The 115343-nt window shown below is 68.2% G+C and carries 98 protein-coding genes (1 of these 98 cut by a window edge); 56 read left to right on the top strand and 42 right to left on the bottom strand.

What is annotated here, in order from left to right:
- A protein-coding gene (locus tag QZ853_RS06060) for a TonB-dependent receptor (RefSeq protein WP_295571371.1) crosses the window boundary here: on the top strand, positions 1 to 2074 show its 3' portion. The gene continues 197 nt to the left of window position 1, outside the view; 2074 of the gene's 2271 nt are visible here — the last part of the coding sequence; its start codon lies beyond the left edge, outside the window; the stop codon is at positions 2072 to 2074.
- Between the two features lie 110 nt (positions 2075 to 2184).
- On the opposite strand, the gene QZ853_RS06055 is transcribed toward QZ853_RS06060, so the two are convergent.
- On the bottom strand, positions 2185 to 3024 hold the full coding sequence (locus QZ853_RS06055; RefSeq protein WP_295571370.1) for a phosphatase PAP2 family protein: 840 nt from the start codon (positions 3022 to 3024) through the stop codon (positions 2185 to 2187).
- A gap of 261 nt (positions 3025 to 3285) precedes the next feature.
- Between QZ853_RS06055 and QZ853_RS06050 the strand changes: the two genes are divergently transcribed.
- The gene (locus QZ853_RS06050; protein WP_295571369.1) at positions 3286 to 4164 is read left to right on the top strand and encodes a hypothetical protein; all 879 of its coding nucleotides are present in this window, start codon (positions 3286 to 3288) and stop codon (positions 4162 to 4164) included.
- Positions 4165 to 4175: 11 nt separating this feature from the next.
- On the top strand, positions 4176 to 5378 hold the full coding sequence (locus QZ853_RS06045; RefSeq protein WP_295571368.1) for a DUF4785 domain-containing protein: 1203 nt from the start codon (positions 4176 to 4178) through the stop codon (positions 5376 to 5378).
- Between the two features lie 141 nt (positions 5379 to 5519).
- On the opposite strand, the gene QZ853_RS06040 is transcribed toward QZ853_RS06045, so the two are convergent.
- On the bottom strand, positions 5520 to 6494 hold the full coding sequence (locus QZ853_RS06040) for an ATP-binding cassette domain-containing protein (RefSeq protein ID WP_345777888.1): 975 nt from the start codon (positions 6492 to 6494) through the stop codon (positions 5520 to 5522).
- On the opposite strand from QZ853_RS06040, the gene QZ853_RS06035 reads away from it, so the two are divergent.
- The 4 genes from QZ853_RS06035 to QZ853_RS06020 all read left to right on the top strand — a co-directional run bounded on the left by QZ853_RS06035 (position 6493) and on the right by QZ853_RS06020 (position 10651).
- Positions 6493 to 7695, top strand: a complete 1203-nt coding sequence (locus QZ853_RS06035) for a fatty acid desaturase (protein ID WP_295571366.1) — start codon at positions 6493 to 6495, stop codon at positions 7693 to 7695. The genes QZ853_RS06040 and QZ853_RS06035 overlap by 2 nt on opposite strands.
- Entirely contained in the window at positions 7692 to 8024 is a 333-nt protein-coding gene (locus tag QZ853_RS06030; protein ID WP_295571365.1) for an EF-hand domain-containing protein, read from the top strand. Before QZ853_RS06035 ends, QZ853_RS06030 begins: the two co-directional genes overlap by 4 nt.
- A gap of 104 nt (positions 8025 to 8128) precedes the next feature.
- Positions 8129 to 8941 (top strand): bifunctional DNA-formamidopyrimidine glycosylase/DNA-(apurinic or apyrimidinic site) lyase, encoded by an 813-nt coding sequence (gene mutM, locus QZ853_RS06025; RefSeq protein WP_295571364.1) that lies wholly within the window; start codon positions 8129 to 8131, stop codon positions 8939 to 8941.
- 105 nt (positions 8942 to 9046) lie between these two features.
- Positions 9047 to 10651 carry a glucan biosynthesis protein D gene (locus QZ853_RS06020; RefSeq protein WP_295571363.1) on the top strand — a complete coding sequence of 535 codons (1605 nt, stop codon included), beginning with the start codon at positions 9047 to 9049 and terminating at the stop codon, positions 10649 to 10651.
- A 259-nt stretch (positions 10652 to 10910) separates the two neighbouring features.
- On the opposite strand, the gene QZ853_RS06015 is transcribed toward QZ853_RS06020, so the two are convergent.
- On the bottom strand, positions 10911 to 11531 hold the full coding sequence (locus QZ853_RS06015; RefSeq protein ID WP_295571362.1) for a thymidine kinase: 621 nt from the start codon (positions 11529 to 11531) through the stop codon (positions 10911 to 10913).
- A gap of 101 nt (positions 11532 to 11632) precedes the next feature.
- On the opposite strand from QZ853_RS06015, the gene QZ853_RS06010 reads away from it, so the two are divergent.
- Together QZ853_RS06010 and QZ853_RS06005 are read left to right on the top strand one after the other, a co-directional pair.
- Positions 11633 to 13609: a UvrD-helicase domain-containing protein gene (locus tag QZ853_RS06010; protein ID WP_295571361.1), complete on the top strand. Its 1977-nt coding sequence runs from the start codon at positions 11633 to 11635 to the stop codon at positions 13607 to 13609.
- Between the two features lie 269 nt (positions 13610 to 13878).
- Positions 13879 to 14403 carry a GNAT family N-acetyltransferase gene (locus QZ853_RS06005; RefSeq protein WP_295571360.1) on the top strand — a complete coding sequence of 175 codons (525 nt, stop codon included), beginning with the start codon at positions 13879 to 13881 and terminating at the stop codon, positions 14401 to 14403.
- A 73-nt stretch (positions 14404 to 14476) separates the two neighbouring features.
- Here QZ853_RS06005 and QZ853_RS06000 read toward each other — a convergent pair whose 3' ends face one another.
- Entirely contained in the window at positions 14477 to 15130 is a 654-nt protein-coding gene (locus QZ853_RS06000) for a DUF480 domain-containing protein (protein WP_295571359.1), read from the bottom strand.
- 101 nt (positions 15131 to 15231) lie between these two features.
- On the opposite strand from QZ853_RS06000, the gene QZ853_RS05995 reads away from it, so the two are divergent.
- From QZ853_RS05995 to plsB, 5 genes are all read left to right on the top strand, one after another.
- The gene (locus QZ853_RS05995) at positions 15232 to 16155 is read left to right on the top strand and encodes a 5'-nucleotidase, lipoprotein e(P4) family (protein ID WP_295571358.1); all 924 of its coding nucleotides are present in this window, start codon (positions 15232 to 15234) and stop codon (positions 16153 to 16155) included.
- Complete coding sequence (gene pyrF / locus QZ853_RS05990; RefSeq protein ID WP_295571357.1) at positions 16152 to 16877, top strand: orotidine-5'-phosphate decarboxylase; 726 nt, start codon at positions 16152 to 16154, stop codon at positions 16875 to 16877. Before QZ853_RS05995 ends, pyrF begins: the two co-directional genes overlap by 4 nt.
- 219 nt (positions 16878 to 17096) lie before the next feature.
- A complete protein-coding gene (locus QZ853_RS05985) occupies positions 17097 to 17915 on the top strand; it encodes a serine protease (RefSeq protein ID WP_295571356.1) in 819 nt (272 codons plus the stop codon).
- A 261-nt stretch (positions 17916 to 18176) separates the two neighbouring features.
- Complete coding sequence (locus QZ853_RS05980) at positions 18177 to 19130, top strand: hypothetical protein (RefSeq protein WP_345777887.1); 954 nt, start codon at positions 18177 to 18179, stop codon at positions 19128 to 19130.
- Positions 19130 to 21766, top strand: coding sequence for a glycerol-3-phosphate 1-O-acyltransferase PlsB (plsB, locus tag QZ853_RS05975; RefSeq protein WP_295571354.1), 2637 nt, complete (start codon positions 19130 to 19132; stop codon positions 21764 to 21766). The genes QZ853_RS05980 and plsB overlap by 1 nt, the downstream gene beginning before the upstream one ends.
- Before the next feature lie 121 nt (positions 21767 to 21887).
- Here plsB and QZ853_RS05970 read toward each other — a convergent pair whose 3' ends face one another.
- Complete coding sequence (locus QZ853_RS05970; RefSeq protein WP_295571353.1) at positions 21888 to 22091, bottom strand: YdcH family protein; 204 nt, start codon at positions 22089 to 22091, stop codon at positions 21888 to 21890.
- A 90-nt stretch (positions 22092 to 22181) separates the two neighbouring features.
- Here QZ853_RS05970 and ttcA point away from each other — a divergent pair, with 90 nt between their 5' ends.
- The 3 genes from ttcA to QZ853_RS05955 are packed head-to-tail and all read left to right on the top strand — an operon-like array spanning position 22182 to position 24888.
- The gene (gene ttcA / locus QZ853_RS05965) at positions 22182 to 23108 is read left to right on the top strand and encodes a tRNA 2-thiocytidine(32) synthetase TtcA (protein WP_295571352.1); all 927 of its coding nucleotides are present in this window, start codon (positions 22182 to 22184) and stop codon (positions 23106 to 23108) included.
- Between the two features lie 35 nt (positions 23109 to 23143).
- Positions 23144 to 24049, top strand: a complete 906-nt coding sequence (locus tag QZ853_RS05960) for a recombination-associated protein RdgC (RefSeq protein WP_295571351.1) — start codon at positions 23144 to 23146, stop codon at positions 24047 to 24049.
- Positions 24050 to 24108: 59 nt separating this feature from the next.
- Positions 24109 to 24888, top strand: coding sequence for a SprT family zinc-dependent metalloprotease (locus QZ853_RS05955; RefSeq protein ID WP_295571350.1), 780 nt, complete (start codon positions 24109 to 24111; stop codon positions 24886 to 24888).
- A 346-nt stretch (positions 24889 to 25234) separates the two neighbouring features.
- Here QZ853_RS05955 and QZ853_RS05950 read toward each other — a convergent pair whose 3' ends face one another.
- Positions 25235 to 26101 (bottom strand): methylglyoxal synthase, encoded by an 867-nt coding sequence (locus QZ853_RS05950; RefSeq protein ID WP_295571349.1) that lies wholly within the window; start codon positions 26099 to 26101, stop codon positions 25235 to 25237.
- A 168-nt stretch (positions 26102 to 26269) separates the two neighbouring features.
- Here QZ853_RS05950 and QZ853_RS05945 point away from each other — a divergent pair, with 168 nt between their 5' ends.
- Complete coding sequence (locus tag QZ853_RS05945) at positions 26270 to 28669, top strand: ATP-binding protein (protein ID WP_295571348.1); 2400 nt, start codon at positions 26270 to 26272, stop codon at positions 28667 to 28669.
- Here the strand turns inward: QZ853_RS05945 and QZ853_RS05940 are convergent.
- The 3 genes from QZ853_RS05940 to QZ853_RS05930 form a co-directional block, all read right to left on the bottom strand.
- Complete coding sequence (locus QZ853_RS05940; protein ID WP_295571347.1) at positions 28655 to 30100, bottom strand: FAD-dependent oxidoreductase; 1446 nt, start codon at positions 30098 to 30100, stop codon at positions 28655 to 28657. The genes QZ853_RS05945 and QZ853_RS05940 overlap by 15 nt on opposite strands.
- A gap of 28 nt (positions 30101 to 30128) precedes the next feature.
- Positions 30129 to 34583, bottom strand: a complete 4455-nt coding sequence (gene gltB, locus QZ853_RS05935) for a glutamate synthase large subunit (protein ID WP_295571346.1) — start codon at positions 34581 to 34583, stop codon at positions 30129 to 30131.
- Positions 34584 to 34757: 174 nt separating this feature from the next.
- Positions 34758 to 35147: an I78 family peptidase inhibitor gene (locus tag QZ853_RS05930; protein ID WP_295571345.1), complete on the bottom strand. Its 390-nt coding sequence runs from the start codon at positions 35145 to 35147 to the stop codon at positions 34758 to 34760.
- A gap of 112 nt (positions 35148 to 35259) precedes the next feature.
- Here QZ853_RS05930 and QZ853_RS05925 point away from each other — a divergent pair, with 112 nt between their 5' ends.
- The gene (locus QZ853_RS05925; RefSeq protein ID WP_295571344.1) at positions 35260 to 36318 is read left to right on the top strand and encodes a DNA topoisomerase IB; all 1059 of its coding nucleotides are present in this window, start codon (positions 35260 to 35262) and stop codon (positions 36316 to 36318) included.
- Positions 36319 to 36340: 22 nt separating this feature from the next.
- Here the strand turns inward: QZ853_RS05925 and QZ853_RS05920 are convergent, their stop codons facing one another.
- Positions 36341 to 36649: a hypothetical protein gene (locus QZ853_RS05920; RefSeq protein WP_295571343.1), complete on the bottom strand. Its 309-nt coding sequence runs from the start codon at positions 36647 to 36649 to the stop codon at positions 36341 to 36343.
- A gap of 194 nt (positions 36650 to 36843) precedes the next feature.
- Here QZ853_RS05920 and QZ853_RS05915 point away from each other — a divergent pair, with 194 nt between their 5' ends.
- On the top strand, positions 36844 to 37950 hold the full coding sequence (locus QZ853_RS05915) for an SDR family oxidoreductase (RefSeq protein ID WP_295571342.1): 1107 nt from the start codon (positions 36844 to 36846) through the stop codon (positions 37948 to 37950).
- Here QZ853_RS05915 and QZ853_RS05910 read toward each other — a convergent pair.
- Positions 37907 to 39019, bottom strand: coding sequence for a serine hydrolase domain-containing protein (locus QZ853_RS05910; protein ID WP_295571341.1), 1113 nt, complete (start codon positions 39017 to 39019; stop codon positions 37907 to 37909). The two genes, QZ853_RS05915 and QZ853_RS05910, sit on opposite strands and share 44 nt — an antisense overlap.
- Positions 39020 to 39209: 190 nt before the next feature.
- Between QZ853_RS05910 and QZ853_RS05905 the strand changes: the two genes are divergently transcribed.
- Positions 39210 to 39596 carry a BlaI/MecI/CopY family transcriptional regulator gene (locus QZ853_RS05905; RefSeq protein WP_019661969.1) on the top strand — a complete coding sequence of 129 codons (387 nt, stop codon included), beginning with the start codon at positions 39210 to 39212 and terminating at the stop codon, positions 39594 to 39596.
- Between the two features lie 3 nt (positions 39597 to 39599).
- Positions 39600 to 41591, top strand: a complete 1992-nt coding sequence (locus tag QZ853_RS05900; protein WP_295571340.1) for a M56 family metallopeptidase — start codon at positions 39600 to 39602, stop codon at positions 41589 to 41591.
- Positions 41592 to 41636: 45 nt separating this feature from the next.
- Here QZ853_RS05900 and QZ853_RS05895 read toward each other — a convergent pair whose 3' ends face one another.
- The 4 genes from QZ853_RS05895 to QZ853_RS05880 all read right to left on the bottom strand — a co-directional run bounded on the left by QZ853_RS05895 (position 41637) and on the right by QZ853_RS05880 (position 46672).
- Positions 41637 to 41951 carry an I78 family peptidase inhibitor gene (locus tag QZ853_RS05895; RefSeq protein ID WP_295571339.1) on the bottom strand — a complete coding sequence of 105 codons (315 nt, stop codon included), beginning with the start codon at positions 41949 to 41951 and terminating at the stop codon, positions 41637 to 41639.
- 66 nt (positions 41952 to 42017) lie between these two features.
- A complete protein-coding gene (locus QZ853_RS05890; RefSeq protein WP_295571338.1) occupies positions 42018 to 43040 on the bottom strand; it encodes a ribonuclease H-like domain-containing protein in 1023 nt (340 codons plus the stop codon).
- A complete protein-coding gene (locus QZ853_RS05885; RefSeq protein WP_295571337.1) occupies positions 43037 to 45526 on the bottom strand; it encodes a DEAD/DEAH box helicase in 2490 nt (829 codons plus the stop codon). The genes QZ853_RS05890 and QZ853_RS05885 overlap by 4 nt, the downstream gene beginning before the upstream one ends.
- A gap of 93 nt (positions 45527 to 45619) precedes the next feature.
- Complete coding sequence (locus QZ853_RS05880; RefSeq protein ID WP_295571478.1) at positions 45620 to 46672, bottom strand: hypothetical protein; 1053 nt, start codon at positions 46670 to 46672, stop codon at positions 45620 to 45622.
- A gap of 246 nt (positions 46673 to 46918) precedes the next feature.
- On the opposite strand from QZ853_RS05880, the gene QZ853_RS05875 reads away from it, so the two are divergent.
- A complete protein-coding gene (locus QZ853_RS05875) occupies positions 46919 to 47431 on the top strand; it encodes a hypothetical protein (protein WP_295571336.1) in 513 nt (170 codons plus the stop codon).
- Positions 47432 to 47446: 15 nt separating this feature from the next.
- On the opposite strand, the gene QZ853_RS05870 is transcribed toward QZ853_RS05875, so the two are convergent.
- The gene (locus QZ853_RS05870) at positions 47447 to 49351 is read right to left on the bottom strand and encodes a hypothetical protein (RefSeq protein WP_295571335.1); all 1905 of its coding nucleotides are present in this window, start codon (positions 49349 to 49351) and stop codon (positions 47447 to 47449) included.
- A 148-nt stretch (positions 49352 to 49499) separates the two neighbouring features.
- On the opposite strand from QZ853_RS05870, the gene QZ853_RS05865 reads away from it, so the two are divergent.
- Positions 49500 to 50168, top strand: coding sequence for a hypothetical protein (locus tag QZ853_RS05865; protein ID WP_295571334.1), 669 nt, complete (start codon positions 49500 to 49502; stop codon positions 50166 to 50168).
- A gap of 48 nt (positions 50169 to 50216) precedes the next feature.
- Here the strand turns inward: QZ853_RS05865 and QZ853_RS05860 are convergent, their stop codons facing one another.
- From QZ853_RS05860 to QZ853_RS05820, 9 genes are read right to left on the bottom strand one after another with little or no spacing between them, the layout of a single operon-like run.
- Complete coding sequence (locus QZ853_RS05860) at positions 50217 to 52025, bottom strand: hypothetical protein (protein ID WP_295571333.1); 1809 nt, start codon at positions 52023 to 52025, stop codon at positions 50217 to 50219.
- Complete coding sequence (locus tag QZ853_RS05855; protein WP_295571332.1) at positions 52022 to 54187, bottom strand: hypothetical protein; 2166 nt, start codon at positions 54185 to 54187, stop codon at positions 52022 to 52024. Before QZ853_RS05855 ends, QZ853_RS05860 begins: the two co-directional genes overlap by 4 nt.
- The gene (locus QZ853_RS05850; protein ID WP_295571331.1) at positions 54184 to 55302 is read right to left on the bottom strand and encodes a BatA domain-containing protein; all 1119 of its coding nucleotides are present in this window, start codon (positions 55300 to 55302) and stop codon (positions 54184 to 54186) included. The genes QZ853_RS05855 and QZ853_RS05850 overlap by 4 nt, the downstream gene beginning before the upstream one ends.
- Positions 55299 to 56195: a DUF58 domain-containing protein gene (locus tag QZ853_RS05845; protein ID WP_295571330.1), complete on the bottom strand. Its 897-nt coding sequence runs from the start codon at positions 56193 to 56195 to the stop codon at positions 55299 to 55301. Before QZ853_RS05845 ends, QZ853_RS05850 begins: the two co-directional genes overlap by 4 nt.
- Before the next feature lie 7 nt (positions 56196 to 56202).
- Positions 56203 to 57186 carry a MoxR family ATPase gene (locus QZ853_RS05840; RefSeq protein WP_295571329.1) on the bottom strand — a complete coding sequence of 328 codons (984 nt, stop codon included), beginning with the start codon at positions 57184 to 57186 and terminating at the stop codon, positions 56203 to 56205.
- A gap of 17 nt (positions 57187 to 57203) precedes the next feature.
- Positions 57204 to 57911 carry a DUF4159 domain-containing protein gene (locus tag QZ853_RS05835; protein ID WP_005421001.1) on the bottom strand — a complete coding sequence of 236 codons (708 nt, stop codon included), beginning with the start codon at positions 57909 to 57911 and terminating at the stop codon, positions 57204 to 57206.
- Entirely contained in the window at positions 57911 to 59245 is a 1335-nt protein-coding gene (locus QZ853_RS05830; RefSeq protein ID WP_295571328.1) for a TldD/PmbA family protein, read from the bottom strand. Before QZ853_RS05830 ends, QZ853_RS05835 begins: the two co-directional genes overlap by 1 nt.
- A gap of 21 nt (positions 59246 to 59266) precedes the next feature.
- The gene (locus QZ853_RS05825; RefSeq protein ID WP_295571327.1) at positions 59267 to 60901 is read right to left on the bottom strand and encodes a TldD/PmbA family protein; all 1635 of its coding nucleotides are present in this window, start codon (positions 60899 to 60901) and stop codon (positions 59267 to 59269) included.
- Between the two features lie 31 nt (positions 60902 to 60932).
- A complete protein-coding gene (locus tag QZ853_RS05820; protein WP_295571326.1) occupies positions 60933 to 62564 on the bottom strand; it encodes a TldD/PmbA family protein in 1632 nt (543 codons plus the stop codon).
- Between the two features lie 515 nt (positions 62565 to 63079).
- On the opposite strand from QZ853_RS05820, the gene QZ853_RS05815 reads away from it, so the two are divergent.
- Positions 63080 to 63694 (top strand): DUF938 domain-containing protein, encoded by a 615-nt coding sequence (locus tag QZ853_RS05815; RefSeq protein ID WP_295571325.1) that lies wholly within the window; start codon positions 63080 to 63082, stop codon positions 63692 to 63694.
- Positions 63695 to 63766: 72 nt separating this feature from the next.
- Here QZ853_RS05815 and QZ853_RS05810 read toward each other — a convergent pair whose 3' ends face one another.
- Positions 63767 to 67453, bottom strand: a complete 3687-nt coding sequence (locus tag QZ853_RS05810) for an indolepyruvate ferredoxin oxidoreductase family protein (protein ID WP_295571324.1) — start codon at positions 67451 to 67453, stop codon at positions 63767 to 63769.
- 174 nt (positions 67454 to 67627) lie between these two features.
- Here QZ853_RS05810 and QZ853_RS05805 point away from each other — a divergent pair, with 174 nt between their 5' ends.
- The gene (locus QZ853_RS05805) at positions 67628 to 68263 is read left to right on the top strand and encodes a tetratricopeptide repeat protein (protein ID WP_295571323.1); all 636 of its coding nucleotides are present in this window, start codon (positions 67628 to 67630) and stop codon (positions 68261 to 68263) included.
- Positions 68264 to 68688: 425 nt separating this feature from the next.
- On the opposite strand, the gene QZ853_RS05800 is transcribed toward QZ853_RS05805, so the two are convergent.
- The gene (locus QZ853_RS05800; protein ID WP_295571322.1) at positions 68689 to 70173 is read right to left on the bottom strand and encodes an AAA family ATPase; all 1485 of its coding nucleotides are present in this window, start codon (positions 70171 to 70173) and stop codon (positions 68689 to 68691) included.
- A 123-nt stretch (positions 70174 to 70296) separates the two neighbouring features.
- On the opposite strand from QZ853_RS05800, the gene QZ853_RS05795 reads away from it, so the two are divergent.
- The 9 genes from QZ853_RS05795 to QZ853_RS05755 all read left to right on the top strand — a co-directional run bounded on the left by QZ853_RS05795 (position 70297) and on the right by QZ853_RS05755 (position 79279).
- Positions 70297 to 70926, top strand: coding sequence for a ParA family protein (locus tag QZ853_RS05795; protein WP_049455921.1), 630 nt, complete (start codon positions 70297 to 70299; stop codon positions 70924 to 70926).
- A gap of 48 nt (positions 70927 to 70974) precedes the next feature.
- Positions 70975 to 71451, top strand: coding sequence for a histidine phosphatase family protein (locus QZ853_RS05790; protein WP_295571321.1), 477 nt, complete (start codon positions 70975 to 70977; stop codon positions 71449 to 71451).
- A gap of 4 nt (positions 71452 to 71455) precedes the next feature.
- Positions 71456 to 72073: a YceI family protein gene (locus tag QZ853_RS05785; RefSeq protein WP_295571320.1), complete on the top strand. Its 618-nt coding sequence runs from the start codon at positions 71456 to 71458 to the stop codon at positions 72071 to 72073.
- Positions 72070 to 74133, top strand: coding sequence for a phospholipase D family protein (locus QZ853_RS05780; RefSeq protein ID WP_295571319.1), 2064 nt, complete (start codon positions 72070 to 72072; stop codon positions 74131 to 74133). Before QZ853_RS05785 ends, QZ853_RS05780 begins: the two co-directional genes overlap by 4 nt.
- 10 nt (positions 74134 to 74143) lie before the next feature.
- The gene (locus tag QZ853_RS05775) at positions 74144 to 74578 is read left to right on the top strand and encodes a hotdog fold thioesterase (protein WP_295571318.1); all 435 of its coding nucleotides are present in this window, start codon (positions 74144 to 74146) and stop codon (positions 74576 to 74578) included.
- 119 nt (positions 74579 to 74697) lie between these two features.
- Positions 74698 to 75489 carry a lysophospholipid acyltransferase family protein gene (locus QZ853_RS05770; RefSeq protein WP_295571317.1) on the top strand — a complete coding sequence of 264 codons (792 nt, stop codon included), beginning with the start codon at positions 74698 to 74700 and terminating at the stop codon, positions 75487 to 75489.
- A gap of 52 nt (positions 75490 to 75541) precedes the next feature.
- A complete protein-coding gene (locus QZ853_RS05765; protein ID WP_295571477.1) occupies positions 75542 to 76531 on the top strand; it encodes an alpha/beta fold hydrolase in 990 nt (329 codons plus the stop codon).
- Between the two features lie 56 nt (positions 76532 to 76587).
- On the top strand, positions 76588 to 78657 hold the full coding sequence (locus QZ853_RS05760; RefSeq protein ID WP_295571316.1) for a tetratricopeptide repeat protein: 2070 nt from the start codon (positions 76588 to 76590) through the stop codon (positions 78655 to 78657).
- 10 nt (positions 78658 to 78667) lie between these two features.
- A complete protein-coding gene (locus tag QZ853_RS05755; RefSeq protein WP_295571315.1) occupies positions 78668 to 79279 on the top strand; it encodes a YbhB/YbcL family Raf kinase inhibitor-like protein in 612 nt (203 codons plus the stop codon).
- Between the two features lie 157 nt (positions 79280 to 79436).
- Here QZ853_RS05755 and QZ853_RS05750 read toward each other — a convergent pair whose 3' ends face one another.
- Both QZ853_RS05750 and QZ853_RS05745 read right to left on the bottom strand, forming a co-directional pair.
- Positions 79437 to 80261, bottom strand: a complete 825-nt coding sequence (locus tag QZ853_RS05750; RefSeq protein ID WP_295571314.1) for an META and DUF4377 domain-containing protein — start codon at positions 80259 to 80261, stop codon at positions 79437 to 79439.
- A gap of 73 nt (positions 80262 to 80334) precedes the next feature.
- On the bottom strand, positions 80335 to 81129 hold the full coding sequence (locus QZ853_RS05745) for an undecaprenyl-diphosphate phosphatase (protein ID WP_295571313.1): 795 nt from the start codon (positions 81127 to 81129) through the stop codon (positions 80335 to 80337).
- Between the two features lie 223 nt (positions 81130 to 81352).
- Here QZ853_RS05745 and glnA point away from each other — a divergent pair, with 223 nt between their 5' ends.
- The 12 genes from glnA (at position 81353) to QZ853_RS05685 (ending at position 94221) form a co-directional block, all read left to right on the top strand.
- The gene (gene glnA / locus QZ853_RS05740; RefSeq protein ID WP_295571312.1) at positions 81353 to 82762 is read left to right on the top strand and encodes a type I glutamate--ammonia ligase; all 1410 of its coding nucleotides are present in this window, start codon (positions 81353 to 81355) and stop codon (positions 82760 to 82762) included.
- 349 nt (positions 82763 to 83111) lie between these two features.
- Positions 83112 to 83450 carry a P-II family nitrogen regulator gene (locus QZ853_RS05735; RefSeq protein ID WP_004134334.1) on the top strand — a complete coding sequence of 113 codons (339 nt, stop codon included), beginning with the start codon at positions 83112 to 83114 and terminating at the stop codon, positions 83448 to 83450.
- Positions 83451 to 83472: 22 nt separating this feature from the next.
- Positions 83473 to 84900: an ammonium transporter gene (gene amt, locus QZ853_RS05730; RefSeq protein WP_295571311.1), complete on the top strand. Its 1428-nt coding sequence runs from the start codon at positions 83473 to 83475 to the stop codon at positions 84898 to 84900.
- Between the two features lie 86 nt (positions 84901 to 84986).
- Positions 84987 to 85733 carry an N-acetylmuramoyl-L-alanine amidase gene (locus QZ853_RS05725; RefSeq protein WP_295571310.1) on the top strand — a complete coding sequence of 249 codons (747 nt, stop codon included), beginning with the start codon at positions 84987 to 84989 and terminating at the stop codon, positions 85731 to 85733.
- A 327-nt stretch (positions 85734 to 86060) separates the two neighbouring features.
- Positions 86061 to 86342 carry a hypothetical protein gene (locus QZ853_RS05720; RefSeq protein WP_295571309.1) on the top strand — a complete coding sequence of 94 codons (282 nt, stop codon included), beginning with the start codon at positions 86061 to 86063 and terminating at the stop codon, positions 86340 to 86342.
- A 150-nt stretch (positions 86343 to 86492) separates the two neighbouring features.
- Complete coding sequence (locus QZ853_RS05715) at positions 86493 to 87647, top strand: MltA domain-containing protein (RefSeq protein WP_295571308.1); 1155 nt, start codon at positions 86493 to 86495, stop codon at positions 87645 to 87647.
- A gap of 107 nt (positions 87648 to 87754) precedes the next feature.
- Entirely contained in the window at positions 87755 to 88069 is a 315-nt protein-coding gene (locus QZ853_RS05710; RefSeq protein ID WP_053461818.1) for a hypothetical protein, read from the top strand.
- Between the two features lie 104 nt (positions 88070 to 88173).
- The gene (locus tag QZ853_RS05705; protein WP_295571307.1) at positions 88174 to 90219 is read left to right on the top strand and encodes a TonB-dependent receptor; all 2046 of its coding nucleotides are present in this window, start codon (positions 88174 to 88176) and stop codon (positions 90217 to 90219) included.
- Between the two features lie 172 nt (positions 90220 to 90391).
- Complete coding sequence (locus QZ853_RS05700; RefSeq protein WP_295571306.1) at positions 90392 to 91453, top strand: ATP-binding protein; 1062 nt, start codon at positions 90392 to 90394, stop codon at positions 91451 to 91453.
- Positions 91446 to 92894 carry a nitrogen regulation protein NR(I) gene (ntrC, locus tag QZ853_RS05695; protein WP_295571305.1) on the top strand — a complete coding sequence of 483 codons (1449 nt, stop codon included), beginning with the start codon at positions 91446 to 91448 and terminating at the stop codon, positions 92892 to 92894. The genes QZ853_RS05700 and ntrC overlap by 8 nt, the downstream gene beginning before the upstream one ends.
- Before the next feature lie 93 nt (positions 92895 to 92987).
- The gene (locus QZ853_RS05690) at positions 92988 to 93557 is read left to right on the top strand and encodes a superoxide dismutase family protein (RefSeq protein ID WP_295571304.1); all 570 of its coding nucleotides are present in this window, start codon (positions 92988 to 92990) and stop codon (positions 93555 to 93557) included.
- Between the two features lie 31 nt (positions 93558 to 93588).
- A complete protein-coding gene (locus QZ853_RS05685; RefSeq protein ID WP_295571303.1) occupies positions 93589 to 94221 on the top strand; it encodes a superoxide dismutase family protein in 633 nt (210 codons plus the stop codon).
- 91 nt (positions 94222 to 94312) lie between these two features.
- Here QZ853_RS05685 and QZ853_RS05680 read toward each other — a convergent pair whose 3' ends face one another.
- On the bottom strand, positions 94313 to 95200 hold the full coding sequence (locus tag QZ853_RS05680) for a hypothetical protein (protein WP_295571302.1): 888 nt from the start codon (positions 95198 to 95200) through the stop codon (positions 94313 to 94315).
- 93 nt (positions 95201 to 95293) lie between these two features.
- On the opposite strand from QZ853_RS05680, the gene QZ853_RS05675 reads away from it, so the two are divergent.
- Positions 95294 to 96589, top strand: a complete 1296-nt coding sequence (locus QZ853_RS05675; protein ID WP_295571301.1) for an acetyl-CoA C-acetyltransferase — start codon at positions 95294 to 95296, stop codon at positions 96587 to 96589.
- A gap of 154 nt (positions 96590 to 96743) precedes the next feature.
- Here QZ853_RS05675 and QZ853_RS05670 read toward each other — a convergent pair whose 3' ends face one another.
- The 3 genes from QZ853_RS05670 to QZ853_RS05660 form a co-directional block, all read right to left on the bottom strand.
- On the bottom strand, positions 96744 to 98039 hold the full coding sequence (locus tag QZ853_RS05670; protein WP_295571300.1) for a heme biosynthesis HemY N-terminal domain-containing protein: 1296 nt from the start codon (positions 98037 to 98039) through the stop codon (positions 96744 to 96746).
- A gap of 6 nt (positions 98040 to 98045) precedes the next feature.
- Entirely contained in the window at positions 98046 to 99023 is a 978-nt protein-coding gene (locus tag QZ853_RS05665; RefSeq protein ID WP_295571299.1) for a uroporphyrinogen-III C-methyltransferase, read from the bottom strand.
- A gap of 103 nt (positions 99024 to 99126) precedes the next feature.
- A complete protein-coding gene (locus QZ853_RS05660; protein WP_295571298.1) occupies positions 99127 to 99936 on the bottom strand; it encodes a uroporphyrinogen-III synthase in 810 nt (269 codons plus the stop codon).
- A 35-nt stretch (positions 99937 to 99971) separates the two neighbouring features.
- Between QZ853_RS05660 and QZ853_RS05655 the strand changes: the two genes are divergently transcribed.
- The 5 genes from QZ853_RS05655 to QZ853_RS05635 all read left to right on the top strand — a co-directional run bounded on the left by QZ853_RS05655 (position 99972) and on the right by QZ853_RS05635 (position 103059).
- The gene (locus QZ853_RS05655; protein ID WP_295571297.1) at positions 99972 to 100439 is read left to right on the top strand and encodes a YiiD C-terminal domain-containing protein; all 468 of its coding nucleotides are present in this window, start codon (positions 99972 to 99974) and stop codon (positions 100437 to 100439) included.
- Between the two features lie 32 nt (positions 100440 to 100471).
- Positions 100472 to 100900: a hypothetical protein gene (locus tag QZ853_RS05650; RefSeq protein ID WP_295571296.1), complete on the top strand. Its 429-nt coding sequence runs from the start codon at positions 100472 to 100474 to the stop codon at positions 100898 to 100900.
- A 57-nt stretch (positions 100901 to 100957) separates the two neighbouring features.
- Entirely contained in the window at positions 100958 to 101395 is a 438-nt protein-coding gene (locus QZ853_RS05645; protein WP_088023209.1) for a rhodanese-like domain-containing protein, read from the top strand.
- Between the two features lie 99 nt (positions 101396 to 101494).
- Positions 101495 to 102013: a protein-export chaperone SecB gene (secB, locus tag QZ853_RS05640; RefSeq protein WP_004153553.1), complete on the top strand. Its 519-nt coding sequence runs from the start codon at positions 101495 to 101497 to the stop codon at positions 102011 to 102013.
- Positions 102014 to 102033: 20 nt separating this feature from the next.
- Entirely contained in the window at positions 102034 to 103059 is a 1026-nt protein-coding gene (locus QZ853_RS05635; protein ID WP_295571295.1) for an NAD(P)H-dependent glycerol-3-phosphate dehydrogenase, read from the top strand.
- 69 nt (positions 103060 to 103128) lie between these two features.
- Here QZ853_RS05635 and QZ853_RS05630 read toward each other — a convergent pair whose 3' ends face one another.
- A complete protein-coding gene (locus QZ853_RS05630; protein WP_295571294.1) occupies positions 103129 to 103590 on the bottom strand; it encodes a nuclear transport factor 2 family protein in 462 nt (153 codons plus the stop codon).
- A 134-nt stretch (positions 103591 to 103724) separates the two neighbouring features.
- Between QZ853_RS05630 and QZ853_RS05625 the strand changes: the two genes are divergently transcribed.
- The gene (locus tag QZ853_RS05625) at positions 103725 to 104018 is read left to right on the top strand and encodes a hypothetical protein (RefSeq protein ID WP_295571293.1); all 294 of its coding nucleotides are present in this window, start codon (positions 103725 to 103727) and stop codon (positions 104016 to 104018) included.
- Here the strand turns inward: QZ853_RS05625 and QZ853_RS05620 are convergent.
- From QZ853_RS05620 to QZ853_RS05605, 4 genes are read right to left on the bottom strand one after another with little or no spacing between them, the layout of a single operon-like run.
- Positions 104011 to 104559 carry an N-acetyltransferase gene (locus QZ853_RS05620; RefSeq protein ID WP_295571292.1) on the bottom strand — a complete coding sequence of 183 codons (549 nt, stop codon included), beginning with the start codon at positions 104557 to 104559 and terminating at the stop codon, positions 104011 to 104013. The genes QZ853_RS05625 and QZ853_RS05620 overlap by 8 nt on opposite strands.
- A 2-nt stretch (positions 104560 to 104561) precedes the next feature.
- Positions 104562 to 105095, bottom strand: coding sequence for a tail fiber protein (locus QZ853_RS05615; protein ID WP_295571291.1), 534 nt, complete (start codon positions 105093 to 105095; stop codon positions 104562 to 104564).
- A gap of 30 nt (positions 105096 to 105125) precedes the next feature.
- Positions 105126 to 105656, bottom strand: a complete 531-nt coding sequence (locus tag QZ853_RS05610) for a tail fiber protein (protein ID WP_295571290.1) — start codon at positions 105654 to 105656, stop codon at positions 105126 to 105128.
- A gap of 14 nt (positions 105657 to 105670) precedes the next feature.
- Complete coding sequence (locus QZ853_RS05605; protein ID WP_295571289.1) at positions 105671 to 106174, bottom strand: tail fiber protein; 504 nt, start codon at positions 106172 to 106174, stop codon at positions 105671 to 105673.
- A gap of 308 nt (positions 106175 to 106482) precedes the next feature.
- Here QZ853_RS05605 and QZ853_RS05600 point away from each other — a divergent pair, with 308 nt between their 5' ends.
- Both QZ853_RS05600 and QZ853_RS05595 read left to right on the top strand, forming a co-directional pair.
- On the top strand, positions 106483 to 112044 hold the full coding sequence (locus tag QZ853_RS05600) for a putative Ig domain-containing protein (protein ID WP_295571288.1): 5562 nt from the start codon (positions 106483 to 106485) through the stop codon (positions 112042 to 112044).
- A gap of 124 nt (positions 112045 to 112168) precedes the next feature.
- Entirely contained in the window at positions 112169 to 112843 is a 675-nt protein-coding gene (locus QZ853_RS05595; protein WP_295571287.1) for a hypothetical protein, read from the top strand.
- Positions 112844 to 112903: 60 nt separating this feature from the next.
- Here the strand turns inward: QZ853_RS05595 and QZ853_RS05590 are convergent, their stop codons facing one another.
- From QZ853_RS05590 to QZ853_RS05575, 4 genes are all read right to left on the bottom strand, one after another.
- Positions 112904 to 113278, bottom strand: coding sequence for a hypothetical protein (locus QZ853_RS05590; protein WP_295571286.1), 375 nt, complete (start codon positions 113276 to 113278; stop codon positions 112904 to 112906).
- Positions 113279 to 113737: 459 nt separating this feature from the next.
- Positions 113738 to 114046, bottom strand: coding sequence for a hypothetical protein (locus QZ853_RS05585; RefSeq protein ID WP_295571285.1), 309 nt, complete (start codon positions 114044 to 114046; stop codon positions 113738 to 113740).
- Position 114047: 1 nt separating this feature from the next.
- Entirely contained in the window at positions 114048 to 114746 is a 699-nt protein-coding gene (locus QZ853_RS05580; protein WP_295571284.1) for a hypothetical protein, read from the bottom strand.
- A gap of 157 nt (positions 114747 to 114903) precedes the next feature.
- A complete protein-coding gene (locus QZ853_RS05575; protein WP_010487149.1) occupies positions 114904 to 115176 on the bottom strand; it encodes a hypothetical protein in 273 nt (90 codons plus the stop codon).
- Positions 115177 to 115343: the final 167 nt, after the last annotated feature.

The raw sequence follows: 115343 nt of genomic DNA, 5'->3' as shown, positions 1-115343 counted from the left end.
GATCCAGGGCGAGAAGCTGGATGTGCTCGGCTCGGCCGGCGATGACATCCGCTTCCTGGCCGCGCGCGTGCCGAGCCTCAACATCGAGTCGTCCTACGGCCGTGCCTTCCCGCGCTTCTACATCCGTGGCCTGGGCAACACCGATTTCGACCTCAATGCCTCGCAGCCGGTGTCGCTGGTGTATGACGACGTGGTGCAGGAAAGCCCGCTGCTGAAGGGCTTCCCGCTGTTCGACCTGGCCAACGTGGAAGTGCTGCGTGGCCCGCAGGGTACGCTGTTCGGCCGCAACACCCCGGCCGGCGTGGTCAAGTTCGATTCGGCGCGCCCGTCGCAGGATGCCGACGGCTACGTGCGCGTGGGCTACGGCAGCTACAACAGCTGGAACGTGCAGGGTGCCTACGGCGGCCCGCTGACCGATCGCTGGTCGGCACGTGTCTCGGCCATCTACCAGCGCCGCGACGACTGGGTCGACAACACCCGCGCCGGTGCCCCCAACAGTGGCTTCGAAGGCTATGACGAATCCGCAGGCCGCGTGCAGTTCCTGTACGAAGGCGACGACTTCGAAGCGCTGTTCAACCTGCACAAGCGCAAGCTCAACGGCACCGCGCGCCTGTTCCGAGCCAACATCATCCAGAAGGGTGGCAATTCGCTGGTCGAGAACTTCGACCGCGACAAGGTGGCCAACGACGGCGTCAACTTCTCCGACCTGGACACCTGGGGCGGCAGCGCGCGCCTGCAGTGGAACCTCGGCTCGGTGACGTTGCACTCGATCACCGGCTACGAGACCGCCGAATCGCTCAATCGTGGTGACATCGACGGTGGCTACGGCGCGGCCTTCCTCGGTGCCGGCAACTACGGCCCGGGCGTGATTCCGTTCTCGTCGGAGTCGGCCGATGGCCTGCCGCATCACCGCCAGTGGACGCAGGAAGTGCGCATCGAGTCCAACGAATGGGGCCGCTTCGACTGGCAGGCCGGCGTCTTCTACTTCGATGAAGATGTGACCATCAACAACTTCAACTACGACTCGCTGGCCCCGGGCAACCCGCAGACCGGCCACGTGGTGCAGAACCAGCGCAACAAGGCGTGGGCGGTGTTCGCCTCGGGCGACTTCGATGTCACCGACCGCTTCAAGCTGCGCGCCGGCGTGCGCTACACCCAGGACAAGAAGGACTTCAGCGCCAGCGTGCTGCAGGCCGTTCCGTTCGGTACCCCGGTCAGCGGCCCGTACCTGGCCAACACCGATGTCAACGACGTCAGCTGGGATGTCAGCGGCGTGTACAAGCTGAGCGACGACATCAACGCCTACGCCCGTGTTGCCAAGGGTTTCCGCGCGCCGTCCATCCAGGGCCGCCTGGCCTTCGCGCCGGGCCTGTCGCAGGCCGATTCGGAGAAGGTCATCTCGTATGAAGCCGGCATCAAGGCCGACCTGTTCGAACGTCGCGCACGCCTGGGCCTGAGCGTGTTCCGCTACAACGTCGATGGCCAGCAGCTGATCGCCGTGGGCGGCAGCAACAACACCGCCACCCTGCTCAACGCCGACAAGACCATCGGCCAGGGCGTGGAGCTGGACCTGGAGGCCTACCTGGCCGACAACGTGCTGTTGACCTTCGGCAGCAGCTACAACGACACCGAGATCAAGGACAAGAACCTGGCGGTGGCGATCTGTGGCGGCGGCTGCACCATCACCGACCCGACCACGGTGATCAACGGCCAGACCTACGCACTGGTCAACGGCAACCCGTTGCCGCAGGCACCGAAGTGGATCCACAACGCGACCCTGCGCGTGGGCTTCCCGCTCAGCGACGGCAGTGAGCTGTACGCCTACACCGACTGGGCCTACCGCAGTGCGGTGAACTTCTTCATCTACGAGTCGCCGGAATTCCGCGGCCGTAGTTCGCTGGAAGGCGGCCTGCGCCTGGGCTACAACTGGGATTACGGCCAGTACGACGTGGCCGTGTTCGGCCGCAACCTGACCAACCAGACCCGCGTGGTGGGTGCGATCGACTTCAACAACCTGACCGGCTTCCTCAACGAGCCGCGTACCTGGGGCGTGGAGTTCACCGCGAAGTTCTGATGCGGTTGCTGCGTTGATGCAATGAAGAAGGGCCGGCGTAATGCCGGCCCTTCTGTTTCACATCCACCGGTAGTGCCGGCCGGCTGGACGGCACTCGATCCGGCCAGCGCTTACAGCGCGCTCTGCGGGCGCACCTTCAGCACCGCGTTCTCAGTGGCGCAGTCGCGGCTGGAATGCAGGCCGGCCTTGCGCGCGGCGGCGATTTCCTTGCGTGCGGCCAGCAGATCCTTGTTGAACGCCGGGTTGTCGTGCAGGCGGGCCACGGCGGCGGCGCCCATGAAGCGGCCTTCCAGGATGTCGCTCTGCCAGTGCACGTTGCACACCAGGCGGCTCTCGCCGTAGTTGCGGCCACGGGCCTGGATCGCATCGGCGCGGTCCGGTGCGATCTCCGACAGGATCAGTGCCCAGGCCCAGCCGATCGAGGTGTGGCCGGACGGGTAGGAGCCGTTCTTGCGCAGGCCGTCCTCGTCCTTGGGCGAACAGGTCGGTTCACCGTTGACCATGAACGGGCGCGGGCGCTGGTAGTGGTTCTTGGCGGCCTTGGTGGCGGCGCTGGCGTCGATCCGGCTGCGCTCCAGCAGGCGGTAGAGCGCCGGGGTCTTCACCGCGTCGACGTCGATGTCGGCAGCGCAGGAGAAGTGGTTGGCGCCTTCCGGGAAGCCGAGTTCGGCATCGACGCCGGCCTGGGCGAAGCGCGGGCTGCCGCGCAGCGCGCGGGCTTCACGGCTGACCTGTTCGTCCAGCGCGAGCGCGGCCGAACCGGCCACTGGCGGCGCCGGCACCAGGTCGAGGCTGGCCGGTACCGCGCTCTTGTCCAGATAGCCCACCGCCTTGGTGGTGATGTTGGCTTCGACGGCGGTCGGCTTGGCGGCGGTGGCGGCACAACCGGCCAGCGCCGCGATGACGGCAAGGCCGAGCAGCGGGCGGGCAGGGTGGGAAATCAGCGACATGGACAGGCTCCGGAGAAAAAACATCGCGCCATGATCGCAGTCCGTGTACGACACCGCAGTGGCCATCGGTCATACGGCCAGACCCGGCATGGTCATTGGCGCGATATGAAAAACGTCATCGAGCGGCGTCAGTCTCCTGAATCCGGGCGCAGCGCACGGACTTTCACGCGCCTGCGCCGCGAGCATCGGCACAACGGCAAGCGCCAGGGCCGTCCAGTTCCAGCCGGGTCGGGGGGATCCGCTGACAGAGGGAGAGAAGCGATGCGCAGCACCGCAACAGGAAGTACCGCCCTGGCCCTGCTCCTGGGGCTGGCCGCAGCACCGGCGCAGGCCGCCGACGTGGTCGGCGTGGCCTTCGTGCATGGCACCGGCGCGCAGACCAATGCCACCCAGGACTACTGGCAGCCGGCCATCATCGACACCGTGCGCCAGGGCCTGCCCAACAGCAGCAACTACGTGGTCATCAACTGCGACTTCACCCAGTACATGTGGAAGCCGGAGGCTGCCGGCTGCCTGGCCAACCAGCTGACCCGCTTCATCGACAGCCGTGGCATCACCCAGCTGGTGGTGATCACCCATTCCAACGGCGGCAACGTGGTGCGCTGGATCCTGTCCAACCCGACCTACGACAGCCGCTACCCGAAGATCATCCGCACCGTGCGCAAGGTGACCGCGCTGGCACCGTCCTCGGCCGGTACGCCGCTGGCCGATGCGGTGCTCAACGGCAATACCTTTGAAACCTCGCTGGGCTGGCTGCTGGGCTACAAGAACGACGCCGTTCGCCAGCAGCAGGTGGCGAGCATGGCCACCTACAACGCGCAGAACCTGTATGGCACCGCAGGCCGCCCGGCGCTGCCCAGACCGTTCCGCGCGGTGGTCGGCAGTGACGTGGAATCGGCGGTGTGGGACAGCAACAGCTACTGCGGTGGCTATGCCGCCAATGTCGGCCTGGAGTTCACGCAGAACTGGTTGTCGTCCTGCTCCGACGGCTTCCTGGAGTGCAGCAGCCAGAAGGCCGCCGGCACCACCTGGTTCACCGACACGCAGCGTACCCAGGGTGCGGAGCCGCTCAGCCACAACCAGAGTCGCCGCGAGTGCTTCGGCCTCGGCACGATCCTGCGCAACGACCTGACCCAGTGAGGGAGATGACCATGACGATCCAATCCACCTTGCTGGCCAGCACCGTGCTGGCGGTGCTGTCCCTCTCCACAGCGCAGGCCTCGCAGCCGTTGAATGCCGCCCGCGCAGGCGATCAGGTGCCGGCCGCGCTGGTGGCCGCGCCGCTGCCGGCCGATGAAAGCGAACACGCGCCGCTGTCCTTTGCCTGGGCCCTGGACCCGGCACAGCCGCTGCAGGCGGCCACGCCGTATGCCTCGGTCAGCCGCAGCTACTGGCAGCAGGTCGATGGCACGCAGCTGCAGCGCGGCGTGGACCTGCCACTGACCGCTGCCGATGCGGTGATCCAGCTGAGCCCGGCCGAAGGCGCGCGTGCAGTGCCGGCCAACACGTTGCAGGTGCGCGATCCGGCTGGCCGCAGCAGCGTGGCGCGCAGTGTAGACGCACGTGCGCTGCAGCAGGCGGGCATGCCGGTGAGCGATGGCAGCAGCATGCTGCGCACCGGCGCGACCAGTGCGGCAGGTGCCTACACGCTGCAGAGCGCGCAGGCGCAGGGCCGCTACGTGGTGCAGGTGCTGGAGCCGAACAGCCCGCTGCGGCTGGAGGTGCAGGCCAGCCAAGCGCAGGTGCTGGCCGGTGGCAACGTGCAGCTTCAGGCACGCCTGCTGGAAGACGGCGCTACTCCCGCAACGCTGGCCTCACGCCGCAGCAGCCTGGGCGGTGAAGCGTTGCTGGTTGCGCCGGACGGCCGCAGCTGGCCGCAGCGCCTGCTGCGCACCACCGATGGCGCCCTGCGTGCGCAGGTACGGATCCCGGCTGATGCCGGCACCGTGCAGGGCCTGTGGGAACTGCAGGTGTTCGCCCAGGCCGACGGCGTGCTGCGCGATGGCAAAGTGGCCTTCGCGGTGGCGCGGCCGACCGCGCGCTTCAGCGGCCAGGCGGCGCCGGACCCGGCCAGCCGCCAGGTGGCACTGCCGCTGCAGGTGGCTGCGGCCGGCCGTTACGAGGCACGCGGCACGCTGTATGCCACGGGCCGCGATGGCCAGCTGAAGCCGGTGGCGCAGGCACATGCGGCGGCCTGGTTCGATGGCCCGGGCGCGGGCCAGCTGGTGCTGCCGTTCGACCAGGCCGCGTTGCCGGCCGGTTTCGGCGCACCGTATGAGCTGCGCGACCTGCAGCTGCAGGACCAGAGCCGGATGGCGCCGATTGAATCGCGTGCGCTGGCACTGCGGTTCTGAGGTTGCGTGCAGCGGGCCGGGTTCCGGCCCGCTGTAACGCTCCCTGTAGAGCCGAGCCATGCTCGGCTGCTTCTGCTCGCGGCGAACGGCAGTCGAGCATGGCTCGACGCTACAGGCGGGTACCGAAGGTGATGCTTCTGTCTACCCCGCGTAGGCGGTCAGCCGGCCTTCCTGCTCGCATACGGTGATGGCGCCGCCGAACACCGCCGACAGCGGTTCGCTGCGCAGCAGCTCGGCACGGGTACCATCGGCCAGTACGCGACCGTCGCGCAGCAGCACCACCCGCTCGATCTCGGGAATGATCTCTTCGATGTGGTGGGTCACCAGTACCAGGGTGATGCCCTGCTGGGCCAGCACGCGCATGGTTGCCACCAGCTGCTCGCGGGCAACCAGGTCCAGCCCGGTCGAGGGCTCGTCCAGCAACAGGGCCTGTGGCCGGTTGACCAGCGCGCGGGCGATCAGCACGCGGCGGGTCTCGCCGGCCGACAGTTCGGCGTAGGCGCGTTCGCGCAGGGACACGGCGCCGGTCATCGCCAGCGTTTCGCCAACGCGCGCGCGCATGTCGGCGGTCACTTCGCGGAAGGCCGGCACCACGTAGCTGGCGAAGAAGCCGGACAGCACCGCCTGCTCCACGGTCAGCCCGGGCATGTCGGCCAGGTTGCTGCTGAGGTCACCGGTGACGATGCCCAGCTGCGAGCGCAGCCGGTCCACCTGCCAGCGGTTCTGGCCCAGCACCTTCACCGCCACCGCGCCGTCGCCCTGGGCCAGCGGGTACAGCTCGCGGGTGATCAGCTTGATGAAGGTCGACTTGCCGCAGCCGTTGGGGCCGAGCAAGGCAGTGTGCTGGCCCTGCGCAATGCGCAGGCTGAGCCCGTGCAGCACCTTCACCTGGCCGCGCACCACGGTGGCGCGGTCCAGTTCGATCAAGGGAGGCAGCTCCGCGGGTGACGGGGCGGCGGCGACGGCGCTGGCGCGTGGATCAAGGCTCGACAACTCAGGTCCCCAACTGTGAACGGTGCCACGGAAGGCGGACAAAATCGCCGCCGCAGGGATGCAGTTTGCAACGCAAGCGCCCATCATGTCTGCCATCCACGCGTCGATCCGGAGAGACGACATGCCTGATGCGCTGATGTCCCTGTTGACCAGCGGTGTGCTCGGCCTGGGGTGGTGGGCCATGCTGGCCGTGCTGCTGGTCTTCACCCAGATCACCATCTTCTCGGTGACCCTGTACCTGCACCGCAGCCAGGCCCATCGCGGCGTCGATTTCCACCCGGTGGTGGCCCATGTGTTCCGCTTCTGGCTGTGGCTGACCACCTCGATGATCACCCGCGAGTGGGTCGCCATCCATCGCAAGCACCATGCCAAGGTGGAGACCGAGGACGACCCGCACAGCCCGGTCACCCGCGGCATCGGCACGGTGTTCTGGCACGGCGTGGAGCTGTATCGGGAAGCGCGTGGCATGCGCGCGGACATCGAACAGTACGGGCGCGGCACGCCGGACGACGCGATCGAGCGCCACCTGTACACCCCGCACGCCACGCTGGGCCCGGTGCTGCTGCTGGCAATCAACAGCGTGCTGTTCGGCCTGCCCGGCGTGGCCCTGTGGGCGATCCAGATGGCGTGGATTCCGTTCTGGGCGGCCGGCGTGGTCAACGGCCTCGGCCATTGGTGGGGCTACCGCAACTACGAATCGGCCGATACCTCCACCAACCTGACGCCGTGGGGCTTCTGGATCGGTGGCGAGGAACTGCACAACAACCACCATGCCTTCCCGAGCTCAGCGCGCTTCGCGATGCGGCGCTGGGAGTTCGATATCGGCTGGAGCGCGATCCGCCTGCTGCAGGCGCTGCGCCTGGCCAAGGTGCTTCGCGTCGCACCGGCCATGGACGTACGCCCGAACATCGCCGTGCCCGATGCTGAAACCCTGAAGGCGCTGCTGTCGCACCGCTTCCAGGCGATGACCGACTACCAGCGCAATGTGTTCATGCCGGCCCTGCGCGAGGAAGCCGCGCAGGCTGGCGCCAAGTTGCGCCGCCTGCTGCCGCGCAGGCTGCGCCGTGGCCTGGTCAACGATGGCCGCTGGCTGAAGCCGGACAGCCGTGCCCAGCTCAGCGCATGGGTGGCACAGCGCCCGCGCATCCGCACCCTGGTCGAGTACCGCGCGCGGCTGGCGGCGTTGCTGGAAGCGCGGGGTCACGATGCCGCCGAGCGCCTGCACCAGCTGCAGGCCTGGTGCCGCGAGGCCGAGGAAAGCGGTATCGCGGCGTTGCAGGCCTACGCCGCACGGCTGAAGGGCTACAGCCTGGTGGGCGCGTGAGGGCGGGGTACGGGGTTCTGCTGGCGGCGCTGCTGCCGGGCGTGGCGCCGGCCCAGGTCACCGACACCGCCAGCTACCTGCAGCGGATGGACAGCGATGGCGACGGCAAGGTCAGCGAGGCCGAGTACGTGCAGTGGATGCTGTATGCCTTCGACCGCATGGACCGCAACGGCGATGGCGTGCTGAGCGCCGAGGAGCTGCCCGGTGGCAAGGGCAGGTCGATCACCCGTGAACAGCAGCGCCAGGTGATCAAGCAACGCTTCCACAGGCAGGACGCCAACGGCGATGGCTTCCTCGATGCGCGCGAGCTGGCCGCGCCGCCGCGCTGACGCTGCACCGTCGCCGGGCACGGCCCGGCGCTACCAGGTGCATCAGTCCCGGTAGCGCCGGGCCGTGCCCGGCGGCTTCGCATGGCCCGGCGTAGAATCACCGCATGCCTGAACTGCCCGAAGTCGAAACCACCCGCCGCGGCCTGGCGCCGCATCTGGAAGGCCGCCGCATCCATGGCGTGATCCTGCGCCGCGCCGACCTGCGCTGGCCGATTCCGCCGGAAGTGGCCGAGCTGCTGCCGGGGCAGCGCATCGAGGACATCCGTCGTCGCGCCAAGTACTTGTTGCTGGACACCGCCATTGGCAGCGCAGTGCTGCACTTGGGCATGTCCGGCAGCCTGCGCGTGCTGCCCGGTGATACACCGCTGCGCGCGCACGACCACGTCGACATCAGCCTGGACAATGGCCGCCTGCTGCGCTTCAACGACCCGCGCCGCTTCGGCAGCCTGCTCTGGCAGCCGACCGGCGAAGTCCACCCGCTGCTGCAGGGGCTGGGCCCGGAACCGTTGGACGACGCGTTCGACGGCGACTACCTGTTCGCCCGCAGCCGTGGCCGTAGTGCGCCGGTGAAGACCTTCCTGATGGACCAGGCGGTGGTGGTGGGCGTGGGCAACATCTATGCCGCCGAAAGCCTGTTCAAGGCCGGCATCAGCCCACTGCGCGAGGCCGGGAAGATCTCGCGCGAGCGCTACCAGCGGCTGGCCGACGCGGTGAAGGAGATCCTCGGCTACGCCATCACCCGCGGCGGTACCACCCTGCGCGACTTCATCAGTCCCGACGGCGCGCCGGGCTACTTTGAGCAGGAACTGCTGGTGTACGGCCGCGATGGCCTGCCGTGCCCGAACTGCGGCCGCGCGCTGAAGCACGCCACCATCGGCCAGCGCGCCAGCGTCTGGTGCAGCCACTGCCAGCGCTGAGCCGGGCGGGCAGCGGCAGCTGAACGGGCAGGGCGCGTCTCCGCTGCCCGTTAACGTTTCTCTGCCTATGATGGCCGACCTTCCTTCCGTGCCTGACGCGCCTGCATGCAACGACGCGACTTCATCCGCAATGCCTCCCTCGCCCTGGCTGCATTCGGCCTGCCGTCCCTGCCCGCGTGCGCGGCCAGCAAGAGCGGCCAGCTGGGTCTGCGCCGCCTCGGCCAGCCGCAGCCGTTCGACTTCGCCACCCTGAAGGGCCAGGCGCGCGCGCTGGCACAGGCGCCCTACAAGAGCCACAAGCGCGTGTTGCCGGGCCGCCTGGAAGGACTGGACTGGGACCAGTACCAGTCGATCGGCTACCGCCAGGACCACGCCCTGTGGGCGGACCAGCCGGGCAAGTTCCAAGCCAAGTTCTTCCACCTGGGCCTGTACTTCCATTCGCCGGTGCGCATGTTCGACGTGGTCGACGGCAAGGCACAGGAGCTGGCCTACGATGGCGCCGCGTTCAATTACGGCAAGAGCGGCATCAAGGACGGCGAGCTGCCGGCCGATCTGGGCTTCGCCGGGTTCCGCCTGAACACCCGCAAGGACACTGACCGCGACTTCGCCGCGTTCCTTGGCGCCAGCTACTTCCGTGCGGTCGGCAAGGAAGGCCAGTACGGCCAGTCCGCGCGTGGCCTGGCGATCGATACCGGCATGGGCAAGCCGGAGGAATTCCCCGATTTCATCGCCTATTACCTGGAGCAGCCGTCGGCCGATTCGGAAACGATCGTAGTCTATGGCCTGCTGGATTCGCCCAGCGTGGCCGGCGCCTACCGCTTCGCGATCACCAACGGCGACGTGCTGCTGATGGACATCGACAGCGCGCTGTACCCGCGCAAGCCGATCGAGCGCCTGGGCATCGCACCGTGCACCAGCATGTACCAGGTGGGCGAGAACGACCGCCGCATGGGCTGGGACTGGCGCCCGGAGATCCACGATACCGATGGCCTGTCGCTGTGGACCGGCGCCGGCGAGTGGATCTGGCGGCCGCTGCTGAACCCGCGCAACCTGCGCTTCAACATGTTCGTGGACCGCAACCCGCGCGGCTTCGGCCTGCTGCAGCGTGACCGCAACTTCGATCACTACCAGGACGACGGCGTGTTCTACGAGAAGCGCCCGTGCCTGTGGGTGGAGCCCAAGGGTGAGTGGGGCGAAGGCTCGGTGCAGCTGGTGGAGATTCCCACCGTGGACGAGACCTTCGACAACATCGTGGCGTTCTGGAACCCGAGGGACAAACCGCAGCCTGGCCAGGAGCTGCTGGTCGGTTACCGCCTTTACTGGGGCGCCGAGCCGCCGGCACGGCCGCCGCTGGCGCACTGCGTGGCCAGCCGCACTGGCCTGGGCGGCGTGGTCGGCAAGAAGCGCGAGTATTTCAGCTGGCGTTTCGCAGTGGACTTCGAAGGCGGCGAGCTGGCCAGGCTGATCGACAAGGCCGAGGTCGAGGCGGTGGTGGAAACCAGCCGTGGCCGGGTCGAGATCGTGTCGGCGCGACCGCTGCGCGAGATCAACGGCTACCGCGCGATGTTCGATCTGGTGCCGCCGGAAGGCAGCACCGAGCAGATCGATATCCGCCTGTTCCTGCGCAGTGGCGGCAAGACCCTCACCGAGACCTGGCTGTACCAGTACACCCCGCCGCCGGCGGGTGCGCCCGAGCGCACGCTGTACTGAGGAGGGCTGGTTTGCAGGGCTTGCAGCCCTGCACCTGCCGAAGCAACGTCCTGCATTGCGTGGGATGGCGGGGTGGGTCCGGTGGCGGGAGACGCCGTAAACCCGTCCATGGGTGCTTGGCCGCGGCATCCATGCCGCGGACACTCCCGCCACCGGACCCACACCGCCCCGCCATCCCACGGAATGCCCGCTGTTGCTGTTGCTTCGGCTCTGGCTTGCAGCAGGTGCAGGGCTGCAAGCCCTGCCAAAGAACCACCACCTACAGAGGCAGGGGCGCCTGCGCCGGGTCGATCCGTCCTTCGCCGCGGGTGATCTTCTTGAACTCGGCGCGGCTGACCGATACATAGCGGTCGTTGCCGCCGATCTCCACCTGCGGGCCGTCCTGCACCGCGTGACCGTGCTCGTCCACGCGCACCGTCATCGTTGCCTTCTTGCCGCTGTGGCAGATGGTCTTGATCTCCTGCATCTCGTCGGCCCAGGCCAGCAGGTACTGGCTGCCTTCGAACAGCTCGCCGCGGAAATCGGTGCGCAGGCCGTAGCACAGCACCGGAATGCGCAGCTGGTCGACCACCTCGCTGAGCTGCCAGACCTGGGCGCGGGTCAGGAACTGCGCTTCATCCACCAATACACAGCCCATCGGACCGTTCGCGGCCAGGTCCTGCTCGACCCAGTGCTGCAGATCGGTGTCCTGGTCGAAGGCCATGCCCTCGGCGCGCAGGCCGATGCGCGAGGCCACCACGCCGGCGCCGACGCGGTCATCCAGGCGCGGGGTCAGGATCGCCACCCGCATGCCACGCTCGCGGTAGTTGTGCGCGCTCTGCAGCAGCGTGGTGGTCTTGCCGGCGTTCATCGCCGAATAGTAGAAGTAGAGCTTGGCCATCGACGGATTGTACGCCGCAGCCCCGCTCCACCGAAGTCGTTCAGCAACCCCACCGGCGGCCGGCTGTGGTCGTCACCCGGCCCCGCTACAATCCTCCCCCAATGCACGGTCTCAATCCCCCCCAAGCCGCCGCCGTCCTGCACATCGAAGGTCCGTTGCTGGTGCTCGCCGGTGCGGGCAGCGGCAAGACGCGCGTGATCGTCGAGAAGATCGCCCACCTGATCAGCTGCGGGCGCTATCCCGCGCGCCGAATCGCGGCGATCACCTTCACCAACAAGTCGGCCAAGGAAATGCGCGAGCGCGTGGCCAAGCGCCTGCGCGAGCAGGATGCCGACGAGGTGACCATCTGCACCTTCCACGCCCTGGGCCTGAAGTTCCTGCAGATCGAACACGCCGCCGTGGGCCTCAAGCGCGGCTTCTCGATCTTCGATGCCGATGATGCCGCTGCGCAGATCAAGGATCTGATGTCCGGCGCCAAACCCGATGACATCGAGGACATGAAGAACCTGGTGTCGCGCGCGAAGAACGCCGGCCTGTCGCCCGAACAGGCGATGGCCGCCGCGCGCAGCAACCGCGAGAAGGAAGCGGCCAGCATCTACGAGCGCTACCAGCTGCGCCTGACCGCGTTCAATGCGGTGGACTTCGACGACCTGATCCGCCTGCCGGTGCAGGTGCTGGAAGAGAACCCGGATATCGCCGTGGCCTGGCGCGAGCGCATCGGCTACCTGCTGGTGGACGAATGCCAGGATACCAATGACGCGCAGTACCGGTTGCTGAAGCAGCTGGCCGGCGAGAAGGGCAACTTCACCTGCGTGGGTGACGACGACCAGTCGATCTACGCCTGGCGCGGTGCCAACCCGGAAAACCTGCAGCAGATGGGGCGTGACTACCCTGCGCTGGAAATCATCAAACTGGAGCAGAACTACCGCTGTTCGAACCGCGTGCTGCGCGCCGCCAACGCGCTGATCGCCAACAATCCGCACGAGCACCTGAAGAAGTTGTGGAGCGACCAGGCCGACGGTGAGCGCATCCGCGTGTGGGAGTGCCGCAACAGCGAACACGAAGCAGAAAAGGTCGCCGCCGAGATCGCCTTCGTGGCGCAGTCGCGCAACGTGCCATGGAGTGATTTCTGCATCCTGTTCCGTGGCAACTTCCAGTCGCGCCCGCTGGAAAAGGCGATGCAGCTGCTGCGCATTCCCTACCACCTGACCGGCGGCACCATGTTCCTGGAACGCCAGGAAGTGAAGGACACGCTGGCCTGGCTGCGCCTGCTGGTGAACCCGGACGACGATACCGCGTTCATGCGTGCGGTGCAGTCGCCCAAGCGCGATGTGGGCGCCGGCACGCTGGCCAGGCTGGCCGAGCTGGCGCAGGAAAAGGACATCCCGATGGCGCATGCCGCCGAGTCGATCGGCGCGCTGCAGCAGCTGCCCCCGCGTGCGGCCAACAGCCTGGCGCGCTTCACCGACATCCTGCGCGACCTGCGCGCGCAGATGCGGCAGATCAGTTCCGGCGACATGATCCGCAAGGTCGCCAAGGAGTCGGGACTGTTGAGTGAGCTGCGCCAGCAGGCCAAGGAAGAGGCCAGCTACCAGCGCCGTGCCAACAACATCGAGGAACTGGCGCAGTGGTTCGAGGGTGGCCCGCGCGGCGCCACCGCGGCCGATCTGGCCGGCCAGCTGGCACTGCTGTCGCGCAGTGACAAGGACGAGGGCGGCAACCAGGTGCGGATGATGACGATGCATGCGTCCAAGGGGCTGGAATTCCCTTATGTGTTCATCGTCGGCTGCGAGGACGGCGTGCTGCCGCACCAGGTCAGCCTGGACGAGGGCAACCTGCAGGAAGAGCGGCGCCTGCTGTACGTGGGCATCACCCGTGCCAAGATCCAGCTGTGGATGAGCTACAGCAAGCTGACCCGCAAGTTCGGCGAGCACGTGCGGCTGAAACCCAGCCGGTTCTTCGAAGAGATTCCGGCTGAGGAGATCCAGCGCGATGGCGCCGATCCGGTGGCGGATGCAGCGCGCAAGAAGGAACGGGCGACGGCGGGGTTGGCGGCGATCGAGGCGTTGTTTGATTGACCGGCGAACGGCGTAGCCCCTCGTGGTTGGCGCCGTTCGCAGTGCATGTGTGCTTGGCCGGGCAGATGGGCTGCGCAGGGGACGCTGCAAGTACGTCCCTGTAAGCTCGGTCGCCGCATCCATGCGGCTCACGCCCCTGCGCAACCCATCTACCCAGCCTTGGACAGGTTCCGTGCGCGCCAGCCACGGGAAAAGAAAAAGAAGATCAAGGGCCACGGCAACAGCCCGGGGCTGAGGCACAATCGGGGCTTCTGGCTGGAGGTTTGTCCGTGCATCCCATTGAAAGCGAACGCCTGCGGCTGCGGGCCATTGAACCGGACCGCGATGCGGCTGCGATGCTGGCGCTGCTCAACGATCCGGGCTTCGTGCGTTTCATCGGTGATCGCAACGTGCGCGACGAAGAACAGGCGCGCGAATACATCGCCCTGCGTGTGCTGCAGAGTTATGCGCTGAATGGCTTCGGCATGTATGCGATCGAGCGGCTGTCCGATGGCGCGTGGCTGGGCAACGCTGGGCTGGTGCGCCGTGATGGGTTGCCGGCGCCGGACATCGGCTACGCGGTGCTGTCGGAATTCGCGGGGCAGGGCTATGCCAGCGAGGCGGCGCGGGCGGTGTTCAATCACGCACGCACGGCGCTGGGCCTGCAGGATCTCTACGGTATCACCGATCTGGACAACGTCGCCTCGGCGAAGGTGCTGCGGGGCTTGGGCATGCACGAGCGCGGGGTCATCCAGCTGCCGGGCATCGACAGCCCCAGCCGCCTATACGCCACGCTCGGCGCGGCCGAGGTTTGATCGTGGTGGGTGCCGACCGTTGGTCGGCACGACAGAGTGCCACCGTGCCGACCAACGGTCGGCACCCGACGCCTCAGCCGCCGCGCAGCTCGGCCAGTTGTGCCTGCAGCTCGGCCACGGCCGCTTCCAGCTGGGCCACGCGTTCGGCCAGGCCGGGATCGGCCGACTCTGCACCGCCGCCACTGCTGGCGTACTTCGCTGCCAGCGCCGCGCCGTCCACTTCGCCACACAACAGGTGCATGTAGCGGTCTTCGCGCTGTCCGCTGGCGCGCGGCAGCACCACCAGCAGCGCGCGCTGCTGCAGGCGCTCGATGGCGTGGCGGGCTTCGTCGGTGTCGGCGAAGCGGTGCAGGCGCTCGCTGCGCGAGACCAGCTCACCCAGGGTCTGCGGCCCACGCAGCAGCAGCATCGCCAGCAGCACGGTCTGCTGCCGGGTCAGGTCCAGCGCAGCCTGCAGGCGGTGCTCGTAGCGGTCGGCGCGCGAGGAGAAATGCTGGCGGGCCAGGCCCAGCGTCTCCAGCTGACGCAGCGCATGCTGCACGCTGCCGGCATCAACGTTCATCACCGGCTCGCGGGCGGTCTTCTGGTTGGCGGCCGACTGCGCCGCATTGACCGTCAGCGGGTAGGTGTCCGGGGTGGTCGCCTCCTTTTCCACCAGGCAGCCCAGCAGGCGGGCCTGCACGGCGTCGAGACGGGGGACGTCGGGGGTCTGGCTGGAATCGGTCATGGCGGCCTCCGGAAGGGCAACGGGTCAACCGCCAAGGATAGCCGTCCCGGCGCCGGCTTTGCCGGTAAAATGCGCCGGTACATCTGATTGCCGGTGAATCCATGCGTCGTCCTGTTTCCCTGTCCCTGACCCTGCTCGCCACCGCGGCGCTGGGCCTGTCCGCCTGCAAGCGCGTGGATGCGCCTGCCGCTGAAGCTGCTGCCCCGGAGGCCCCGGCCGCCGCTGCCAAGGCCGATGGCGCGCTCGATGCGACCGCCAACGACAACCTCAACGCGGTGCTGTGGATGCAGCGCGCGCAGGAATACAAGGCGATCACCGAGCAGACCTACCGCGCTGCCGCCGACCGCCTCGACGCGGCGCTGAAGGAAGCCCATTGGGACGCGCTGGTGCCGGAAGAACGCGGCAACGAGGCCAAGGGCCTGAAGCCGGCCGTGGTGCTGGACGTGGACGAGACCGTGCTGGACAACTCGCCCTACCAGGCGCGCCTGGTGCGCGATGGCAAGGAGTACGACGAGCTGAGCTGGGACCAGTGGGTGGCCGAGAAAAAGGCCAAGGCGATCCCGGGCGTGGTCGATTTCGCCAAGGCCGCCAACGCCAAGGGCGTGACTCTGCTGTACATCTCCAACCGCGCCGTGCACCTGAAGGAGGCGACCCTGGCCAACCTGCGCGAGCAGGGCCTGCCGGTGGCCGATGACAGCGTGTTCCTCGGCCTGGGCACCGTGGTGGAAGGCTGCGAGCAGGCCGGCAGCGAGAAGAACTGCCGCCGCCGCCTGGCCGGCCAGAAGTACCGCGTGCTGATGCAGTTCGGCGACCAGCTGGGCGACTTCGTCGAAGTGACCGCCAACACCAACGAGGGCCGTGACGCGCTGCTGCAGCAGTACCACGACTGGTTCGGCGAACGTTGGTGGATGCTGCCGAACCCGACCTACGGCGGTTTCGAGCCGGCCCAGTTCAACAACGATTACAGCCAGTCGCGCCAAGCCCGCCACGATGCCAAGCGTGCTGCCCTGGACTACGCACCGTGAGCCGCGCACCGCTGCCGCTGCGCGATGACGAGCGCCTGATCTTCGCGCTGGACGTGCCCGACCGCGTGCAGGCGCTGGACTGGGTCGACCGCCTCGGCGACAGCGTGGCGTTCTACAAGATCGGCATGGAGCTGTTGGCCTCCGGCGAGTACTTCCAGGTGTTGGACGAACTGGCCCGTCGCGACAAGCGCGTGTTCGTCGACCTGAAGTTCTTCGACATCCCGGCCACCGCCGCGGCGGTGATCAAGCGCCTGTCGCAGTGGCCGGTGAGCTACGCCACCATCCATGGCTGGCACCCGGCGATGATGGAGGCCTGCGCGGCCGCCAACAGCAGCGACATGCGCCTGCTGGCGGTGACCGTGCTGACCTCGATGGGGCGCCCGGACCTGGCGCAGATGGGCATCGACCGCGAGCCGGTGGACGTGGTGGTCGAGCGCGCGCTGGCCGCCCAGGCTGCCGGCATCGATGGCGTGATCGCCTCGGGCCAGGAAGCCGGCCCGATCCGTGCCGCCACCGGTGCCGGGTTCTCGATCGTCTGCCCGGGCATCCGCCCTGGCGGCCCGGTCGGTGATGACCAGAAGCGCACCGTTGGCGTGGCCCAGGCCTTCGCCGATGGTGCCGACGCCATCGTGGTCGGCCGCCCGATCCGCCTGGCGGCCGACCCGCAGGCCGCCGCACGTGCCATCCAGCAGGAAATCGTGGCGGCTCTGGCCGCCCGCTGAGCCTGTCTGCGCGGTCGGTCACGCCGCAACTTCGAACGCCATCCCGGCTTGTGAGGGATGGCGTTCGCATTTGTGGTTCCTGCGCTGTCGCAGTCGACCCCGCAACGAAGAATCGTGCGCACGTTCGCACTGGATCCGGATGCCCCTCCCTCCCAATCGACGCACCGGCGACGCTCACGGCCGCGCCGGTTCCAATCATCCAAGAGGGAGTACACGGATATGTATCGCAGCACCTCTGCACTTCTTGCCGGCCTGTTGCTGGCGTTCGCGGCACCCGCTTTCGCCGCACCCGAGTCCCGCGACGTCCCGCGCATCATCGGTGGGGAAGCCGCCGATGCCGGGCAGTACCCGTTCATGGTTAGCATCCAACGCCTGTCACGCGGTGACAGCGGCTATGACCGCCATTGGTGCGGCGGCACACTGATCTCACCATCCTGGGTGCTCACCGCCGCGCACTGCGTCCGCGGCGATCGGCCTGCTGATCTGGCCGTCCTCGCGGGGGCCACCACGCTGCCTGCGGAACCCTCGCCAAGCGTGTCCAACATCCGTGCCATCCATGTCCATCCCGCTTTCGACAGCGGCAATTCGCTGGAACACGATGTGGCACTGATCCAGCTGGACACACCGCTGGCAGATGCCCAGCCGGTGCAGTTGCGGTTGCGCCCGGATGCCAGCTACCTCAAACCCGGCCGCGATTTCACCGTAATCGGGTGGGGCACCACCGAAAGCGGCGCCGACGCCTTCCCCACCCATCTGCAGACCGTGCAGGTGCCGTTCGTTCCGTTTGCTGAATGCCAGCAGGCCTATGGCGGCGAACTGTCGCGAGGCAAGGTCATCTGTGCGGGCCGCGAAGGCATGGACAGCTGCCAGGGGGATTCCGGCGGCCCACTGCTGCTGAAGCTGCGCGAAGGCTGGACCCAGTTCGGCGTTGTCAGCTGGGGCGAGGGCTGCGCACTGGCCGGCTACCCCGGCGTTTATGCCCGAATCGCCGAAAAACATGCCGTGGATTTCATCGAGGCGGTTTGGCAGCGGGATTGATCTAATAAAATCAATAAGATATATGCGGTTACGTGAAGTGTTGCCTTAACTTGAGGGGCAGCGTAGGATCGCCGCCATCCGATCTTTGTGCCGGACATGCGCCACAACACTGTCCTCCGGCTTCGCGCCGGTTTGAGGAGCCTGCGATCCCTGAGATCCGGGCTCTTTTTTTTCGCGGATCTGACCCCGGGTTGCCTGCCCGGCTTGCCGCTGTCACGTCGCAGGCCGCAAGATGCGGACCGGTCCGGGGAGTCCGAGTGCATGAGCGTGGCGGTGCGAGGAAGGTCTGCGCGTGGATGGGGGCTGGCAGCCATGATGCTGCTGGCCGTAGCGGCGTGCCGCGAGTCGGCCAACGATCCGCACAGGCCGCCTGCCGAGCCGGTGGCGGCGGTGCAGGCCATGGTCCTGCGCTTGGCCGATGACGATCTGGTCGGTTACGCCAGACTGTCGGTGCCGCCGGGCCAGTACCAGCGCCTGCAGCAGGCCTGGGCCGAGGGCCACAGCCAGTGGCCGTTGACCGAGCTGCCACTGGGCGACCAGCTGCTGCCGATGCTGGCCGCGCTGCGCAAGCCCAATGCCAGCGCCGAGCTGCAGCGAAGCTTCGACCGCCAGTTGGCCGGGCAGGCCAGCGCGGTGCGCCAAGCCGCACAGTCGATGGGCAACTTCGGCGTGCAGTACCTGCGCCACCAGAAGGGCTACACGCCCGGCCAGCAGGCGCATTACATTGCCCTGGTCGAGACCTTGGCCGGCTGGGCGCAGGGCGCCCCGATCAGCGACCGCGCCCGTGCCCGCAGCACCATCGCTGCGCTGGTCGGCGCCGCCAACAAGGTCGGTTTCGATGACGAGGCTGGCCTGCAGGCCGCCGGCATGGAAGGCAGCCTGCAGCAGCTGGCGCCGTTCATCCACACCCTGAAGGCGGTGCTGGGCAGCTACGGCCTGGGCGTGGACGAAGCGCTGCGCAGCGTGCGCGGCGAACTGCTGTCAGTGGAGGGCGACAACGCGCTGGTACGCCTGCACTACGAGCTGGCCGGCCGTGAGATGAGCCTGCAGTTGCCGCTGAGCCGGCGCGAGGGCCACTGGTACCTCACCCGCACCCTGGCCGACACCGATGCCCTGCTGCGCAAGGCCGATGCGGCCCGTGCCGCGGCCGCACCGACGCCGGCTGAAGCCCCCGCCGAGGGTGGGGAAGCGGCAACGCCGCCGCCTAAGCCATAATGGCGCCGATGTCGAAACAGAACCCGCTGCCGTTCCCCGGCGAAGAATCCCCGTCGACGCCCGCCGATACGGTGCCGGCGTCCCCCTCGACCGGTACCGGCCCGAATCCGGTACCGCCGCCCGTGCACGCGCGTCCGGCCGGCCGCCGCCCGTTGTGGGCGCGTCTGCTGGGCCGCTTGGTCGAGCCGTGGCTGTCGCTGAAGATCGAGCCGGAAGACCCGGGCCAGTACAACGATGGCCGCCCGGTCATGTACGTGCTGGAAGACTACGGCCTGTCCAACGCGCTGATCCTGGACAAGGCCTGCCGCCAGGCCGGGCTGCCGTCGCCGCTGGTGCCGCTGGCCGGTGACCCGACCGGGCGCAAGCGCGCCTACCTGGCGCTGTCGCGCCGCAGTTCCAGCAACTCGCTGATTCCCGAACAGCGCGGCGCCAAGACCCACTCCGATTCGCTGGCCAAGGTCCTGCAGGCGCACCGCGTGCGTGACGACCTGGACGTGCATCTGGTGCCGGTGTCGATCTTCGTCGGCCGCGCGCCGGACAAGCAGAGCGGCTGGTTCGCGGTGCTGTTCTCGGAAAACTGGGCGCTGGTCGGCCGTTTCCGCCGCCTGCTGGCGGTGCTGCTCAATGGCCGCAGCACCATCGTCCGCTTCGCACCGCCGATCTCGCTGCGCAACACCGTCGACGAAGGCCTGGAGCCCGAGCGCACGGTGCGCAAGCTGCAGCGCGTGCTGCGTACCCATTTCCGCCGCATCCGTGAATCGGTGATCGGCCCCGACCTGTCGACCCGGCGCCTGCTGGTAGACCAGGTGCTGGCGGCCGAACCGGTGCGCGAAGCGATCGCCGCCCAGGCCAAGCGCGACAACTCGAAGCCGGCCGACGCCTGGAAGAAGGCGCACGCCTACGCCTGGGAAATCGCCGCAGACTATTCCAGCCCGGTGGTGCGTTCGGCCAGCTTCATGCTCAGCCACGTGTGGAACCGCATCTATGCCGGCGTGCTGGTGCACCACCTGGATAAGTTCAAGGCCGCCGCGCCGGGCCATGAAGTGGTGTACGTGCCCAGCCACCGCAGTCACATGGACTACCTGCTGCTGTCTTACCTGCTGTACGACCGTGGCATCGTACCGCCGCACATCGTGGCCGGCATCAACCTGAACCTGCCGGTGGTTGGCACCCTGCTGCGCAAGGGCGGTGCGTTCTTCATCCGCCGCTCGATCCGCGGCAACGCGCTGTACTCGGCGGTGCTCAGCGAATACGTCGCCCAGTTGGTGGCCGGTGGCTACTCGCTGGAGTACTTCGTCGAAGGTGGCCGCTCGCGCACCGGGCGGCTGCTGCAGCCCAAGGGCGGCATGATCTCGATGACGCTGCGCGCGTTCCTGCGCCAGCCGCGCAAGCCGGTACTGTTCCAGCCCATCTACATCGGCTACGAGAAGCTGATGGAGGGCGGCAGCTACCTGGACGAACTGTCCGGCCGGCCGAAGGAAAAGGAATCGATCTGGTCGCTGCTGTGGGGCATTCCCAAGGTGCTCAAGCAGAACTACGGCCAGGTGGTGGTGAACTTCGGCGAGCCGATCGCGCTGAACGACGTGCTGGCCGAGAAGGCGCCGGAGTGGAAGGGCGAGGCGGTCTCCGAGGACGAGAAGCCGGCGTGGCTGTCGACCACGGTGGATACACTGGCTGAGCGCATCCAGGTGCGCATCAACGGCGCCGCCGACGTCAATCCGATCAATCTGCTGGCGCTGGCGCTGCTGTCGACGCCGAAGCACGCGATGGGCGAGGCCGACCTGATCGCGCAGATCGAGCTGTGCAAGACGCTGCTGGTCGAGATGCCGTATTCGGACCGGGTGACGGTGACCCCGCACTCCCCGGAGCGGATCATCGCCCACGCCGAGGAAATCAACGTCCTCACCCGCGTCAAGCACCCGCTGGGCGACGTGCTCAGCGTGAGCGGCGATACCGCGGTGCTGCTGAGCTACTTCCGCAACAACGTCATCCACCTGTTCACCGCCTCGTCGTGGGTGGCCTGCTGCTTCCAGAACAACCGCCGCATGAGCCGCACCGGCCTGGTCCAGCTGGGCCGCACGGTGTACCCGTTCCTGCAGGCCGAGCTTTTCCTGCCGTGGAGCGAGGACGAGTTCGCGCAGCGCATCGACCAGACCATCAACGTGTTCGTACGCGAGGGCCTGCTGCAGAACGTCAACGATGACGACGGCGGCATCCTGGCGCGCAACACCGGGCAGACCGACGAAGTGTTCCGCCTGCGCGCGATCGGCCACTCGCTGCAGCAGGCCTTCGAGCGCTATTACATCGCCATTTCGGTGCTGGTGAAGAACGGCCCGGGCATGCTGGGTGCGGCCGAGCTGGAAAGCCTGTGCCAACAGGCGGCGCAGCGCCTGAGCCTGCTCTACGCCCCGGCCGCGCCGGAGTTCTTCGACCGCACCCTGTTCCGCGGCTTCATCCAGAAGCTGCGCGAACTGCGCCTGGTGTGGCCGGACGAGAACAGCAAGCTGCTGTTCGATGAGCGGCTGGACGCGTGGGCCAAGGACGCCAAGTTCATCCTCGGCCGCGAACTGCGCCACACCATCGAGCGGGTCAGCCCGGAAGCGGCGCGCCCGGACGAGGCTGCGCCGCAGGATTGAAGGTAGCGCCGGGCCATGCGGTGGGTGTGGACCTTGGGCCACACCTTCCAGGCGTGCCAACCAAGGTTGGCACCTACCAGCACAGGAGGCCAACCAGGGTTGGCACCCAGCAGGACCGGCGCTATGCCGGTTCGTCGGGAATCTGCAGGCTTTCCAGCTTGGCGATGCAGTCCTTCAGCTGCAGCTTGCGCCGCTTCAGGCGCTTGGACTCCAGCTCGTCCTCGCCGTTGGCAGCCATGCGGGTGATCTGTTCATCCAGCAGGCGATGCTCGGTGCGCAGGGCAGCGAGGCGTTCGACGATCTCGGCGGGGCTGTAGGTGTCCACAGCCTCCGAGCATACACAGCGTTGATGACTGCTGGGAGAGGGGAAGCCCGACCACCGGCCGGGGCCGCTCCGAGCCGTTAGAATGGAGCCATGAGTGCCGTGATCTCCCTGCCCGACCCCCGGCTGCGTGTGCCCCGCGACCTGCGCGCGGGCGAGAGCGGGCGCGGGCAGCACGGGCTGGCCAAGCGCCTGCGCCGCCAGGTGGGGGAGGCGATCGCCGACTTCGGGATGATCGAGGCCGGCGACAAGGTGATGGTCTGCCTGTCCGGCGGCAAGGACAGCTACACCCTGCTGGACCTGCTGCTGCAGCTGCAGAAAAAAGCGCCGGTGCCGTTCGAGCTGGTCGCGGTGAACCTGGACCAGAAGCAGCCGGGTTTCCCCGGACACATCCTGCCGGAGTACCTGGCCGGGCTGGGCGTGCCGTACCAGATCATCGAGCAGGACACCTATTCGGTGGTCAGCCGGGTCATCCCGGAAGGCAAGACGATGTGTTCGCTGTGCTCGCGGCTGCGTCGCGGCGCCCTGTACAACCACGCCGCGAAACATGGTTTCACCAAGATCGCCCTGGGCCACCACCGCGACGACATGGTGGCCACGTTCTTCATGAACCTGTTCCACCACGCCACGCTGTCGGGCATGCCGCCGAAGCTGCGCAGCGATGACGGCAAGCACGTGGTGATCCGGCCGTTGGCCTACGTGCGCGAGCGCGACATTGCCGACTACGCGCTGGCCCGGGGTTTCCCGATCATTCCCTGCAACCTGTGCGGCAGCCAGCAGAACCTGCAGCGCCGCCAGGTCGGCCTGATGCTCAAGCAGTGGGACCAGGACCACCCCGGCCGCGTCGAGCAGATCGCGCGCGCCATGGGGGAAGTGCGGCCCTCGCAGCTGGCCGACACCACCCTGTTCGACTTCATGGCGCTGGGCCGTCGCGATGACGCGCCGCCGCCCGACGCCCATGCCTGGCAGGCCGTTCCCGCGGCCGACGCCGATGCAGATCCCGAGACGCCCACCGTTTAGGTCGGCCGCCCTTCCTCTTTGCCATCCGGAATTCCATGTTCTTTCGCAACCTGACGTTCTTCCGTTTCCCGACCGCCACTGATTTTTCCGAAGTCGACACCCTGCTGCCGCACGCCCTGCTCAAGCCGGTCGGTGCGCTGGAAATGAATTCGCGCGGCTTCATTTCGCCGTTCGGCCGCGAGGAGAAGGAACAGCTCTCCCACCGCATCGCCGAGCACCTGTGGCTGACCGTGGGTGGCGAGGACAAGATCCTGCCGGCCGCCGTGGTCAACGATCTGCTTGAGCGCAAGCTGGAGGAGATCGAGGAGAAGGAAGGCCGCCGCCCCGGTGGCCGCGAGCGCAAGCGCATGAAGGACGACCTGCTGCATGAGCTGCTGCCGCGCGCCTTCGTGAAGTCCTCGCGCAACGACGCCTTCATCGACCTGCAGCATGGCTACGTCGCGGTGGATACCTCCAGCCGCAAGACCGGCGAGTACTTCATGTCCGACATCCGCGGCCTGCTCGGCAGCTTCCCGGCGATGCCGCTGAATGCCGAAGTCGCGCCGCGCTCGATCCTGACCGGCTGGATTGCCGGCGAGCCGCTGCCGACCGGGCTGAGCCTGGGCGAAGAGTGCGAGATGAAAGACCCGGTGGAAGGCGGCGCAGTGGTCAAGTGCCAGCACCAGGAACTGCGCTGCGACGAGATCGACAAGCACCTGGACGCCGGCAAGCAGGTAACCAAGCTGGCGCTGATCTTCGAAGACAACCTGTCGTTCGTGATCGGCGACGACCTGATCGTGCGCAAGCTGAAGTTCCTCGACGGTGCCCTGGACCAGCTGGAACATGCCGACGAAGACGGCCGCCGCGCCGAGTTCGACGCCCGCTTCGCCCTGCAGAGCGCCGAGATCCGCCGCCTGTTCCTGTTGCTGGAAGAAGCCTTCAAGCTCAGCAAGGCTGACTGAACAGGCAGCCCGACGGCCGCCGGTCATCCGGCGGCCCGAAGCGGCGCTATGCTGGGCCCATGAGCCGTCTGCTGCGCCGCCTGATCAGCCCGACCCCACCCGCCACCGTACAGCGCGACACCGTTCGCCTGCGCCTGGAGGATGCCGAGATCGAGGTGCTGCGCGTGCGTGACCCGCGTGCGCGCCGCATCAAGCTGAGCGTGGACGAGCGCGGCGCACGCTTGACCCTGCCGCCGCGCGCGAGCCTGGTGATGGGCGAACGCTTCCTGGAACAGCATCGCGACTGGCTGGCCGTGCAGCTGCGCCAGTACCAGGGCCACGGACTGCCTGCAGCGCTGCAACCGGGCGTGGACGGCGTGCTGCCCCTGCGCGGCGAACTGCTGCCATTGCGCTGGCAGGAAGGCCGCTACGCGCGGCTGGAGATCGACGAACACGGCGCCTGCGTGCAATGGCCGACGCGTGGGGGCGATGCCACCCTGCGCCGGCTGCTGCGCGAGTTCTACGAAGCCCAGACCCGCGCCGATGTCGGTCGCTGGCTGCCGAAATACCTGCCCGGCCTGCCGCGCGCGCCCAGTCGCCTGCGCTTGAAGGTGATGTCCTCGCAATGGGGCTCGCTGGCGCCCGATGGCAGCATGGCGCTGGACCTGGCCCTGGTGCTGGGCCGCCCCGAGGCATTCGAGTACGTGCTGGTGCATGAACTCTGCCACCTGATCCAGGCCAACCACTCGCCGGCGTTCTGGCACGAAGTGGAACAGCGCTTCCCCGCCTGGCATGAACAGCGCGACTACTTCCAGCGGGAAGGGCGGCGCCTCAAGGCGATGCTGCGCCAGCTGCTGTGACCGCGCCCCGCACCCTGTAGAGCCGAGCCCACGCTCGGCTGACGCGCGCAGCGCGGGGTTCCAGTCATCACGTTGAAGAGCAGCCGAGCATGGCTCGGCTCAACAGAAGAGCGCGCACAGCGCGCGACCGGCTCTTGCTCTTCCTTCTTTCTTCCGTGGTGGGCACACCGGAAACTGTCGAAGGACGGGCGGTGGGCCATGCAGGGGCGTTGGCGCCATGGATGGCGCCATCGAGCTTACAGGGACGTACTTGCAGCGTCCCCTGCATGGCTCACCCGCCCGGCCAAGCACGGCTTTGCCGTCGGATGCCACCCACCACGAGGGGCTCAGCCGTTGGCCGAAACCCTCACCCCGCCCGCAATGCCGCCGCCGTTGCCCACCGCGCGGCCACCCGCGGTGCCGTAATGCACACCGCCTGGTCGGTCACCGTGGTCACCGCCCGCTCCAGCAGCTGGATGTCGGCCTCGTGCTGGCGCGCCACGTGCGGGTCCTCGAAGAAGATCGCGCGCTGGCAGCGGCCTTCCAGCACGCGGTCGGCAATCTGCGCATCGCCGCCCATCGGGCCGCTCTGGTAGCGCGTCACCCACGGCGTATCACGGGGCCAGCCGCGGCTCCAGGCCAGCTCGTTCAAGCGCTGGCCGGTGGTGCCGGTGGCCACGCGCTCGGCGAACCGCGCCAGCACATCGAAGTGTTCGTCGGCGAAGGCCAGCATCGCCGGCTTCATCGCATCGTGCGCGATCAGCGCCAGCGTCTGCTCCTCGAACGCATGCAGATCGTCGGCACCGGGATCGTTCGGCAGCCCGGCATGGATGCGTTCCACCTCCACCCAGTCACGCGCGGTGGCCACGGTCGAGATGAACGGCTTGCCATGGATCACGCACTGCCGCTTCAAGGCGGTCGCTTCCGGGAACACCGACGACGGATCGACCGGATCGATCAGGTAGATCGCACCATCCAAGGTCCGTTCCGGCCCCATGCCAACCACCTCGGCGACCAGCTTCATCAGGCCACCCTCGCGACCGTAGGGATAGCGGTGCAGGCCGCCGTAGCCGGCCAGGAAACCCTGCCGTTCGATCGCATCATGGGTGCGGCCGACAGCGTGCAGCGACACGTCCAGTTCGCGCAGGCCCGCTTCGCTGACGCGCAGCCAGCGGAACAGGGCGGCGCGCGCATCGTGGTGGTGGAGACGGTTGGCAGCCAGGCCGATGCGCATCGAATGCTCCGTAGATACGGGTGAAGGCGGCAGTGTATGTCGCCATTCGCCGTTTTGAGCGCTTTTACAACTTTCTTCATTGCCGGTCGTTCGTGCGTCGCTAGCGTGTTGGCAAGCGGTACCGCTGCGCGGCCGTTGATCTCCAACGGCGAGAAAAGGATGCCCATCGTGAACGTTGCTGGCCTGCGTGCCGCTGCTGTGGCTGTAGCCTGGCTGCTGTTGCCGGCCGCCGCGGCGGGCTGCGAGACGCCGCTGCGGATTGCGTGGCCGGCGGATCGCGCGCCGCTGTCCTTCAACGAACAGGGCCGGGCGAGCGGACTGAGCGCGGATCACCTGGCACTGCTGGCTGCGCAGTACCCCTTGCAGCAGCAGCCGTTGCCGGCGGCCGCCATCGCCGAAGGCATGCTTCCCCACACCCTGCAGGCACTGCTGGGCTGGCCGCGCTCGCAGCTGCCTGAGGGCTGGGTGGCCAGCGCGCCCTACCTGGAGCTGCCGCAGGTCATCGTGCGACGCCGGGATGCGCCGCTGGTGCTGGGCCTGGACGCGCTGCGCGGGCGCACCGTGGCCAGCCCCGATACGCTGCCGTTGGCCGGACTGCTGGCCGAGCAGGCGCCGGGCGCGCAGCTGCTGGCGCCGGCACCGCTGGATGATGCGCTGTCACTGCTGGGCACCGGCCTGGTGGATGCCGTGGTCGCCAATCTCGGTGAAGTCGAATCGGCGCTGCGCCGCTACCAGGGCGATCCGCTGGTGATCGCCGCGCCGGCGGGGTTCGACGATGCGCTGGTGCTGGCCACGGTGCCCGCCTGTGCCCATGTCGTGAGCGCGTTCGAGCAGGCCGTGTCGCAGCTGACCGACCACGAGCGCGGCGCGATCCGCGCGGCCTGGTTGCCGGAGCAGCCACGACGGCAGGAGGCAACATCGCCCCTGCACTGGCTGGTCTCGACCGCGCTGATCCTGCTGGCGCTGGTGCTGGTGTACGCCTTCGGCTACTGGCGCGTGCATCGCGAAAGCGTGCGCCGCCGGGTTGCCGGACAGCGCCTGCAGGAAGTGACCGCGAACCTGCCGGCGGTGGTCTACCAGGCCCGCCGCGCCAGCAATGGCCTGTGCAGCTTTCCGCAGATCGCCGGGGATGTGCAGGCCCTGTTCGGGGTCAGCGTGGAGAGCGCGCGGATCGATCATCGACGGCTGCTGGCCGCAGTCCACCCCGAGGATCGCGGTCGTGTGCTGGACGATATCGATGCGGCGGCGCTGGCCCGAAGCCCGATTGATGTCACCTTCCGCACGCATTCGCCACAGGGATGGCGCTGGGTGCATGCACACGGTCGGCCGCTGTCGTGCGATGACGGCAACGTCGAATGGAGTGGCTACTGGATCGATGTCAGCGAGGCCCAATCACGCACCCGCGCGCTGGCCGAGGCGCAGCGCGAGGCCGAGCAGGCGGCACTGGCCAAGACCCATTTCCTGGCCACGATGAGCCATGAGATCCGCACGCCGATGAGTACCCTGCTGGGCATGCTTGAACGGCTGGCGGGCAGCGGGCTGGATCGCCGCCAGCAGCAGGTGCTGGTGACGATCGGCGATGCCGCGCAGATGCTGCGGCAGATCCTCGACGACGTGCTGCACAGCCAGCGCCTGCACGCCGCGCCGCTTCAGCTGCAGCCCACCGGCGTGGCGACGCTGGTGCGGGCGGTGCAGCAGCTGCTGATGCCGGTGGCGGCCAGCCGTGGCCTGTACCTGGAGGTTGAACTCGATCCGGCGCTGCAGGCCGGGTCGTTGGCGGATGGCCTGCGCCTGCGCCAGATCCTGTTCAACCTCACCGGCAATGCGCTCAAGTTCACCCTGCACGGTGGCGTGCGGCTGCAGGTGCAGGTACGGCAGCAGTATGCGGGCGGCCAGCGCCTGCGCCTGCAGGTGAGCGACAGCGGCGTGGGTATCAGTCCGGAGCGGCAGCAGGCCGTGTTCGCCGCCTACACCCAGGCCGAGGCATCGACGTCGCGGCGCTTCGGCGGCAGCGGCCTGGGCTTGGCGATCTGCCGCGAGCTGGCCGCATCGATGGGCGCGGAACTGCGCCTGCGCAGCACGCCGGGCGAGGGCACCACAGCCTGGCTGGAGCTGGACCTGACCGCGTGCGAGCTGCCCGTGGATGCGCCGGCCCCGGTTGTCGATGCGCTGGCGCTGCCACCGGTACGGGTGCTGGTGGCCGAGGACCATCCCACCAACCGGCAGCTGCTTGAGCAGCGGTTGCACGACCTGGGCCTGCAGGTGCACGCCTGCGTCGACGGGCGCCAGGCCCTGCAGGCATGGCAGGCGCAGTCGTTCCAGCTGGTCATCACCGATTGCCACATGCCGGGGATGGACGGCTTCGCGCTGGCCCGCGCGATTCGTGCCGACCCCTGTGGCCAGCGTGCGCGGGTGCCGATCATCGCGCTCACCGCCAGCGTGCTGGACCGCACCCGCGACGCCTGCCGCGACGCCGGCATCGATCACTTTCTTGCCAAGCCGACCGAGGCGCGGGAGCTGCGCGCGTTGCTGGCCGCGATCCTGGCGCCGGCGTCAGTGCGCCAGTAGGCGCACGATGCTGGCGGCGGCGTCGCGGCCCTCGGCCACGGCGGTCACCACCAAGTCGGCACCGCGCACCACATCGCCACCGGCAAACAGGCGCGGATGCGCGGTCTGGAACGGCAGGCGGTCCTTGCCACCGGCCACGATGCGGCCGTTGGACTGGCTTTCCACGCCATGTTCGGCCAGCCACGCCGGCACGGTCGGCGAGAAGCCGAAGGCGATGATCACCACGTCCGCTTCCAGCAGCGATTCGCTGCCCTCGATCGGCACCGCGTTCTGGCGGCCATTGGCATCAGGCTCGCCGAGGCGGGTCTCGACCACCGTCACGCCGATCACTTCGTCATCGGCACCGGCTTCAATCGACAGCGGCTGGCGGTTGAACAGGAAGCGCACGCCTTCCTCGCGCGCATTGGCCACCTCGCGCGCGCTGCCGGGCATGTTGGCCTCGTCGCGGCGATAGGCACAGGTGACCTTGGCTGCGCCCAGCCGTACCGCGCTGCGCACGCAGTCCATGCCGGTATCGCCACCGCCGAGCACCACAACGCGCTTGCCGTTGAGGTCGGGCAGGGCGATGGTGTCTTCCCAGCCGGCAATCGGCCGGCCCTTCGGATCATCGCCGCTGACGATGCGGCTGTTCTGCACCAGGAACGGCAGCGCCGGCAGCACGCCCTTCAGGTCCTGGCCGTCCAGGCCACCATCGGTGTAGCGGTAGGCGCCGGTGCCGACGAACACCGCATCGTGGCTGTCCAGCAGCTGCTGCATGCTGACATCGCGGCCGATCTCCACGCCCAGGCGGAACTGCACGCCCATGCCTTCCAGCACCTCGCGGCGGCGGTGGATCACGTCCTTGTCCAGCTTGAAGCTGGGGATGCCGAACTGCAGCAGCCCGCCGATCTGTTCGTAGCGGTCGTAGACCACGGCGGTGATGCCGGCGCGCGCCAGGCGGTCGGCACAGGCCAGCCCGGCTGGGCCGGCACCGATCACCGCCACGCTGTGCCCGCTCGGCTGCACGGCACCCAGGTCCGGGCGCCAGCCGCTGGCCAGCGCGGTGTCGACGATGTACTTCTCGACCGCACCGATGGTGACCGCGCCGAATTCCTCCAGTGTGCAGCTGCCTTCGCACAGCCGGTCCTGCGGGCACACGCGGCCGCACACCTCCGGCAGCGGGTTGGTGCTGTGGCACAGGGTGGCGGCCTCGTGGATGCGGTTTTCCTGCACCAGCTGCAGCCACTGTGGAATGGCGTTGTGCACCGGGCATTTCCAGCTGCAATAGGGGTTGCCGCAGTCCAGGCAGCGGCCGGCCTGGTACTGGGCGTCTTCCTTGCCGAACTTGCCGTACAGCTCGCCCCAGTCGCCGGACGTGCGCAGTTCCACTGGAATGCGCTGCGGCATGGTGCGGGGCAGGTCGAGGAACTGGAAAGCGTGCTTGCGGCTCATGATCGTCTCGGCAGTGCAGTGCGCGCGCTCAGGCGGCGCGGCGCAGGGTTTCGGTCAGCGACTCGATGCTGGCAGCCTTGGGTTTGACCAGCCAGAACTTGCCGATGTAATCGCGGAACTCGTCCAGGATCTGCTGCGCCCAGATGCTGCCGGTCAGCTCACGGTGGCGGCCGATCAAGCGATGCAGGTGCTGGCGGTAGTTCTCGAAGCCCTCGGCGGAGACGCGATGGATGTCGATCAGCTCGTGGTTGTAGCGGTCGACGAAATCGCGGTCGACGTCCAGCACGTACGCCAGGCCACCGGTGAAGCCGGCACCGAAGTTCAGGCCGACCTTGCCCAGTACCAGCACCACGCCGTCGGTCATGTACTCGCAGCAGTGATCACCGGCGCCTTCGACTACGGCCAGCGCGCCGGAATTGCGCACCGCGAAGCGCTCGCCCGCGCGACCTGCGGCGAACAGCTCGCCACCGGTGGCGCCATACAGGCAGGTGTTGCCGATGATCGCGGTGCTGCGTGCCTCGAAGCGGGCGCCACGCGGCGGGCGTACCACTAGGCGGCCGCCGGCCATGCCCTTGCCGACGTAGTCGTTGGCTTCGCCTTCCACTTCCAGGTGCAGGCCACCGACGTTGAAAGCGCCGAAGCTCTGCCCGGCACTGCCGCGGAAGCGCAGTTCCAGCGGTGCCTCGGCCATGCCCTGGTTGCCATGCGCGCGCGCCACCGCACCGGCCAGGCGGGTGCCGATGCTGCGGTCGGTGTTGTGGATCAGGAAGCGGTGTTCGCCGCCGCGCTTGTGCTCGATGGCCGAGGCCAGCAGGCCATCCATCTGCGTGGCCAGGCTGTCCGGCGATTCGTACAGGCGCTGTGCGGCGCAGTGGCTGCCCTCGTAGCGGCTGTCGGCCAGCAGGCGCGACAGATCCACGCGCACGCCGTCGCGCGGCGCCGCCTCGATCTGCCGAAGCAGGTCGGTGCGGCCAACGATCTCGTCCAGCGAACGCACGCCCAGGTACGACAGCCAGCCACGCACTTCCTCGGCCAGAAGGCGGAAGAAGTTCTCCACGCGCTCGGGCTGGCCGGTGAAGTGGTTCTCGCGCAGGCGCTCGTCCTGGGTGGCCACGCCGGTGGCGCAGTTGTTCAGATGGCAGATGCGCAGGTACTTGCAGCCCAGCACGATCATCGGCGCGGTACCGAAGCCGAAGCTGTCCGCGCCCAGCAGCGCGGCCTTGACCACGTCCAGGCCGGTCTTCAGGCCACCGTCGGTCTGCAGCAGGGTGCGCCCGCGCAGGTCGTTGGCCAGCAGCGCCTGGTGCGCTTCGGCCACGCCCAGTTCCCACGGCACGCCGGCATAGCGGATCGAGCTGACCGGCGAGGCACCGGTGCCGCCGTCATGGCCGGAAATGGTGATCAGGTCCGCACCGGCCTTGACCACGCCGGCGGCAATCGTGCCGACGCCGGCATGACTGACCAGCTTCACCGACACCAGCGCGGTCGGGTTGACCTGCTTGAGGTCGTAGATCAGCTGCGCCAGGTCTTCGATCGAATAGATGTCGTGATGCGGCGGCGGCGAGATCAGGCCAATGCCCGGCCGTGCGTAGCGCAGGCGTGCGATCAGTTCGTTGACCTTGTGCCCCGGCAGCTGGCCGCCCTCGCCGGGCTTGGCGCCCTGCGCGACCTTGATCTGCAGCACTTCGGCATTGACCAGATACTCAGCGGTGACGCCGAAGCGGCCGGAGGCCACCTGCTTGATCTTGCTGCGGCGTTCGGTGCCGTAGCGCGCGGGGTCTTCGCCACCTTCGCCGGAATTGCTGCGGCCGCCGAGGCGGTTCATGGCGATCGCCAAGGCTTCATGCGCCTCCGGCGACAGCGCGCCGAGGCTGATCGCGGCGGTATCGAAGCGCGGGAACAGCGCGCTGGCCGGCGCCACTTCGTCCAGCGGCACGGGCGTGGCCGCCGGCACCAGTTCCAGCAGGTCGCGCAGCGCCGACGGCGGGCGCGCATGCACGGCATCGCAGTACTGCTGCCACGCACGCGGGTCACCGCTGCGCGCCGCGCGCTGCAGGGTGGTGACCACGTCCGGGTTGTACATGTGGTACTCGCCGCCGTGCACGTACTTCAGCAGGCCGCCGACATCCACGTCCTGCTGCGCGTCCCAGGCCTGCGCACACAGCTCACGCGCATCGGCATCCAGGCGTGCAAAGCCGGCGCCGCCGATGCGCGAGGCGGTATCCGGGAAGCACAGGTCCACCACCTCCGGTTCCAGGCCGATGATCTCGAACAGCTGCGCACCGCGGTAGCTGGCCACGGTACAGATGCCCATCTTCGAGATGATCTTCGACAGGCCCTTGTAGACGCCCTTGCGGTAGCGGCGGCCGATCTGCGACTGCTCGCCACCCTTGCTGAGCTTGAGGATGCCGCGGCGGCCCAGATCGAACAGGGTCTGGTAGGCCAGATACGGATACACCGCAGTGGCACCGAAGCCGAGCAGGCAGGCCATGTGGTGCGGGTCGCGCGCGGTGCCGGTCTCGACGATCAGGTTCACATCGCAGCGCAGGCCCAGGCGCGAGAGGTGGTGATGGATGGCGCTGGTGGCGAGCAGCGCATGCACCATCGGCCGCCCGGCCACCGGGTAGCGGTCGGACAGCAGCAGCATCACCATGCCGTCGCGCGCAGCCTGTTCGGCCTCGGTGCAGATGCGCTCGATGCCGGCACGCAGGCCTTCGTCTTCGCTGTAGGACAGGTCGAGCAGACGGTTGGCCTGCACGTACTGGTCCATCTTCAGCAGCTGGCGCAGCTTGCGCTGGCTCAGCACCGGCGAGTTGAGGATGACGTGGTTCACCGTCTCCGGGCCGGCATGGAAGATGTTGGTCTCCTTGCCGAGCTGGGTGGACAGGGACATCGCGCAGTCTTCGCGCAGCGGATCGATCGGCGGGTTGGTGACCTGCGCGAAGGCTTGGCGGAAATAGTCGTAGAGCGGGCGGCTGCGCTGGCTGAGCACGGCCATCGGCGTGTCGTCGCCCATCGAGCCGGTGGCCTCCTGCTCGGTCTCGGCCAGCGGCCGCAACACCTGCTCCACTTCCTCGCTGCTGAGCTGGTACAGCTTGTGGTAGCTGCGCAGGGTGCCTTCGTCGAACGGCTCTTCCACCAGCGACGGATCGATCAGTTCGGTCTGCAGGTAGGTCACGCCCTGCTGCAGCCACTGCTTGTACGGCGCGCGGCCACGGTTGATGCGATCCACCGCGTCCGAATCGAGCAGGTCGCCGCGCTTGAGGTCGATGGCCACCATCTCGCCGGGGCCGAGCTTGCCCTTGCGCACCACGCGCTCGGTCGGCACTTCCCACACGCCGGCTTCGGAGGCGACCAGGAAGTGGCGGTCGGCGGTCAGCATCCAGCGCGCCGGGCGCAGGCCATTGCGGTCGAGGGTACACACGGCGTAGCGACTGTCGCAGGCGACGATGCCGGCCGGGCCGTCCCACGGCTCGCTGTTCAGGCCATGGAACTCGTAGAACGCCGCCAGGTCCGGGTCCTTGAACTCCAGCGACTGCGTGGCCGGCGGCACGAGGATGCGCAGCGCCTGGATCAGTTCCATGCCACCGGCGACCATCAGCTCCAGCATGTTGTCCAGGCTCTGCGAGTCCGAACCGTGCATGGAGATGACAGGATCGAACTCGGCGATGTCGAACCGCGGGGTTTTCCACACCTTGCTGCGCGCCTGCGCCCAGCGCCGGTTGCCTTCAATGGTGTTGATCTCGCCGTTGTGGGCGAGCATGCGGAACGGGTGCGCCAGCGGCCAGCGCGGCAGCGTGTTGGTTGAGAAGCGCTGGTGGAACACGATCGCGCTGGAGGCCAGTTCGCGGCGCTGCAGGTCCGGGTAGAAGCGGCTCAGCTTGTCCGGCAGCACCATACCCTTGTAGCTGATCGAATCCGGGGTGAGCGTGGTGACGTAGAAGTCGGCGTACTCGCGCAGCTGCTGTTCGCTGCGGCGGCGGGCCAGGAACAGCGCCAGCGCGAAGCCGGCGTCATCCTGGCCGACTCCGGCATCGACGAACACCTGCTCGATTCGCGGCAGCGTGTCGCGCGCCAGCTGGCCGCAGACGCTGTCGTCGGTGGGCACGTCGCGCCAGCCCGCCACCCGGCATCCGACCTTTTCCAGTTCTTCCTGCAATCGGGTGCGGCAGGCCTGCGCCGCATCGGCAGCGTGCGGCAGGAACACCAGGCCGGCGGCAAAGCGCGCGGCAATGGTGATGCCGGCTTCGCTGGCCAGCAGTTTCAGGAACGCATCGGGGCGGCGCAGCAGCAGGCCGCAGCCATCGCCGGTCAGGCCATCGGCGGCAACGCCACCACGGTGGGTCATGCGCGAAAGCGCGGCGATGGCGGTATCAACCAACAGGCGCGAAGGTTGATCGTCGAGCTGGGCGACCATGCCGAATCCACAGGCATCGCGCTCGGAGCGCGGGTCGTAAAGCCCTTGGCGGTTGCGGGGGGCCATCTCTACCTCGATGCGTATAGGGTTGGCGGCGACACTCGTCCCCGCTCATTCCCTGGAGCGCATCGTGAGGCCACCGGATGCCTCGACTAGATCACAGGTTGCTGCAACGCCGCAATACACGGTTGCAGGTGCAACAGAACGCGCCGGCACCCCCGTGCCGGCGCGGGGCCGGACTCAGCCGCAGCGCGCGCCGCTGACCGCGCCCTTGTCGTCCAGTTCAATGTTCAGGCGGTCGCCGAGGAACTCCATCGTGGCCACGTCACTGGGCTTGAGCACACGCACCTGGCTGGCGCCGGCATCTTCCTGCGCCTGCTTGCCGAGGGCATCGGTGTAGGCCTGGCCGACCAGGCTCTGTACCTGGCTGGCGTCGCAGGTGCCAACCGGCGGTGCCTCGGTGGCCTTGCCGGCGTCGTCGGCCGGTGCCTTGGCGGCTTCGGCGGCCTGCTGGGCGTGGGCCGTGGCCGAATCCTGTTCATCCAGCGCCGGTGCCTGGCAGGCGGTCAGGGCCAGCACGGCCGGCAGCAACAGGACGGAGAGCGAACGGGCGCGAATCGGAAACGACATCATGACTCCGGAAGGGACTGTGAAAGCCTGAGCATAGCGGCGAACCGACCCTCACGTGTTTGTCTTGCGTTATCGACAGGATCACCGCGCCGCACCCGCGACACTCGCAGCCATGCCAACGCCCCCCACCCCGGAACAACAGGCCGCGCGCGCCGCCGGCCTGCGCTATGTCGATGACACCCAGCCCGGTTTCAGCCGCCGCCGCGCAGGCAAAGGCTTTGCCTACCGCGATGCCGACGGCCATGCCGTGCGCGAGGCCGCCACCCTGCAGCGCATCCGCGCCCTGGCAATTCCGCCGGCCTATACCGCGGTGTGGATCTGCGCCCATGCCAATGGCCACCTTCAGGCCACCGGCCGCGATGCACGGGGACGCAAGCAGTACCGCTACCATGCCGACTGGGCCGCGGTGCGCGACGCCGGCAAGTTCGACCGGGTGATCGCCTTTGGCGAAGCACTGCCTGCGCTGCGTCGCCGGCTCGGCCGCGATCTCAAGCGCAGCGGCTTCCCGCGCGAAAAGGTGCTGGCGGTGGTGGTCGCGCTGCTGGCCGACACCCTGGTGCGGGTCGGCAATGAAACCTACGCGCGGGAAAACAAATCCTTTGGCCTGACCACGCTGCGCAACCGGCACCTGGACCTGCTGCGGGGCGGGCGCGTGCGGATGCGCTTCCGCGGCAAATCCGGGCAGCTGCATGAAGTAACGGTCGGCGACCGCCGGCTGGGCACGCTGGTGCGCGGTGTGCAGCAGTTGCCGGGCCAGGCCCTGTTCCAGTACCGCGACGACGACGGTGTGATCCAGCCGGTCGATTCCGGTGCGGTCAACGATTACCTGCGCGAGGTGATGGGGGAGGATTTCACCGCCAAGGATTTCCGTACCTGGGGCGGCACCCTGGCTGCAGTACAGGCGTTCGCCGCCACCGAACTGCCCGAACCGGCCAGCCAGCGCGCGCTGGCCAAGGTGCAGCGTGAGGTGGTGTGCAAGGTGGCGGCCCAGTTGGGCAACACGCCTGCGGTGTGCCGCAAGGCCTATATCGACCCTTGCGTGTTCGCCGGCTGGGAGCGCGGCGAACTGGCGAAACTGGCGGGCCTGCGTGGGCCGCGCCAGTGGGAACAGGCGACGCTGAAGCTATTGCGCCGCGCGCGGCGGCTGTCCAAGCGCGGCGGCGCGACGTAGCGCCGGGCTTGCTCGACGGCGGTTATCCGCAGTAGATCGCGGTGATGTTGTTGGTACGGCCCTTCTCGATGGTCAGGCGATCACCGCCTTCGTGCGCCGGCGGCACCCGCGGGCCGTCATGACGCAGCACCTGTACGTGCAGGCTGTCGCTGTCCACGCGTGCGCGTTCAACGGTGGCGTCCGAAGCGGCCAGGCCGAGTGCGCCGCGCACCATGTCGCTGTGGCACTGGCCGGAAATCACGCCGTCGATCGGCTGCACCTGGGCCATCGGCGTGCTGCTGCAGGCGGCGAGGGCGAGGGTAAGAGTGGCAGTGGCGATGGCATGTTTCATGGAGACGTCCTCGTGTGGGTGCGTGCAGGGTGCGACGGCAGGCGTGGTCGTGGAATGAATGCCGTGCACATCATGGACACGGTGCGCTCACTGCCGCCGACAACCCGGATAGTGACACTGCAGTTGCGGCGGATGCCGCCCCCGGTAGTGCCGGCCGCTGGCCGGCAGCCCCTTTCCCTCCCGAGGAGACCTGCATGGCCACCACTACAAAGACCCCCGCCCGCCGCAAAGCTTCGCCCAAGGTGCGCAAAGGCAGCACCGCGACGAAGGCCGTGGCCGACCCCGCTCGGCCACGCGTGGTGAAGACCGCCACCCGCAAGGCCGCCGCCAGCGATCCGCGCGCGGCACGTGTGGCTTCCCGGCAGCGACGCCTGCAGGACCAGGAAAAGGCCAAGGACGCGCGCGCCGCGAAGAAGGCAACTAAGAAGACCGCCACCCAGGCGGGTGCGCGCAGGCAACCTGACGCCATGCCCGCGCAGCAGCTCGCCAAACCAGGGCATGAGCATGAACTGCAACTGGCGCCGCGTTTCCTGGCGCCCGACTACGCCGGCAGCGGCAAGCTGCAGGGCCTGCGCGCGATCATCACTGGCGGTGATTCAGGCATCGGCCGTGCCGTAGCCGTGTTGTTCGCGCGCGAGGGTGCGGATGTGGCGGTGCTGCACCTGGATGAAGCCGAGGACGCGGACATCACCCGCCAGCATGTGGAACGCGAAGGCGGACGCTGTGTGGTAATCGCCGGCGACGTGCGCGATCCGCGCTTCTGCAACAAGGCGGTGAAGCAGGTGGCCAAGGAATTCGGCGGCATCGATATCCTGGTCAACAACGCGGCCTTCCAGTTGCACTGCGAGCGCCTGGAAGACCTGGAAGACGCGCACCTGCAGGAAACCCTGCAGACCAACATCGGTGGCTACATCCAGATGGCACGCGCGGTGCTGCCGCACCTGGGCGAGGGCGCCAGCATCATCAACACCGGCTCGGAGACCGGCCTGTTCGGCAGCAAGGCACTGATCGACTACTCGGCCACCAAGGGCGCGATCCATGCGTTCACCAAGGCGCTGGCCAGCCAGTTGCTGCCGCGTGGCATCCGGGTCAACTGCGTCGCGCCGGGCCCGGTATGGACGCCGCTGAACCCCGCCGACAAGGAGGCCGAAGATGTTGCGGAGTTCGGCAAGGACAGTGACATGGGGCGGCCCGCCCAGCCGGAGGAGCTGTCTCCGGCTTACGTGTTCCTGGCCTCACCGGCCTGCGCCAGCTACATCAGCGGAGCGATCCTGCCGGTGATGGGCGGGCCGCGGGGGTAGCTCCCGCAGCCGTCGGGGCGGGCGCGTACAGATCGGCAATGCGTGGAATGAAGCGCTGCGGATTGGCACCGACCAGGTTGGTCAGCATCACCACCGCCACGCCGCGCTCGGGATAGACCACGAAGGCCGAGCGCGCCCCGCCGATGCCGGCCACCTGCAGGTCGGGCGAGGCGTTCAGTACCGGCCAGCCGCCGGCCCATGCACCGGCGCGACCGTCGGCCAGGCGCTCGGCAGTCCACATGCGCTGCCGCGCCGGGTCCTGCAGCAGGCGGCCTTCGGTCAACGCGACCAGCCAGCGTGCGGTGTCATCGGCAGTGGTGAGGATGCCGCCGCCGGCCCACAGGCTCGGCGGCACGTCGTAGAACCAGTGCGACAGGCGCGGCGGCGCGTGGGCGGCATCGGTAGCGCGCGGCGCCAGGCTGTACATCGTCGCCACATCCGGAATCAGGTCATAGCTGTCGCCGAAGGTGGTGCGTGCCATGCGTGCGCCACTGAACTGGGCGGTGGCCAGGAAGCGTTCGTAGGGCATGCCCGATTGCCGCGTGATGATCCGCGACAGCAGCAGGTAGTTGGTCTGGTTGTAGGCAAAGCGCTGCCCGGGTGCCGCTTCGAGCGGTCGCGCGCTGACCGCCGTCCATGCCTGTGCTTCCGACCCTCCACCCAGCAGGCCGTTGGCATCGAGGATGTCCGGCAGGCCCGAGGTGTGGGCCAGCAGCTGGCGCACGCGCACCTCGCGCCAAGCCGCCGGCAGATCGTGCAGGTAGCGCGAGGCCGGTGCATCCAGATCCACTCTCCCCTGCTCTGCCAGCTGTGCGATGGCGACCCCGGTGAAGGCCTTGGTGGCCGAGTTGAGCGGGAAGCGGGTGTCGCGCGAGGCGAGCACGCCGTTCTCCATGTTGGCCAGGCCGTAGGCTTCGGAGAGCACTATCTGGCCGTCCTTGACCACGGCCAGCTGCAGTCCGGGAATGCGCTCGTCCAGCATGATCCGGCGGACCAGGCGGCGGGTCTGGTCGTTGGCCTGGTCCTGGCTGGCGGACACAGCGGCGAAGGGCAGGGCGCTGATGAGCATGAGTGCGACTCGAAGCGTTGGGCGGAACATGCGGATTCCCGGCGGGAGGTTGAGGGTCGGATGCGCTGAAGGCGGAAAAGGTTTAGCTGGCCTGCCGCCCTACCGTTCGTCGGACCGTGACTTCCGGGGGGTTGACTACAGTTGTCGTCAAGCTGACAGTGACGACACGTGTAGTCAAGGGAGTGTTGTCATGCGTGGCAAGACCATCGGGGACCAGGAACTGGCCCTGCTGCAGTACATCGATGAACATGCGCCGGCCAGCGTCGGCGAGGTCGCCAGCGGCTACGGCGAGGCCCGTGGCCTGGCCCGTTCCACCGTGCTGACAATGATGGAGCGGCTGAGGGCGAAGGGCTATCTTCAGCGCAGGCAGCAGGACGGCGTCTACCGTTACCAGGCCACCCGCGGCCCGCAGAGCGTGCTGCAGGGCGCCGTGGCCCAGTTCGTCGACAACACCCTGCAGGGCTCGGTGTCGCCGTTCGTGGCCTACCTGTCGCAGCGCCAGCAGGTCAGCGACAACGAGCTGGCCGAGCTGGAAGCGCTGGTCGCCCAACTCCAATCGCGTCGCCACGAGGGCTGAGCCATGGACACCACGATGCTGATCCCGATGCTGGAACGGCTGGGCTGGACCAGCCTGCAGACCGTGCTGCTGGTGGCCCTGGTGTATGGCCTGTGCCGTTTGCTGCCGTCGCTGTCGGCGGCGACCCGTTGCCGCCTGTGGTGGCTGGTGTCGCTGCAGGCCGTGCTCGGGCTGCTCTGGAGCCAGCCGCTGCAGCTGGCCTGGCTGCCGGCCCCGCAGGCCGTGGCGATGACCGCCACCGAAGTGATGACCGAGACGCTGCATCCGCTGGCGCCGGAGGTGTCGGCGCAGCTGCTGGCCGCGATGCCGATGCCTGCCGCGGAAGTACCGGCAGTGGCGTGGTGGGCGGTTGCACTGGCCGCGCTGTGGCTGTCCGGCGTGCTGCTGATGGCGCTGCGCACCTTCGGCGAATGGCGCCGCTGCCGCGCGTTGCTCGCTGCGGCCTATCCCTGCGAGGACGAGGCGCTGGTGCAGGCGCTGCAGCTGGCCTCCGACGCGCACGGGGTGCGCCCGGCGCCGCGGCTGTGGATGAGCACGCAGGTGGACTCGCCGCAGCTGGTCGGGCCGTTCCGTCCGGTGCTGCTGCTGCCGGCCGGCGATAACGCGCTGCAGGGCGACGCGCTGGACCTGGCGCTGACCCACGAACTGCAGCACCTGCAGCGCCGTGACCTGCAGTGGGGCCTGCTGCCCGCGCTGGCGCAGCACCTGTTCTTCTTCCATCCCCTGCTGCGGCTGTCGGTGCGCGAATATGCTCAGGCCCGCGAGGAAGCGGTGGATGCGGCGGTGGTGGGCCAGCACGGTGCCAGCCGCCAGGCCTATGGCCGCCTGCTGCTGCAGCTGGGCGTGGCGCCGCAGCCGCACCTGGGTGTGGCCAGCGCTGCGCCGAGCACCACCAGCCTGAAGCGCCGCCTGATGAGCCTGCAGCCGCGTCGTGCCTGCCCGCGCATCCTCGCTCTCGGCCTGACTGCCCTGGTGGTTGCGGTGGGCGTGGCGCCGATGCGGCTGGTCGCAGCGCCGGTGCCGCCTGCACCGCCCGCGCCTCCGGCGGCACCGACCGCCGTGGTGCCAGCGCCGCCGGCCCCGAAGGCGCCGCCTGCACCGCCGATGTCGGCACGCGCGCCGGCGGCCCCGGTGGCCCCTGCACCGCCCGCCGAGCCGGCCGACGTCGAGGAGCTGTCCGGCCCGGACGATGCGGATGTGGCGGTCGACGTGGATGTCGATGTCGACCCTGGCATCGACGTTCGCCACAGCACCTCCCACAGTTCCTCCATCACCACCTACGGGCGGCTCGATCTGGGCACGTCGCCGCCGCAGGCGTTCGTGCTGGTCGATGGTGATTCCACCTTCGCCAACGGCGGCATCGACGACGTGACGCTGGCCCGCAAGCAGCTCGGCAAGGGCCCGGCGTTGTGGTTCCGCCAGGGTGACAAGCGCTACATCGTGCGTGACCCGATGCTGATCCAGTCGCTGCGGCGTGCCTACGCCGGTGCGTTCGACCTGGGGCAGCAGCAGAGCGCACTGGGCCGGCAGCAGAGCGCGCTTGGTCGCCAGCAGAGTGCACTCGGCAAGCAGATGGGCGAGATGGGCCGGCTGCAGGGTGAGGAGGCGCGGCGCATGGCGTTGGCAGCGGCTGAGGCTGCGCGCAGTGCGATGAGCGCGCATGACATCAATCGCGAAGCCGCCGCCGAAGCCGCGAAGGCGGCGCGGGGGGCGACCAGCGATGCCGCGATTGCGCAAAACGCCGCACGTGAGGCTGCCGCCGAGGCACGCCGCGCGATGCAGGAAGCCCGCAGCCAAGCCGCACAGTCCAGCCGCACCCGCGACATGAGCCGCTTGGCCAGCCAGCAGGCCGAACTGGCCAGCCGCCAGGCGGCGCTGGGCAGCCAGCAGGCCGCACTGGGCGAACGCCAGGCGCAGGTGCACGCGCAGGCCGCACAGCAGGCGCAACTGGTGATCGCCCGCGCACTGGCCAGCGGCAAGGCCGAGCGGCTCTGAAACGGCGGTAGCGCCGGGCCATGCCCGGCGCTACCCGGCGGGACATCAACCGCAGCTGGCGCGCTCGATCTTGTTCTGCGCGTCCACCTGCACGGTCACGCGGTCCTGCCGGAAGTCCATGGTCACCGCCATGCCCGGCTTGACCACCCGCGCATTGCGCGCGCCGCTGGCGCTCACCAGCTGCTTCACGGTGGACTCGTCGGCGGTCTTGCCGGTGAAGGCATCCAGCGAATCCGGTTTGCACTCGTGCGCGCCCTCGGCAACGGGCGGTGGCGTGCTGTCGTGTGTGGTACCACTGCCGGCATGGCTGCAGGCGGCCAGCGGCAGGACGGCGAGCAGGGCCAGGGGGCTGAGGCGCATCGTCGGGCTCCAAGCGTGGATGGTGATGGCAGTGTCACCGCTGCCACCGTCAGGCCATGTCAACGCTTACTGCCCGACCAGCGCCAGTGTCTCGCGCTCGCGCTGCTCCTCGCGCACCAGCCGCTGCAGCAGCAGGGCCAGGGTCACTACGTCCTGGTGATTGTGGTCGGCCACCCGGCGCAGGTTCACCGCGTCACCGCCGCGCAGGAAGCGCAGCCATGCACCGGGTGCTTCCGAACCGGGCAGGTCATCCTCGCGCACCACGCGCAGCAGCTGGCGTTCGACGGTGGACAGCTTGCAGTTCTCCCAGCTGCCGCGATAGCGCCGGCGCGTGGGATAGAGCAGGTCCACATGGTCCAGCGCGGTGATCGGGTCGCGTTGCCGGGCCAGCCGATAGCGCGCCTTCAGCAGCGGCGCGTCGTAGCTGCGGCCGTTGTAGCTGCAGAACACGGTGGACGGCTGCAGCCAGCTGGCGAAGGTGGCCAGCATCGCGTCCTCGGCGGCCATCGTGGACATCAGCAGTTGGCGGATGCGCAGGCCTTCGCCGCGACGCGGGCAGGCATGCCAGTCCGCAGCGCCGATCATGAAGGCGCGGGTACCGGTACCACCGGCCAGGCCGGTGGTTTCGGTATCGAAGAACAGCAGGTCGCGCGCGGCCACGTGCTGGCCTTCGCGACGGGCGAAATCCAGTGACAGTGGCTGCGCCGGAATCGGCTGCGGTTGCAGTGATTCGATCAGGAACAGGCCGGGTGCGATCTCTTCGCCGGGCAACTGCCGGTCGTGCGCGCTGGCGCGTGCCGGCGCAGGATTGCCGCGCGTGCGCAGGCCGAGCAAGCGATGCAGGCTGCCCACTTCCGGCCGCCGCAGCGGTGCCGGCGCCGTGGAAGGTGCTGCCGTGCCAGTCGGTTTGTGGCGGATCTCCTGCTCGACCCAGGCAAACACCGAGCGCTCGGCTGCCGGCTGCCGAGCGTCGTTGGCGGCCACAGGGGGCGGTGCAGCCGGCGGCGGCTCGGTCGCGGCCGGCGTACTCGCCTTCGGGTCACCGGCCTGCCTGCGCAGCAGGCGAAGCTTGTCCAGGCTCAGGCTCACGGTGCCAGCAGCTCCATCGGCTCGCGCGTGGTCACCACCACGTCGCGCACGTGCTGGCAGGCCTCGGCATCGAACAGGTCGAGCACGCGCAGCGCCAGTGCACGTGGCGAGGTGTCATCCTCTTCCTGCGCCGCCAGCACCGGGCCCACGCAGGCCGGGCAGCCCGCCTTGCAGTCGCAGCGCTGCACCAGTTCGCGCGCGCGCTGCACCAGTTCGGCCTGACGCTGCCACAGCGGCTCGCTGAGGCCGACACCGCCGGGGAAGTTGTCGTACAGGTACACCGTCGGCACGAATTCCTGCAGCAGCTCGACGACGCCGGGATCACCCTCGCCGCCGCGCAGCTGGCCACGGCCGGTCTGGTCGGCAATCGCGAACCAGGAACCATCGCCATTGCCGACCGACTTCTGCAGATCGCGCGCATCGGCCATCACCGCCACAGTGGCGACGATGTGCAGTGCGTAGGCGGCGCCGAGGAAGCCATCCAGCGCATCCTGCTTGCTGGCGAACGCGCGCAGCAGCAGCGCCTGCGGCAGCTGCCACCACACTGCTGTGGTATGCAGTTCCTGGTCGGGCAGGTTCACCGGGCCGTAGCCGATGTTCTCGTGCGTGTAGTAGCGGATCTTCTTGTAGCCGGCCACGCGGCGTACCACGTGCACTTCGCCATGGTGCGAATCGCCACGGCCGGCCACGCCGCCATCGAAGCGGTCCAGCACCTTGAGCTTGGTGAAGTCGATGCTGTCGGTGTAGTAGTCCACGTGGGTGCGCGTGACGTAGGCCTTGCGGCCTTCCCAGTCCAGCGTCTCCACCTGGTACGGCGTCGACTGCACCATGTGGATTGCGCCTTCATACAACGTGAGCGCGGCCGCAGAATAGTCGACCTCGGCAATGATCTGCTGGCGACCATCGCTGCGGTCGACCACCACGAAGTTGCCATCGGCCACTGCGCGCAGGCTGACTGCATTGGCCGGGTAGCTGTCGGCGATCCACTCCCAGCGCTCGCCTTCGCGGTGGATGACTTCAGTTTCGGCCAGCGCTTCCAGGAACACTTCCGGATCGATCGGGCCGAAGCCATCGCCGACCCGGAACGGCAGCTCGAAGGCCGCGCAGCGGATGTGGTCGAACAGGATCAGCGGCTGGTCCGGCGCGATGCGCGCGTGTTCGGGCGAGGCCTCGGCAAAGAAATCCGGATGGCGCACCACGTACTGGTCCAGCGGCTGTGAGCTGGCCACCATCACGCCCAGCGCGGGCTGCTGGCGGCGACCGGCGCGGCCGAAGCGCTGCCAGGTCGCGGCCACACTGCCGGGGTAGCCGTTGAGGATGACCACGTCGAGGCTGCCGATATCCACGCCCAGCTCCAGCGCCGAGGTGCTGACGATGCCGTCGATGTTGCCCGCGCGCATCGCACGCTCGGTCTCGCGGCGTTCGGTGGGCAGGTAGCCACCGCGGTAGGCGCGGATGCGGGGCGGCTTGCGCGGGTCGTGGTCGAAGATGTCCTTCAGGTACTTGGTCAGCACTTCCACCATCAACCGTGTCTGCGCGAACACCAGGGTCTTCAGCCCGGACTTGATCGCGATGCGGGCGATGCGGTTGCTCTGCGAACGCGCCGAGGCACGCAGCCCCAGGTCAGGGTTGATCACCGGCGGGTTCCACAGCAGCACCTGCTTGGGCCCGCTGGGCGCGCCGGATTCGGTGATGGCGGTGACCGGTGCCTCGATCAGCGCTTCGGCATGCGCCTGCGGGTTGCCGATGGTGGCCGAGCACAGGATGAACTGCGGTTGCACGCCATAGAACGCGCAGACGCGCTTGAGCCGGCGCAGTACGTTGGTGACGTGGCTGCCGAACACGCCGCGGTAGGTGTGCACCTCGTCGATGACGATGTAGCGCAGGTTCTCGAAGAACTGCGCCCACTTGGTGTGGTGGGGCAGGATGGCCTGGTGCAGCATGTCCGGGTTGGATACCACGATGTCGCCGTGCAGGCGGATGGCCTGGCGCGCATCGCCGGGCGTGTCGCCATCGAAGGTGAAGGCCTTCACGCCGAGGTCGCCGGCGCGGTTGAGTTCCAGCAACTCGGCCACCTGGTCCTGGGCCAACGCCTTGGTGGGGAACAGGTACAGCGCCTTGGCCTTGTCCTGCATGGCCGCGCTGACCACCGGCAGGGTGTAGCACAGCGACTTGCCGCTGGCGGTGGGGGTGACGATGGCCACGTGTTCGCCGCGCTGGCTGGCCTCCCACGCTTCGGCCTGGTGGCTGTAGAGCTGATCGATGCCGCGTGCTTTCAGGGCGGCGGCCAGGGCGGGAGGTACCGAATCGGGGAGAGGCGCGTAGAGGCCCTCGCGGCCGGGAATGGCGAAGCTGCCGGTGATGCGGTCGTGGTAGCGGCGCTGCAGGCGCGCGCTGAGCAGGGCGCCATCGCGCGCGGGCAGGCCGTCGCGGGTGGCGAGCTTCTGCTCGGCATCGGCCGTGCGCTTGGCGAGTTCGTAGGCCATGGAAGAGGGAGCCGGGACGGTTTGCGAGGGGTCACATGGCACCACAGATGGGTCTCAGGGTGTGAGACCGCGTGCCGGGATGCAGTGAACCATTCAGTGCCCGGGGGCGGGGCGCTGCGTGATGTCGGCGGCGAGCGCTGTATTGCGGCGGAGGGACTGGCGTACGGCCAGGATGCATCGCAGCGCATGCCACGCTGCCAGCACCGCCACAACCGGCAGCCATCGCAGATCGCCCAGCCAGCCGGCAAGCAACAGCAACAGCAGCAGGCCCAGCCAAGCCAGCTGCCAGAACCCGCCACTGGACGGAAAGCGCTGCCGATCGCGGGCCAGGCACCAGCCCGGCCCTGCGCCCAGCACCGCGCCATCATCGGCGCGGACCTCCAGCCGCATCGACCGCCGCTGGGCAAACGCGCGGGCATCAGCCCATTCCCAGGGGAGCTGCACGCGCCGGTCGGTGCCCAGCAGCCATACCGGCCCGCCATCGGAACGCTTCCGATACGCCTGCAGCTGCCCCTGCAGCTGCAGCACGCGCTGGGCGGTTGCCGGACCGCGGTGTCGTGGCCACGCCAGCCACGCGGCACCTGCGGCAATCACCAGCATGAGCAGCGCCGGGATGCCGGACACGTCCACGGCTGCCCACAGCGCCAAGGCGGTGATCGGCAGTGCGGCGGGCCGCAACCCGGGGCCGCGACGCATCGCGACTTCGGCGGGTGATTCCCGCCGCTCGCCGCGGATGCGCGCGGCGGCGGGACGACGGAGCGATGCCACCTCGAAACCATTGAGGCGCACGACGACGGCCCAGTGCCTGCCCATCACCACCTCGGCGTCATTGTGGTCGGCGAGGTGCGGCCACGCCTGGCGGGGCATCAGCACGGGAATGCCGGCCAGCTGGCCGTCGCAGACCGGATAGTTGGCGCTGCGCGCGCCTGCGGTGAACGCGCCGCTGAGCCTGCGGACCTGGTGGTCGTGGATGCAGCCGGTCAACACGCGCAGTGTCGCCAATGCCGCGCGTTCCCGATCATCCAGCATGCGCAGCGCGCTGCTCCGCCGCAGCACGGTCATTCTGCAGCGGATGCGCGACGCCCACTCGAGCAGGGCCGCCGTGACCATCGCCACCAGCAAGGCCAGCCCGACCAGCAATGCCACGCGCGGCATCAGCCGCAGCGCATCTGCAGCGGAAGGAGTGTCGGAACGTGGGCCATGGTGCTCGCGTGCGTGGGAAACCCGGCAGCGTGGCGGCCTGGTGCACCGATGGGAATGACGATTGTTGCAAATCGCAGGTTGCGTGCCGCACGACGCAAGATCGGATGCACCCTGAACGTTCACGCTGCGCCCAACGAAATCTGAAGCCGTGATGCGTATCCTCGGGGATTGGACGCACCAGACAGGGCGATGGCTGTGGCACGACGGGAACTGCAGGGAGCACTTCTGGCCGGCATGATGCTGGCCGCCACTGCGCACGCGCAGCAGGTTGACGCCGTGATCGATCCGCCCACGGCGAGCGAGGTGCCGGCTGCCGATCCCGCCGCGCCACCGGACCTGCCCGCGCCACCGCAGGGCGATGTCACGACCCTGGGTGAGGTGCGCGCGATCAAGCCCGAGGATGAGGCGCTGGATCTGTACCGCTTCAAGAACCCGGTGAAGTTCGGCGACAACCGTTTCAGCCGCGACTGGAGCGAGCCGCCATCGCCGGAACAGGTGAGCATGGGCGGTGGCTACATCATGATGGGCGTGGTGAAGGGCGTGGTGGCCGCTGCCAGAGGCATCAACAAGCTCACCGGTGGCCCCGACCAGATCCAAGCCGCGATCGCACGGCCGCCGCCGGAGCTGACCCCCGAGCAGCAGCGGCGTGCGCTGCAGTTCTGCGAGCAGCAGGAAGGCTGTGATCCTTCGGCCGGGAAGTAGGCGCGGCACCGCGCATCATGCCGGCCAGGAGGCACGCGGTGCCGGGCGCCGCTTGAGTTCCTCGGCGAAGGCGACGGACCGCGAGAGTGCCTGGGGCACGGCGCGGACCAGCAGGATGCCCTGGACCAGGGCCAGCAATGACGCACCGATCAGCCAGATGCAGTAGGCCATCCCCGCGATGGCGCCATGGGCAGCGCGTGTGCGGTTCACCTCCAGCCACAGCGTCCGACCATCCGTGCTGCGGGACTGCACGGTGCCGGACCAGGCGATCCGCGTCGCGCGCGTGGTGGCGTCGCGCATGCTCTCCCACGCTGCACCGGCATCGCCAAACGCGAACGCGGCGGTGTCCGATTCCCGATTCGCCTCGGCATCCACCAGTACGACGCCACCGTTCTGTGCGGCCAGAAGCGCGGGCGTGGATGCAGCCCACGCAGCAAGAACAGGTGCATGGGCGGCCTCTTCCAGAGCGTCCTGGAGGTTGATGATCGTCCAACGGGGAAGCATTGCGCTGTCGTCCGGGGAGAGCGCCGCAAGCTGTGCGCGGAGATCGTCGCAGCCGCGTAGACCATCGGTGCAGGCAGCGTCCAGTTCGCGGCGCAGCGCATTCAGCCCCGACACCCGCTGGTAAGCAGGGAATATGCCGTCGACCGGTTTCCAATGCACGCGCAGGGTATTCCCGGCACCCAGGCGCAGGATGGAGTCGGCAACCGCCAGAGGGGGCACCTGCAGCGGGGAGCCTCCCCAGCGGAGGCGGCTGCAGTCGGGCACCGCCAGCACATGCCCGGCATGCCGCCGGGTGACCAGCTCGCAGGTGGCATCGACCGTGACGTGCACCCCATCGCCGGGGGCGGGAGGATGCCCCAGCAGCGTTCCGGGCTGCGTGTCCGTCCGCAGCTTGGCAGGGCCGAGCAGCTCTGCCGCACGCGCTGCCTCGATCCGCGGGCCGTCACCCGACCAGAGCACCAGCAGCAGTGACAGCACCGCCACCAGGAACATCAGCAGGTGACGGGCGACCGGCACCGGTGGAAACCGCTTTTCGTCGGCACTCAGTGACCAGTCCGGGCCCAGGGACAACAGGCGCCGGTCGTGCGGGCGGACCTCGGCCTCCAGCCAGCGCCCCCGGGTGATGGCCCCGGACCCCATCCAGGCCGGGTCGATGACCAGCCGCTGGTCATTGCCCAGCAGCATCACCCTGTGGCTGAAGGTACTCTCGTGCGGATCGGCGAACTGCAGCTCGCTGAGCCGACCCCGCACGCGCACCACGGGCTGCAGCACCTTCGTTCCCACGTGCCTGCGCAGGTACAGCACGAACGCAATAGACGCCAGTACCAGCCCCACTGCCACGGCCATCCAGCTCCATTGGCCCAGGCCCAGCTGTGGCAGTGCTCCGCAGATGCCGGCCGCCAGCGCCAGCCCGGTGGGCCACCATGGAATGGCCGGCCGTCGGCGCTGTGTCCGCTCATCTGCGGTCTCGCGGCGTTCGCTGATCTGTGCCGCGGCCGTGCGCAGCGTACGCGTGCCGGCCGTCGCGATATCGAACCCCCCCATGCGGACGATGATCACAAAGCGGCGACCGAGTACCACTTCGGCACGGTTGTGGGTACCGACGTGCCCCAGCGCGTCGAAGGGCAGCAGCACCTTGACCCCGGCGAGGCTGCGCCAGGCTGAGCTGGCGCCGCCCCGCATCCATCGGCGGTGCTCGACGCAGGGCCCCTCAAGAATGCGAACGCCGCAATCGCGGCCCAGCTCCAGCGCGCTGCGGAACGGCTCCAGCGCGGCGTCCTCGTCCTCGCTGAGCAGACGCACCGGCGCTTGTTCTGCGAGTGACTTCAACGCGCGGAACGCTTCCCAGCGGGCAAGGTAATCAAGCAGTATGGGAAGTGCGGCAAGCAGGGCGAGAAGTACACCAACAAGTTTCATGTGCGCAGGTGTTGATGCGGTGCTGGAAGGCGACTGGGTAGTCTGCGCGGCAGCGACAGCCCGGGAAATGCAATTTGTTGCAGAAGGTGGTGCCAATGACAGGCAGGAGCGTACGATCCTGTCGTCCTCCCTTCTGGTTGCTGCTGCGGTGTCGAAAATCTTTCTGCTTGCCCTGCTCCTGCCCGTGCCCCTGCTGGCCAGCGATCTGGCCGATGACGGCTCGTGCCGCAACGGCGCGTTCCCTTCCGCGCAATCGGATTTCGCCGTGGCCAAGGTAGTGGACACGCAGCGCTTGTATCTGCTGGGTGACATGGACGGCTGCCCGGCCAAGGGCGAGCCCGCCTGCCGCCAGCGCAGCTACGTGGTGAGCGGTGACACGGTGGTGACCGGCCGCGACCTGGGCCCCTACCGCTGCGCGTTTTTCCCCAACAAGGTGGGTGGCAGCGCCGGTTGGGTCGACCGCAGCAAGCTGCAGCCGGTGGCGCGGGTGACGCCGACGCTGCAGCGCTGGGCCGGTGAGTGGAAGGATGGCGACAACGGGCTGCGCATCTCGGTGCGTGGCAGCCAGCTTCATGTCGAAGGTGATGCCTACTGGCCCTCGGCCAACCCCACGCCGGAACAGCGGCCGTATGGGCCGAACATGGGCCAGGTGGAAGCGCAGGCCACGCCACGCGGCAGCCAGGTGGATTTCGTCGAGGACAGCTGCAGGGTGCACGCACAGTTGCTGGGCAACGTGCTGGTGGTGTCGGACAACAGCGAATGCGGCGGCATGAACGTGCGCTTCGACGGCGTGTACCGGCGTACCGGGGCGCGGTGAGGGATGGGATCAGAGCCCTTTCGCGGGCGAAAGGGATCCGACCCCGGCTCAGCGCCGCCGTTCCAGCCACCACAGCAGCGATGCGCACAGCACGAACGCCAGCCACCATGGCCAGCGTGAGCCGGGCACCGGCTGCATCGCTGCGCTGCTGGCAGGCGTGGCCGTTGCCAGTGCCTGTGTTGTTGCGTCGATGATCGACTGCCGGTGCAGGGCGGGCGCAGCCTTTGGGTCGAACACATAGCGCCAGACAGTCGTGTTGCCATGCTGCAGCCGCTGCCAGCCTGCCACCTGCGGCCACCAGCCCGCGCAGCGCATCGACGAGGTACTGGCATCGACCACGAGCGGAACGCCCGCGTCTTTCGCATCGAACGCCTGCAGCGGCGACTGCACGCCACACAGCGCCTGCCGCTCGCCTGCCCAGGCAAGGGGCTGTGGCGACCACAGCGGATCGCCGCCGCCCTGTGCACGCGCCAGCGTCGCGATCACGCCGCTCCACAGTTCGCCATGGCGATCATCGCGGCCGGACAGTACCCAACGCCAGCTGTCGGTGATCGGCAGCAGGCCGATGCGGCCCTTGCCGACGCTGCGCCAGCCGCCGAGGGGCTGGCCGGCCGTGTCGTGCAGCAGCGCGCTGCCGTCGTTCACCTGCAGCGCCAGCGCCTCCAGCGAGGGCAGGGAGGCGCTGTGCGAGCTGCGGTCCGCCGCTTCGCCATCGGCGGTGGGCAGGGTGGCCGAATCCAGGGGGCCGCGTCGTGCGGCGAGCATCGTGCTCTCGCCATCGCCAGGCAGTTCGACGGCATGGCTGCTGCCATCGCCCTGCACCGGCAGTCCGAGATCACGCAGGCGTTGCCGCGCGCTGGCCGATGGAGCGCCGGCGCTGCGGACCAGCACACCGAGGCCATCGCGCAGGGCCTGGCGCACCGCTGCCAGTTGCCCCGCGCTCAGTGCCGCCAGGCTGCGCTCGTCGAGCAGCAGCAGGTCGCTGCGCGCCAGTGCGGCCGCATCCAGCGCCACCGCGCCATCGCCCACGCTCAGCCCGGCGCCGGTGTCGGCCTGCATCTGCACGCGCAGGCCGGCATCGATGGCCCAGCGCCGCAAGTACTTCAGTTCCGGGCCGGGTGCGCTGGCACGCACCCACAGGCGCAGCGGTGCGGCCGACAGTGTCTGCTGCGGCACCGGCACGCTGTCCAGCACCTGGGCCTTCGCATCCAGCAGGCGCAGATGGAAGACGCTGCGACCCGGCGCGCGGGCAATCCCGCTGAGCTGCACGCGGCCATCGGCGGCCACGTCCACGCGATCAACCACGGTGTCGGCCGGATCCAGCAGTTCGGCGCGGCCAGCGCTTGCACCGCGTGCTTGGGCGTGCACCTCGAAGCGCGCACCGGGTGCGGCGTCGGCCGGCGGCTGCAGCGCGATCCAGCCACGCGGTGCGGGCGAGGCCTGCCAGCGCAGGTTCGCCGGCAGCGCGGCGCCGCGGTCACGCGCGGCCAGGCCGGTGCCGACCAGGGTCAACGCGGAGGTTGGGCGCTGGCGCAGCGCCGTGGCCAGATCAGGGACACGCTGGCCGCCCGGCACATCCGCCGCCTCCGGCAACAGCAGCAGCGGGCCATCGCTGGCCGGCAACGTGCCAGCCGTGGCCGCGTCCGCAGCGAGCACGACCAGGCCGCCCGCAGGCCGCTGCTGGCTGGGCGGCAGCAGGCAGAAGTACAGCAGCACGGCGGCGATGGCCTGCAGCGCCAGGCGTGCCGCGCGCCGAGCGCGATGGGCGGTTGGTGCGCGCAGCTGCAGGACGCTGGCGAGGATGACGATGACTGCCAGGGCCACGGCAAGCCACAGGCTCAATGCAGTGGCGTTCATGGCTGTGCCTCCAGCGCATCAAGATAACGCTGGCCCATTGCATCGGTGACCGTGCGCCGCATCACCTGCGGCAGCGGACGCTGCAAGGCGCGCCACAGCTGTGCGCGCAGGCGTTGGCGGCAGTCGCTGCAGTCCGGTTCGATGCGCAGCTGTTCAATGGCGGCGGCCAGATCGAGGGCATCGGGCAGGAAGGCGGCGTTGCGCTGCTGCCACGTCGCCAACGCGTCCAGGTCAGGCGTGCCATCGCCATCCCCCAGCCGCTGCCAGGCCTCGACGATGGCTGGGTCCGGCGGCGTGCGCGCGGCCAGCGGCAGCTCGCGGCTGGCCAGCCCGGTGCGGTCGCCGCCGAGGCGTCGGCTCTCGTCGATCGGCGGCAGTTCCGGGCCGACACGGGCCAGATAGATGCGCTCGGCCTGCTGCACCTGCTTGATGAAGGCCAGCGCCTTGTAGGCGAACGGCAGCGCCTGCTCCGGGCGGCCCTGGCGCAACTCACCCTCGGACGACCACATCTGGTCCAGCGCGGCCTTCAGCGTGGCGCGGGTCTGCGGGTCGAGCAGGGTGGCGGCCTCGGCGTGGTCGTGGGTGTGGCCGTACTCGGACAGCACGTCGGTGGCGCTGCCGAACACCGGCGGCGTGTCGGTGTTGCCGGCGGTACCGCCGTGGTCATGATCGTGGTCGTCACGCGCGCCGGCCTGGGCATGTCCGTGGTCGTCGTCGTGATCCTGCGCGTCCGCCGTGGGTGCGTCGCTGGTGGGCAGGTCGCTGGTCGGCGGCGGCTTCGCTCCGCCCTCGCTTTCCTCGCCGAGGAACTGGCCGTAGCGCAGGCGCAGGATGCGCTGGTCGACGCCGACGGCATCGCTGCGCTTGATGAACTCATCGGCGGCCAGGCCGCGGCGTTGGCGGATCAGCGCCTCGGCGTCGATGATGATCTGCCGCTGGCTGCGGAAATAGGCCGGCAGGGTCTTCTTGATGCGGCCTTCCAGTTCGGCACCGAGCGCGACTTCGGTGGTGGGCAGGCGCAGGATCACGCTGCTGCTGCGACCGGTCTGCGCGCTGGGGGCATGGTTGTCGCGTACTTCCAGCTGGGCGATCACATCGTTGCCGGGCTGCGCGCCCAGCGCTGCCAGATCGAGGGTGTGGGCGAAGCGCCGCGCGGTGGGTTCGCCGCTGCCGGTGAGGGTGACGCTGCGCTGGACGAAGGTGATGTTCTCGCCACTGCCCTGGGTGGTGGTGATCGACAGCGTTGCCTGCGCGGCCACGCCGTAATCATCGCTGGCTTCGAAGCGCAGCGCCCACTGCCGCTGTCCCGGCGTGCCCAGGACCAGGCTGGCAGCCGGTTCCAGCACGCGCACGCTGGGCGCGCGGTCGGCCACCACCTCCAGCCGGTAAAGGCGGGTGCTGGCCAGAGCGGGCTCACTGATCACGCGGTACAGCACCGGTGCGCGGGCCACGTCCTGTGCCTGCCATTGGCCATCGTGTTCGCGCAGCGGCAGCCGTCGCCCGTCGTGGAACTGCAGCCAGGCCTTGCTGGGCGTGCGGTCGAAGCGCAGCGACCACGACAGCCGGCTGTCGGCGGCCACCTTGGCGTCCAGTGCGTTCTGGGTGAGCGTGGCCTGGCCGGTGTAGGCCGGTGCATCGATCTGCAGGCGGGTGGACTGCAGCTGCAGCGGGGCGGCCGTGACTGCGGGGGCCGTGGCCGTGGCTCCGCTGCCTGCGGAGACGCCTGCGCTGCGGGGCCAGCCCAAGGCGAGCAGGGCGACGGCAAGGGCGCCAGTCCAGCACAGCGCCAGTGCGGCGCGGGGCCAGCGAGGGCGCAGCTCCGGCATCGCGTGTTCCAGCGTGGCCAGCACATGCGCGCGCTGGCGCTGCTGCAACGGGTTGAGGTGGGCGACATCGGCAAACAGCAGGTCGGCGCTGTCCTCGCTGCGGCCGCTGCCATCGAGCTGGCGCTGCAGCCAGCGCCGGTCCAACTGCCTTGCCCGCGCGACGGCCACGCCGCTGCAGGCAAGCAGGCCCAGCGTGACGACCACGCAGGCGGCATCGAAGCCGGTCAGGCGCAGGGTCAGCGCGGTGGCAGCCAGCGTCCACGGCAGGCCAAGCAGCATAGAGATGCCGGCGCGGCGGCGACGTGCGTGCTGCCAGCTGCGCTGCAACGCGTTCATGCCGGCCTCCGCGCTGCGCGACTGGCCATCCCGCGTTCCAGCGCGAACAGCAGCACGATGGCCAGCAGCAGCCACCGTGTCAGCTCGCGGGGTGCGGCGGCAGTCACGGGCAGCACCGCCTGCTGCGGTGCCTGATCCCGCGCATCGCCTGCGCGCGGCAGTGCTGGCGGTTGCAGGGCCAGCAGCAGGGCTCGCGGCAAGCGGGCATCACGCAGCGCGCCGTTGTGGGCGGGGTCCCATTCTCCGGGCAACGACAGCAGACGGCCCTGGCCGATGCGCTGCTGCCACAGCAGCGGTGCGCCTTCTGCACTGCGCAGCACCACGCTGGCGGCAGCCTCAGGTCTGGCCGCGGTCACTACGCTGCCGCCGTCGCGCAGCCAGGCCTGCCATGCGGCCGGCAATGCGTCGGAACGCCCCCACACCGCGATCTCGCCGCGTGCAGGGAGCGTGTCGGCAGGCAGCTCGGCATCGGCAGGCCGGGTGCTCCAAGCACGCTGCAGGGCGCTGATCCAATGCCGCGCGCTGGCCGGTGCCTCGGCATGCACGCGCAGGCGCGGCGGGGGACGTGCGGCTTGTGTGCTGGCAACGGGTACGGCATGCGCCTGCCACTGCACGGGACGTGACAGCTGCAGGCGTGCGCCATCAAGGCCAGGCAGCGGATCGGGCACATGCACGGTCAGCGCGGTGCCGCCGGGCAGCTGCGCATCGAGTTCGCGCAGCAGGCTCGCAAGCGGTGCGGGTCTCGTGGGCGCCGGCCGCTCGACGGACGGGAAGCCGGGTGCCAGCCAATGCCAGTTGCCCTCTTCGTTGGTGCCGCGCAGTGCGCGGGCATCGAGCCCGGGCGCGACCACGGTCCACGCGCTGGGCGGTGCTGCGCTGCTGGTCAGCGCCGGGCGCGCCAGTAGCAGTCCCAGCGCGGCCAGCAACAGCAAGCGGACCAGCAGCAGCGGCCAATCATCGAAGCGGATGCGCTGGCGTGGGCGGATCTGTGCGCGCAGCCAGCGCAGTGCGGCGAAATCCAGCGGCGTGTACGGATGGCGCCGGGCCAGGTGGATCAGCAGCGGCAGCAGCCACGCGGCCAGCGCGGCCAGGCCCAGCGGGAACAGCAGGTTCATGCGCCGCCCCCGCGGCCGAACAATGCCTGCAGCGGTTGATCCAGCGGCTGATCGAGCCAGCCGGTGGCGTGGGCGATGCCGCTGGCCTGCAGCCGCGACCGCAAGGCGAGGTGCGCAGCGGCAAAGCGCTGCAGGTAGCCGGCCCGGATCGCTGCGCCGTCACCCAGCAGTTCTTCACTGGTCTCGGGATCGCGGAAGCGATGGCCGGCATCGAACGGGAAATCGCGCTCGTCAGCGGTCAGGATCTGCAGTAGCGCTGCTTCGCGGCGCGCGCTGGCCAGGTGTTCCAGCAGCATGATGCCGGCCTCGTCGAACCCGTCGCCCATCGCCAGCAGCAGATCGCCCGGGCGCACGCGCTCCCATAACGGGCGCAGGCGCTCGGCGGCGGGCCAACTGCCGCGGGCCTGCAACGCATGCAGGTGCAGATGCACGCGATCACGCTGGCGTGCGCCGTTCGCGGCCGGTATCAGTTGCAGGCCATCGCCATTGACGGCCATCAGGCCGAACCGGTCGCCCTGTTGCAGGGCCAATTCGACCAGGCATGCGGCCACGCCGCGCATGTGGTCCAGGCGCGTGCGCTGCGGCGCTGCGCGATCGGCCTGGCTGGCGGAGGCTGTGGCATCGAGCAGCAGCCAGACCGTGATCGGGCTTTCGCGCTCCGATTCACGGACGAAGAAGCGGTCCGAGCGCGCATACAGCTTCCAGTCGATCTGGCGCAGTTCGTCGCCGGGCTCGTAGGCGCGGTACTGGGCGAATTCCAGGCCGGCACCGCGGCTGCGGCTGGCGTGCTGGCCGATGCCGCTGCTGCCGCTGGCCAGGCGCGGCCGCAACCGCAGCAGGCGCAGGCGCGCACGCAGTTCCGGTGGCAGGGTCAGCGGGGTGCCTGCGCCCACGCGAGGATCAACCCGGGAACGGCACGGCCTGCAGCAGCGCCGCGACCGCATCGTCGGCGCGCTTCTGCTCGGCCTCGGCGGCGAACGACAGCAACAGGCGGTGGCGCATCACCGGCGCGGCCAGCGCCTGCACATCCTCGCGGGTGGCGGCGAAACGGCCCTGCAGCAGTGCACGCGCCTTGGCCGCCAGTACCAGCGACTGGCCGGCACGCGGGCCAGCACCCCATTTCACCCACTGGTTGATCGCAGCCGGGGCGCCTTCACCTGGCCGGCTGGCGCGCACCAGGCGGGTGATCCAGGCCAGCACATCGGGGCTGACGTGCACCTGGCGCACCGCAGCCTGCAGGGCGATCACCGCCTCGGCATCCATCACCTTCGGCACCGCGTCGGTGGCACCGCCGGTGGTCTGTTCCAGGATCTGCCGTTCTTCGTCCTCGCTTGGGTAATCCACCAGCACGTGCAGCAGGAAACGGTCCAGCTGCGCTTCCGGCAGCGGATAGGTACCGGCCTGCTCGATCGGGTTCTGCGTGGCCAGCACGAAGAACGGCGCGGGCAGCGCATAGGTGGTGCCCGCGTAGCTGACCGTGCGCTCCTGCATGGCCTCCAGCAGCGCCGCCTGGGTCTTGGGCGGGGTGCGGTTGAGCTCGTCGGCGAGCAGCAGGTTGGTGAAGATCGGGCCCTGCTGGAAGCGGAAATGGCGATGGCCGGTGCCGTGGTCCTCCTCCAGCAGCTCAGTGCCGAGGATGTCGCTGGGCATCAGGTCGGGGGTGAACTGCACGCGCCGGAACTGCAGTTCCAGCGCCTGCCCGAGCGAGCGCACCAGCAGGGTCTTGCCGAGGCCCGGCGCGCCTTCCAGCAGGCAGTGGCCGCCGGCCAGCAGGCCGATCAGCAGCTGTTCGACCACGGTGTTCTGGCCCACCACGGCGCGAGCGAGCGCAGCGCGCAGATCGTGCAGGCGCGGCAGCAGGGAATCGAGGTCGGGGGCGGTCATGGGGGGGGCAGGTCCTATCAATTGTTCAACGCGTACATCACGATGTTGACGCCGAAGCGGGTGTTGTCTTCGGCCAGGAAACGCTTGTTGCGCCAGTCGTAGTCCCACTCGCAGCCATAGTCCTTGTTGCTGTAGAGCAGGCCCAGGCGGCCGTCGACCTCGATGCCCTTCAGGTAGTCGTGCACCAGGTCGTCACCCCAGCCGTTGAGTTCGAAGCTGGTGGCGGGCGGGCCGTCGGGGAAACGGAAGAAACTTCGGTACAGCGCGTGGCTGTTGGGCAGTTTCTGCAATGCCTTGGGCCCGAACAGGCGGCCCATCTGCGCCTCGAACGAGGTGGCGAACAGGCCGTCGATGTCATGGTTGCAGTCGTCGACGAAGACAAAGCCACCGTTGCGCACGTAGCGCACGAAGTTCTGCCGTTCGGCGGCGTTGAACTCGACCAGCGTGTGCCCGGCCAGGTAGCAGAACGGCGCTTCCAGCATGCGCGGGTCGGCCAGCGCCACCACATGCTCCTGCGGATCGACCCGCAGCGAGGTGTAGTCGATCAGCGAGGTGATCAGGTTGGATGGCATGCGCGCATCCACGTCCCAGTCACCGGAGTCGTACTGCAGGCGGGTGAACCAGAAGTCGTAGCGTGAACTGCGCGGGCCCGCCTGCGCCCAGGCTGGAAGCGCCGCCGCCGAAGCGGCAGCGGCCAACCAGCGCAGGCAGGCCCGGCGATCCATCAGACCGCGTCGGACAGCGAGGTGAAGGTGAAATCGCGCAGCTTCATCGGCGGGATCATCATCACGTAGCTGGATTCATCACCGGCCACGCGCACCGGCTTGCCCAGCTCTTCGATGTTGTTGAGCATGATCACCGGCGACTCGTTGAAGCGGAAATTCTTCACCGGGTGCTTGATCTGGCCGTTTTCGATGTAGAAGGTACCGTCGCGGGTCAGGCCGGTCAGCAGCACGGTCTGCGGATCGACCATGCGGATGTACCAGGTGCGGGTGACCAGGATGCCCTTCTGGGTGCCGCGCACCAGCTCGGCGGTGCTCTTGTCGCCACCACTCATCAGCAGGTTGCCTGGCGATGCCTTGGCAGTCTTGCCCTGCTTCTGCGCCCAGAAGCGCGAGTAGTTCAGGTTGGCGATCCTGCCGTTTTCGATGATGGCCATGCGCTCGCGCGGCAGCCCCTCGCCGTCCCACGGCAGTACCGGCGCCTCGGGGTGCCAGGGGTCGGCGATCATGGTCACGCGCGGGTCGTAGACCTGTTCGCCCAGCTTGTTGCCGCCGCCCTTCTTCGACAGGAAGCTGCGGCCCTCGTCGGCCGAGCGCGCGTTGAAGAAGTTCATCATGAAGCTGATCAGGCCAGCGGCCGCGGCCGGCTCCAGGATCACCGTGTACTTGCCTGGCTCCAGCGCCTTGGCTTCGGCCGATTCGGTGGCCTTGCGCATGGCGATTCGGATGTCCTGGTCGGCCTTGAAGTCCGCCGCGTCCTTCAGGTTGCGGCCGACCCAGCCCGAGCCGCGGCCATCTTCGGTGCGCACGGTGCAGGTGTAATCGAAGTTGGTGGTGCGCTGGTAGGCGAAGTTGCCGTTGCTGTTGGCGGTGGCCTGGAAGCCCTGGCCATCCTCGAGGAAGCCGGCGGCGATCAGGCCGTGGCCACGGCACGGCGCGATCGAATCGGCGGCGACCTTGGCGCGGAAGGCCGGATCGATCGCGGCGGTGGACTCGCTGAAGGTCGGGCTCGCGCGGTAGCTCTGCTTGCCGATGGCCGGCATGAACTCCGGGTTCTCCGGGGCCAGGCGCGCAAGGTCTTCGGCACGGCGTACCACGCGTTCCAGCGCCGCATCATCGAACTCGTTGATCGAGGCGGTGCCGACGCGCTTGCCGAAGGCCACGGTGACGGCCAGTTCGGTGTTGTCGACGATGCCGCTGGTGGAGACGTTGTTCAGTGCGAAACGGATGTTGCCGTCGATGGAACCGGCCAGCACGGCGGTGCACTCGTCGGCCTTGGACAGGGCAATGACCTTGTCGAGGATGGCCTTGGCCTGGGCTTCGGTGAAGATACTCATGGTGTAAGGGCTCCTGACCGGTCAGCCGAGGCTGCGTGCGGTGTTGATGACGTTGATGCCGTTGAAGCGCGCGGTCGACGAACCGTGCGAGACCGCCGAGACCTGGCCCGGCTGGCCCTTGCCGTCGAAGAACGAACCGCCCAGGCGGTAATCGCGCTCGTCGGCCACCGCGGTGCAGGCGTTCCAGAACTCGGGCGTGCGGATCTGGTAGGCCACGTCTTCCAGCATGCGGGTGATCTGGCCGTTCTTGATCTCGTAGAACAGCTGGCCGCCGAACTGCGCGTTGTAGCGCTGCTGGTCGATCGAGAACGAGCCGTCGCCGATGATGTAGATGCCGTTCTCCACGTCCTTGATCAGGTCCGGCACGCTCAACGGCTTCTTTCCCGGTGCCATCGACACGTTGGCCATGCGCTGGAACTGCACGCTGGACCACGAATCGGCATAGCAGCAGCCATCGGACTCGGTCTTGCCGAGGATGTGGGCCTGGTCGCGGATGGTCTGGTAATCGACCAGCTTGCCGCTGCTGATCAGGTCCCAGCGCTTGCACTTCACGCCTTCGTCGTCGTACGCAACGGCGCCGAGGCTGCCCGGCTGGGTCTTGTCGGCGAAGATGTTGACCAGCTCGCTGCCGTACTGGAAATGCTGCTCGCGCTTGTCCAGCGTGGCGAAGCTGGTGCCGGCGTAGTTGGCTTCGTAGCCAAGCACGCGATCCAGTTCCAGCGGGTGGCCGATGGATTCGTGGATGGTCAGCCAGGTGTGCGAGGGGTCGAGGACCAGGTCGTACTTGCCCGGCTTCACCGATGGTGCCTTCAGCTTCTCCTGCGCCTGCCTGGCGGCGGCGATGGCATCTTCCTTCATGTCGTAGGAGGTGCTGTAGTTGACCACGCCGTTCGGGCTGACCACCTTGCCGGCGGCCGCGCCGTCCAGGTACTCGTAGCCCAGGCCCATCGGTGAAGACAGCCCGGAGCGGGTACGGAACTTGCCGCTGGACTTGTCGATCGCGGTGACCGTCATCGGCGCCCAGATGCGGTGCACGTCCTGGTCGATGTAGGAGCCGTCGGTGGAGGCGAAGTACTTCTGCTCGTTGACCAGGAACAGCATCGAGTTGACGAAGCTGGCACCAGCGCCCATCGCGGCGGCGTTGACGTCCAGCAGCAGCCCGACCTTGTCCTTGATCGGCACGTCCATCGCGTTCTTGCGGATCGGCGTGCGCCAGCTCACCTCGCCAACGCCCGGCGCCTTGGCCAGCTGCACCGGCGCGGTCTGCACGCCGGCATTGGCCTTGGCGATGGCGGCCGCCTGCTGCGCGGCCCGGGCCACGTCGGCGGTGCCCAGCGCGTTGGTGGCGGCGAAGCCCCAGGCGCCGTTGACGATGACGCGGATGCCCACACCGGTGGACTCGGTGTTCACCACGTTCTGCACCTTGTCTTCGCGGGTGATCACGAACTGGCGCAGGTAGCGGCCGATGCGCACATCGCAGTACGTGGCACCGGCGCTGCGTGCCGCCTGCAGCGCAGCGTCGGCCAGGCGCTTCTTCAGCGCCGGGTCGAGGCTGGACTGCAGCTGCTCGGCGGCGATCACCTTGCCGAAGAAGGAGGGCACGATCAGTCCGCCCGCGGTAAGCCCGGTCAGGGCCAGGAAGTCACGTCTTTGCAAGGCTGCTCTCCATGTCGAAGGATGGGGTGGCTCAAGCGCCGAGACTGCGCGCGGTGTTGATGATGTTGATGCCGTTGAAGCGGGTGGTGGACGAGCCGTGCGAAACCGCCGAGACCTGGCCCGGCTGGCCCTTGCCATCGAAGAACGAACCGCCGAGGCGGAAGTCGCGCTCATCGCAGATCGCGCTACAGGCGTTCCAGAACTCCGGCGTGCGGATCTGGTAGGCCGCGTCCTCGACCATGCCCGCGATCTTTCCGTCCTTGATCTGGTAGTACAGCTGGCCACCGAACTGCGCGTTGTAGCGCTGCTGGTCGATCGAGTAAGAGCCGCGGCCGTGGATCCAGATGCCGTTCTCCACGTCCTTGATCATGTCTTCGACACTGAGCGGCTGCCTGCCCGGCGCCAGCGAGACATTGGCCATGCGCTGGAACTGCACGCTGGACCAGGAATCGGCATAGCTGCAGCCATGCGACGCGTCGCGGCCGAGGATATGGGCTTCATCGCGGGTGGCCTGGTAGTCGACGAGGATGCCGTCGCGCACCAGATCCCAGCGCTGGGTCTTCACGCCTTCGTCGTCGTAGCCGACCGCACCGAGGCTGCCCGGCTGGGTCTTGTCGGCGAAGAAGGTGACGATGTCGCTGCCCCAGCGGAAGCCGGCATCGCGCTTGTCCAGCGTGGCGAAGCTGGTGCCGGCGTAGTTGGCCTCGTAGCCGAGCACGCGGTCCAGCTCCAGCGGGTGGCCGACGTTCTCGTGGATGGTCAGGAACAGGTTGGACGGGTCCAGCACCAGGTCGTACTTGCCGGGCTTCACCGACGGCGCCTTCAGCTTCTCGCGCGCATGGCGGGCGGCGGCGACGGCGTCCTCGACCGGGTCGTAGGAATCACGGTAGGCGGTGATGCCGCCCGGCAGCTGCACCTTGCCGCGTGCATCGCCATCGAGGAACTCGTAGCCCATGCCCATCGGCGAGGACAGGCCGGCGCGGGTGCGGAACCTGCCGCTGGCCTTGTCGATGGCGGTGGCGGTGAAGGGCAGCCAGATGCGGTGGATGTCCTGGTCGATGAACGAGCCGTCGCTGGAGGCGAAGTACTTCTGCTCGTTGACCAGGAACAGGGTGGAATTGATGAAGTCGGCGCCCGCATTCAGCGCGGCGGCATTGAGCGCCAGCAGCAGCTCGACCTTGTCCTGGATCGGCACGGCCATGGCATTGCGGCGCACCGGCGTCTGCCAGCGCACCTCGCCGACCGGCGGGGTCGGTGCCAGCTGCACCGGCCGGGTCTGGAGGGTGGCGTTGGCGCGCGCGATTGCGGCGGCCTGCTCGACCGCAGCACGCACGGCGGCCTCGGTCTGCTGATGGGTGGCGGCGAAGCCCCAGGCACCGTTGACGATCACGCGCACGCCCACGCCGGACGACTCGCGGTTGGTCACATTGCCGACCTGGTGCTCGCGGGTGATGACCGACTGGTTGAGGTAGCGGCCGATGCGCACATCGCAGTAGCTGGCCTTGGCGCCGCGCGCGGAGGCGAGGGCGACCTCGGCAAGGCGCCGGCGCTGGGCGGTATCGACCGGGACCAGCAGCTGCTCGGCGGCGATGGCTCGGGAATGCGGCAGCAGCAGTCCCGCCAGGCCCAGACCGGAAAAAGCCAGGAACTCACGTCGTTGCACAGCGTTTCTCTCTCTCGCTTGCGTGCGGCCGGCAACGGGCCGAGCCGATCACGTCAACCTCTCGACTTTCGCCAGCGCGGGGCGTGGGGACAAGTGACTGCAGTCATGGTTGGGAGGGTTTCGGCAGGGCTTTGCCCCGCCTCTGACAGATCCCTGTGGCTGTTGGTAGGTGTCGGCCTTGGTCGGCACACCTGTCAGATATCGAGATTCATTTGGGGTCAGATCTGTTTTCCTTCGGAAAGCGGATCTGACCCCATGACGTCCCGACAGATCGCAGAAAACTGTCGAAGGCGGGGTGGGTCCGGTTGCGGGGGCGTGAGCGCCATGGATGGCGCGACCGAGCCTACATGGACGTATTTACGGCGTCCCCCGCAACCGGGCCCACCCCGCCAACCCACGGAATGCCAGCTTTTGACGTTGCTCTGGCTCCGGTTTCTGCGGGTGCAGGGCTGCAAGCCCTGCAGGCACATCCCCCTCGTGCACAATGGGGCCGACCCCGCCTGGACCCCGTCCTGATGTCGAGCAAGCCGTATTCAGAAGCCTGCGAGCGCAACCGAGAACCGATTGCCGCCGCACTCGACCCGTGGATGGGCGACCGTCATCGGCTGCTGGAAATCGGCAGCGGCACCGGCCAGCACGCCGCCTTCTTCGCCGAGCGCTGGCCGTGGCTGCGCTGGCAGCCCAGTGATCACCCGGACCACCTCCCTGGCATCGAGGCATGGCGTGCCGAAGCGGCCTTGCTGAATCTGCTGCCGCCGCTGGCGCTGCAGGTGGAACTGCCGCCGGCACCCGGCCTGTCGCTGCCCCAGGGCAGCACGTTCGACGCCGCGTTCAGCGCCAACACGCTGCACATCATGAGCTGGGACCACGTACAGGCGCTGTTCGCCGCACTGCCGTCGGAGCTGCGCCATGGCGCGCTGCTGGCGGTGTATGGGCCGTTCAATTACGGCGGCCGCTACACCAGCGACAGCAACGCGCAGTTCGATGACTGGCTGAAGGCGCGCGATCCCCGCAGCGGTATCCGCGATAGCGAAGCGGTGCAGGCGCTGGCGGCGGACAACGGGTTCACCCGCCTGGGCGACGTGGCGATGCCGGCCAACAACCGGTTGCTGCTGTGGCGGTTGGGCTGAGCCGCCGGCAGTCCCGGCCGCTCCCCGGCATTCGATTGCCAGGAAGGTGCCGGCCAGCGGCCGGCACTATCTTCAGGCCACCTGCACGATATGCAGCGCCTTCGGGTTGCGCCACTGCGCCAGCAGCGCGGCTTCGCGTGCCTTGGCCTGCGCGAAGTGAGCTTCCTTGACGTGGCCGAAGCCGCGGATGTGCTCGGGAATGCTGGCGATCTCCACCGCCAGTGCCAGGCGGTCGTCGTCCAGGCCATCCAGCAGCATTTGCACGGTCGCCTCGTAGTCACCGATCAGCTGGCGCTCCATGCGGCGCTCCTCGGTATGGCCGAACACATCAAGGCGCCCGCCACGCAGGAACTTCAACTTCGCCAGCAGACCGAACGCCTTGAACATCCACGGGCCGTATTCCTTCTTCAGCAGCCGGCCGTGCTCGTCCTTCTTCGCAAACAGCGGCGGCGCCAGGTGGAAGCGCACTTGGTAGTCACCCTCGAACTGCTGCTGCAGGCGGCGCTGGAAATCGCCGCTGGTGTACAGGCGGGCCACTTCGTACTCATCCTTGTACGCCATCAGCTTGAACAGGTAGCGGGCCACGGTCTCGGTCAGCGCGGTGGAGCCGCCGATGCGCTCGGCTTCGGCGGCGCGCACGCGCGCCACCAGGTCGCGGTAGCGGTTGGCATAGGCGGCATCCTGGTACTCGACCAGGAAGGCGGCGCGACGCTCGATCATTTCGTCCAGCGAACGCGACAGGCGCGCGTCGTCCAGCGGCAGGAAGGCCACGTCGCCGCCATGCGAGGGCAGGCCGCGCAGCTCGCGTTCGTCGCCGGTGTTGCGCGGCGCCGCGGTGGCGCCCCACTCGTTGCCTTCCCACTCGCCCGGCGGCAGCGGATGCAGCGGGCCCGGGGTGGATTCGGTATCGGTGTGGCGGTTGCGTACCAGGCCGGCGGCCTGCTGCACGGCCTGCGGATCGACCACGGCCAGGCGACCCCACGCAAACGCCTGCTGGTTCATCGCCACGGCGGCGCCATTGAGTTCGATGGCGCGCATCAGCGATTCGAACGACAGCGGCACCAGGCCCTGCTGCCAGGCGTAGCCAAGGATGAACAGGTTGGCGGCGATGGCATCGCCCAGCAGCGCGGTGGCCAGCTGGGTGGCATCCAGCAGCAGCGGCTCCTGGCCGCCCAGCGCCACGCGCACGCCGGCGATGATGTCGGCGGCGGGGAACTGCATGTCCGGTCGTGTGGTGAAGGTGCCCGGCATCGCTTCGTAGGTGTTCAACACCACCTGCGAGCGGCCGGCGCGCACCTTCGACAGCGCCCAGTAGTCGTTGACCACCACCATGTCGCAGCCCAGTACCAGGTCGGCTTCGCCGGCGGCGATGCGCACCGCGTGGATGTCGTCCGGTCGGCGCGCGATGCGGATGTGCGTGGTCACCGCGCCACCCTTCTGCGCCAGGCCGGTCTGGTCAAGCACGGTCGCGCCCTTGCCTTCCAGGTGACCGGCCATGCCCAGCAGCGCGCCGATGGTCACCACGCCGGTGCCGCCGACGCCGGTGATCAGGATGTTCCAGGGCTGTTCCAGCGTGCCGCGGATGGTCGGCGCCGGCAGGTTGTCCAGCAGTGTGGAGGCATCACGCTTGCTGCCCTTGCGCGGCTGGCCGCCGTGCACGGTGACGAAGCTCGGGCAGAAGCCGTTCACGCAGGAATAGTCCTTGTTGCAGTTGGACTGGTCGATCTCGCGCTTGCGCCCGAACTCGGTTTCCTTCGGTAGCACCGACACGCAGAAGCTCTTCTTGCCGCAGTCGCCGCAGCCTTCGCAGACCAGCGAGTTGATCAGCACCCGCTTCTGCGGATCTTCCAGCTTGCCGCGCTTGCGGCGGCGGCGCTTCTCGGTGGCACAGGTCTGCTCGTAGATCAGGATCGAAACACCCTTCACTTCGCGCAGGCGCTTCTGCACGTCTTCCAGTTCGCTGCGGTCGTGGAACTCCACGTCACTGGGGAAGTGCTCGCGCTGGCCGGTCCACTTGCCGATGTTGTCCGACAACACCACGATGGTGTGGATGCCTTCGGCGCGCATCTGCCGTGCGATGTCGGGCACGCTCAGCGGGCCGTCCACCGGCTGGCCGCCGGTCATCGCCACCGCATCGTTGTAGAGGATCTTGTAGGTGATGTTGACGCCGGCCGCGACCGCCTGCCGGATCGCCAGCGAACCACTGTGGAAGTAGGTGCCGTCGCCCAGGTTCTGGAACACGTGCGGGGTATCGGTGAACGGCGCCTGCCCGGCCCAGGTCACGCCTTCGCCGCCCATGTGGGTGAAGGTGTCGGTGCTTCGGTCCATCCAGGTCACCATGTAATGGCAACCGATACCGGCCAGTGCACGCGAACCGTCCGGGACCTGGGTGGAGGTGTTGTGCGGGCAGCCCGAGCAGTAGTGCGGCACGCGCGGGAAGCTGGCGCGCGGCAACGCAAGCTCGGCTTCCTTCTCCTGCATCCACTGCAGGCGCTGCTCGATCGATTCGTTGTTGAAGAACTTCTGGATGCGGCGGCCGATCACGCCGGCGATGGTGGCCGGGGTCAGTTCGCCGGTGGACGGCAGGATCCACTCGCCGCTCTCGTCGTACTTGCCGACGATGGACGGACGCTGGCCCCAGCTGGCCGGCCAGTTGAAGAACTGCTCCTTGATCTGGCGCTCGATGAAGGCGCGCTTCTCCTCCACCACGATGATGTCTTCCAGGCCCTGCGCGAAGCGGGCGATACCTTCTGGCTCCAGCGGCCAGGTCATGCCGACCTTGTACACGCGGATGCCGATGTCGGCGCACGCCGCTTCGTCCAGGCCCAGGTATTCCAGCGCCTGCAGCACGTCCAGATAGCTCTTGCCGGTGGTGACGATACCCAGCCGCGCGCGCGGCGCATCCATTACCACCTTGTCGATGCCGTTGGCGCGGGCGAACGCCTGCGCGGCCTTCACCGCATAGCGGTGCAGGCGCATTTCCTGATCCAGCGGCGGGTCCGGCCAGCGGATGTTGAGGCCGCCGCTGGGCATGTCGAAGTCTTCCGGCAGCACGATGCGGCGCGCCAGCGGATCGACCTCGACCGAGGCCGACGATTCCACCGTCTCGGCGATCGTCTTGAAGCCGACCCAGCGGCCGGTGTAGCGGCTCATCGCCCAGCCCAGCAGGCCCATGTCGAGGATGTCCTGCACGCCGGCCGGGTTCAGCACCGGCATCATCGCGCTGACGAACTCGTCCTCGCTGCCGTGCGGCAGGGTCGAGCTGCGGCAGGCATGGTCATCGGCGGCCAGCGCCAGCACGCCGCCGTAGCGCGAGGTGCCGGCGGCATTGGCGTGCTTGAACACGTCGCCGCAGCGATCCACGCCCGGCCCCTTGCCGTACCACATGCCGAACACGCCCTGCACGTTGGCGCCGGGGAACAGGTTGGTCTGCTGCGTGCCCCACACCATGGTGGCGCCCAGGTCCTCGTTCAGGCCCGGGGTGAATTTCACCTTGGCCGCGTCCAGGTGCTTGCGCGCGCGCCACAGCTCCAGGTCGAAGCCGCCCAGCGGGCTGCCACGGTAGCCACTGACGAACCCGGCGCTGTCGATGCCTTCGGCGGCATCGCGCAGGCGCTGCATCAGCGGCAGCCGTACCAGCGCCTGCACGCCACTCAGGTAGATCCGGCCCTCGTTTCGGGTGTACTTGTGGTCGAGCGTGTAATCACGATCGAGCAGGTCGGCGGAAGACGGCGAAGTGAGTTGCGCGGTACTGGTCATGGCTGGCCTGGTCAGGATCGGCTGGCACCGGCCGCGTGCGGGCACGCGGCGGGAAAGGCGCGAATTGTAGCAGCGGGGCCGTATCGGCCCCGGCACTCGCGCCCGCGCCGCCGCTGGGGTTAGGATCGGGGCGAGAGAGAGGGAGGCTGCGGTTGTGCAGCCTGGGGAGAAGGAATGTCAGTTGCAGGAAAGATCCTGGTCAGCGTGCTGCTGGCCTCGGGAGCGCTCACCGCGTGGGCTGCGCCGGCGCTGCCGGCACCACAGGAGTTCTACTTCGACAGCGACCTGGCGGCGGTGCCGATGGTGGCTCTGCAGGGCGAAGGCGATGAGCTGGTGAACCAGCTGGTCAGGCTGCGCGAGCGCGGGCGGCGTGCGCTGGAGGCCACGGTGCAGCTGGCGTCGGTGGCCAGCAGCCAGGGCCGCACCGAGCTGGCCGACCAGTTGTATGGCGAGGCATTGAAGGAGGCGCCGGCACAGAGCAGCGCCGGGCGCAGCGTGCGCTGGAACTATGGTTGGGATCTGCTGCGTCAGGGCAAGTCGGAAGCGGCGCTGGAACAATGGGTGGCCTCGGCCGGCAATGCCCGCAGCAAGCCCAGCTGGGTGCCGCCCACCTATGCGCTGGCGCTGTGGCGCTCGGGGCAGAAGCAGGAGGCGGTGCAGTGGTATGCCGCCGCAGTGCGCACCGAGCCAGCGCAGTGGAGCACCAGTGCCAACTATGGGCAGCTGCTGCCGGCGTGGCGCGAGGACGAACGCGCATCGCTGGCCGAGGTGCAGCAGGCCTGGGCGGCCGCACCGCCGGCCTGGCCCTGAGGGAGGGGGTCGGCCGGGCTGCACCCCGCAAACCCGCAGTGCCCCGCCTTCGGCAGGTTCCGGCAGCTGTCGGTAGGTGTCGACCTTGGTCGACACGGTAGATCCACGCCATGCGCGGATGAATCTGCATCGGAATCGAGTACTGGAAATCTGATCGGAGAGCAGCCGAGCGTGGGCTCGGCTGTACAAAAAGCGGCCAGCCAACCGGTTCTGCTTTTGCTTTTGCTCTTCTTTTTTCTTCTACGTGTCTGATCGCCAATGGAAACTGTCAGAGGCCGGGCGGGCAGGCTGCGCAGGGGCGTGAGCCGCATGGATGCGGCGACCGAGCTTACAGGGACGTACTTGCAGCCTCCCCTGCGCAGCCTGCCCACCCGGCATTCGCCTTCAGCGACCAACCACGAGGGGCTGCGCCGTTCGCTGGAAACTCAATCGTCCGCCGTAACCGTCCGTCCCGCCGCCCACGCCCGCAGTGCCTCCACCTGCTCGGCCATCAGCACCGACAGCGGCCGCGTCGCGCGTATCTCGTTCATCAGCAGCTCGGTATCCAGCGGCCGGCCTTCCGCGTGCGCGGCGTAAAGGCCGGCCACGATCGCCTGCTCGATCTCGGCGCCGGAAAAACCGTTCGCAGCGGCGGCCAGCGCCGGCAATGCGAAGTCGTCGGCATTGAGCTGACGCCGGCCCAGGTGCAGCCGCAGCAGCTCCACGCGCACCTCCGGCGTGGGCAGGTCGACGAAGAAGATCTCGTCGAAGCGGCCCTTGCGCAGCAGCTCGGCCGGCAGTTCCTGCACCTGGTTGGCAGTGGCCACGATGAACACCGGCGCCTTGCGCTCGGCCATCCAGGTCAGCAGGTAGCCCAGCACGCGGCGCGACACGCCGCCGTCCTCGCCGCCCGTTGCCAGGCCCTTCTCGATCTCATCCATCCACAGCACGCACGGCGCCAGCTGTTCGGCCGAGGCCAGCGCCTGGCGCAGGTTGGCCTCGGTCTCGCCGTGGTACTTGTTGTACAACGCGCCCACGTCCAGGCGCAGCAACGGCACGCCAAAGCCGGCGGCAGTGGCCTTGGCCAGCATCGACTTGCCGCAGCCCTGCACGCCCAGCAGCAGCATGCCGCGTGGCGGGTCCAGCCCGGCCGGGGCCGGGCCGGCGATGAAGGCCACCCGGCGCTGGTTGATCCAGCGCTTGAGCCGGTTGGCGCCGGCCACATCGCCGAAGCGCGCGCTGTCATGCTCGAAGAACAGGTGGCCGCTGCGGTTGAGCAGCTCGAACTTCAACCGTGCCAGCTGCGGCAGGTCGTCGTCGCGCAACGCGCCGTCGGCATAGATCAGCTGGCGCGCGATGCGGCGGGCATCAACCAGGCTCAGGCCCTGCAGGTTCTTCAGGATCTTCTTCACCGCCTCGCTGTCGACCTCCACGCGGCGGCCGCCATGCTCGCGCGCGTAGGCGTCGGCCTCCTCGCGCAGCATCTTCAGCAGCGCGTTGGCGTCGGGCAGGCGCGGGTTGAAGCGCACCGCCAGCGCTTCCAGCTCGGCCGGCAGCTCGACCTTGGCGCCGATCAGCACCAGCACGTGCGGTTCACTGTGGCGGCGCTGGATCAGGTCGCGCAGTGCACGCTGGTGGCTGGCGTAGCCCAGGTAGGGGTGGAAATCGAGCAGCAGGTAGACCCCGCGCTGCTCGGCCTGGCGGATCATCTGCAGCGCCGCGCTGGCATCGGGGGGACCGACCGGCGGGTCCTCGCTGTCCAGGTCGATGCGGCGCAGGCCTTCGGTGATCGACCAGCGGTGCAGCGCCCGCCAGACATGCATCAGCGTCTGCCGGAACAACTCGACGATGCGACCCTCATCCTGGGTCTCGACCACGATCAAGGGAGTGTTGGCGCGGATCAGTGCGCTCAGGTCCTGCAGTTCGCTCATGCCGGTTCGATCCTTCGGGGGCGCCACGATAGCAAAGGCGATGGCGACGGGTTCAGCGCGGCGCTACCTCCCGTCACCACCGCCGGTGTACGCTCGGGGCACGTACCCGGAAGCGAGGCTGGCATGAAGACGATCCTGGTGGCCGGTTCCAAGGGCGGGGTGGGCAAGACCACCGTCGCCACCCACCTGGCCGCGTACGCGGCATTGCAGGGCAAGGCCACGGTGATCGCCGATGCCGACCCGCAGGGCTCCAGTACGCGCTGGGCACAACGCCGTGCCGGGCTGGAAAGCGCGGTGCTGCCCATCGATGTGTATCGGAAGAAGCAGTGGGCGCAGAAGCTGCCTGACGGCACCCAGACCGTCATCATCGACGCACCGGCCGGTGCGTTGGCCGACGATATCCCCCATTTCCTCGATGCCGCCGACGCGGTGGTGGTGCCGGTGCTGCCTTCGGCGCTGGACATCGAAGCCATCGTCGGCTTCCTCAACAGCCTGGCCCAGAACCCGCGGGTACACAGCCGCAAGCTGCCGGTGGGGCTGGTCCTGAACCGCACCAAGCCCTGGACCCAGACCTCGCAGCAGGCGCTGCAGATGCTGGCCGAGTGGCCCTACCCGGTGGTCGCGCAGCTGCGTGACAGCCAGAGCTACGTGGTGATGACCGGCCTGGGCCGTAGCCTGTTCGACTACCGTTCGGCCCAGGTGCGCGAGCACCAGGCCGACTGGGAACCGCTGTTGTCCTGGCTGAAGCTGTGACGCCCGCATCACTCTGTCTGCTGCACCCTCTATCCATGGAAACCCGCGATGCGTGAATTGATCCTGCTGCGCCATGCCCATGCCGAACCGGCCACCCCCGGCCAGGCCGACCTTGATCGGCCGCTGTCGCCGGTGGGGCTGGCCGAAGCCGAAGCTGCCGGCAAGTGGCTGAAGGAAAACAAGCTGCTGCCGGACTGCGTGCTGTGCTCGCCGGCGCGGCGCACCCGCGAGACCCTGGAGGCCGTGCTGGCCACCATCGGCTACGTGGAAAAGCGCCTGGAAGACCGCATCTACGAGGCCACCCCCGGCACCCTGGCGGCGCTGGTGGATGACCGCCGCGACCTCGACCGCGTGCTGATCGTCGGCCATAACCCGGGCCTGGAGCGCCTGGTGGCGCTGATGACCGAAGGCACCAGCAGCGACTACCGCGGCATGCCGCCGGCCGGCATCGCCGTGCTCGGCTTCGCCCGCGAGGCCGCGATCGAACCGGGCGTGGCCAGCCTGAACGCGTTCTGGTGGCCGTGATCCAATGAACCTGGCGCGGCGCGGCCGCTATCTGCTGCCCGCGTTGCTGGCGTTCGGCCCGGCCGGAGCCACCGTGCCCGCGCCGAGCACCCTGCCGCCGGTGGTTGCCGAAGCGCACCGGGTGCTGCGCTTGGACGCCCAGCGTTCGCAGATCGGTTTCGAGGTGCGCACCCGCTTCGGCCAGCGCATCGAGGGTGTGTTCCCGCATTTCGAGGGCCGCATCGAAGTCCTCTCCGATGGCCGCCACCAGGTGCATCTGAAGATGTTCAGCCGTTCGGTCGAGATTCCTGGCAAGCCGCGCTACACCGGGTGGATGCGCGGCGAGGAGTTCTTCGACGCGGGCCGCCACCCGGTGGTCGAGTTCGACTCGTTGCCGTACTGGCCGGAAACCGTGGAAACCGGCGGCGACATCAACGGCCGGCTGACCCTGCGCGGTATCAGCCACCCCGAGCTGCTCAGGGTCGAGAAGGCGGAGTGCGCCCGACCCGGCTATGATTGCGACGTCGTCAGCCGCGGCACCGTACAGCGGGGCCGGTATGGCATGGACAGCTGGCAGCTTGCCCTGAGTGATCGAGTGACCTTCGTACTGCGTGCGCGCCTGAGTGAGGCGCCGAAACCGTGAACCTCCTGCTGCGTGTACTGGCGCTGGCAACCGTGTTGCTGGGCAGCGGTTGTGCATCGCTCTCGCATGCCGAGCGCGACCGTGCCGAAGCAATCGCCGTGCAGGCGCGTTCGACCGAGGTCGATTGCCAGCGTGCCGACCGTTGCGCGCAGGACTCGCCGTTGCGGGCGCTGGCGGGCCGCGCATTCAGCGAATCCACCCCGGAGCGGCCGCGCCATTACGCCACCCTGCTCGATGAGGGCGAGGGTGCGCTGGTTGCACGCCTGAACCTGCTGCGCAGTGCCACCCGCAGCATCGACCTGCAGACCTATATTTTCGACAAGGACGACAGCGCACGGCTGGTCATCGACGAGCTGCTGGCCGCCTCGCGGCGCGGGGTGAAGGTGCGGCTGCTGATCGACCAGCTCTCGGCGATCTCCGACCTGCAGATCCTCGGTGCCTTGTCCGGCGCCCACCAGAATTTCCAGCTGCGGGTCTACAACCCGACCTTCGGCAAGGCCCGGCTGAACTACTTCGACTATGCCGGCAGCGTGCTGTGCTGCTTCCGCCGGTTCAACCAGCGCATGCACAACAAGCTGCTGGTGATCGACGATGCGATCGGCGTGGTGGGGGGCCGCAACTACCAGGACGACTATTACGACTGGGACCGCGAGTACAACTTCCGCGACCGTGACGTGCTGATCGCCGGCCCGGAAGCACGCGCGATGGCGGCCAACTTCGATGCGTTCTGGCGCGCCCACCGCAGCGTGCCGGCCGAGCGCCTGAACGACGTGGGCCGCACGTTGCTGCGCGAGGGCGTGCCGACCCTGCCGCCGGCCAGCTTCCGGCGGCCGGAACGCGTGCAGCGGGTCAGCGCCGAAGCCAACGACATGGACTTCGTCAGCCGTTCCTTTGTCGATACCGCATTGCCGGTGGCCTCGGTGCGCTACGTGGCCGACCTGCCGCGCAAGCATCGGCGCGAGCAGGCCGATGCGCCGCTGGCCGGCCAGCACGTGACCGAGCCGCAGCTGGATGCGCTGATCGCCAGCGCGCAGAAGGAAGTGATCCTGCAGACGCCGTACCTGGTGCTGTCCAAGCCGGCGCAGGCGCTGTTCCGCGACCTGCGCAAGCGGCCGCAGCCGCCGCGCGTGGTGGTGTCCAGCAACAGCCTGGCAGCCACCGACAACCCGATCGTGTATGCGCTGTCCTACAAGTACAAGCGACGCAACATGCGCGAACTGGGCTTCAACATCTTCGAATACAAGCCGTTCCCGCTGGATGCGCCGGTCGATTACCGCAACCTGCTGCCCGACCCGATCGCCGCCGCCGCCGAAGACAGCGAGGGCAACAACGAAGGCGAGCGCCGTTCGTGGATCGGCGGCAGCGCTGCCGGCAGCAATGCACGCGGCAGCAGGGGCAGCGGCTCCAGTGCGGACAGCGCGAAGGTCCCGCTGAACCATCGCCACAGCGACGGCGCCTACGACAACGCGAGGGCGCGCCGCCGCGCCGCCGGCAGCGAAGTGGAAACGCGCCTGTTGCGTACCGAGACGCGGCCGTCGTTCCTCGGCAGCAAGGCGGTCAACAAGCCGCTGCCGGTCACCCGCAAGGGCGCGCGCATGGGCCTGCATGCCAAGTCGTTGGTGGTTGACCGCCGCATTGGCGTTGTCGGAACCCACAACTTCGATCCGCGCAGCGAGAACTACAACACCGAAGGCGCGGTGATCATCGACGACCCGGTCTTTGCCGAGCAGCTGGCCGAGAGCATCCTGCGCGACACCCACCCGCAGAACTCGTGGACGGTGGCGCCGCGGGCCAAACCGCCGGTGCTGTCGGGGCTGAACTACAGCGTCGGCAAGGCCTCCGAAGCGCTGCCCATCCTCGATTTCTGGCCGTGGCGCTACGCCACCGACTACGAGTTCAAGCCTGGCCCGGACTGCCCGCAGCCGCTGCTGCGGCAGGACCCGGCGTTCCACACCTGCTACGTCGCCGTCGGCGACTTCCCCGAAGTCAACGTCGGCCCGAAGTGGTTGCTGGTGCGCATGCTGACCGCATTCGGCGCCGGCCTTGTTCCCATCCTCTGAAGGTGCCCGCATGACCCAGGTGTTCCGCGAAGCCGTTTCCATCGAGCAGCTCAACGCGCTCAGCCGCAACACGGCGATCCACTCCCTGGGCATCGTCTTCAGCGCCGCCGGCGAGGACTGGCTGCAGGCCACCATGCCGGTGGACGAGCGCACCCGCCAGCCCTACGGCATCCTGCATGGCGGCGCCTCGGTGGTACTGGCCGAGACGCTGGGCAGCAGCGCCGGCAACCTGTGCGTGGATACCGCCAAGCAGATCTGCGTGGGCCTTGAAATCAACGCCAACCACGTGCGTGCGGTGCGCTCGGGCACGGTCACCGGCACCGCCCGCGCGCTGCATGTGGGCCGCAGCACCCAGCTGTGGGAGATCCGCATCGAGGACGAGCAGGGCCGCCTGGTGTGCATCTCGCGGCTGACCCTGGCGGTGGTGGCCGCAGGCCACGGCTGAGCCCGCGCGGGCACGTCCACGGCGGCGGAACCCAGCGTTCCCCGCCGATTGCCCCGGTCGATGGCGGTTATGGCCTAAATCGGCTGGCAGCGATGACGGCCCTCCGGTATCGTGCGCGGATGACTTCCCCCACTCCGGCTCCCCGCGGCGGCGTGGCGCGTGTGTGCCGTTACCTGTACCGCGTACCGCTGCTGTTGGTCCACATCACCGTGTTCCTGCCGCTGATCCTGATCGGCATGCTTCCGCCGTGGGGCGAACTGCGCGTGGGCGAGGCCACCTTCGGCGCCAAGGTGGTCAACTGGTGGCAGGGCGGGCTGATGTGGATCTTCGGCTTCCGCCTGGCGCAGATCGGCCGGCCGCTGCCCGGCGCGGTGCTGTTCGTGGCCAACCACGTCAGCTGGGTCGACATCTGCATCCTGCACAGCCAGCGCATGATGGGCTTCGTCGCCAAGCGCGAGATCGCCAGCTGGCCGCTGGTCGGTTGGCTCGCCGCGCGCGGCCAGACCATCTTCCACCAGCGTGGCAACACCGAGTCGCTCGGTGGCGTGATGCAGGTGATGGCCGATCGCCTGCGTGACGGCAAGGCCGTGGGTGTGTTCCCGGAAGGACGCACGCGCGGCGGCCACGAAGTGGGCCCGTTCCATGCGCGCATCTTCCAGGCGGCGGTCGAGACCGGTGTGCCGGTGCAGCCGGTGGCGCTGGTGTACGGGGTGAATGGCGACGCGCAGACCATTGTCGCGTTTGGCCCGGGCGAGAGTTTCTTCGCCAATTTCCTGCGCCTGCTCGGTGAGCCGGCGCGACGTGCGGAAGTGCACTTCCTGGCACCCATCGGTGCGCAGGACCTGGAAGGCCGTCGGCGCATCGCGGAAACCTCGCGCGCGCGCATCGTGGCGGCCATGAGCACGGGTTGAGGCCGCGGTGGCCCTGATCCCGCCACCTGTCCTGGACGCCGGCACGCCGACGCTGCACGCGGCTGACTATCAGCCGCCGCGCTGGCTGCGCAACCCGCATCTGCAATCGATGCTCAGCTCCAGCCGCATGCGCCTGCAGCGCGGCCTGCTGCTGCTGGCGGCCACCGGTGCGGTCAGCGAGGAACTGATCCTCGACGGTGGCGACGGCGTGCGCCTGCAGGGCTGGCACAGCCACGTCGAAGGCCGCGAACCGCAGGGCATGGCGCTGCTGCTGCATGGCTGGGAAGGCAGTGCCGAATCCAGCTACATGCGCATGGCCGCCGCGCGCATGCTGGAGCAGGGCTTCGACGTAGTGCGGCTGAACTTCCGCGACCACGGCAACACCCATCATCTCAATCGCGGCATCTTCCACTCCAACCTGATTGACGAAGTGGTGCATGCCGCGGGCGATATCGCCCAGCGCTGGCCGCAGCTGCCGCTGGTGGCGGCCGGCTACTCGCTGGGTGGCAACTTCGTGCTGCGCCTGGCCCTGCGCGCGCCGGCCGCCGGGGTGCCGCTGCAGCGGGTGGCCTCGGTGTGCCCGGTGCTGGACCCGGCGCTGACCATGGAGAGCATCGAGAACGGCCCGGCGATGTACGACTGGTACTTCCGCCGCAAGTGGGCCGGCTCGCTGCGCCGGAAGCGCGATCTGTTCCCCGAGCTGAGCGACTGCGACGACCGCGTGCTGAAGCTGGACATCCGCGCGCTGACCGCCTGGCTGGTCGAGCGCCACACCAGCTTCGGCTCGCTGCAGGCCTATTTCGATGGCTACTCGATTGCCGGTGATCGCCTGTCGACCCTGCAGGTGCCGGCCGACATCCTGATGGCACAGGATGACCCGGTGATTCCGTATGCCACCTTCAACAACTGGCAGCTGCCGCGCCAGGCGCACCTGGAAACCGCCTGCTGGGGCGGCCACTGCGGCTTCATCGAGAACTGGCGTGGCGACGGCTTCTCCGAGCGCTGGGTGGCGCAGCGCCTGCGGCGGGTTCTGCAGGGCTGAACCGGCACCGGCGTGCAGCCCGCTACAATGCGGGTTTGCACTTGAACCGGACTGCCATGCAAGACCAGATCATCCAGGCGTTGCGCCAGAACCAGGCCGACCAGGCCGTGCAGCTGGCCCAGGCGTGGACCCATGACGAACCCGGCTTGGCCGATGCCCACCGCTGGCTGGCGCTTGCGCTGCAGCAGCAGGGCAATGCCGAGGACGCGATGGACGCCCTGCAGCAGGCGCTGCGGTTGGCCCCGGACGACGCCCAGCTGCACCTGCAGCATGCGGGCCTGTTGCTGGCACTGCGCCAGTTCGAAGGGGCCGACGACGCCCTGGTGCGCACCACCGGTCTCGATCCGAACTCATTCTCCGCCTACCTGATGCAGGCGCACCTGGCGATTGGCCGCAACGACTTCGACGAGGCGCAGCGCGTGTCCACCCTGGCCGCGCGCGTCGAGCCGGACCATCCGGAACTGCTGACCATCGACGGCATGGTCGCCCTGCGTCGCGGCGATGCCGACCGTGCGCTGGCGCTGCTGTCGGCCGCCAGCAAGGCGCTGCCGGACGATCCCCGCGTGCTGTACGCACTCGGCTTCGCCTACCTGGGCAAGGACATGCTGGCGTTCGCCGAGCAGTCGTTCCGCCGCGTGCTTGAACTGAACCCCTCGCTGTCCTCGCTGCACGGCCTGGTGGTGCAGCTGGCGCTGCGCCAGGACAACGTGGCGGCCGCCGCCGAAGCGATGCAGGTGGCCCTGCAGCAGCCGGAGATGGACGTGCCGTCGATGCGCCGCCTGGCCGGCGAGCTGTCGCTGCGCAATGGACAACCGCTGCAGGCGCTGGACCACCTGCTGCCGCTGCTGGAAACGCAGCCGGACGACCGCCAGCTGCTGCAGCTGCTGCTGATGTCATGGCAGCGCCTGGGCCGCGAAGACGAAGCGCGCGCCCGCCTCGATGCCGTGCTGGAAAACAATGACCAGCTGCACGACGTATGGCTGGCGCGCCTGGCCATCGAGCAGGTCGGCAGCGAAAGCGCGGTGGCCACGGTCGAACGCTGGATGGCCGCGATGCCGGCGCACCTGCCCGCGCTGGAGGCGCGCCTGCGCCTGCACGACATGGTGGGCGAGCACGCACAGGCTGAAGCGATCGCCGAGCGCATCGTCAGCCTGGAACCGGGCCGCGTCAGTGGCGAAACGCGCCTGGTCGAGGGCCTGCTGCAACGCGATCCAGCCGCGGCCGTGGCGCGCGTGCAGGCGCTGATCGAGCTGGCACCGGAAGGCCATCGCGCCGACCTGCGCACCTGGATGGGTGAAATCCAGGACCGTGCCGGCCAGCCGCAGGACGCCCTGCGCACCTGGATGTCGCTGCAGGCCGACCAGGCCCCGCAGCGCCTGCCGCTGCCGCCGCAGGCCAAGTCGCCGCCGAGCTGGCCGGACAAGGGCAGCCTCGATGGCGATACCAGTTCCGCGCCGATCTTCCTGTGGGGCCCGCCGGGTTCGGGCGTGGAGCGCGTCGCGACCGGCCTGGCCGCGGCCAGCCCGGTGCTGCGCAGCGACCGCTACACCGACACCCCGCCCGATGATGCCTTCCAGAACTACCACACGCTGCAGGACCTGGCGTCGGGCGTACTGACCCCGGAGCGGCTGGTGCAGCGCTGGCGCGAGCAGCTGCCGGCCCGGGGCCTGCAGAACGACACCGTGATCGACTGGCTGCTGTGGTGGGACAACGCCCTGCTGTGGTCGCTGCGCCCGCAGCTGCCGCAGGGCCGCCTGCTGCTGGTGCTGCGTGACCCGCGCGACATGCTGCTGGACTGGGTCGCCTACGGCGCCGCCGCACCGCTGGCGATGACCTCGCTGGCCGAAGCCAGCGAGTGGCTGACGCGCGCACTGACCCAGATCGCCACGCTGCACGAGGACGACCTGTACCCGCACGTGCTGCTGCGCATCGACCAGATCGGCAACGACCCGCGCGCCATGGCTGAACTGCTGGGCCGCCTGTTCGAGCGGCCGATGCCGCCGGCCGCGCAGCTGGGCGCACCGCGCCTGCCGCCGGGCCACTGGCGCAACTACCGCGACGTGATGAGCGCCGCCTTCGCCCAGCTCACCCCGGTTGCGGTGCGCCTGGGTTACCCGGAAGAGTAAGGAGAGACTCATGCAGCTGAGCAGCAACAGCCTGACCCTTGGCGCACCGATCGACCGCGAGTTCGCCGCCGGCGATGCCAACGGCTTTGCCCCCGACCGCAACCCGCACCTGGCCTGGAGCGGGGCGCCGGCCGGCACCCGTTCGTTCCTGCTGGTGTGCGTCGACCCGGACGTGCCAACCGTGCCGGAAACGGTCGGCCGCAGCGACATGAGCGTGCCGCGCGACCAGCCGCGTTGCGACTTCGTGCACTGGGTGATGGCCGACATCCCGGCCTCGGTGCAGGAAATTGCCGCCGGCAGCTGCAGCGATGGCTTCGTGGTGAAGGGCAAGGCCGCACCGGCCGGTCCGGCCGGCAGCCGCCAGGGCCTGAACGACTTCACCGGCTGGTTCGCGGGCAACCCGGACATGGCCGGTGACTACCTGGGCTACGACGGTCCCTACCCGCCGTTCAACGACGAACGCGTGCACCGCTACTTCTTCCGCGTGTTCGCGCTGGACGTGGCGTCGCTGCAGCTGCCGGAACGCTTCACCGCCGCCGACGCCTACCGCGCCATGCACGGCCACGTACTGGCCGAAGCGGCCCTGCACGGGACCTACACGTTGAACCCGGCGCTGGGCTGAGGCGGCATGGCGGGTCGTGCCGGCCGCTGGCCGGCAACGCCCGTGTGCTGCCGGATCCGCGCATGGCAGCCGGCCAGCGGCCGGCTCTACCCACCACGAAGAAGGGCGGCCTTTCGGCCGCCCTTCAAGATGCAGCCGACTAACAGTCGGCTCTACATCACTTCTCGATGGCCGACTCGACCACCATGTCCAGCACGTACGCCTGCGACGGCGCATCGGCCGGCGGATTCTTCACTTCGTAGCGCTTCACGCGCACCACGTTGCGCACGCCGTCTTCGTGGGTGTAGCCCTCGATGTTGCCGTAGAAGTTCTCGAACTTGCCCGGCTCGCCCTGCTTCAGGCCCTTGTCGTCGAACTTCACTTCACGCACCTGCAGGCACTGGTAGTCCGGGATCAGCGGGTGCGAGCACTTCTGGGTCTTGGCGGCCACTTCCAGGAACACGGTTTCGCCGGCGCCGCCATAGCGGGTTTCAGCGGTGGGTTCCGGGTTGAACACCAGCACGTCGCCCTTGGCGGTGGTCAGGGTCAGCTTGCCGCCGGCATCCTGGGTGGCCTTCAGCTCGCCCTGCAGGCGGCTCGACACGGCCTCGTCCAGCGCCATCAGCGCCTTGTCGGTGCAGGCCATCATGGTCGACGCCATCGCGCCCACCTTCAGCGTGCCGTTCTCCAGGGTGTAGCCACCGCCGAGGCGGTTGCAGGTGTTGCTCACCGACAGGCGGCCATCGGCGAAGTCCAGGGTGACCGGCTTGTCTTCGCGGGCGAACAGCGCGTCGATGCGCTTGCCGTCGGCGCCAGTGGCCTGCTGCAGCAGCCAGTGCTGGCTCTGCAGGCGCTGCGCGTCCAGATGCGCCAGCGTCTGCTGGTCCGCCGCCTTGGCTGCGGCCGGGGCCACGTCGTCGCCGCCGGTGCCGGCCGGCGCCGGGGTCTGGCTGCAGGCGGCCATCAGGGCCAGCGGGAGGAGCAGGGTGAGCTTGCGGTTCATGGTGATTCTCCTTGGGGAACCGTGGTGGAAACGGGGTGGGGCCGGCAACGGGGTTGCCGTGCCCCGGCGCTGTTCAGCTGCCGGACGGCAACCACAGCAGCAGCGCCGCGCCCAGCGCAATCCGGTACACGGCGAAGGCGGTGAACTTGTGCGACTTGATGTAGCCCATCAACCACTTCACTACGACGAAGCCGGTGACGGCTGCGGCAAGGAAGGCCACGCCCACGTCGGTCCAGTTCTCGCTGCCCAGCTGGCCGGCCTTGGCCATTTCCAGGAAGGTGTAGGCACTGGCGGCGAACATGGTGGGAATGCCGACCAGGAACACGAACTCGGCGGCGGCCGCGCGGCGGCTCAGGCCCAGCAGCATCGCCAGGAAGATCGCCGAGGCCGAGCGCGAGGTGCCGGGGAACACACCGGCCACCACCTGCGCCAAGCCCACGCCGATCGCCACCGTCCAGGTCACCTGGTCACGGTCGGGCAGGCGCGCGGTATAGGCCTCCACCAGCAGCATCCAGACGCCACCGATGATCAATGCCCAGGCCACCGGACTGACCGTTTCCGGCAGCGACCAGCCGGCCTTGCGCACCACCAGGCCGACCACGGCGGTGACCAGGAACGCTGCGCCGAGCTTGAACACGTAGTCGCGGTTCTCGCGCTGACCCAAGCCGGTGGCCAGCTGCAGCAGGCGCTGGCGGAACACCAGCACCACGGCCACGATCGCGCCGGCCTGGATGACGATGTTGAAGAAGTCCGAACGGGCACCCAGCCAGTGCTGGGCGATGAGCAGGTGGCCGGTGCTGGAGATCGGCAGGAATTCGGTCAAGCCTTCGAGAATGCCCAGCAACAGGGCGGAGAGCAGGTCGGACATGGACGGTGCGTGCACGGGCGGCTGAAGGAAGAAGGTCGAGAGGATAGACGATCCCCGCTGCACCAAACGGGTGCGTCTGGTAACGGGTGCACCCGTTTGGTGCGCGCTGCTCTGCACCCTCACGGGGCGGTCTTTTTGAAATCAATGACTTGCAGCCCACGAAAAGTTGGCACGGTCGTTGCTCTACCTCAGCAGGCATTCATCCCCATCCGAGGTCGTACCGATGTCCGTGGAAAACGTTGAGAAGCTGATCAAGGACAACCAGATCGAATTCGTCGATCTGCGCTTTGTCGACATGCGTGGTGTCGAGCAGCACGTGACCTTCCCGGTCAGCATCATCGAGCCGTCGCTGTTCGAAGAAGGCAAGATGTTCGATGGCAGCTCGATCGCCGGCTGGAAAGGCATCAACGAGTCGGACATGGTGCTGCTGCCGGACCCGGCCAGCGCGTACGTCGATCCGTTCTACGCCGATCCGACCATCGTGATCAGCTGCGACATCCTCGATCCGGCCACCATGCAGTCGTACGGTCGCTGCCCGCGCGGCATCGCCAAGCGCGCCGAGGCCTACCTGAAGTCCTCCGGCATCGCCGAAACCGCGTTCTTCGGCCCGGAGCCGGAATTCTTCATCTTCGATTCGGTCCGTTTCGCCAATGAAATGGGCAACACCTTCTTCAAGGTCGACTCCGAGGAAGCCGCCTGGAACAGCGGCGCCAAGTACGACGGCGCCAACAGCGGCTACCGTCCGGGCGTCAAGGGCGGGTACTTCCCGGTGCCGCCGACCGACACCCTGCACGACCTGCGCGCTGAAATGTGCAAGACCCTGGAACAGGTCGGCATCGAAGTGGAAGTGCAGCACCACGAAGTGGCCACCGCCGGCCAGTGCGAGATCGGCACCAAGTTCAGCACCCTGGTGCAGAAGGCCGACGAACTGCTGCGCATGAAGTACGTCATCAAGAACGTCGCTCACCGCAACGGCAAGACCGTCACCTTCATGCCCAAGCCGATCGTCGGCGACAACGGCAGCGGCATGCACGTGCACCAGTCGCTGTCCAAGGGCGGCACCAACCTGTTCTCTGGTGACGGCTACGGCGGCCTGAGCCAGCTGGCGCTGTGGTACATCGGTGGCATCTTCAAGCACGCCAAGGCGATCAACGCCTTCGCCAACTCGGGCACCAACAGCTACAAGCGCCTGGTGCCGGGCTTCGAAGCGCCGGTGATGCTGGCCTACTCGGCGCGCAACCGCTCGGCCTCGTGCCGCATTCCGTGGGTGTCCAACCCGAAGGCACGCCGCATCGAAATGCGCTTCCCCGATCCGATCCAGTCGGGCTACCTGACCTTCACCGCGCTGATGATGGCCGGCCTGGACGGCATCAAGAACCAGATCGACCCGGGCGCACCGAGCGACAAGGACCTGTACGACCTGCCGCCGGAAGAAGAGAAGCTGATCCCGCAGGTCTGCTCCTCGCTGGATCAGGCACTGGAAGCGCTGGACAAGGACCGCGAGTTCCTGAAGGCCGGTGGCGTGATGAGCGATGACTTCATCGACGGCTACATCGCGCTGAAGATGCAGGAAGTGACCAAGTTCCGCGCGGCGACCCACCCGCTGGAATACCAGCTGTACTACGCCAGCTGACCGGATGCGATGGCGGTGGGCTTCCCCCTCCCACCCGCCGCCATCGCTTCCGTTTTCGCGGCTGGGGAGCCGCAAGGCGGGCGCAGGCCCGCCGTTGTAGAGCGGACGGTGGTAGAGCGGACTGTTAGTCCGCTGAACTTCAATCCGCTTATCCAGGGGCAAGAGAGAGACCGGATACGCGACCAGGGCCGCCCTCCCTCCCGCGTCGGTCGTGCAAGGAGAGAGGCACGGCCGTCCCGGCCCTGTACGTGTCCGGTGCAACAGCCACGGCCATCACACTGATGGCCCGTGGTTGCCTGATGCCAACGCGCGTCTGCGCGCTGGCCCCATCCACCATCGGGACATGCGCATGAAACTGATCTCCGCCATCATCCGACCGTTCAAGCTCGACGAGGTCCGCGAGGCCCTGTCCGACGCAGGCGTGTCGGGCATCACCGTGACCGAAGTGAAAGGCTTCGGCCGCCAGAAGGGCCACACCGAGCTGTATCGCGGCGCCGAGTACGTCGTCGACTTCCTGCCCAAGATCAAGATCGAAACCGTGGTCACCGACGAGCGTGCCGACGCGGTGATCGAAGCGATCCAGTCGTCGGCAGGCACCGGCAAGATCGGTGACGGCAAGATCTTCGTCACCGCCGTCGAACAGGTCATCCGCATCCGCACTGGCGAAATCGGTGCCGACGCGCTGTAACCCCCTTCCGGAGATTCCCCCCATGAAGATGCGCCTTCTCACCGGGTGGCAAGCCCGGTTCCATATCGTGTGCCTGCTGATGCTGCTCAGCGCGCTGGCCGCCGGTGCCTGGCCGGGCAACGCCCACGCCCAGGCCCAGGTCTCGCCGCTGCCCAGCGAAACCGTTGCGGTCGAACCGCTGCAGGCACCGGTGGCAGCTGCACCGGCCAGCGCCGAGGCTGCGGCCCCCGCGTTCGACCACGGCGACGTGGCCTGGATGCTCACCTCCACCTTGCTGGTGCTGCTGATGGTGGTACCGGGCCTGGCCCTGTTCTATGGCGGCCTGGTGCGTTCAAAGAATGTGCTGTCGATCCTCAGCCAGATCCTGGTGGTGTTCTCGCTGGTGCTGCTGCTGTGGGTAGCCTATGGCTACAGCGCGGTGTTCAGCACGGGCAATCCGTTCTTCGGCTCGTTCACCGAGTTCGCCTTCCTCAGGGGTTTCACCCCCGAGTCGGTGGGCAATACGCCTATCAAGGGCCTGCCGGACTACCTGTTCGTCGCCTTCCAGTCGACCTTCGCCGGCATCACCACCGCGCTGATCGTCGGTGCCTTCGCCGAGCGCATCAAGTTCCGCGCCGTGCTGCTGTTCTCGGCGCTGTGGTTCACCCTCAGCTATATCCCGATGGCGCACATCGTGTGGGGTGGCGGCTACCTGGGCGAACTGGGCGCGATCGACTTCGCCGGCGGCACCGTGGTGCACATCAACGCGGGCGTCGCCGGCCTGGTCGCCGCATGGTTTGTCGGCAAGCGCCTGGGCTACGGCCAGACCGCGTTGAAGCCGCACAACCTGCCGTTCACCTACATCGGCGCGATGCTGCTGTGGGTCGGCTGGTTCGGCTTCAATGCTGGTTCTGCCGCCGCCGCCGATACCGTGGCCTCGCTGGCCTTCCTCAACACCGTGCTGGCCACTGCCGCAGCGGTGCTCGGCTGGACGCTGGTGGAAGCGATCACCAAGGGCAAGCCGTCGGCACTGGGCGCGGCCTCGGGCGCGGTGGCAGGCCTGGTCGGCATCACTCCGGCATGTGGCACGGTCGGCCCGCTCGGCGCGATCGTGATCGGTTTCGTGGCGGGCGTGGTCTGCGTGTGGGGCGTCACCGGTCTCAAGCGCCTGCTGAAGGTGGATGACACCGCTGACGTGTTCGGTGTGCACGGTGTCGGCGGCATCGTCGGCGCGATCCTCACCGGCGTGTTCAGTGCGCAGTCGCTGGGCGGCACCAAGGCCGACCTGGATATCGCGCACCAGGTGTGGGTGCAGGTGGTCAGCGTTGGCCTCACCGTGCTGTGGTCGGCGGTGGTGACCACGCTGATCCTGCTGGTGGTGCGCAGCGTGGTCGGCCTGCGCGTGACCGAGGAAGCAGAGCGCACCGGCCTGGATGTGACCTCGCACGGTGAATCGGCCTACGAGGCCTGAGGCAGCGGCGCACTGACGTGGTGGGTGCCGACCGTTGGTCGGCACCCTGGCATGCATCATCAAGCGCGATCGCGCACAATCAGGCCATGCACCCGATCCGCACTGTCCTGATGCTCTCGGCCAGCCTGCTGCTGGCCGCCTGCGCTTCCACGCCGCGGGAGAGCCACAACCCTCTCGCCACCTGGGTGCCATCACCCAACCAGAACGCGCGCACGCCGCTCATCATCGTCATCCACCACACCGAGCAGAAGTCGGTGCAGCAGAGTCTGCATACGCTGCGTACCGCCAACAGTGGCGGGCCGGTCAGTGCGCACTACCTGATCGGTGCCGATGGCCATCGTTACCAGCTGGTCGCCGATGAGCGCCGTGCCTGGCATGCCGGCGCCGGACGCTGGGGCACCATCACCGATCTCAACTCGGCCTCGATCGGCATCGAGCTCGACAACGATGGCCGCAGTCCGTTCAGTGCGGCACAGATCGAATCGCTGATCCTGCTGCTGCGTGATCTCACCACCCGCCTGAACATCCCGCCGCGCCAGGTGATCGGCCATGCCGACCTGGCGCCGACGCGCAAGCAGGATCCGAGCCGCTTCTTCCCGTGGCAACAGCTGGCCGAGGCCGGCTTCGGCGTGTGGCCGCGCGCGGCCGATGGCGCGGCACCGGAAGGCTTCGATGCGTGGAATGCGCTGGCGCGCTTCGGTTATCCGCTCGACAACCGTGATGCCACCGTCGCCGCCTTCCACCGCCGTTTCCGGGGCCGCGACGACCTGCCGAAGACGCTGGATGCCGAGGACGCCCGCATCCTGCATTCGCTGCTGCTGCAGATGCGCTAATCTCCGTAGGATTCTGCGCATAGATACGCACCAGAAAATTTGCAGATAAAAACTCTCACTAGCGGAGCCACTGTCCAGTCAAAATTCTGGCGCGAATTCGCTCCGCACACTCCGCATATGTTGACCAGATGCTTCCCTCCTAGAATACATAAGAGTGGGATCCAGGATGTGATAGCTTTTGAGCTGCGCTCAGCTTTCTGGCGCAACGGTTAGTGAGGTTCGTCTCGCGTTCCTCACGAGTAGAACTAGCTCAATTATCAGGGGTGTGCTTTGCCAAAGCGTAAATTTCCAAGTCCTGCGAACTGTAAGCGTGGTGATCCGGTAGTAATGATTGATGCCGAGGAAGTCTTGGTTATCTATAACCAAGATCATCCTGAAAAGCCTGCTCAGCGAATCACCGCCAAGGTGAAAGACCACATGGATCATCGATCCCAGCAGGCTGGTTGGGCCGGAACGGCTCATGTTAAGAATGCGAAGACCGGACATGGCGCCGGTTTGCTTCTTCTCGCACCTCAGCAGTCGGTGAACGTCAACGTGCTCGTGCTTCCTGAGGTTCAAGAGAAGCCGAAGGCTAAGCGACGTGCTGCTGAAGACGTGACCGACGTCTGAAGTTGAGGCTGCCGCCCTAATTGAGCAAATTTAGGGCGGCATCCCGATTGAATCTGCAACGTCGCGTAGAGCATTGACCTGAATGAAGAATTTTGGTTTCTGCCTGCTTCCGCTTGAATCAGGTGGCTGCGTCAGCTCAACATAGTGAAAATGTCTATGGTTCCATTCTTACCTAGGGTTGGGCTGTTATTGCTGGTGGCCGCGCTGCTCTCTGCGTGTTCCACCACCGGCTCCAGTCCCGGCGTACCGTCTGCTGCCAAGCCTGCGGCCACCTACGCCAAGGCCCCATGGAGTGCACTGCCACCGGTCTCCGACAGCGATCTGCAGGCCGGCTTCGTGGCGTGGCGCAGCAGCTGCACCCGCCTGAAGAACGATGCGGTCTGGGCCCAGCCCTGCGCGACCGCGGCAATGGTGTCCGACGATGACCCGGCGGCGATCCGCCAGTTCCTGCAGCGCGATCTCGATGCCTACGCGCTACGTGCCGGTGGCCATCAGGCCGACGGGCTGATTACCGGCTACTACGAGCCGATCTACCCCGGCAGTCTTACCCGTACCGATAAGGCCACGGTGCCGGTGTACGGCACGCCGGATGATCTGGTGGTGGTGCAGCTGGAGAGCCTCTACCCGGAACTGAAGGGCAAGCGCCTGCGCGGGCGCGTCGAAGGCAAACTACTCAAGCCCTATGACGACGCCGGCACCATCGCGGCCAAGGGCGCCAAGGCGCCGGTGCTGGCCTGGCTGACCGACCCGATGGACCTGCAGCTGCTGCAGATCCAGGGGTCTGGCCGCGTGCGCCTGGCCGATGGCACGCAGGTGCGGCTGGCGTATGCGGAACAGAACGGCCACCCGTACCGCGCGATCGGTCGCTGGCTGGTGGAGCAGGGCCAGCTGAAGAAGGAAGACGTCACCATGGACGCGATCCGCGCCTGGGCACGGGCCAACCCCGCGCGCGTACCGGAACTGCTGCGCAGTAACCCCAGCTACGTGTTCTTCGTGCGCAACCCGGACAGCCCGGAAGGCCCGCGCGGTTCACTGAACGTGCCGCTCACCCCGGGCTACAGCGTGGCGGTGGATCGCACCGTGGTGCCGCTGGGCAGCCTGCTGTGGCTGTCCACCACGCGCCCGGACGGCACCCCGGTGGTGCGCCCGGTGGCTGCGCAGGACACCGGCGGCGCCATCGCCGGCGAAGTGCGCGCCGACCTGTACTGGGGCAGCGGCGATGCCGCCGGCAAGCTGGCTGGCGACATGAAGCAGAAGGGCAACATCTGGATGCTGTGGCCAAAGGGCGTGCCCCTGCCGAACTGAACCAGCAGGGGTCGGATCCCTTCCAAAGGAAAGGGCTCTGACCCCGGATGCCTGATAATGGCGCCATTCCGTACTTTCCGGCCGCGCCTGCGGCCAGGGCTCCTGCAATGACCTACGCAAAGCACAACGCAAAATCCGGCGCGAAATCCGCCGCAAAGAAGTACTACAAGCACTGGGCCGAATCGGGCCTGGGCAAGGGCAACGTGCTGATGGAAGCCCGTGGCGAGAAGATCGTGCGGCAGGTGGAAATCTACGGCACCAAGATGGTCTGGGCCGACGAGCATGCCCACAGCGACGACCGCTTCCTGCTGGCCGACCAGCCAGTGTCGTTCCTGGATTTCGACGAGGACGACGAAATTTCCGCGCGTGAATTCGAAGCCGCCTGGAAGAAGGCACGGGAAGCCACCGGCTACCCGGTGTAATCCCCCCGGCACCCGCCCTTGTAACGCCGAGCCTTGCTCGACGCCGCAAAAATCGGGCGCGTGAAATGTTATATGATTACATTTCACCGTATACGCCCCTTCCCATGAAGACTCCCACCCTGGTGGCCGCCCTCGCGGCCGCACCGTTCGCCCCTGAAGCACTCGCACAGTCTGCCGACGCCGCGCTCACCCTCGGCAAGGTGCAGGTACACCAGCACGGCGAAGGCCAGCTCAGTGCGCACCAGGTGCTGACCTCGGTGGACGTGCTGGGTGCAGACCAGATCGAAAACCGCAACGTCTCGCACAGCTGGGAATTGCTCGGGCAGATGCCCGGCATCCAGCTCACCGAAACCCGGCAGGGCGCCGAATCGGGCAAGGTCAGCTTCCGCGCCTTCAACGGCGAGGGCTACCTCAACGCCATCAAGACGCTGATCGACGGCATCCCCAGCAACGTCAACAGCGGCAACCAGCGCTTCATCGACATGCTGTTCCCGTTGGACATCAGCTACATCGAAGTAGTGCGCGGTACCAACGATCCGCGCTATGGCCTGCACAACATCGGCGGCAACGTGAACTTCGGTACGCGCCAGGGGGGCAGCTACACCGATGCGCGCCTGGCCTACGGCAGCTATAACACCCGCGATGCGCAGCTGGCAGTCGGCCGTGAAGCCAATGGCTTCGCGCAGAACTATTTCGTCGGCACCCAGGCCAGCGACGGCTACCGCGACCACGACACCTCGAAGAAATATTCGCTGGGCGGCAAGTGGTTCTACGGCTCGCTGGACGACGGCCTGCGCGTGGGCCTGACCGCCCGTGCGTACCACCACGAAGCCGACGAACCCGGCTTCATGACCGCCGACGAGCTGCGCACGCACCGCCGTGGCAGCGACCTGCGCAACGGCAACGATGGCGATGACCGCGACATGCGCCAGCTTGCCGTGCACCTGGACATGAAACTGTCCGACACAATCACCTTCGGCACCCGCCTGTACTACAACCGCTACGAAGACGACCGTCGCGTGACCTTCAGCGACCTCCCCACCGGCAACCTGCCGCGCCAGCGCCGCGTATGGGACGAGCGGCAGCATGGCCTGCTCAGCACGCTCACTTGGCAGGCCAGCCCCACGCTCACCGTCGAGGGTGGCCTGAACTACGAGCAGCAGGACAACGGCTACCTCCGCGAGCGCTACGCCTACGCTGAACCCACCGATTTCAGCCAGCCCCCCGCGCGGGTGCAGAACAATGATCGCCACAGCTTCGACAACTGGGGCGCCTACGTGCAGGCCGTCTACCAGCCCGTCGAGGCCTGGAAGATCGTGCCGGCCTACCGCGTCGACCGTTTCAGTGGCCGCACCCACCTGATGAACGGCCTCAGCGGCCGCCTGCAGGATTACGGCAGCATCGGCCAGCCCAAGCTGAGCATCATCCACACCCTGGGCCAGACCACCCACGTCTACGCGAACTGGGGCCGCACCTTCCAGGTGCTGACCGGCTCCACCGCACCGGCCTACCTCACCCCGGGGCAGGCGCCCTTGCAGCCGTCCACCAACACCGGCATGGAGCTGGGCCTGAAGTTCCAGCCGTTCGCGGGAAGCCAGGCACGCCTGGCGGTGTGGCAGCAGGATGCGGAAAACGAGGTGTCCAACATGCCAGCCACCGGCACCACGGTCACCCTGGGCAAGACCCGCCGGCGCGGCGTGGATGCGCAGCTGAGCCTGCAGCTGGGCGAAGACTGGACGGTGTGGGCGTCGCACGCCTACCAGGAAGCGAAGATCACCCGCGACGACCGCGATGCCAGCATTTCACTGCAGGGCCGCGAAGTAGCCGCCACCCCGCGCCATATCAGCAACCTGGGTGTGGATTACCGCGCCTGTGATGCGCTGCGGTTGGGCCTGCAGGCACGTGCACAGGGCGATTACTACCTGGAAGAGCGCAACGTGGCCGGCAAGTTCGGTGGTTTCGCCGTGCTCGACCTCAGTGCTGCCTATCAGCTCACCCCGCGTTTCAGCGTGGACCTGCAGCTGAAGAACGTGACCGGCCGCGAGTACGCCTACGCCTGGTACGACAGCTTCTTCTGGGACAGCGCCCGCCCGATGTTCTCGCCGGCGCCGGGCCGCAGCGTGTTCGTCGGCCTCAACATGAAGCTGTAACCGGCCACGCATGTGGTCGTGGTCGAGCTTGCTCGACCTGCGGCAGGGGGTCAGAGCCCTTTCCAGGCGGAAAGGGATCCGACCCCGGACCCCGCAGCGCACGCGGTCAGATCCCTTTCCGCGAGGAAAGGGCTCTGACCCCGAACCCCGCGTTTTGCACTACATTGGTGCAATGTCCGACCCCTCTCCCCCGCCGTCCCTCGATGCCCTGGGCACGCCGCTGGCCTGGGCCGGGGCCGATGGCTGCATCGCCGGCTGCAATCCGGCGTTCGCCCGCTGGCTGGGCGTCAGCGCCCGGCGGCTGCTGGGTCGCCCATTGGCCGCGCTGGAAGTGCAGGGCGAGGCACTGGCCCATTTCCTGGCCCGCGATGAGCGCGACAGCCTGCGCCTGAACCGGCTGGCGCTGGCGGTGCCCGGCGAGGCCCCGCGCTTCGCCGAGGGCTGGATGAGCCGTCGCGATGACGGTGGCTGGCTGCTGGAGGCGCATCCGGTCGATGAATTCCCCGGGCTCGACCCGACCCAGGCCCTGCCCAGCGCGCTCAGCGCGGCGCTGAAGGGGCTGGCCCATGAGCTGCGTAATCCGCTGGCCGGGTTGAAGGGCGCGGCCCAGCTTCTGGCCCGCCGCGCGGCCCAGCGCGATGCCAGCGAACGCGAACTGATCGAACTGATCGGGTCGGAGATCGAGCGCCTCAACGGTCTGCTCGACCAGCTGCTGTCGCCGGCCCCGGCCGCGCCGCATGCCGAACTGAACATCCATGCCGCGCTGGAACGCGTTCTGCGCCTGGCCGAGAACGAGGCCGGCTGGGCGGTCCGCCTGCAGCGCGACTACGACCCGAGCATTCCCGAATTCCACGGTGATGCCGACCGCCTCACCCAGGCGGTGTGGAACCTGGTGCGCAATGCGATCCAGGCCGGCGCTGGCAACATCACCCTGCGCACCCGCGTGGAGCATGGCGTGCGCGTGGCCGAACAGCTGCATACCCTGGCGCTGCGCCTGGAGATCGCCGATGACGGCCGTGGCGTGCCCGAAGAACTGGCCGAGCACCTGTTCCTGCCGCTGGTCAGTGGCCGCGCCGAGGGCACCGGGTTGGGCCTGGCGCTGGCGCAGCAGGTGGCGCGGGAGCATCGCGGCACGCTGACCTACCGCTCGCGCCCGGGCCACACCGTGTTCACTCTGCTGCTGCCGATCGGCAACGGCGCCGCCCCGGCCGAGGAGGCCCCGCGCGATGTCTGAATCTTCCATTGCCGCGCAGCGCATCTGGGTGGTCGACGACGACCGTGCCGTGCGCTTCGTACTGTGCACCGCGCTGCGCGAGGCGGGCTACCAGGTTGTTGACTTCGACAGCGCCGCGCCCGCATTGCAGGCATTGCACGAGGGCCCCCCGCCGGCGCTGCTGTTCACCGATGTGCGCATGCCCGGCGACGATGGCCTGGTGCTGCTGGACAAGCTGAAAGCCGCGCTGCCGCAGCTGCCGGTGGTGGTGATGTCGGCCTACACCGATGTGGCCAGCACCGCCGGTGCGTTCCGTGGCGGCGCGCATGAATTCCTGTCCAAACCGTTCGACCTGGACGATGCGGTGGCGCTGGCGCAGCGTGTGCTGCCGGCGGTAGCACCGGCACTGGCCGCGCCCACGCCCGCCGCGGAAACGCGCAGCGACGAGCCGCCGCAGCTGGTTGGCGATACGCCGCCGATGCGCGCGCTGTTCCGCGCCATCGGTCGCCTGGCACAGGCGCCGCTGGCGGTGCTGATCACCGGCGAGACCGGCACCGGCAAGGAGCTGGTGGCCAATGCACTGCATCGCGAATCACCGCGAGCGCATGGGCCGTTCGTCGCACTCAATACCGCCGCAATCCCGTCCGAGCTGCTGGAAAGCGAGCTGTTCGGCCACGAGGCCGGTGCCTTCACCGGCGCACAGCGTCGCCATACCGGCCGTTTCGAGCAGGCCGACGGCGGCACGCTGTTCCTCGATGAGATCGGCGACATGCCGTTGCCGCTGCAGACCCGCCTGCTGCGCGTGCTGGCGCAGGGCGAGTTCTTCCGCGTCGGTGGCCGCGAGCTGATCCGCGTGGATGTGCGCGTGGTCGCGGCGACCCACCAGGACCTGGAAGGGCTGGTGGCGCAGGGAAGATTCCGCGCCGACCTGCTGCATCGCCTGGACGTGGTGCGCCTGCAGTTGCCGCCATTGCGCGAACGCCGCGAAGACATCGCGCAGCTGGCCAGCACCTTCCTGGCGGCGGCCGCGCACAAGCTGGACACGCCGCCGAAACGGCTCACCGCCGCCGCCCTGCAGGCCCTGCGCGAGCATGACTGGCCGGGCAACGTGCGCGAGCTGGAAAACGTGTGCTGGCGGATGTCCGCGCTGGCGGCGGCCGAGACCATCGGCGTGGCTGATGTCGATACCGCGCTCAACCGCAAGCGTGGCCGTCGCACTCATGCGGCCGGGGCCGACCCGGGGCAGTGGGAAACGCTGCTGGCCGAATGGGCACGCCGACAGCTGGCCGAAGGCGCCGAAGGGCTGCACGCGCAGGTGCGCGAGCGGGTCGACCATGCCCTGCTGGAGGCCGCGCTGCAGATTACCCATGGCCGCCGCGCCGAGGCCGCCGCGCGCCTGGGTCTTGGCCGCAATACTCTCACCCGCAAGCTCGGTGCCGGCCGCCGCCGCGGGGGGCATTGAACACCCCCTGCACGCGGTCCTCGCGCGCGCTTGCCGAACCGTTGATCGTTCATGGACGATGCAACCCCTAGTGTCACCTGCAAGGAGTCTTCGATGCGTCTGTCCTTTGCCATCCTGCCGTTGTCCGCCGCGGTGCTGCTGTCTGCCTGTGGCAGCGCACCGAAGAAGACCGCCCCCACGCCGCCGCCGGTCGTCACCACACCGGTGGCCCAGCTGGCCGAAGCCAATCTGGCGCCGGCCTCGGCCAGTATCGTCAGTGGTCGCCTGGTACTGAAGACCGAAAGCGGTGGCGTGCACCTGACTGGCCTGGTCGGTGGCCTGCAGCCGATGCAGCAGGCGGGTTTCCATATCCACGAACGCGGTGACTGCAGCGCGGTGGATGCCAGCAGCGCCGGCAACCATTTCAACCCTGGCGGCGCCGCGCATGGCCGCGCCGGCACGGGCCAGCACCACCTGGGCGACATCGACAACCTGCGTGCCGATGCCCAGGGCCGCGCCAACGTCGATATCCACCTCAAGGGCGTAACCCTTGGCGGAGGCGCCGCCACCGATATCGCCGGACGTGCACTGGTCGTGCATGCCAACGCCGACGACTATCGCAGCCAACCCGCCGGCAATGCCGGCGTCCGCATTGCCTGTGGCGTGATCCGGGTTGTCCGCTGATCACTGCAGGCTTCATCCAGGGAGAGATTGCATGCGTCTGATCCACACTACGCTGTTCGCCGCCATCACCGCGCTGGGCCTGGCGGCCTGCAACCCGCAGCCCGCAGCTCCGGAAGCCGAAGCCCCGGCCACCACCCCGGCCGATGGTTCGGCCGCACCGGCTGACCCGGCCACGGTACCGGCCACCGGCGCCGCTCCGGCTACCGATGCCACGGCCAGCGCTGAACTGGCACCGACCCAGGGCAACGAGACCAAGGGTAGCGTCACCTTCAGGGTCGTCGACGGCAAGGTGCATGTGACCGGCCAGATCACCGGCCTGAAGCCGGGCAGCGAGCACGGCTTCCACATCCACGAGAAGGGCGACTGCAGCGCGCCGGACGGCATGAGCGCCGGTGGCCACTTCAACCCGGGCCACCAGGATCACGGCAACGTGGCCACCGATCCGCATCACGGCGGCGACATGCCCAACATCAAGGCCGACGACAAGGGCGTGGCCACCATCGACGGACCGGTGTCGAGCAACGTCAACATCGGCAAGGGCGATGACTTCGACATCATCGGCCGCGGCCTGATCGTCCACGCCGACGCAGACGACTACAAGACCCAGCCGACCGGCAACGCCGGCGCGCGCCTGGCCTGCGCGGTGATCCAGAAGGCCCCGTAAGGCAGAACGAAAGACGCCGGCGCAAGCCGGCGTCCTTCTTCAGCGGTGGTGCCGGCCGCTGGCCGGCAATCGCCCATGCCGGCGATGTGGATCAGCGCGTCAGCAGCGCGCGCGCGTCCTGCCCGGCTTCGCAGTGAACGAACAGCACCGGCACGCCGTGCGCTTCCAGCACCGCCGCCATCTGCCGCTGGCGCATCAGGAACTGCTCGTAGATGCCCTTCAGGCGGTCGCAGTCGTCCTTGCCGTGGTGGTAGTGCGCGCACCAGCCGGCCGGGTCGAACAGCGCCATGCGTGCTTCGCCATGGGTGTAGCGCAGCAACGGCTCGGGCGCGGCGCTGAGCCATTCGTCCTCGCCCGGCGCCATGATCGCCGTCTCGATCAGCGGCCACAGCGCGGCCAGGCCCTGGTTGTCGTACTGCATCGACATCATCGCAGCCAGATCGTTCACGGTGAAATAGCGCGCGTGCTCGATGCGGGCACCGAAGGTGTTCTGTGCCATCAGTGCGGTATCGGCGTGCGCCATGCCGTTGGCCAGCAGCGTTTCTTCCAGGGCTTCGGAAACGGCATGGGTGGTGGCCACGTCGCTGCCGGTCAGCAGGAATGGCACCACGCGCAGGCCCCCCCCCACCAGGCTGGCATCGGCCTGGAACGGCAGCGGCACATCACCGTTGGCATCGGTACCGAAGGCCAGCATGCGCGGGCCCTGGTTGCGGCCCGGGGCACGCATCTGCAGTTCTTCCAGGCGGCGGTGGATCGGCCAGCCCGGGCGCAGCACTTCGGCCGGGTCGAAATGGGCGGCGGCGAACACCAGGTCCAGCTCGGCGGCCTGCGGCACGAGCTTGGCCAGGTCGCGGCCGACGCGTTCGGCCAATTCACCGGCCTGCTCGGCGCTGAGTACCGCCTGGCGGGGGATTTCACCGCCGGCCAGTTCCAGGGCCAGCACGCCAAGGGCATTCATCGCGGGGTCGGGTTTGCTCATGGTTCCACGGTTGGCCCATCACGGGGCGGCAGCTACACTTGGCCCCATTATGCCTGCTCCGCCGTGCAGGCCATGTTGCAGACACCCTCATCCATGCCAGGTATCTCCATGCCCAACGCTCGTCCCGTCGCCATCCTCGGTGGCGTCCGCATTCCGTTCTGCCGCCAGAACACCGCGTACTCGGATGTTGGCAACCTTGGCATGTCGGTCCGTACGCTGGGCGCGCTGGTCGAACGTTTCGGCCTGCACGGCCAGCAACTGGGTGAAGTGGCGATGGGTGCGGTGATCAAGCACTCCAGCGACTGGAACCTGGGCCGCGAAGCAACGCTGTCGTCCGGCCTGTCGCCGCTGACCCCGGGCATCACCCTGCAGCGCGCCTGCGGCACCTCGCTGGACAGCATCATCACCGTCGCCAACAAGATCGCGCTGGGCCAGATCGAATCGGGCATCGGTGGCGGTTCGGACACCACCTCCGACGTGCCGATCGTGTACGGCAAGAAGCTGCGCGCACGCCTGCTCGCGGCCAACCGCGCCAAGAGCACCGGCGACAAGATCCGCGCGCTGACTTCCGGCTTCAAGTTCTCCGAACTCAAGCCCGAGTTCCCCGGCGTGGCCGAGCCGCGTACCGGCAAGAGCATGGGCGACCACTGCGAGGACATGGCCAAGGAATGGAACATCTCGCGCGACTCGCAGGACGAGTGGGCGGTGTCCTCGCACAAGAAGCTGGCCGCCGCCTATGAGCGCGGTTTCTTCAACGACCTGATCGCTCCGTTCCGCGGCGTCGAGCGCGACAACATCCTGCGCCCGGATACCACGCTGGAAAAGCTGGCCACGCTGAAGCCGGCGTTCGACAAGGTCTCCGGCCGCGGCACCCTGACCGCCGCCAACTCCACGCCGCTGACCGACGGTGCCGCTGCGGTGCTGCTGGCCAGCGAGGAATGGGCGCGCGCGCACGGGCACGAACCGCAGGCCTACCTGCGTGACGCGCATGTGTCGGCGGTCGATTTCGTGCATGGCGAAGGCCTGCTGATGGCGCCGACCGTGGCCGTGCCGGAGATGCTCAAGCGCAATGGCCTGACGCTGCAGGACTTCGACATCTACGAGATCCACGAAGCCTTCGCCGCGCAGGTGCTGTGCACGCTGCGTGCGTGGGAGAGCGAGGATTACTGCCGCAACCGCCTGGGCCTGGATGCACCGCTGGGGCGCATCGATCCGGACAAGATCAACCTGCTGGGTTCGTCGCTGGCCACCGGTCACCCGTTCGCTGCCACCGGCGCCCGCGTGATTGCCACCGCGGCCAAGCAGCTGGCCGAGCGCGGCGGTGGCCGCGCGCTGGTGTCGATCTGCACCGCCGGCGGCATGGGTGTAGTGGCGATCGTCGAACGCTGATCGCATCCACGCACGGCGTGGATCCAGCAATGAAAACGCCGCCCGATGGGCGGCGTTTTCGTTGGTGTTCGGATTGTTGCTCTGGTGGGTGCCAGCTTGCCTGGCACGGTGCCAAATCCATCGGCGGATGCCGGCCAGCGGCCGGCATTGCCCATCAGGGCAAGCGCGGGTTGCCGAACTCGTCGCGTTCTTCGTTGGCGTCATACACCGGTGGCTGTGCCACGGTCGGCTGCTCCTCCACCGTGGCACGTGCAGGTTCTTCAATGTTGCGCACCAGCTCCACGCTGTCTTCGCCGCGCTGCAGGCGCAGCGCATTGGCCAGGCATTGCGCAGCCAGCGCGTGTTCGCCGCGCTGCGCGAACAGTTCACCCAGGGCTTCCCATGCCGGCGCACCGGCACCGGCGGCAATGGCCTCGTGCAGGAAGGCATCGGCCACATCCCACTGCTGCTGGGCCAGCGCTACGCGGCCCTGCGCCAGGCGCAGCGCAGCCGAGCTGTCGTGAACGTTGCGCCAGCGCGCCAGGTTGCTCTGACGGGTGGCCAGGCGTTCGGCCGGCAGGCGGCCATACAGCGCCACCAGTTCGTCGTCCCAGCGATGGTCCAGGGCCTGTTCCAGCGCCAGCAGCGCGGGCTCGTCCCAGTTCAGTGCCACCGCACGGCTGGCATACGCACCGACCACATCCGGGGTCGGCCGCAGTGCCTTCGACGTAGCTTCCCACTGCGCGGCCAGCGCATTGACGTCGGCCGCTTCCAGCAGCGCCTGTGCGGCCAGGCGTGCTTCCAGTTCGCTGTTGGCGTCGGCCGGCAGCACCTTGCTCTGGCGCAGTGCGCCCAGCTGGCCGTAGGCCTCGTGGGCGCGGCCGGCCTGTGCCAGCGCTTCGGTGCGCAGCCACAGGCCACGCGGCGGCAGCGGCTGGATCGCCGCCGCGTCCAGCACGTTGATCGCATCCACCGGCAGATCGCGGGCGATCAGTTGTTCGGCGCGCAGCAGCGCCTGCAGCGTGGCATCGCTTTCGCCCAGACGCTGCAGCAACGCTTCACCGGCGGGGCCATCGGCACGCGCCTGCGCACTACGCACGGCGTTGGCCAGCGCCACGCCACTCACTTCCGGGTCCTTGGCGGCACCGTCCAGCAGCTTCTCGGCACGCTGCCACTGGCCGTGCTCATAAGCCTGCAGGCCGTCGATCAGTCGCACGCGGCCCTGCTTGCGGCGGTAGCGACCCCAGGCACGGAACGGTGCGGCAATCAGGCTCCACAGCAACCACAGCACCAGCACCGCAATCACCGTCAGCAGGGCCACCTTCGGCAGGTTGCTGTGGTAGTCGTAGCCGCCGTAGCGCAGGGTTACTTCGCCGAAGCGGTTGAGGTCATCGGCGCCGAGCCATTGCGCGGCGACCACGCCGATGGCCACGGCCAGCAACAGCACGACCAGGGATTGCAGGGGTTTCATGCGGGATTACCTCCGGTCAGTCTGGGTGCGCAGTTGCTGCAGGGTGCTGCCAAGAACGGTATTGCTGGCCTGCAGTGGAAGCTCGCGCAAGGCCTTCAGTTCAGCACGTTGCACGCGCAGGGCTGGTGAATCCGGCCATCGCCGCTGTGCCCAGTGATCCACGCGTGCCAATGCAGTATCGCGGCCAGCGCGGTCGCCGCGTTCGATTGCGGCCCGCGCCAGGGTCAGTTCCAGCTGCAGTGCATCGTCGGCATTGCGGCGCTCGGCGGCGGTGAGCGGGCCGTTCTGGCGGCTCGGGGTGATGTCCACGAACGGTGCCAGCGTTGCCTGCCACCACGGTCTGGCGGTCTGGGTCGAGGCGCTGCCGGTCACCTGCGAGGGCAAGCCCTGCAATGCCTTGGCCAAGGCATCCAGGCGCTGCAGCGACTGCACGCGCGGGCCCGCGCCGAGCGCATCCAGTGCATCGCGTTCCTGCACCAGCGCCTGGCGCAGGTTCAGGCCTTCGCTGTCGGGCAGGTCGGCCAGCGCGGTGGCGGCCTGCGCATACAGGCGGCGCGCGCCGTCCACATCGTCGGCGTAGTTCAGGCGCTGTGCGGCCTGGGTCAGCAGCAGCTCGGCCTCATCGCGCTGCACCGCCTGGCGGCCCTGGTTGGCACTGTCGGCCAGCTTGGCCAGGTTCTCTTCCAGCAGCGCACTGCGCTGCGAAAGGCCCAGCATCTCGTCACGCAGCACGCGGTTGGTGGTGGCCGCATCCTGCAGGCGCTGGCTGGTCGCGCGCTGGTCGCGGCGCAGTGCGTCCAGCGTGGCCTGCAGCCCTTGCAGCTGCACGGCCGTGGTCTGCGCCTGCGCGTGTTGCTCGTCCTGTTGCTGTTGCCAGAGGTACCAGCCGGCATAGCCGCCCGCGCCAAGCACCACCACGCCGGCCAGCGGCAGCAGCCAACGCGCAGGTCGACGGGGGAGGGAAACGGGCGGGGTCTCGTTCATCAGGCTTCCTTGTCGGCCGTGTCACCGGTTGGTACCGGCAGGCCGCGTTGTACACAGCATTACTGTTGCCGACCACAGCGGCAAGCGTGATGCCCGTCCCTGTTCAGGTCGCTGCCGGGACGGTGAGCGTGGCGTGTGCAGCGGCTACCAACTGTGCGCTGGTCGGTCCGGCGGCACGCACCACGCGCTGCAGGCCAAGGCTGCGCGCCTGTTCGCCGAGCCGATCGCTGGCCACCACCGCGATCGCCTGCGCCTGCAGGCGCTGCTGCAGCGATGCCGGCAGCTGCTGCCAGAAATGCTGCAGGGCTTCGCCGCTGCTTACCGCCAGCAGCCACGGATGCGCTGAATGCGGCAGACGTGCCAGCGTGCGTGGCGGCAGGCGCAGCAGGCGGCGCCGGTAGACGTCGGCGCGTTCAATCGTGGCACCGGCGGCCTGCAGTTGCGTGGCAATCAGGCCACGTCCGCCGGGCGCGGTGACCAGGCCGATGCGCAGGCCCTGCACCCCGGCCATTACCCGCAGCGCCAGCAGGCCTTCGCTGTCCATCCGCTGCGGCGCATGCACCTCGACCACACCCTGTGCTTGCAGCGCACGCGCGGTGCCTTCGCCCACCGTCAGCCACGGGCTGCGCTGGGCGTCGGCCAGCGGCAGCAGGGAAGCCGCCGCCGCCACCGCCGCCGGGCTGGTGAACACCACCCGATCGCAGTTCAGCGCGCGTTGCAGCTGGCGCATCACCGGCGTGCCGTGCAGGCGCTGCAGGCGCCAGGGCGACAGCGCCAGCAGATGCCCGCCCAGCCCAGCAACGGCGCGGCGCAACGCCGCATGCTGGCCCTGCGGGCGCAGCGAAATGAAGGTCCAGGCCGCTTCGGAACCGGCGGCGCCAGTGGGTATCGTATGGTCGGCCATTGCCTGCATTATGCGGGCCCTTCGTTGTCGTGGTCGCTGCTCCGATGTCCGTTGATGCCCTGACTTCCTCGCTGGCCGCCCTGCAGGACGTGCTGGACTGCATGCCCGCGGTGCGCGCCATGCAGATCCGCCTCGATGGCTATGCCGACGGCGTGCTGCGCATCACCGCGCCGCTGGCGGCCAACGTCAACGACAAGGGAAACGCCTTCGGCGGCAGCCTGGCCTCGGTGCTGACCCTGTCCGGCTGGGCGCTGGTCAGCCTGCGCCTGCGCTTGGCCGGGCACGATGCCGAGGTCTACGTGGCCGACAGCAACCTGCGCTACCTGGCCCCGGTGTACGAAGACCTGCACGCCCACGCCGAAGCGGCCGAAGCCAGCGGCTGGGATGCCTTCCTGAATACGTTCCGCCAGCGCCGCAAGGCCCGCATCAGCATCATCGCCACCCAGCCCGGTGCCGATGGCAGGCCGGCTGCCGAATTCAGCGGTCGCTTCGTTGCCTTCGCCAAAGGGTAGGATGGCACGCTGACGTTCTGGGGAAACCACCGATGCGCCGCCTGATCCAGTTCCTGATCTGCTCTCTCCTGCTGCTGGCCAGCGCCGTGGCCTCGGCCGACGACCTCAGCCGCAAGCAGCGCAAGCTGCTGGAAGAGACCCAGATCGCCTACGGCGCCACCATCCGCTGGGGCAGCATGGACGACGCCATCGGTTATCTCGACCCGAAGCAGCGTAAGGAAAAGCCGCCCACCGAGTTCGAGCTCAACCGTTACGCGCAGCTGCGCGTGTCGTCCTACCGCGAGCGCAGCAGCGCTTCGCTGGACGGCGGCCAGGTCGAACGCCGGGTCGAAATCGGAGTGATCAACCAGAACACCCAGGCCGAACGCACTGTGGTGGTGGTCGAGCGCTGGCGCTGGGACCCGGAGGCCAAGCGCTGGTGGCAGACCGCCGGCCTGCCGGACCTGTGGAAGGGGCAGTGACGGGCCGCGTCCGGCTTGTGCGACAATCGGCGCCCGCTTAATCGACCCGTGACCTGAGTGAATTACGAAGAGTTGCTGGCCTTTGCAGGCCGAAACCCGATGCTGTCCGCGGCCCTGGTCGGCCTGACCGTGGCCATCATCGTCACCGAAATCCGCCGCCTGTTCCGCGGCTTCAAGGGCATCAAGCCCGCCGAGCTGACCCAGCTGATGAACGCGGGCGGCACGGTCGTGGTCGACCTGTCGGCCAGCGGTGACTTCGAGAAGGGCCACATTGCCGGCAGCCGCAATGCCCAGGCCAGCGCGTTTGGCCCGGACAACAAGCTGGTGGCCAACGCCAGGCAGTCGCCGGTGGTGCTGGTATGCCGCAGCGGCAACGCCTCGGAAACCGCCGCCAAGGCGCTGAAGAAGGCCGGCTTCGAGAAGGTCTATGTGCTCGACGGCGGCATTCCCGCCTGGCAGCAGGCCGAGCTGCCGCTGGTCAAGGGCCGCAACTGATCGTCGCAGGTGGCGGATCTGGCCTTGTATGGCCTTGATACCGCCCCCATCGCAGTAGTTCGACCCTCGTTTTCATTGCATTCATTGGAGTTACTGGAAATGTCCGAAGAGATCACCAACGGCGCCGCTGCGCCGGTCGATGCCGCCACCGGCCCCGCTTTCACCGTCGAGAAGATCTACGTCAAGGACGTCTCCTTCGAGTCGCCGAACGCACCGACCATCTTCAATGACCAGGTGCAGCCGGAGCTGCAGCTGAACCTGAACCAGCAGGTGCAGCGCCTGGGTGAGAACGCCTTCGAAGTCGTGCTGGCCGTGACCCTGACCTGCCAGGCCGGCGAGCGCACCGCCTACGTGGCCGAAGTGAAGCAGGCCGGCGTGTTCGGCCTGGTGGGCCTGGACCCGCAGTCGATCGACGTGCTGCTCGGCACTCAGTGCCCGAACATCCTGTTCCCGTACGTGCGCCAGCTGGTCAGCGACCTGATCCAGGCCGGCGGCTTCCCGCCGTTCTTCCTGCAGCCGATCAACTTTGAAGGCCTGTACGCAGAAACCCTGCGCCAGCGCCAGGAGCAGGGCGACGCACCGTCGCTGGCTGACTCCGAGCCGGCCGGCAACGCCTGATCCCTGCCGCGACGTCACGGATGAGCACTACCGCTGACAAGATCGCCGTGCTCGGCGCCGGTTCCTGGGGAACCGCGCTGGCCAGCCTGCTCGCACGGCACGGTCACCCGACCGTGCTGTGGGGGCGCGATGCCGCCGTGGTCGAGGCCATCGACCAGGGCCACGAGAACCCGCGTTACCTGCCGGGCATCCCGCTGCCGGACAGCCTGCGTGCCACCACCGACCTGGCGTCGGCGGTGGAGGGCGCGGCCTGGATCCTGGTGGTGACGCCGTCGCACGCGTTCGGTGAGACCGTGCGTGCGCTGGCGCCGCTGCGTCCGGCCGGTGCCGGCGTGGCCTGGGCGACCAAGGGCTTCGAACCCGGTTCGGGCCGCTTCCTGCATGAAGTGGCCCGCCAAGTGCTGGGTGAGGACGTGCCGCTGGCCGTGGTCACCGGCCCGTCGTTCGCCAAGGAAGTGACCCAGGGCCTGCCGACCGCGATCACCGTGCACGGCGACGTGCCCGAGTTCGCGCAGACGGTGGCCGAGGCCATGCACGGCCCGGCGTTCCGTGCCTATACCGGCGACGACATGGTCGGTGCCGAGCTGGGCGGTGCGATGAAGAACGTGCTGGCCGTGGCCACCGGCGTGGCCGATGGCATGCAGCTGGGCCTCAACGCCCGTGCCGGCCTGATCACCCGTGGCCTCAACGAGATGCTGCGCCTGGCCGCTGCGATCGGTGCCAAGCCGGAAACGCTGATGGGCCTGGCCGGCCTCGGCGATCTTGTGCTGACCTGCACCGGCGACCTGTCGCGCAACCGCCGCCTGGGCCTGGCCCTGGGCCGTGGCCAGACGCTGCAGGATGCCGTGCGCGAAATCGGCCAGGTGGTCGAGTCAGTGCAGACCGCCGATGAAGTGATGCGACAGGCGCGCCGGCATGGCATCGACCTGCCGATCTCCGACCGCGTGCGTGCCGTGCTGCATGGCGAGCAGACGCCGGAAGAAGGATTGCGTGCGCTGCTGGCACGCGAACAGAAACCGGAATACCCGGATACGCTGTTCAAGTGAATCGAAAAACCCCGGCCACGTGCCGGGGTTTTTTTTCCGGCAGCGCCGGGCCATGGCCGGAGGAAACCATCATCGCGCGCGCGGTGGGGCGTTGCCGTTGTCCATGTCCGAGAAAATCATCCACGGCCCATCGCCCACGCGTTTCAAAGTGAGTGTGAACTTGCCGATATCCCGCACGGAGTTGCCGTAGCTGTAGGCACCGATGATGTAGCCCGTGCTTTCTTCCTCGGCGTAGGCCAGCGCACGCAACCGCAGTGGGCTGCTGCCCTGGCCGGCATATGCGGCCTCGATCGCGCTGCGGCTGCGCGCCGGCGGCTGGTTGCTCTGCAGGACGAAGCCATCCTCGGCGAAGAGCGCGGCCAGTGCCTTGGCATCACCCGTGCGCCACGCCTGCTCGTAATCGCGTAGCACGCGATCCAGTGGCGCGGGCAGGGCGATATCGGGCAACCGGGTGGCGGCAGGTACCGAGGGTGGGCTTGCGGTTGCCAGCAGCGGGCCGGACAGTGCGAAAAGCAGCAGGCAGATACGCATGGACTCGGTCCTTGGGCGCGCTGGTGAGCGGAAGGGCGAGTATCCACCATCCGCACGCGGCAGGCATCGGCGCCGAACCCGTTGAAAGCGCATGTCCGCTTCGGCATGCTCGACAGCAACCGGGGGAGGGACACATGCACTTTTTCCAGCTGGACCAGTTTGCAGCGCATCTCAACGAAACCTTCAACGCCGAGATCGAAGACACCGGCGTGCCGTTTGTGCTGGTGGAAGCGGCACCGATGCCCGATCGTCCGGTTGCGGGCCAGATGCGCGCGCCGTTCTCGTTGTTGTTCCGCAATGAATCGGCCGTGCTGTTCCCGCAGCGCACCTACACCATGCGCCACCACGGGCTCGGCGAGTTCGGCATTTTCCTGGTGCCGATCGCGCGTGATCGGACTGGTTTCATCTACCAGGCGCTGTTCAACTGACCGCCGCCACCCAGCGCATCCGCAGGTGGCTGCCCGTGTCACCTTCAACAGTGAAATGCAGGCGTTGATAAAGCCGCTGTGCGGCTGCATTGCGTTTTTCAACGTGCAGCACGATGCCGGACCGACCATCGCGCCGCGCGGTTGCCTGGAGCACCCGCAACAGGCCTGAACCGATTCCCATGCCGCGTACTGCGCTTGCCAGGACGATATCGATGATCGTCATCTCGTGCCCGTCGTCGTGCAGGTAAAGGCGCCCTGCGGGCAGCCCGGCCTGTTCGATCAGCAGGAAATGCGCGGGCGCATACTGCGTGGTGTAGTGCATGTGCTGCAGCGCGAACTGGCTGTCCATGAACGCCTGGAGCTGCGCATCCGGCCACGGCAGTGCCGCGAAGTCCGCGGCACGTGTTTCGGCAAACAGCTGGCGGAAGAACGGCAGGTCATCCTGCCGGGCTTCGCGCCAGTGCACGCCTGGCGGCAGCAACGCTTCGGCCGCCGCCGACCATGCCGCGTGAGCAGGCGGAAAATCCAACGCCGCCAGCACGTCTACGGCCGCGATGGATAAATGCCTTGCAGGGAGATGCAGAAGTTCAGCGTGAGGTACGGCTGCCGGTTTTCATGCGCTTCTCCGTTGCCTGCCGTGCCGACGGTGATCGGCGGATAGGGACTGTTGGCCGTGGCATTGACAGCCAGGAGGGTTGCCGACTCGGGTGTGATCAGCGCATCTCCCTGGGCAGGGATGCCAGTGCGCAGGGTCGGCTCCGGCTGGTTGTAGATGCGTGCGCTGTGGACGTGAGCCGGAATCTGGTTCGGCAGCAGCGTGACGCTCGGGCTTCCGTAGGTCTGGCCCATCGCGCGCTGTGACAGTCCCGGCCCGTTGCCTTGGCCGCCGGGCGCGTTGCCGATGAAGTTGGGCAGCTGGAAGTTCGCCACGCCGTTTCCACCAAAGGTGGTGCCGAGCAGCGAGAACAGCGCGGTGTTCTGTTGGATCGGCACCAACTGTCCCTGGCACATTGCCCAGCCCGCCGGCGCGAAGTTGAAGCCGAACATCTGGATCTCGCCAATAAAGGGATCGCTCATGATGGGTTCCTTGTGGACGATCGATGATCGTCAGCCCTGCGAGGGATAGATGCCGAAGACGGAGATGCAGTAGCGCACGGTCAGGGTCGGCATCGTGTTGTCATGCGGCTGGTTGCCACCTGCAGAACCCACTGCAGCGGGCGCCAACGTGCCGCTTGCGATACCTGTGGTGCTGGTGGTGTAGATCGTGTCACCACTGACCGAAGCCAGCTGCAGGGTGTTGCCGGGCGTTGCGGCGCTGGCCGCCGAGTCCACCGCATTGAACGCATGGCTGTGCGCGGGCAGCTGTCCAGCGGCCAGGGTGACGGTCTCGGTACCAGCCTTCTGTCCAAGCACGTAAGTGCTCAGTCCGGAGCCGGTGCCCTGCTGCACGGGGAGGCGGCCGCTCAAGTCAGGCAGTGCGAACGTGTTGACGCCATCGCCGCCGTAGGTGGTGCCGATCAGGTTGTACAACACGTCGTAATCGTCGATGGACTGCAGGCTGCCATCGCAGTCCAGCCAGCCCACCGGGGCGAAGTTGTAGGGAAACATGCGGACTTCGCCAACATAGGGTTGCGACATGGCAGGAGCTCCGGTCAGTTGCGCGAAGGGAAGATGCCGCTGAGCGCGATGCAGAAATTCAGCGCCAGGTAGGGCTGCATGTTCGGATGCGGCTGTGACTGGCCGGCGTTGTCCAGCACGCTGAGCGCTACCTGCTTGCCTCCGGAAGCGCCGTAGACATTCTGCGCACCGGTTGCGCCGAGCAGCACGTTGCCGCTGGGAATGCGCGAGGTTGCGTTGGCGGTCGTGCCAGCGAAGGAATGCGTATGCGGCGGAATCTGGTTGACCTGCAGGGTCACCGTTTCCGCCCCTCCCGTCTGGCCCATGTCGGCGCCGTTGTTGGAGCCGATCGGGGTCCGGCTGCGCAGGTCGGGCAACTGGAACGTGGTCGTGCCGTTACCGCCGTAAATCGTGTAGAGCAGCGAGAAAAGCGCTTGGTTCTGTGCAATGGGGAGTGTCTGCCCATTGCACAGGGCGAAGTATTTGGGCGCAAAACTGAATGCCACGGGCATTATCTGCCCGAGAAAAGCCTGCGACATGCGGATCCCCTTGGTTTTTGGCGCCGGCACTCAGCCCCTGGCCGGCCGGTTAACTCTCGCGCATTAACTGGTGCCTTGACAAGAGGCGCTGCATTTGTTTCAGAATATGCCGCTTGCTGCCCCCAAGGGGCTGAAGGATTCAGGGTGGCAGGACCGCCAGGCAGGGCAGGTAATTGCCGGTGGGAAAGTCCGGTACCGGGGCTGCTCGTTCATGGGCCACGGCGGCTATCACCGTCGTATTGCCCGGCATGATGCCGGGTTGCAGGGGGCACAACATGTGGCACGCAGAGTCGATGCATCGCGGCGCGATGCGCCTTGGGCTTGTTCGCCGTTTCTGGGGCCATCTGGGAGCAATCCTGCTGCTGGGCGTCAGCCTCGCTCTGCCTGACATCGCACGCGCCGCCTGTACAACCTTCACGCCGGTCAATGCCAGCGCGGGTTCACCGATGGCCGCCGGCGGCACCATCACCATCGACGCGTCCAGTTGCCAGGGTGTGGCGGGCTTCGGCATCGGCAACGTGACCACGCCCGCCAGCAATGGCACGGCCACCATCACCAGCCACGCTGCGTCGAGGATCTCCTACGTCCACAGCGGCAACGGAACGACCACAGACACTTTCGCCTTCGACGACGGCACCGGTGCGAACAACGTACTGGTCACCGTGCACATCCAGGCGGCCGCCTCACCGATCACGATTTCGCCGTCCACGGTGCCCGGCGGAACGGTGGGTGCAGCGTATGCAGGTGCCACGCTCAGTGCCAGCGGGGGCACCGCGCCCTACAGCTACGCTGTCACATCCGGCGCACTGCCGGCCGGCATCGCGTTGAGTACCGGTGGCGTCCTGTCCGGCACGCCGACCACGCAGGGCACCTTCCCGTTCTCGATCACCGCCACCGACAGTGCCGGTACGCCGCTCACCGGCGTCGCCAGTTACTCGATCACCATCGCAGCGCCCACGATCAGCGTGACCAACACGCCCAGCGCTGCGGCCATCAACACGCCGTATTCCTTCGCCTTGACCGGCGCCGGCGGCACCGCGCCCTACACCTATGCCCTGGATGGCGGAACCACCCTGCCAACCGGCCTGACATTGGCCAGCAACGGCACCATCAGCGGGACACCGACGGTGCTGGGGGTGAAGAACTTCACCGTGCGCATTACCGACAGCAGCACGCCCACACCATTCTTCTCGGCCGCCAACCTGTCGATCAACGTGCAGAACGTGGCGCCGCCGGTGGCCAACGCCGTGAGCGCCACGGTCGCGCATGGCAGCAGCAGCAACCCCATCACGCTGAACATCACCGGCGGTGCGCCCACCTCGGTCGCGGTCGGTACGCAGGCCACGCACGGCACTGCCACCGCCAGCGGCACCAGCATCACCTACACCCCGGCGGCCAGCTATGCCGGCCCGGACAGCTTTACCTACACCGCCACCAATGCCGGGGGTGTCTCGGCACCGGCCACCGTCACGATCACCGTATCGCCGCCGACCATCAACTACGCGCCGTCCAGCCCGGCAGCCGGCACGGTCGGGGTGGCCTACAGCCAGTCGCTCGCTGGTGCCAGCGGCGGCACCGCGCCGTACGCCTACACGATCGCCAGTGGCAGCCTGCCGCCCGGCATCACCCTGGCCAGCAATGGCGTGTTGTCCGGCACGCCCACCGCCAACGGCACGTTCACCTTCACTGTGCGTGCCACCGACGGCAGTACCGGCACCGGCCCATTCAGTGCCACCAGTGGCACGATGACGCTGACCATCGCCGTACCGACGTTGGTCTACACACCTGCGAACCCGGCCAACGCTACGGTCGCGGCGGCCTACAGTCAGTCGTTGGCCAGCGCCGGTGGCGGTACTGCGCCCTATACCTATGTGCTTGCCAGCGGCAGCCTGCCGGCCGGCATCACCCTGGCCAGTAACGGCACGCTGTCCGGCACACCGACGGCCGGCGGCAGCTTTACGTTCAGCGTGACCGCAACCGACAACAGTGGCGGCACGGGTCCGTTCAGTGCCACCAGTGCGCCACTGACGCTGACCGTGGTCGCGCCGACGATCTCGATCGCGCCGGTCAGCCTGCCCAACGCGACCGTCGCTGCAGCTTACTCGCAGACCGTGACCGCATCCGGTGGCATCAGTACCTACAGCTACGCGGTTACCGCCGGCTCACTGCCACCTGGGCTGAGCTTGTCGGGCAGTGGCGTGCTCAGCGGTACGTCCACCGCGGCCGGCACCTACAACTTCACGCTTACGGCCACCGACAGCAGCACGGGTGCCGGCCCGTATACCGGGAGCCGCGCCTATGCGCTCACCGTGAATGCGCCAACGTTGACGCTGTCACCGGCATCGGGTGCCACGCTCACTGCAACAGCCGGCACCGCGCTGGGCAGCATGGGCTTCACCGCCGCCAATGGCACCGCGCCCTACAGCTACGCGATCACCGCAGGCGCATTGCCGCCGGGCGTCAGCCTGGCGCCAAGCGGTGGCCTGTCGGGTACGCCGACGGCAGCCGGTTCGTTCAACTTCAGCGTCACCGCCACCGATGGTTCCACCGGTAACGGTGCCCCGTTCTCCGTCACTGGCAGCTACACACTGGCGGTGACGGCCCCGACCATCACGCTGGCACCTGCGAGCCTGCCCACGCTGTCAGTGGGTGCTGCCTTCAGCCAGACCTTCGTTGCCAGCGGCGGCCAGCCGACCTACAGCTATGCCATCGTCGCAGGCGCATTGCCGGCAGGGCTGTCGTTGAATACGGTGAGCGGGGTGCTCAGCGGTACACCCACCCACGCCGGTGCCTACAACTTCACCGTCACGGCGACCGACAATGGTGGTTTCACCGGCAGCCAGGCCTACACGGGCGCCGTCGGTGCAGGTGTCGTGCTACTGCCGGCGGCGAGCCTGGCCAATGCCAGTGCCGGCACCGCCTACAGCCACACGTTTATCGCCAGCGGCGGTACACCCGGCTACACCTACGCGATGCAGAGTGGTGCACTGCCAGCAGGCCTGGCGCTGTCCACTACCGGCGTGCTGTCCGGCACGCCGACCCAGGCCGGCAGCTTCAACTTCACCGTCCGGGCGACCGACAGCAGCACCGGTACCGGCGCACCCTTCAGCGCAAGCCAGTCGTATTCGTTGACCGTCGACGCGCCGACCATCTCGCTGGCGCCGTCGACGCTGCCGGCGGCGACCGGTGGCGTGGCGTACTCGCAGACAGTCAGTGCCAGCGGTGGCACTGGCAGTCACACCTTCAGCGTGTCTGCGGGCGCGCTGCCGCCCGGTGTCGCCCTGAGCAGTGCGGGCATCCTGTCGGGCATACCGACCAGCTCGGGCAGCTACGCCTTCACGATCACAGCCACCGACAGCCTCGGCTTCACCGGCAGCCAGGCCTACAGCTTCACCGTCAACGTGCCGACGATCGTGATCACGCCGGCCACCTTGCCCGCCGCAACCGGCAGCATCGCCTACAACCAGGCACTGACCGCCAGCGGCGGCAATGGCGGCTATACCTTCAGCCTGAGCACGGGTGCGCTGCCAGCGGGCGTCACGCTGAGCAGTGCCGGCGTGATCAGTGGTACGCCGACCGCGACCGGCAGTTATAGCTTTACCGTCACCGCCACCGATGGCTTCGGCTTCAGTGGCAGTCAGGCCTACACCGTGGTGGTGAACGCGCCAGCGATCGTCTTCGTGCAGACCACGCTGCCGGGCGGGCAGGTGGCTGCCCCCTACAGCCAGACGCTCAGTGCTGGCGGTGGCAGCGGCAGCTTCACCTACAGCGTGACGTCAGGTGCGATGCCGCCGGGCATCGCGCTCAGCAGTGCCGGCGCGCTCAGCGGCACGCCCATCGCTGCGGGCAGCTTCAGCTTTACCGTAACCGCGACCGACACGTTCGGATTCAGCGGCAGCCAGCCGTTCACCCTCGGCATCAACCAGCCGGCACCGGTAGTGGTGAACGACGCGGCGAGCACGCCGGCCAATGCGCCAGTCACGGTCAACGTCACCGCCAACGACACTGGCCCGATCACCAGCATCGCCATCGCGCAGGCACCGGCGCATGGCACCGCCACGATCACCGGGCTCGATGTGGCGTACACGCCGGCCAGCAACTTCTTCGGCAATGACAGCTTCACCTACACGGCCACAGGTCCGGGGGGGACCTCCACGGCGGCGACGGTCAGCATCACCGTCACCCCGCTGGCGGTGCCGGTGGCGGCCGCGCAGAGTGCCACCGTGCTGGCCGGCCAGTCGGTGACCGTGCAGGCCGAGGCCGGGGCGATCAATGGCCCGTTCACTGCGATTGCGATCAGCCGTGCCCCATCGTCGGGCACCGCGGTGGTACAGGGCGCCAGCATCGTCTACACCGCCGCGGCGGACGCCTCCGGCGCCGTGGACTTCGACTACACGCTCAGCAACCCGTTCGGCGCCTCGGCACCGGCGCGGATCAGCGTGACCGTCAATCCAAGGCCGGTGGCGCCGGCGCTGACCGCCACCGCGATTGCCGGGCGCGTGGTCACGGTCGATCTCACCTCGACCGCGCGCGGTGGCCCGTTCACCGCTGCCACCCTGGTGTCGGTGTCGCCGGCCGATGCCGGTACCGCAACGATCACCGCCAGCGGCGCCGGCTACGCGCTGGCCTTCACTTCGGCAGCGACCTTCGGTGGCGCGGTGCGCATCACCTACACGTTGAGCAACGCGTATGCGACCTCGGCGCCGGGCACGGTGGATGTGATGGTCAAGCCCCGCAGCGATCCTTCGCGCGATGCCGAAGTGCTGGGTGTGCTCGAAGCGCAGGCGGAAGGTGCACGGCGCATGGCCGTAGGCCAGATCACCAACTTCCAGCGCCGCCTCGAAAGCCTGCGCGCCGGCGGCGGCGGTGCCGGCTTCAGCAACGGCATCACCTTCAGTTCGGCCAGCAGCCAGCGCCGTGGGCAGCCGGAGGATCCGCTGCGCAAGGGCATCGGTGCCAGCGGTGAAGCGTTGTCGATGATCGACGAGTCCACCCTGCAGTCGAGCGTGGTGCCTGCGGCGGCATCGTCCGATGGCTTCGCCTTCTGGACCGGTGGTGCAGTGAACTTCGGCACGCTCAAGCCGGGTGCCGGCAGCAATGGCATCGACTTCACCACCTCCGGTGTCAGCGTGGGCGCCGACCGCCAGCTCGGCCCCTCGCTGTCCCTGGGTGTCGGCCTGGGCTACGGCCACGATGCTTCGGACATCGGCCGCAACGGCAGCCGGAGCAAGGTGGATGGCTACAGCGTGGCCACCTACGGCAGCTTCCATCCCGAAGGCGGGTTCTACGTGGACGGCCTGCTGGGCTACCAGTGGCTGACGTTTGATGCGCGCCGCTTCATCACCGACAACGGCAATACCGCCTACGGCAGCCGCGACGGCACGCAGTGGTTCGCCTCGTTCTCCACCGGCTACCAGCATCGCAGTGATGCCCTGCTGCTGACCCCGTACGGCCGCCTGGACCTGGCACGGGCCACGCTGGATGGCTATCGCGAGCATGGCGATGTGATGTACGCGCTCGACTACGAGAAGCAGACGGTAAACACCAGCACCGCTACCGCAGGTGTGCTGGCGCAGTGGCTGGTGAAGCGCGACTACGGCATGTGGATGCCGCAGCTGCGCGCCGAGTTCGGCCACGACATGCAGGGTTCCAGCCAGGCCTTCATGCGCTATGTGGATCTGATGTCCGGGCCGGTCTATCGCGCCACGCTCGACCGCCAGTCACGCAACCACACGCTGCTGGGCGCCGGCATCGGCCTGCAGACGCTGAAGGGCTGGACGCTGCGTGCCGAGTACCAGAGCCAGCTCGACAGCAGCAGCCGCGACAACCAGGGCATCCAGATCAGCGTGCAGAAGACCCTGCCGCCGTGACCGATGCAGCGGCGGCGGCCGGGTGGTCGCCGCCGCACGTGGCCCCTATCCGTACAATCGTGCCTCCGGCAGGTGCGCAACCTGCATCCGCGCCGGATATCGAATGGAAGGAACAGGACAGGGAATGAAGATTCGAATGACAGGGATGGCGGTGATGGTCGCGCTGCTGGCAGCCTGCGGGCAGGCACCCGACAACGCCGTCGAAACGACGGCTGCGGCTGCCGCCGCGGCACCCGCGGAAACACCGGCTGCCACGGCCACCGTGGTCGACAACGAAGCGTCCGTCGAAGCGGGCGTGGACCCGTCGGTGTGGGACAACGAAGGCGAGACGGAAGAGCCCGGCGCCGGCGGCGAACTCACCTGCAAGGACAACCCGCTGGCGACCCATTTCTTCACCCTGGTCGGCGGCAACACGGTGGACGACTGCGGCCGCAAGGACCCGAAGGTGCTGGCCGCGTTCGATGCGTTGATGAACAGCACGCAGGATGCCGAATCCACAGAAAAGGACATCCCGTCGCTGCGCGAGCGCCTGTTGAGCGGGCCCAGTGGGCCGGGCGCACTGAAGGTACTGCAGGGTGAACCCTGGTGGTTCTACACCGCCTGCCAGGCGCACGACTGCCCCGGCACCGCGCTGGCGATGCTGTACTCGCCAACGCAGGCGAAGATGGTCGGCCGCCTCACCGCGCGCTGCAAGGTGTGGTGGCTGGGTGAGCCGGATGCCGAACAACGCGCGCTGATTGAACGCGAGCGCCCGCTGGACGAAGCGCTGCTGAAGAACGAAGGCGATGCATGCGAGTAATGCGGGCCCCACGGTAACGCCGGGCCATGCCCGGCGGAACTGCAGGCAATCGTGCCCGTATCACTCGTCCGGGCGCATCCGCGTGCCGATCTGTACGTTCAATGCCAGCGAGGCCATGGCCAGGCCTTCCAGCACGCGGTCGCCCACGTACGCGGTCTCTTCGCCGTTCTGACGGACGCGTTCGGCGGCCAGCGGCAGTTCCAGCGTCACGCGCTGGCCTGCCACGGCACAGTCTGCATCGCCCAGGGCCATGCGGCGCGCGGACGTCTGGTGGCGCTCGGGCCCGGGCTGGCCATCGGCCGCGGCATCCTTGCCGATGCGGTCGAGGGTGGCGAGAAAGCCGAGCGGGTCGCGTTTGTGTGGGGGTTCCGATGGCGCGTCTGCGTTGGCGGGCGCGTGCTGCGCGTGCGTACGGGGGTATTCCGGTGTGCTCATCGCAGGGCTCCGTGCAGGACAGACGCTAGCCGCCACGCAAAGGTGGCGGGCGGAGACGTGGCTCGAAAACCGGGAGATCACGAACAAGACCGGCAGGCACAAGGCCTCCACGCTCTGCCCGCCGTAGCCGGCAGGCGAACCGACCGGCGCCACACAAGGTGACGCCGGCCGGCAAGCGCAAAACAACATTCGTGATCTGACGGGTTTTCGAGGCCCGGCCACCTTTTCCGGTGGCACGCCATCTGTATCGCCGTCGCCGCGCAACGCCAATGAGAAGAGTTGCAAACAGCATTCGATCGAAGACGCTTCCGGCATTCTTGCATGCTGTTAAGTTGCCGCAGAGCGAGGCGACGTAATAGTCTCCGCCGTTCGGGGAATATGCGACGGGGTTCGTGATTGACGCGGGGCCGCCACCGCGCCCAGAGGCCAATGGCGACATGACCTCACACGCTCAACGGGTCAGGTCAGAAGCCGAACGACGCGTCCATGACCGACCACGCGTGCACCCTCGCATATCTCAACAGGGGCTCCCGGCTTCAGCGCCGCATATGAAACGGCAGGCGCGTAGACCAGCGTGGCCACGGCAGTCAGCGGACGCCCAACCGGGAAAACAGTGTCGGTGCCCACGAACGCAACGCCGAGCAGCGTGTCATCGGGTGGCACGCGCAGATGCGGCCGATAGCCATTGGCGGAGGCCGGTTGAGAGCGCCCGCCCTGTTCCGGTGTGAAGAAGGTGAGCTCAAGTTCTACGCGTGCATCCTGCGTCACGCTACTTGCCTGCGCTGCGCTCGTCCTTGCCATCTTCACCCTGTCCCTGTCCCTGTCCACGGCTCTGTGCAAACTCCGGGAAGGTCTTCGCGATCGAATCCTTGTCAGGCAGGATGTAGAACACGCCGCCCTTCTGGAACGTGGACGCCACGATCTGCTCGTAGAACGCGGCGGAAACATTGATGCAGCCGTGGGTGACGCGATTGTCATCGGGCGAGGGCGAGGCCAGTCGTTCGGCGCGCTTCTCTTTCGGTGCGCCCGGCGGCAGCGGATGCAGCGAGACGGCCGAGTCGTAGTCCACCCACAGCACGCGCCCGGCGTCATCGGAGGGGCCGTAGCCGCCAATGAAGCGGCCGGCAGGTGTGGTGCGGTCGCGGCCGGGAATCGCGCTCAGTGCGAGCTTGGCCACGCCCGGTGCGGAATGATCGCCGATGGCCGAACCGAACAATGCCGGGGCGGCACCGCGCAGTTTGCCGTCACCGCCGAACACCAGTACCTGTGCTGCCGCCTTGTCCATCACGGCGAACGGATACCCCTGGTTGTCCTTGCTGGCAACGACCCAGCCGGCCAGTTCAATCACCGTCTCGGAAACGTGCTGATCCGGCGGCAGTTCATCGGCAGCCGATACCGTTTGCGCGGGTGCGTCGTCCTTCGCGTCCTTTGCGTTGGCTACGCCACTGCACGCGACGGCCAGCGCCAAGGCCAGTGCGGCGTGCAGGGCGCGGCGTGCAGGGGAGGAAGAAGTACGAATGGGAGGGCTCCTTGCAATGCAATCATCGGTGGAAGGAGGCCAGTGGCCGGCGAAGGCCACTGGTTCCCGGTACAGAAATGGATCAATTCAAACGGTGAGGGAGCGGTTACCCGCGCGGCTTGCGGCCGGCCGGTGCCCTTTCAAGCTGCTGCACGCGACCTTCGATCTGGTCCAGACGCTGGTTGGCCTGCTGTGCGGACTGGTTGGCCGATTCAGCGCTCTGTGCGGCGCCCTGCACCTTTACATCGAGCTGGTCGAGGCGCGAGTTGATGGTGGCAAACTCGTTCTTGTAGGACGCACAAGCGCCAAGGCTGACGGTTGCGATGAGCGCTACAGCAAGTGCGCGGGCCGTCTTCATGTGTTGCGGGTTCAGGTTCATTGCACTCCCTCCTTCGTCTGGGGAAGCTGGAATATAGCGGCGTTTGTTCCCCACGCTGACAAGCGCTTTCAGCTGAAATTGGAAGACGTGGAAGGGTTGTGAAATATGTTCGTCAGCAAAGCTTAACGAGTGAGATCAGGCAAGCTGATGCGCACACAGGCGATGGC

Source organism: uncultured Stenotrophomonas sp., from assembly GCF_913778665.1.
In the GTDB taxonomy this organism is placed as follows: domain Bacteria; phylum Pseudomonadota; class Gammaproteobacteria; order Xanthomonadales; family Xanthomonadaceae; genus Stenotrophomonas.
The sequence above is the reverse complement of the archived record's forward strand: the minus strand, read 5'-3'. Positions and strand labels throughout refer to the sequence as shown.

Coding starts and splice junctions, on each gene's coding strand:
- QZ853_RS06055 (WP_295571370.1), bottom strand. CDS start 3,024: ATGTCGCTGATTTCCCACCCTGCCCGCCCGCTGCTCGGCCTTGCCGTC.
- QZ853_RS06050 (WP_295571369.1), top strand. CDS start 3,286: ATGCGCAGCACCGCAACAGGAAGTACCGCCCTGGCCCTGCTCCTGGGG.
- QZ853_RS06045 (WP_295571368.1), top strand. CDS start 4,176: ATGACGATCCAATCCACCTTGCTGGCCAGCACCGTGCTGGCGGTGCTG.
- QZ853_RS06035 (WP_295571366.1), top strand. CDS start 6,493: ATGCCTGATGCGCTGATGTCCCTGTTGACCAGCGGTGTGCTCGGCCTG.
- QZ853_RS06040 (WP_345777888.1), bottom strand. CDS start 6,494: ATGTCGTCTCTCCGGATCGACGCGTGGATGGCAGACATGATGGGCGCT.
- mutM (WP_295571364.1), top strand. CDS start 8,129: ATGCCTGAACTGCCCGAAGTCGAAACCACCCGCCGCGGCCTGGCGCCG.
- QZ853_RS06020 (WP_295571363.1), top strand. CDS start 9,047: ATGCAACGACGCGACTTCATCCGCAATGCCTCCCTCGCCCTGGCTGCA.
- QZ853_RS06015 (WP_295571362.1), bottom strand. CDS start 11,531: ATGGCCAAGCTCTACTTCTACTATTCGGCGATGAACGCCGGCAAGACC.
- QZ853_RS06010 (WP_295571361.1), top strand. CDS start 11,633: ATGCACGGTCTCAATCCCCCCCAAGCCGCCGCCGTCCTGCACATCGAA.
- QZ853_RS06000 (WP_295571359.1), bottom strand. CDS start 15,130: ATGACCGATTCCAGCCAGACCCCCGACGTCCCCCGTCTCGACGCCGTG.
- QZ853_RS05995 (WP_295571358.1), top strand. CDS start 15,232: ATGCGTCGTCCTGTTTCCCTGTCCCTGACCCTGCTCGCCACCGCGGCG.
- QZ853_RS05985 (WP_295571356.1), top strand. CDS start 17,097: ATGTATCGCAGCACCTCTGCACTTCTTGCCGGCCTGTTGCTGGCGTTC.
- QZ853_RS05980 (WP_345777887.1), top strand. CDS start 18,177: ATGAGCGTGGCGGTGCGAGGAAGGTCTGCGCGTGGATGGGGGCTGGCA.
- plsB (WP_295571354.1), top strand. CDS start 19,130: ATGGCGCCGATGTCGAAACAGAACCCGCTGCCGTTCCCCGGCGAAGAA.
- ttcA (WP_295571352.1), top strand. CDS start 22,182: ATGAGTGCCGTGATCTCCCTGCCCGACCCCCGGCTGCGTGTGCCCCGC.
- QZ853_RS05960 (WP_295571351.1), top strand. CDS start 23,144: ATGTTCTTTCGCAACCTGACGTTCTTCCGTTTCCCGACCGCCACTGAT.
- QZ853_RS05955 (WP_295571350.1), top strand. CDS start 24,109: ATGAGCCGTCTGCTGCGCCGCCTGATCAGCCCGACCCCACCCGCCACC.
- QZ853_RS05950 (WP_295571349.1), bottom strand. CDS start 26,101: ATGCGCATCGGCCTGGCTGCCAACCGTCTCCACCACCACGATGCGCGC.
- QZ853_RS05940 (WP_295571347.1), bottom strand. CDS start 30,100: ATGAGCCGCAAGCACGCTTTCCAGTTCCTCGACCTGCCCCGCACCATG.
- gltB (WP_295571346.1), bottom strand. CDS start 34,583: ATGGCCCCCCGCAACCGCCAAGGGCTTTACGACCCGCGCTCCGAGCGC.
- QZ853_RS05930 (WP_295571345.1), bottom strand. CDS start 35,147: ATGTCGTTTCCGATTCGCGCCCGTTCGCTCTCCGTCCTGTTGCTGCCG.
- QZ853_RS05925 (WP_295571344.1), top strand. CDS start 35,260: ATGCCAACGCCCCCCACCCCGGAACAACAGGCCGCGCGCGCCGCCGGC.
- QZ853_RS05920 (WP_295571343.1), bottom strand. CDS start 36,649: ATGAAACATGCCATCGCCACTGCCACTCTTACCCTCGCCCTCGCCGCC.
- QZ853_RS05915 (WP_295571342.1), top strand. CDS start 36,844: ATGGCCACCACTACAAAGACCCCCGCCCGCCGCAAAGCTTCGCCCAAG.
- QZ853_RS05910 (WP_295571341.1), bottom strand. CDS start 39,019: ATGCTCATCAGCGCCCTGCCCTTCGCCGCTGTGTCCGCCAGCCAGGAC.
- QZ853_RS05905 (WP_019661969.1), top strand. CDS start 39,210: ATGCGTGGCAAGACCATCGGGGACCAGGAACTGGCCCTGCTGCAGTAC.
- QZ853_RS05900 (WP_295571340.1), top strand. CDS start 39,600: ATGGACACCACGATGCTGATCCCGATGCTGGAACGGCTGGGCTGGACC.
- QZ853_RS05895 (WP_295571339.1), bottom strand. CDS start 41,951: ATGCGCCTCAGCCCCCTGGCCCTGCTCGCCGTCCTGCCGCTGGCCGCC.
- QZ853_RS05885 (WP_295571337.1), bottom strand. CDS start 45,526: ATGGCCTACGAACTCGCCAAGCGCACGGCCGATGCCGAGCAGAAGCTC.
- QZ853_RS05875 (WP_295571336.1), top strand. CDS start 46,919: ATGGCTGTGGCACGACGGGAACTGCAGGGAGCACTTCTGGCCGGCATG.
- QZ853_RS05870 (WP_295571335.1), bottom strand. CDS start 49,351: ATGAAACTTGTTGGTGTACTTCTCGCCCTGCTTGCCGCACTTCCCATA.
- QZ853_RS05860 (WP_295571333.1), bottom strand. CDS start 52,025: ATGAACGCCACTGCATTGAGCCTGTGGCTTGCCGTGGCCCTGGCAGTC.
- QZ853_RS05855 (WP_295571332.1), bottom strand. CDS start 54,187: ATGAACGCGTTGCAGCGCAGCTGGCAGCACGCACGTCGCCGCCGCGCC.
- QZ853_RS05850 (WP_295571331.1), bottom strand. CDS start 55,302: ATGAACCTGCTGTTCCCGCTGGGCCTGGCCGCGCTGGCCGCGTGGCTG.
- QZ853_RS05840 (WP_295571329.1), bottom strand. CDS start 57,186: ATGACCGCCCCCGACCTCGATTCCCTGCTGCCGCGCCTGCACGATCTG.
- QZ853_RS05835 (WP_005421001.1), bottom strand. CDS start 57,911: ATGGATCGCCGGGCCTGCCTGCGCTGGTTGGCCGCTGCCGCTTCGGCG.
- QZ853_RS05830 (WP_295571328.1), bottom strand. CDS start 59,245: ATGAGTATCTTCACCGAAGCCCAGGCCAAGGCCATCCTCGACAAGGTC.
- QZ853_RS05815 (WP_295571325.1), top strand. CDS start 63,080: ATGTCGAGCAAGCCGTATTCAGAAGCCTGCGAGCGCAACCGAGAACCG.
- QZ853_RS05810 (WP_295571324.1), bottom strand. CDS start 67,453: ATGACCAGTACCGCGCAACTCACTTCGCCGTCTTCCGCCGACCTGCTC.
- QZ853_RS05805 (WP_295571323.1), top strand. CDS start 67,628: ATGTCAGTTGCAGGAAAGATCCTGGTCAGCGTGCTGCTGGCCTCGGGA.
- QZ853_RS05800 (WP_295571322.1), bottom strand. CDS start 70,173: ATGAGCGAACTGCAGGACCTGAGCGCACTGATCCGCGCCAACACTCCC.
- QZ853_RS05795 (WP_049455921.1), top strand. CDS start 70,297: ATGAAGACGATCCTGGTGGCCGGTTCCAAGGGCGGGGTGGGCAAGACC.
- QZ853_RS05790 (WP_295571321.1), top strand. CDS start 70,975: ATGCGTGAATTGATCCTGCTGCGCCATGCCCATGCCGAACCGGCCACC.
- QZ853_RS05785 (WP_295571320.1), top strand. CDS start 71,456: ATGAACCTGGCGCGGCGCGGCCGCTATCTGCTGCCCGCGTTGCTGGCG.
- QZ853_RS05775 (WP_295571318.1), top strand. CDS start 74,144: ATGACCCAGGTGTTCCGCGAAGCCGTTTCCATCGAGCAGCTCAACGCG.
- QZ853_RS05770 (WP_295571317.1), top strand. CDS start 74,698: ATGACTTCCCCCACTCCGGCTCCCCGCGGCGGCGTGGCGCGTGTGTGC.
- QZ853_RS05760 (WP_295571316.1), top strand. CDS start 76,588: ATGCAAGACCAGATCATCCAGGCGTTGCGCCAGAACCAGGCCGACCAG.
- QZ853_RS05755 (WP_295571315.1), top strand. CDS start 78,668: ATGCAGCTGAGCAGCAACAGCCTGACCCTTGGCGCACCGATCGACCGC.
- QZ853_RS05750 (WP_295571314.1), bottom strand. CDS start 80,261: ATGAACCGCAAGCTCACCCTGCTCCTCCCGCTGGCCCTGATGGCCGCC.
- QZ853_RS05745 (WP_295571313.1), bottom strand. CDS start 81,129: ATGTCCGACCTGCTCTCCGCCCTGTTGCTGGGCATTCTCGAAGGCTTG.
- glnA (WP_295571312.1), top strand. CDS start 81,353: ATGTCCGTGGAAAACGTTGAGAAGCTGATCAAGGACAACCAGATCGAA.
- QZ853_RS05735 (WP_004134334.1), top strand. CDS start 83,112: ATGAAACTGATCTCCGCCATCATCCGACCGTTCAAGCTCGACGAGGTC.
- amt (WP_295571311.1), top strand. CDS start 83,473: ATGAAGATGCGCCTTCTCACCGGGTGGCAAGCCCGGTTCCATATCGTG.
- QZ853_RS05725 (WP_295571310.1), top strand. CDS start 84,987: ATGCACCCGATCCGCACTGTCCTGATGCTCTCGGCCAGCCTGCTGCTG.
- QZ853_RS05720 (WP_295571309.1), top strand. CDS start 86,061: ATGATTGATGCCGAGGAAGTCTTGGTTATCTATAACCAAGATCATCCT.
- QZ853_RS05715 (WP_295571308.1), top strand. CDS start 86,493: ATGTCTATGGTTCCATTCTTACCTAGGGTTGGGCTGTTATTGCTGGTG.
- QZ853_RS05710 (WP_053461818.1), top strand. CDS start 87,755: ATGACCTACGCAAAGCACAACGCAAAATCCGGCGCGAAATCCGCCGCA.
- QZ853_RS05705 (WP_295571307.1), top strand. CDS start 88,174: ATGAAGACTCCCACCCTGGTGGCCGCCCTCGCGGCCGCACCGTTCGCC.
- QZ853_RS05700 (WP_295571306.1), top strand. CDS start 90,392: ATGTCCGACCCCTCTCCCCCGCCGTCCCTCGATGCCCTGGGCACGCCG.
- ntrC (WP_295571305.1), top strand. CDS start 91,446: ATGTCTGAATCTTCCATTGCCGCGCAGCGCATCTGGGTGGTCGACGAC.
- QZ853_RS05690 (WP_295571304.1), top strand. CDS start 92,988: ATGCGTCTGTCCTTTGCCATCCTGCCGTTGTCCGCCGCGGTGCTGCTG.
- QZ853_RS05685 (WP_295571303.1), top strand. CDS start 93,589: ATGCGTCTGATCCACACTACGCTGTTCGCCGCCATCACCGCGCTGGGC.
- QZ853_RS05680 (WP_295571302.1), bottom strand. CDS start 95,200: ATGAGCAAACCCGACCCCGCGATGAATGCCCTTGGCGTGCTGGCCCTG.
- QZ853_RS05675 (WP_295571301.1), top strand. CDS start 95,294: ATGCCAGGTATCTCCATGCCCAACGCTCGTCCCGTCGCCATCCTCGGT.
- QZ853_RS05670 (WP_295571300.1), bottom strand. CDS start 98,039: ATGAAACCCCTGCAATCCCTGGTCGTGCTGTTGCTGGCCGTGGCCATC.
- QZ853_RS05665 (WP_295571299.1), bottom strand. CDS start 99,023: ATGAACGAGACCCCGCCCGTTTCCCTCCCCCGTCGACCTGCGCGTTGG.
- QZ853_RS05660 (WP_295571298.1), bottom strand. CDS start 99,936: ATGCAGGCAATGGCCGACCATACGATACCCACTGGCGCCGCCGGTTCC.
- QZ853_RS05655 (WP_295571297.1), top strand. CDS start 99,972: ATGTCCGTTGATGCCCTGACTTCCTCGCTGGCCGCCCTGCAGGACGTG.
- QZ853_RS05650 (WP_295571296.1), top strand. CDS start 100,472: ATGCGCCGCCTGATCCAGTTCCTGATCTGCTCTCTCCTGCTGCTGGCC.
- secB (WP_004153553.1), top strand. CDS start 101,495: ATGTCCGAAGAGATCACCAACGGCGCCGCTGCGCCGGTCGATGCCGCC.
- QZ853_RS05635 (WP_295571295.1), top strand. CDS start 102,034: ATGAGCACTACCGCTGACAAGATCGCCGTGCTCGGCGCCGGTTCCTGG.
- QZ853_RS05630 (WP_295571294.1), bottom strand. CDS start 103,590: ATGCGTATCTGCCTGCTGCTTTTCGCACTGTCCGGCCCGCTGCTGGCA.
- QZ853_RS05625 (WP_295571293.1), top strand. CDS start 103,725: ATGCACTTTTTCCAGCTGGACCAGTTTGCAGCGCATCTCAACGAAACC.
- QZ853_RS05615 (WP_295571291.1), bottom strand. CDS start 105,095: ATGAGCGATCCCTTTATTGGCGAGATCCAGATGTTCGGCTTCAACTTC.
- QZ853_RS05610 (WP_295571290.1), bottom strand. CDS start 105,656: ATGTCGCAACCCTATGTTGGCGAAGTCCGCATGTTTCCCTACAACTTC.
- QZ853_RS05605 (WP_295571289.1), bottom strand. CDS start 106,174: ATGTCGCAGGCTTTTCTCGGGCAGATAATGCCCGTGGCATTCAGTTTT.
- QZ853_RS05600 (WP_295571288.1), top strand. CDS start 106,483: ATGCGCCTTGGGCTTGTTCGCCGTTTCTGGGGCCATCTGGGAGCAATC.
- QZ853_RS05595 (WP_295571287.1), top strand. CDS start 112,169: ATGAAGATTCGAATGACAGGGATGGCGGTGATGGTCGCGCTGCTGGCA.
- QZ853_RS05590 (WP_295571286.1), bottom strand. CDS start 113,278: ATGAGCACACCGGAATACCCCCGTACGCACGCGCAGCACGCGCCCGCC.
- QZ853_RS05575 (WP_010487149.1), bottom strand. CDS start 115,176: ATGAACCTGAACCCGCAACACATGAAGACGGCCCGCGCACTTGCTGTA.